Below are 96513 nucleotides of genomic sequence, written 5' to 3'. Positions count from 1 at the left end.
CAGGCCGCACGAGACAGAGCCACAGGCCGCTGGCACAGAATGCACGGGAACTCTTACGGAATTAGAGTGTAATTTGCTTTTTGACAGCGATGTATGGTAAAATATAACGAATTTTATGAAGGAGCAGCGGCATGAACGAGAGGATCTATGTGTGCCATACGTTTTATCATGTGTATATTGCCTGTCTGAAGGAGTTGAACCTGCCCGGTGCAAAGAGGGGAGAAGCTTGCCTGGTGCTGAGTACGATGTCCAATGATTTTGGGGATTTGAAGGCCAGGGCTGAGCGTTCCGGTCTTTTCCGGCAGATTTTTATTTTTGAGGAAAAGGAAGAAGATTTTTTTCCTGTTCTGCGTAAATATCACAGAAACAGGGGAAACCTGATATTAAATATGTTTTCCAGAATGAAGTTCTGCAAGCTGCTGGGAAAGCTTCAGGAGCCTTATATCCCGGTGGACTTCCGGCAGTATAAGGATATTTATGTGTTTTGTGATTCCGATCCGATCGGATATTATCTGAGCTGGAAAAAAATATATTATCATGCCCTGGAGGATGGCCTGGATTGTATCCGGTATTATGATACGGCCAGATATGATAACAGGGGACATTTCGGTCTGAAGGCATTTCTGGCTTCCCGGAATCTGATTTTCATTCAAAACGGGTGGGGAAAATATTGTCTGGATATGGAAGTAAATGATATTTCCGTTCTGGAGTATCCCTGTCCCAAATATGTGGAGTGTTCCAGGGAAAAGCTGGTGGAAAATCTGACGGAAGCGGATAAGGACTGCCTGCTGGGTATCTTTCTTGAAAATAAGGAGCGGCTTGTAACCCAGCTTTCCAGCGGGGAAAATCATGAGAATAAGATTCTCATACTTACAGAACCGCTTTGTGATTTGGAGACGCGGAAACGGATTTTTCGGGATATTATCGATATTTATGGAAAAGATGCGCAGGTGATCATGAAGCCTCATCCCAGGGATGTCCTGGACTATGAGTCGGAATTTCCGGACTGTGTGGTGCTGTCAGGCAGATTTCCCATGGAAATGATGAATTTTTTGCCGGATATCCGCGTGAAGAAGGTAATTTCCGTATTTACGGTTCCTTCCTCTATCCGGTTTGCCGAGGAAACGGTGTTTTTGGGGGAAGATTTCATGGATAAATATGAAGACCCGGAAATTCACAGGCAGAATGAGCAGATAAAGTAATCGCTCAGACCTGTCTGAACGGTTATCAGATAAAAGGATAAGGTATCATATGAAGAAAATTTTAAAAAAAATGAACGTCCTTCTGGATGGAAAGCAAAAAGCCAAGATGGGCGGAATTGTAGTGCTGATGATTATAGGGGCGGCGCTGGAAGCCTGCAGTATCGGACTTGTTATTCCCATAATTACGACGCTTCTGGATCCGGAGGCGGTGAACGGGGACGGATATCTGGGCGACATTTACCGTTTCCTCGGGATGAAGAGCACTTCCCAGTTTACCATTGTGATGCTGCTGGTCATCATCGCGGCCTTTGTGGTAAAGAATGTGTTCTTATATTTCCAAAATGTGGTGCAGCTGCGTTTCGTATATACCAATCAGTTTGCCACGTCCCGGCGTATGATGATTAATTTTATGGAACGGCCCTACGAGTATTATCTGAATGCGGATACCTCCGTCATCCAGAGAAGCATTACTTCCGATGTAAATAATATGTACGGGCTCATCCTTTCTTCTCTTCAGCTGCTGAGTGAAATTATTATGTTTCTCGTTCTGGTCATCGTGCTGATGACACAGGATCCCATGATGATTCTGACGATAGCCCTGCTTCTGGTTATTGTGCTTCTGGTTATCAAATGTATTTTAAAGCCTATCATGATAAAGGCGGGAGAGGATAATCAGGAATATTACAGCGGCCTGTATAAGTGGATTGATCAGTCCGTGATGGGAATCAAGGAAATCAAAATTGCCAATAAGGAAAGTTATTTCATCAATGAATATTCCAAATGCGGCGCAGGTTATGTGGGAGCGGTACAAAAATATAATATTTATAATGCGACCCCCCGTCTTCTGATCGAAACAGTCTGTATTGCAGGTCTTGTGCTGTATCTGATTTTACAGATTGCTTCGGGAAAAGAAGTGGCGGCGATGATCACTCAGATCGGTGTTTTTGCGGTTGCAGCCATGAGGCTTCTGCCCAGCGCCAACCGGATCAATAATTACCTTACCTCCATATCCTATTTTGAGCCCTTTTTCATGGGGGTCAGTGATAACCTGCAGGAGGAGATTAATGACAGAAATGTAAATTATGACGCGGAGGCCTATGAGGCAAGAAAAGAGATTAAAAAACTGCCGGTTCTGAAAAAAATAGAATTAAAGGATATTGTCTATAAATATCCGAATACGGATGTCCTCATTTTCAATCATGCGGATATGGAAATTCCGGTGGGATGTTCTGTAGGAGTGGTGGGAACCTCCGGAGCGGGAAAAACTACAATTATTGACGTCCTTCTGGGGCTTTTGAATATCCAGGAAGGAAGTATTCTGGCTGACGGCGTGGAAGTCAGGGAACACTATGAGGAGTGGCTGAAAAATATCGGCTATATTCCGCAGACTATTTTCATGATTGATGCATCTATCAGAAAGAATGTGGCATTCGGCGTTCCGGATGAGGAAATTGATGATAACAAGGTATGGCAGGCATTGAAGGAGGCGCAGCTTGACGAGTTCGTGAAGGGGCTTCCGGAAGGGCTGGATACGGGAATCGGGGAGCGGGGAATCCGTCTTTCCGGAGGACAGCGTCAGCGTATCGGGATTGCCAGGGCTTTGTTTGAGGATCCGGAGGTTCTGGTTCTGGATGAAGCGACTTCTGCGCTCGACAATGAAACAGAAGCAGCCATTATGGATTCCATTAACCGGCTTCACGGACGCAAGACTCTTATTATTATTGCCCACCGTCTGCAGACCATTGAAAAGTGTGATATGGTTTACCGGGTAGAAAACGGGCAGATCGCAAGAGAAAGATAAGCGTTAGGTTAAAAAAATCTGCAGGCAGGGACAGCGGCAGAAAGGAGGCGGCGATGGCGGCAGGAAAAAGAAGACAGGCGAATTTTGAATTATTGCGTATGCTTGCCATGCTCATGGTGGTTACCATGCATTTCCTTTCCCATACGGGAAGTCTGCCGGAGGCAGGAAATGGGCTGACGGAAAGAACAGTGGCTGCCATCCTGATTGAAGCCTTTTGTATTGTAGCGGTGAATGTATATGTGTTTATCAGCGGTTATTTCCTGTCGGAAAGCGGGTTTTCCCTGAAACGGCTGATCCGTCTGATATGCCAGGTCCTTTTTTACACGCTGCTGATTCCTGTGGTACTGGCGGCGGCAGGCGTGCTGGATCCCGCACAAGTTAATATTTATTATATCTGGCAGTCACTGTTCCCTGTGGAATCAGGGCATTACTGGTTTGTGACTGCTTATGTGATTATGTATCTGTTTTCTCCGGTATTGAATGCTGCTGTGAAGGGGATGGGGAAAAAACAGCTGCAGATTACGCTGGTATGTCTCTTTCTCTTTTTTAGTTTGGGAAAGAGCCTTAGCATTCTGATGTTTGCCTCGGACAAATTCGGTTATGATTTCGGCTGGTTCATCTTTTTGTATCTGACGGCGGCTTATGTGCGTAAATATGGAATTCCCTGTTTAAACAAAAAGCATATCGGTATTGCGGTTTATATAAGTTCCTGTACCGCCGTGGCGGTAATTACCATAATAACACTGCTGATCTGCGGAAAAACGGGAAGCCTGGAATATTATGTATCCGTGCCCTTTCATTATAATTTTGTGTTTTGCCTTACCGGAGCGCTGGGGCTGTTTATGGCCTTTTCCGGGCTGAAGATCCGTTCGGAAAAGCTCGCCTCCCTGATCTGCAGGCTGTCACCTGCTATGCTGGGGGTGTACTTAATTCATGAACATATGGATATCAGCGCATCCTGGACCGGATGGCTTATCGGGACGCCGTCGGAGCATCTGGGAGGATTTCTGATACAGCTGGCGGAAAGTGTGCTGTTTATTTTCTTTTTTGGAACGGCCGTGGATTTGCTGCGGGGGAAATGCTTCATGGTTTTGGAACGGATGCTTGCACGTACGTCTGTGGGAAAAAAGTGTGCCTCCGCTGTCCGTCATGTGGATGAGATTATGAAACGCTGAGGTTCACAGGAATGAGTGAATGTTGCGGACGGATAGAAAATGAGATCATACACGGAAAGGAACTCTATGGGAAAACAGGGGATCCGATTAAAAAAAATAAACATGATAATGGTAAAATATGTATTTCCGATACTTTTGTTTCTTTATCCGCTTCTCTGGATGAACCAGGGAATTGATGTATCGGATCCTATGTACAGTCTGACTAATTTCCGCTTTTTTCCCCAGATGGAGGGAAGCTGGGCATTGGCCACTTATCTGGCCAATGTGACAGGCTGGCTGCTGATGAAGCTTCCTTTTGGGGGCACGCTGCTGGGAATGAATTTTTACACAAGGCTTATTATCAGTGCTATGGCGCTGCTTTCCTACTATTTCCTGAAGGGGAAGATGCCGGCCTGGATAGCTTTTGCGGGAGAAATTATCGCTGTAAGCTTCTGCTGGTGTCCCACAACGATTCTGTATAATTATCTGACCTATTTTCTGTTTCTGGCGGTCTGTATCCTGTTATACAGAGGGCTTATATGGAACCGGAAAAGCCTGCTTGTGTGGGCAGGTGTATGTCTTGGGCTAAATGTCATGGTGAGGACGCCCAATATAGCAGAAGCCCTTCTTATTTTTGCAGTTTTCTTTTATGGAAAGCTAAGCGGGGAAAAAGCAGCTGAAATGTGGAAGAATGCCGGTGCCTGTGTGTCAGGATTTTTACTGGGGTTTGCGGGTGTATTCCTGGCAATCTGTATCCAGTACGGGCCGGGGGCATACTTCGGGATGTTCGGCAGTCTGGCGGGATATACCTCCACGGATGAAAGCTACTCGCCTTTTTCCATGATTACTTCTATACTTTCCGCATATGGCGGTACCTTAACCTGGCTTATGGTAATTGCCGTATGTATATTGGCGGGATGGATATTTTTCCATTTGCTGCCGTCTCGTCTGGAGAAGGCGGGGAAGGTGCTCTACTGCCTGTGTATCCCCATTTTGATCCGGCTTTTCTGGGGCAGGGGGATGTTTACTTTTACCTATTATAATTACCGCAGTATATACGAGTGGGGCATGCTGTTTTTGTATCTGATTTTAATAAGCTGCTGCATTTGTCTGGGAAACAGCCTTTTTTTCCGGAGGGACAGACTGCTGGCGTTTATCATTCTGCTGTCCGTAATAGCCACGCCGATCGGCAGCAATAATGAAACCATGCCAAATTTGAATAATCTGTTTCTGGCAGCGCCCTTCGCCCTCTGGATGCTCGGTAAGTTTTTCCGGCGCAAGCTTCGAAAGACGGAAGCGTTTCCTGTTATGGCCATGTCCGTCATGATAGTGGTGATGGTGTTTCTCCAGGGAATTGGCTTCAGAAGCAGGTTTGCCTTCGGAGACGGAATATACGGGGAAAAAAGAGAGGCAAAGGTGGAAAATTTCCGGGTGCTTGCCGGAATGAAAACACAGGAAATAAATGCCGTGAATCTTTCCGGCCTGCTTGGATATGCGGAGGAAAACGGATTAAAGGGCAGGAGCCTGATAACCTTCGGCAATGCCCCGGGGCTGAATTTTCTTCTGGATATGCCTTTAAGCATCACGCATGGCTGGCCGGATCTGGATACCTATCCGGCGCAGCAGATGGAAGAGGAGCTTCTTGCGCTGCAGGAGGAACCGGCAGTTATTATTTATAAAGAACATGGCGAGCTTCCGGAGGAAAGTGCGAAATGGGACGCCTTGCAGTTGTTTCTTTCGGAAAAAGAATATATACTTACTTATGAAAATGATGGATATCAGGTGTACACCCTGCCTGAAACATAATTGTCCGGTAATATATCCCGGAAATAAGCCAGCCGATTGTGTATTTATCAGATAAGCGCACAATGCGGACGGAAGAAATAAGAAAGGCGACAGCTATGATCAGATTTAACGTACCGCCCTTTACGGGAAAAGAAATGGATTATATCCGTCAGGCAGTGGAAAACCAGAAAATCTGCGGGGACGGTGAATTTACCAGGAAGTGCAGTGAATGGATAGAGAAAAAAACCGGTACCAGTAAATGCCTGCTCACCACCTCCTGTACCCACGCCACAGAGCTTGCCGCCCTGTTAGCCCAGGTGGGGCCTGGAGATGAGATCATTATGCCTTCCTTTACATTCGTATCCACGGCGGACGCCTTTGTGCTCCGTGGGGCCGTGCCTGTATTTGTGGATATCCGTCCGGATACCATGAATATAGATGAAACCTTGATCGAGGCGGCCATTACCGAAAAGACAAAAGCTATTGTGCCGGTCCATTATGCCGGGGTAGGCTGTGAAATGGATGCCATTATGGATATAGCAAGAAGGCATAAGCTTCTGGTTATTGAAGATGCCGCTCAGGGTATTATGGCTTATTATAAAGGAAAAGCATTGGGAGCCATCGGTGATTTCGGCTGCTTCAGTTTCCATGAAACCAAAAATTACAGCATGGGAGAAGGGGGCGCTCTTCTTATCCAGCATGAAAAGGATATCGAGGATGCGGAGATCTTCCGGGAAAAGGGGACGGACCGCAGCAAATATTTCAGGGGCCAGGTGGATAAATACCGCTGGCAGAATTACGGCTCCAGCTATCTTCCCAGTGAACTGAATGCGGCGTACCTTTATGCCCAGCTGGAAATGGCCGACGTTATTAATGACGAACGTATCCGTATATGGAACCAGTACCGGAACGAACTGGTGGGCCTTGCGGGAACAGGGAAAATCCAACTGCCCTATGTTCCTGATTACTGTGTGCAAAATGGCCATATGTTTTATATCAAGACGGCAGATCAGGAGGAAAGGGCGGCACTAATCGATTTCCTGTCGGAAAATGATATCCTCGCCGTATTCCATTATGTTCCGCTGCATTCCGCTCCGGCAGGGCTGAAGTATGGACGGTTCCATGGAGAGGATCGTTATACCACCAAAGAAAGCGAGAGACTTCTTCGGCTGCCCATGTATTATGGGCTAAAAGAAGAACAGGTAAGCTATATTTCAGGAAAAGTAAAGGAATTCTATGGTTTTAACTAAGCTGGGAACATTATACCGGAAATGGGAAAACTGGATATTGCCGGCCCTTTTTGTGCTGATCCTGCTGCTTTTATTGGGCCTGAGGTTTGATTATTATTATGATCTCAATGATGACGTGCTCATGAAGGATATTTTATCAGGCGTTTACACAGGCGCTTTTGAAAGCAGAAACGTGCAGATGCTTTTTCCGCTGAGCCTTATCCTGAGCTTTGTCTGCAGAATATTCGGAACCTCTTATGTATATGGCCTGTTTTTATGCGTCTGCCAGTTCGGCAGTCTTTATGTGATTCTATACAGGAGCATGGGGTATGCGGAAAAATCGATGGGAAAAGCAGCGCTGGGCCTTCTGGAAAGCCTGCTTTTTGCCGCCCTTCTTCTGCCGCTGCTTGTTTTTGTGCAGTATACGGTTACCAGCGGCCTGCTGACGGCAGCGGCGGTCTTCTGGTTTCTTACGGGAAAAAAGGCGGAGGCAGAGAAAAGTGCGGGCGGATTCCTGAAAAAGAATCTTCCGCCGGTGCTTTTATGCATACTGGCTTTTTTGCTGCGTCCGGAAATGCTGATTCTTCTTCTGCCCCTTGCCGGTGTGGCGGGGCTGTGGAAATGGGCGGAGGAAAGGCCTGTTTTTACGAAAAAAAATGCGGCCTGTTATCTGGGAGTTTTCGGTCTGATTCTGACCGGACTTCTAATCGGACAGGCGGCAAACGGGATAGCTTATGGAAGTGCGGAATGGAAAGAGTTTTTCCGGCTTTTTGACGCCCGGACGGAAGTTTATGATTTTAAGACGGCCGATATCCTGAAGTATGAAGAAAATAAAGAATTTTATGATTCGCTGGGATTGACAGAGGAAGAAGCCGCTCTGCTTGGCAACTATAATTATGGAGTTGATGATCGGATTGATGCAGGGCTGATGGAGCGTATCAGTGCATATGCTCTGGAAAAGGAAGGCTACTTCGGGAAAAGCCTTCGGGAAGGGCTCTGGCTTTATAAAGCACGGCTGAGCAATACGCCCGGTCTGGATTTTGATGCGGAGCAGGAGTTTCCGTTCCTGCTGACGGAGGCGGTTCTTATCGTGCTTTTGCTGCTGGCGGCATACCTGGGAAAAAGAGCGGCGCTGCTATGGCAGCTGCTTCTTTTTGGAGGGGTGAGAAGTGTTTTGTGGATGTATCTGATTCTCAGGAACCGAGTGCCGGTGAGGATCAGCCATCCGTTATATTTTGCCGAAATCGTTATGCTGGCCGCATGGCTGCTTCATTATTTGAAGGATGGACAATTTACGGCAAAAGAAAAGCTTTCGGCCCGCCGGTGGCTGAATCCGGTGTATGTTTCAGCGGTCCTGCTGTTTGTGACGGCGATTTCCCTGTTTCCCCGTTCCATGGAGAAAACGGGAGAGGAATATGCGTCCCGTGAGGGGATCAACCGGACCGATACGGCAGCCAGGGCGTATTACCGCGGTCATCCGGAGATTCTCTATCTTGCAGACGTGTATTCCACGGTGCAGTTTTCGGAAAAGATGTTCCGGGATGGAGAAACACTTCTGGGTAATTATGATCTTTTGGGCGGCTGGCTGTGCAAGAGCCCTTTGGCTGAGAAAAAGCTGGAAGCGTTCGGCTATGTCTCTTTGGAGGATGCCCTTGTTAACGGAGAGAATGTCCGGCTGGTTTCCCTGAAGGGCGAATCATGGGAATGGCTGGAGGCATATTACCGGGAGAGAGGTCTGGTGATCCGGGTAATCATGGAGGAGCGGATACCGGGCGGAACAGAAGGGAATGAGCTGGAGGTATACCGGCTTCAGAAAGAGGAGATTTCCTGATATGGAAGAAAAAATAGATTTGGGGCCGGTGTATCTGCGGCCTATTACAATGGATGATACGGAACGGATCGTGGGATGGCGGAATTCGGACAGGGTAAGGGAAAATTTTATTTTCCAGAAGCCTTTTACCGTACAGGGCCACATAGAGTGGATGGAAACGAAGGTGGCTTCCGGGGAAGTGGTTCAGTTCATTCTGTGTGAAACAGAAGGGGACAGGCCTGTGGGAAGTGTTTATTTCCGGGATATTGACCGGGAGAATAACCGTGCGGAGTATGGGATTTTTATAGGGGAAGAGGATGCGGCAGGAAAGGGTTACGGGACTCTGGCTGCCAAAGGAGCTGTCTGTTACGCCAGAGATAAGATGGGGCTTCATAAGCTGATGCTACGCGTATTTGCTGATAATACCGCGGCGGTGAGAAGCTATGAGAAAGCCGGCTTTGTGAAGGAAGCTTTTCTTAAGGATGAAATAAAGGGGAATGATGGATATCGGGATTTGATCCTGATGGCATGTCTGTTTCCTGAAAATCCGTAAGTATAAATGGGAAGCAACTGTGCAGGTACCAAACAGTTATGATGGATTATGGCAGCGGCGAAGATATTTGAATGGTTGACGGAAATGATAGAACAGGAGAAAAGCCCGCGGCAGCAGGAATGCGGGCGGAATGGAAGATTGCATGAGGAAATTGGTTAGTATTGTGATTCCCTGCTACCGTTCGGCGGAAATGATAGGCGGTGTGGTGGCGGATATCAACAGGGAAATGGAAAAGCTTCAGGAAAAATACCGGTGGGAAATCATACTGGTGAATGACTGTTCACCGGATAATACCTTCGATGTCATCCGGGAACTCTGCAGGGAATATACCAACATCTGCGGTGTAAACCTGGCGAGGAACTTCGGTCAGCATGCGGCGCTGATGGCGGGTTTTCATCAGGTGAAGGGGGATATCCTGGTATGTATGGATGACGACGGCCAGACTCCGGCTTTTGCAATAAAGGATTTGCTGCAGGGCCTGGAGGAAGGCAGCGATGTGGTCTATGCAAAATATGAGCATAAGCATCATAATGCATTCCGCAATTTCGGGAGCCGGGTGAATGATCTGATGCTGAAATTCATGCTGGGCAAGCCTGCTGATTTGTACGTGTCCAGTTTCTTTGCGGCAAGACGTTTTATTGTGGATGAGATGCTGCGGTACCAGAATGCCTACCCTTATGTAATCGGCCTTGTTCTGCGTGCGACGCGCAATATAAAAAATGTGACGGTGGAGCATCAGGACAGAAAGGCGGGAGAATCCGGGTATACACTGAGTAAGCTCCTGGGTCTGTGGTTCAACGGTTTTACGGCTTTCAGTGAAAAACCGCTGCGGGTTGCCACCATGATCGGCACCGGATGCGCTTTCCTCGGATTCCTTTATGGTTTATATACAATTATTAAGAAGCTGGTAAATCCTATGGTGCCCATCGGTTTCAGTTCCCTGATGTCTGCCCTCATGTTTATCGGAGGAATGCTGATGCTGATGGTGGGACTGGTAGGGGAATATATCGGCAGGATGTACATTTGTATGAATAATGCCCCCCAATATGTTGTCCGGGAAATTGTGGGGGAAGAAGAGGGAGAAAAGGATACAGATCAGAAGGAAGAGACAGTTCAGAAGAAACAGGAGAAACCGCAGGAACAGTGATGGAAGCGAAGGCAGGGAAGACGATGAACTTATCCCGTAACTATCAAAAATTAATATCGGCAGCGGTGACCCTGCTGGGTGTTGTCTGTATCCCCCAAATGCTTTTATCCTCAGGGAAAGGGCTGGATTTCAGCAATAGTTTTCTTTCAGTCCTTCTTTGGGGGCTAAGTTTCCCGGCAGCAGACAGAGCGCTTTGGAAGGATAAGGTTCTGAAAGGAAGGACTGCCTGGGGCTTCTTCGGCGCTTTTCTTTTTGTGATGGCCTGCTTGTTCGGAAGCCGGCTGGAAGCGGCGGGGTATGTGGATTTTACGGACTGGCGCATGTGGGTATCCATTCCCCTTCTCACTTTTTTCTTTGGACTGCTTATCGGGGAGCTTTGGATATGGCTGGAAGGGAAACGTGTTATTCCTGTCTGCAGGGAAGAGCATATGCATGGATTTCGGGAGAATCTGATGGTTTTTCTTCTTTTCATGCTGGTGTGGGGAATTATTCTTCTGGCGGTCTATCCCGGCTTTTTTGTATATGACGCCCAGGATGAATTCAATCAGGTAGCGATGAGGCAGTTCACCACGCATCATCCTCTTCTGCATGTGCTGCTCCTGGGAGGGATCATATCTCTGGGGAATAAATTGTTTTCCTCGTATAATACGGGGATCGCGCTTTATATGCTTTTTCAAATGGCTGTAATGGCGGGCTGTTTTACCTATATTCTTGCTTTTTTTCGAAAAAGAGGGACTGCCAGGTGGTTCCGTATCGTAAGCCTGCTGTATTTTGCTTTTTTTCCTGTGATTCAGATGTATGTGTTGTGTTCCGCCAAGGATACTTTGTATTCTGCGGGCATGCTTCTTGTTATTGTTCTGCTCCTGCAATTGTTTGAGGAAAAGGAAAGCTTTGGTTCATGGAAAAAGTTTGTATTGCTGTCGGCGGCTTTGTTTTGTATGGCGGCTATGCGGCACAATGGTTTCTATATAATGCTCCTGATGATACCGGTGATGTTTCTGGCTTCCGGCCGGGAAAAACGGAAGAAAGCGCTGGCGGCCGGAATTGGGGCATTGGCGTTGTATTTTCTTGTGACAGGCGGGCTGGGCAGGGTGCTGCATGCACAGGCAGAGGAAAATCAGGAAATGCTTACAGTTCCCATTCAGCAGCTGGCCAGGGTTTATGCCTGCAGTCCGTCGGTGATGACACAGGAGGAACAGGAAACGCTTCATGAATTTCTTCCGGAGGAGGCGCTGAAGCGTTATACTCCCAAGCTGTCCGATAGTGTGAAAATTGATTTTAATAACGAAAGGTACAAAGAAAATCCGTCATTGTTCTGGAAGTTGTGGTGGTCGGTGGGAGGGAAGGCACCTGCGGCATATCTGAATGCCTGGCTGCTTACTTCCTATGGATTCTGGTATCCGGATACGGTGATCGATGTATACCGGGGGAATACAGTCTTTACCTATACGTATGAGGACAGTTCTTATTTCGGGTTCGAAACGGAACTGCCGGGGGTGAGGGAAAGTAAAATCCCATTGCTGAATGAGTGGTTCCGCAGGCTGAGTCTGGAAGTATTCCAGCAGAAGGTACCGGTGATATCCATGCTGTTTTCTCCGGGATTTTTATTCCTTATTTATCTGGCCGGGCTGTTGTTTTTGATGAAGCAGAAGGAGTATGTGAGGGTGCTGGCCTTTCTGCCGGTGGTGCTGAATTGGCTCACTGTGATTTTGGGGCCTACTTATCTGGTAAGGTATGTGCTGATTTTCTGGTTCGCTTTGCCTGTTTTGGGGTATGTTGTAAGTACAGGGAAATTATGCTATACTAATGGGAAAACTGGCGTTTTCCCTAGAACTTAGGTGAGCGGACAAGCCGCTCACGACGGGCTAATGGGAAAACTGGCATTTCAGGTAAAATGAATGAATAGAAAAATCAAGAAATATCGGGCAATTGAATATATAATCCTCTTCTACGCTGCAGTCCTGATGCTTTTAATCGGGCCGTTAGGAATTTTTGATGGTTCACGGGAAGTATCGGGCAATGAGAACGTTCAGGGCAAGACGGCGGCTGTGACTCAGGATGCCAGAATCCAGCAGGTTTTTATCGGCGACGGAGGATATCTGGAAAAAATCAGTATTTATGCGATACAAAACCTGTCCCGCAGGGTGGTTTCCCTGACTATCTCGGATGAACTGGGAGAGACTGTGTTTTCCAGAAGGGTAGCGCTGGACACCTATGAGGCGCCTGGCTTTTTTACCATACCGGTAGAGTTTCAGACCGTACAGGGCAGAGCCTATGTATGGGAAATCAGCCATCCGGAAGAGGCGGTGGAGCTGGGGTATCAGCAGACTGCGGATGCCGGTATCGGTGTGTATGGCAACTATTATTTCATGGGCAGCGATCAGAAGATTGATGAGCAGGTGGGAAACAATATAATCATGCGTTTCCAGTATGCCGATAAGCTGAGTTTTCTGCAGAAGGCCGTGATCCTGTTCGTAATTGCCCTGGCAGCAGGCTTTTCCTTGCTGCTTGTGGAAAATCATGCGAGAAAAAGAAAAATTACCAGGGATGTGAAGGTACAGTGGGTATTTAAGGGTATCTGCAATCCGCTGATCACAGCAGGAGCCATAGCCGGGATCGCCGCGGTATATCCTTTTGCTTATTATGGCGGCGTAAAAGCGGATAAAATGGTATATACGGCCGGTATCCTTGTCATGGCGGCTCTGCTTTTATATGTGGTAAATGCCAAAAGGGACAGTATTGCGCCGCTGCTTCCGCCTCTGAAGGAAACGGTTCTGGACAGGGGGATGGACTGGCTGCAGTGCATTTTTTGGGCAGGCGCGCTCTGGGGCTGTATTGATTATGTAAATGCGATGTATAATATCTATCAGGACTATGCTTACAGGAAGGTCCTGATCTATCTCTGTCTGGTCCTTCTTACCATGTGCGGGAAAAAAGCGCTTTTCCATTGGGGAAATCTGATATGGCTTGCTGTTTCCGCTGTGGCCGGATATTTGTATTACCGCCCTTTCCGCGGGATAGAAGAGCAGGACAAGCTCGCCATGCTGAATGCCATCCTTTTTGCAGCGGCGGGCCTGGTGCTGATTCAGCTGGTCATTATTATATGGAAGAAAAAAACGGCGTGGAAGCAGCTTTCCCCGGCCTTTACGGTTCTTGTTGCCGCCTTTTTTGTCCTTCTTCTTGTTTTTCGGAATACGAGAGGCTGGCCTGTTTATATGGTTACGGCTTTTACCCTGCTTTATATCTTTTATCTTTCCTGGGAAAAGAAAGAACGTTTTCTGGGAATACTCTGTAATGGAATTATATTGAATTTTTTCTGTGCCTTAGTTTTTGCCGTGCTGCGCAGGCCCTTCCGGGCATGGGGCTATTACCGGTACAATTTTGTATTTCATACGGTGACTGTTACGGCGGCTTACCTCACTCTGGTAATCTGTGCGCTGTTTGTAAAGCTGCTGATGCAGTATCATAAATCCCGCAGGCTTCATATGTACTGGACTACTGCGCTTATGTTCGGCATGGCGGTATCTTTTCTTCTGATGACGATGTCGAGGACGGGATATCTTGCTGCTGTGGCAATGGGAATCGTTGTTTTGCTTTTTGTCTCACTGCTGTGCTACAGGGAGAGGTTTTTAAGCTTTCTGGGAAAAACAGGGCTGTTGGTGCTGCTTATACTGCTGAGCTTTCCTGTCACCTATTCCGCGGTGCGGCTGATCCCTCCTCTGTATGATGATCCTTATATATTTGAACTGGAAGCAAATGAGGAAGAGTGGGCGGTGCACAAGGGAGACAAAGCGGATTCCGAAAACTATATCACCTTTCCCAGGTTTGCCTATTGTATTGATGTGAAGCTTTTTGGAGAAGAGCATAGTATTGTCAGAAAATTTGTGGATACCTTCATGGCTGACTCCAGTGCGGAGCCGTATGCTCCGGGGGAAGACAGGCTGGAAGTGAACGGAATGTCTGTAATGCTTGCTTCTTCGCAGGAAACGGAAATTCCGGAACTTGCGCCGGAGGGAGAACAGGACACGGACGCAGATACCGGGGATTCCCAAACGTCGGCAGACGGGCCTTCTGACGAGGAAGATTATTCCAACGGGCGGTTTGAAATTTTCAAACGTTATATATCCCACTGGAACCTGACCGGCCATGATGAGATGGGGGTTGAACTTCCGGATGGTTCTCTCAGTGTCCATGCCCATAATACCTATCTTCAGGTGATTCATGACCATGGCCTTATAACCGGCGCTGTTTATCTGCTGCTGGGAATCGTAAGCCTGATACAGATGTTCCGGTATGCACTGACACTCAGGCAGACAGGCAGGCTTCAGGACAGGGAGAACCCCAGGGACGATTATGCGGCCCTGCCGCTTGCCGTATTTCTGGCCTTTGCTGTTGCGGGGCTGGTGGAGTGGCTGTTCCATCCCTGTAATCCGCTGGGCTTTACCACGATGGCGGTGCTGGCGCCGCTCCTTACATTCCGAGGGAAAAAGAAGAAAAGAGTAAATGAAAATGAAGGATAAAGAAAAGAAGAATTCCCGCCATTTTAATTATCAGTTGTTTTACCGCAGGACGGCTCTGATCATTTATGATATCCTCAGTGTGACGGCATCCAGCTTTCTGGCTATTCTGCTCAGGTATGACATGCATCTGGATGAAATTCCGGATCAGTTCCTGATGCCTATCAGGAACTTCCTTCCGGTGAATATCCTGATTACAATGGGCATTTTCTATCTTTTCCGTTTGTATCACAGCCTGTGGGCTTTTGCCGGCGAGAACGAAATGCAGAATCTGATCATGTCCTGCTTTTTGTCCGCAGTGGTTTCCGGTGTGGGATTGAATCTGTTTAAGGTTTCCGGGAAACCGGTGCCTGACAGTTATTATTTCATGTATCTTTTCCTGCTCATAACCTTTACCTTTATCAGCCGTTTTTCCTATCGTTTTCTCAGAAGCCGCAAGCATAAGATACAGAACAGGAAAAATAATGTATCCGTTATGATTATCGGGGCCGGTGAAGCGGGAAATGCCCTGATTAAAGAGATTGTTACCAGCAATTACAGCACCATGGTTATCCGCTGTATTATTGATGATGATAAACAAAAATGGGGACAGTTCATCCAGGGGATTAAAGTGGTGGGCGGACGTGATAAAATTATCGAATCCGCGGATCTGTATGATATCGATGAAATTTTTGTGGCAATTCCTTCCGCTCCGCCTACGGTAATCCGTGACATCCTGAGCATCTGTAAGGAGACAAACTGTAAGCTGCGTTCCCTTCCAGGCATGTACCAGCTGGTGAACGGCGAGGTGAGCGTAAGCAAACTGCGTGATGTAGAGGTGGAGGATCTTCTGGGAAGAGAACCCATCCGGGTGGATCTGGATTCTATCCTGAGTTATGTACAGAATAAGGTGGTCATGGTTACCGGCGGCGGCGGTTCGATCGGAAGTGAGCTGTGCAGACAGATCGCGTCCCATAAACCGGCCCAGCTGATCATCGTGGATATTTATGAAAATAATGCCTATGATATTCAGCAGGAGCTGATTATCAAATATCCGGAGCTGAAGCTGACCGTTTTGATTGCATCTGTCCGTAATACGAAGCGTATCAATCATATTTTTGAAACCTATAAACCGGATATCGTGTACCATGCGGCGGCCCACAAGCATGTGCCTCTCATGGAGGTCAGCCCTAATGAGGCGATAAAAAATAATGTATTCGGCACCTGGAAGACCGCACAGGCGGCCGCTTTGAACGGGGCGAAGAAATTTGTCATGATTTCCACGGATAAGGCGGTGAATCCCACCAATATCATGGGAGCGAGCAAGCGAATCTGTGAAATGATCGTGCAGACCTTCAATAAACATTATGACACGGAATTTGTGGCGGTTCGTTTCGGAAATGTATTGGGAAGCAACGGCAGTGTCATTCCGCTGTTTAAGAGACAGATCGAGGCGGGCGGGCCTGTTACCGTAACCCACCCCGATATCATCCGTTATTTTATGACGATACCGGAAGCGGTATCCCTTGTCCTGCAGGCCGGGGCCTATGCCAGGGGCGGTGAAATTTTTATCCTGGATATGGGAGAGCCTGTAAAAATCCTGGATCTGGCGAAGAATCTGATCCGTCTTTCCGGCTATAAGCTGGGGGAAGACATACAGATAGAATTTACGGGCCTGCGTCCCGGTGAAAAGCTGTATGAAGAGCTTTTGATGGATGAGGAAGGAATGCAGGATACGGAAAATAAGCTGATCCATATCGGACGTCCCATTGAACTGGATGAGCGGGAATTTTTCATCCAGCTGAAGCGTCTGGAGGATGCTTCCAGGGATGAGGTGGAAGACATCAGGCCTCTGGTGGCCGGTATCGTGCCCACCTATGTATATAATAAGGAAGAGATGTAACTGTAAAGATACGGAACAGTTACAGAGAGGGATGAAGATGAAGGTACATCATGTCGGATATCTTGTGAAAAAACTGGATAAGGCGGCGGAGGAATTCGAGAAGCTGGGGTTCGTCCGTCAGGGAGATATGACAAACGATACATACCGCAAGGTGGATATCCTGTTTCTGGAAAAGGATGGCTATGTGGTAGAACTGGTAAGCCCCAATGCGCCGGACAGTGTGGTTTCGGGACTGATAAAGACCTATAAAAACGCTCCCTATCATATATGCTATGAAAGCGCGGACTTTCAGGCAGACTTAGAGCAGCTCACCCAAAACGGATATGTGCAGATCGATCAGCCGGCGCCGGCTCCCGCCATAGGGAACCGGAACGTGGTGTTTCTCATGAACAGCAGGCTGGGAATGATAGAGCTTCTTGCGTAACTGTGAAGGCACTGAACAGTTACCTTCTTTCAGAATAGTGAATACGGATGAAACCGTAAGAATCGAGGTTATGATGGAACAAAAGGAACAAAGGGAAAAAATTTATCTTTCTTCTCCGACAATGCACGGAGAGGAGCAGAAGTTTGTGGCGGAGGCATTCGATACCAACTGGGTTGCCCCGTTAGGCCCTAATGTGAACAATTTTGAAAAAGAGATGGCGGAATATACCGGCTGCGGATATGCGGCGGCATTGAGCGCGGGTACGGCGGCCATCCATCTGGCGCTGCGTCTGATTGGCATACAGCCGGGTGATATCGTATTTTCATCCGACCTTACGTTTTCCGCTACCTGCAATCCCATCTGTTATGAAAAAGGAACGCCGGTATTCATTGATTCGGAAGAGGATACCTGGAATATGGATCCGCAGGCGTTAAAAAAGGCTTTTGAAAAATATCCGCAGGTAAAGGCTGTTATCTGTGCCCACCTGTACGGAACGCCGGCAAAAATTGATGAAATACGGGCGCTTTGTGATGCTTACAGGGTACCTTTGATTGAGGATGCGGCGGAGTCATTAAGCTCCACCTTCCGGGGACAGATGACGGGAACCTTCGGAGATTACGGCATTTTTTCCTTTAACGGAAATAAAATCATCACTACCTCAGGTGGAGGCATGCTGGTATCCAGTGATGAAAAAGCGATAGAAAAGGCCCGTTTCCTTTCCACCCAGGCAAGGGATAAGGCAAGGCATTATCAGCATTCCCAGCTGGGCTTCAATTACCGCATGTCCAATGTGGTAGCAGGAATCGGCAGAGGACAGCTGATCCATCTGGAAGAGCATAAGCGTAAAAAGAAGGAAATTTACAGACAATATAAAGAAGCATTTGCAGATATTCCGGCATTGGCCATGAATCCCATGAATCCGGACGGGAATGCCAACAACTGGCTGTCCTGTATGACTATCGAGCCGGACAGCGGCGTGACACCGGATATGGTGATGGATGCCCTGGAGGCGGAAAATATCGAATCCCGCCCGATTTGGAAGCCGATGCACCTTCAGCCGTTCTATGAAAACTGTGATTTTATTGCCATGGAGGAAAACGGAAGTGTGGGGGAACGTATCTTCAAGAAGGGCTTCTGTCTTCCCAGCGACATTAAAAATACGCCGGCGGATATGGAACTCATTATCGGAATCATACGCAGTTTTTTTGTATAAGGATAAAATGCAGGAACAGGTAACAGTTGTAGCAGTTCAGACAAGTCTGAATTGTTACAGGAAAAGAGGTCGGCATGTTTTATAAAAAGTTTGGAAAAAGATTTCTGGATTTACTGCTATCTACCCTTGCCATTGTTATATTAAGCCCGGTGCTTCTGGTGGTAGCCATCCTTGTGAGAATCAAGCTTGGCAGTCCTGTGCTTTTCCATCAGGAACGTCCCGGCAGGAATGAAAAAATATTTACCCTGTGCAAATTCCGCACGATGACGGATAAAAGAGATGAAAAGGGAAATCTTCTGCCGGATGCGGACAGGCTGACCAAATTCGGAAAGCTGCTCCGGGCCACGAGTCTGGATGAACTGCCGGAGCTGTTTAACATCTGGAAAGGGGATATGAGCATCATCGGCCCCCGGCCGCTACTGGTGTCTTATCTGCCCTGGTATACGGAAGAAGAAAGGCTGCGTCATACGGTAAGGCCCGGACTGACGGGGCTTGCCCAGGTTTCAGGCAGGAATTTCCTGGACTGGGACAGCAGGCTTTCCAAAGATGTGGAATATGTGAAAAATCTTTCCTTTGCCATGGATATTAAGGTCCTGGTAAAAACGGTAACCGTGGTTTTTGCCAGGGATGAGGTGGCAGAGGACACCTCGGTTTCCGAAGGGAATCTGGCGGAAATCCGGAAAAAAAGGCAGGAGGCACAGGTATGATTAATATATTGATTTTAAGCGCCGGAACCAGGAACAAGGTGGTACAGTATTTCAGGAAAGAACTGGCGGGCAGAGGAAAGGTTTATGCCACGGACTGCAGTGAACTGGCACCGGCTGTTTACGAGGCGGATGAAGCGATTTTAGTCCCGCGCATGACGGAGCCGGGATATCTGGAAACCATTCTGGATATCTGCCGGGAAAAGGAAATTACAGGCGTTTTTTCTCTCATTGACCCGGAACTGACACTTCTTGCGGAACACCGGGAGGAATTTCTTGCGGTGGGAACCACTCCCATCATTTCTTCTCCGGAAGCGGTGGCTCTTTCTTTTGATAAATATCAGATGTACCTTAAGCTGACGGAGCTGGGATTCCCGGCCGCCCGCTGTTTTATGGATCCTGCAGCCTTTGAAAAGGCGGTGGAGGATGGAGAAATGCATTATCCGGTTTTTATAAAGCCGGCCAGAGGAAGCGCGAGCATCAATATCAACAAGGTTTCCTGCAGGGAAGAGGCCGAGCTTTTATGCAGGCTGAATGATGATATGATGATACAGGAATTTATGGATGGTACGGAATACGGCGCGGATGTCTATATTGATATGATTTCCGGCAAGGTAACCTCCATATTTGTAAAGGAAAAAATCAAGATGCGCGCCGGAGAGACGGACAAATCGGTATCCGTCAAAGACGGGCAGCTGTTTGGCCTGATAAAAGATTTCGTTGAAACAATAGGATTTTGTGGTATTATTGACATAGATATTTTCAAGGTGAACGGTAAGTACTATATTTCCGAGGTGAATCCCCGTTTCGGCGGCGGATATCCCCATGCCTATGCCTGCGGAGTGAATGTGCCCGCGCAGATCATACGTAATCTGGAAGGGACGGCCAACGAGGAAGCAATCGGCGCTTATGAAGAAAATATCTGCATGATGAAATACAATGAAATTATGATACGCAGAATGAATGATAATTCGAAAGACTGAAGGCGATCGTTCGGGTTTGACTGAACGGCGGCGACTGAGGAAAGACAAGGAGAAAGCAATGGCTTCTTCCCTATTGATATTATCCAACAGCGATTCCGGGCTTTACGATTTCCGTAAGGAGGTTCTGAAGGCGCTGCTGGAAAAAGGCTTCCGTGTGGCGGTTTCCGTGCCGGATACTGGCTATGTGGACAAGATAAAAGCGTTGGGCTGTGAATATATACCCACCTCCTTTGAACGGCGGGGGATGAATCCTGTCAAGGACATGAAGCTGATGCTTTTCTACCGGAGGCTGATGAAAGAATACCGTCCGCTGGCGGTGCTGACTTATACCATTAAACCGAATATTTACGGCGGCCTGGCGGCGAGGCTGACAGGAACCCCCTATCTGGTAAATGTTACGGGGCTGGGGACTACGCTGGAAAACGGCGGGCTTCTGCAGAAAATGATTATCCTTATGTACAGAACCGCTTTGAAAAAAGCCGGCTGTGTCTTTTTCCAGAATAAAGGGAACCGGGATTTTATGGTTCAAAAGAAATGTGCTTCAGGGAAGGTGCGGGTGATTCCGGGTTCCGGAGTGAACCTCACGGAACACAGGCCGGAGGAGTATCCGGGGGATAGCGGGCAAATCCGTTTTGTGTCTGTTATGCGCCTGATGAAGGATAAGGGAATCGAGGAGTTGATGGCGGCGGCACAGACGGTCCATGAGAAGCATCCGGAAACCCTGTTTCAGATTCTGGGAGCCTATGAAGAGGAAACCAGGGATGTGTATGAGCCGAGGGTGAAGGAGCTTCAGGAAAAAGGAATCCTTATGCATTATGGATACCGGGACGATGTTCCCGTATTTCTGAAGGAATGCCAGGCGGTTATCCATCCTTCTTATCATGAGGGAATGTCCAATGTGCTCCTTGAGGCGGCGGCGACGGCGCGGCCGGTGCTTGCAAGCGCTGTGGAAGGATGTCTTGATACGTTTTCGGAAGGGGTGAGCGGGCTGAGCTTTCAGGCCCAGGACAGCGGCAGCCTTGCGGAAGCGGCGGAACGATTCCTTGCCATGTCTTATGAGGAAAGAAAAGAAATGGGGCTTCAGGGAAGGAAATATGTGGAGGAAAAGTTCGACAGGAACTTTGTGGTAGCCGCATATCTGGAAGAGATCTCCCGCATACAGCAGAACAGGTAAGTTTTGCCGGAAGCGGCTATTGTTGTTTCCGGCATTTATCCATAAAAAAGACAGATACGAATGAAACAGATTCGGGTTTAGGAGGACACAGATGGGATTATATGAAAAACTTGTGAACGGAGAAGAAAAGCTTTCTCTTGTAGGCCTCGGCTATGTGGGAATGCCCATTGCGGTAGCCTTCGGCAGGAAAATCAATGTTATCGGCTATGATTTGAATGCGCAGAAGGTAGAGCAGTATAAAGCGGGCTATGATCCTACCAGAGAGGTGGGAGACGATGTGATCAAGCAGGCAAATGTGGAGTTCACAGCGGATGAAACCAAACTGAAGGAAGCGAAATTCCATATCGTTGCGGTACCCACACCGGTGAATGATGATCATACGCCGGATTTACGTCCGGTTGAGGGCGCGAGCCGTACCGTAGGGCGCAATCTGGTGAAGGGAAGTATTGTAGTATTTGAATCCACGGTATATCCCGGAGTGACCGAGGACATCTGCGTTCCGATTATGGAAAAGGAATCGGGTTTAACATGCGGCGTGGATTTCAAAGTAGGCTATTCTCCGGAACGTATTAACCCCGGCGACAAGGTTCACCGACTGGAAACGATTGTGAAGATTGTTTCCGGGATGGACGAAGAGACGCTGGATACTATAGCAAAGGTATATGAGCTTGTGGTGGAAGCCGGAGTATACAGGGCTGATTCCATTAAAGTGGCGGAGGCGGCCAAGGTAATTGAAAACAGCCAGAGAGATATTAATATTGCGTTTATGAATGAACTCTCCATTATTTTCAACAAGCTTGGGATTGATACGAAGTCTGTTCTTGAGGCGGCAGGCACCAAATGGAATTTTCTGAACTTTTTCCCGGGCCTTGTAGGAGGCCACTGCATCGGAGTTGACCCTTATTATCTTACGTATAAGGCAGAGGAGCTGGGGTATCATTCCCAGATCATTCTGTCCGGACGCCGGATTAATGACGATATGGGCAGATATGTGGCGGAAAATGTGGTAAAGAACCTGATTAAGGCTGATATTGCGGTTAAGACTGCCAGGGTGGCGATTCTGGGCTTCACCTTCAAGGAGAACTGTCCGGATACCAGAAACACCAAGGTGATCGATATTGTAAAGGAACTGCGGGAATACGGCATCGAGCCGGTGATTGTGGATGAGACGGCGGATGCACAGGAAGCGGAAAGGCTGTATGGCGTGAAGCTTGCGGGCAGAGAGGCAGTTAAGGATCTGGATGCATTGGTCATTGCCGTAGCGCATGAGGAATTCAGCCATCTGTCCAAGGAAGAGATAGCAGGCTTCTTTAATCAGGCCCATGAAAAAAAGGTACTGGTTGATATCAAGGGAATTCTGAACCGTCGTGATTATATGACGGAGGAATATATGTACTGGAGATTGTAAGCAACAGTTCGTATAGAATTAAATGTTTTATCATAAGGAGAGTTAACATGGGCTATAAAAATTTACAGTTTGACAAAGACAGTGTATTTCTTGTAACAGGCGGAGCAGGATTCATCGGTTCCAATCTGTGTGAAGCGATTCTGGATATGGGCTATCAGGTGAGATGCCTGGATGATTTATCTACCGGAAAGCAGGAAAACGTGGAAATGTTCCTGGACAGGCCGGGATATACCTTTATTAAAGGAGATATCAAGGATCTGGAAACCTGCAGGCGTGCCTGCGACGGTGTGGATTATGTGCTGAACCAGGCGGCCTGGGGCAGCGTTCCCCGGAGTATTGAAATGCCCATTTTCTATGAGCAGAATAACATCGGCGGAACTCTGAATATGATGGAAGCGGCCAGAGAAAGCGGCGTGAAGAAATTTGTCTATGCTTCCAGCTCATCCGTATACGGCGATCATCCCGCCCTTCCCAAAAAGGAAGGAATCGAGGGGGAGGTCCTTTCTCCTTATGCTCTTACCAAGCGGACGAATGAGGAATATGGAAAGCTGTATAAGAAGCTGTATGATCTGGATACCTACGGACTGCGTTATTTTAACGTATTCGGACGCAGACAGAATCCGGACGGCATGTATGCGGCCGTTATTCCCAAGTTTTTAAAGCAGCTGCTTCATGATGAGGTTCCCACCATCAACGGGGACGGAAAGCAGTCCCGTGACTTTACTTATATCGACAACGTTATCGAAGCGAACCTGAAAGCCTGCCTGGCTTCCGGGGATGCTGCCGGAGAAGCCTATAATATCGGATCCGGCGGAAGAGAATTTCTTATAGATATTTATTACGATCTGTGCAAAGCGCTGGGCAAGGAAATGGAGCCTAATTTCGGGCCTCCGAGAAGAGGGGATGTCCGGGATTCCAATGCGGATATCACGAAAGCAAGAGAAAATCTGGGTTATGACCCGGACTATGACTTTGCGTCAGGAATCAAGCTGGCAATCGATTGGTATAAGGAAAACCTGAAGTAAGGACGGACGGGGCCTGTGTCTGTCCGCCAGGTTTTTTCTCCCGCCAGGGTATTCTGCCGCTGACTGCCGGTGTGTGCAGCCGGGCCCGCCGCATGGTATGATCCTTTGCAGGCGCAGTTATACCGGGCATTGCGATGAGCCCGAAGCAAAAAAGTGTTAGGAGTGCCTTCCACTTTTTCGGTCTCATCTCCATGGTATAAGATGCGTCTGCAAAGGATCATACCATGCGGCGGGCCCGGCTGCACACACCGGCAGTCAGCGGCAGAATGCCCGGCGGGAGAAAAAACCTGGCGGACAGACACAGGCCCCTGAGGGTTGTGGCAGGCTTCCATTTTTGGGAAGAGGTGGAAGGAGAGAAGAGACTGGGGCGGGGGAAGGGAAAAGAGAAGAGAGAGATGTGAATGGGAAGGAGAGACGGGAATGGATTATAAGGTGGTTATATTTGGGGTGAAGGATACTACGGGGGAGATAGTGTCTTTTGTTCAGGAGAATATATGTGCTGTGGATTTGGTGGTGACGATTCATCCGGATGTTCTTTCGGGGAATGAGGTTTCGGGGTATCAGGGGCTGGGGTATCTGACGGAGCGGTTCGGGATTCCTGTGTTTGAAACGCGGTCTTATGGGCTGAAGGATGAGGATACGGTGCGGTTTTTTGAGGAGAATACGTTTGAGATCGGGATTTCGATGGGGTGGCAGAGGCTGATTCCTCAGGGGGTGCTGGATCGGTTCCGGTATGGGATTTTTGGGTTTCATGGGAGCTGTGGGTATCTTCCTTTCGGGAGGGGGAGGTCGCCGCTTAATTGGTCGGTGATTAACGGGGATACGAGGTTTGTGCTGAATTTGTTTCAGTATGATGCGGATCCGGACAGTCCTAATGTGTTTGCTAATGAGATGTTTTCGATTAATGCGCATGATACGATACGGACTTTGCAGTATAAGAATATTCTTGTGTCCAAGAGATTGATTCGCAGGCTTTTGGAGGCTTATGGGGATGGGAATATTGTGATCAGGCGTGAGTCGAAGGATTTTGGCGGGTGGTATAATAAACGTACGGCGGCGGACGGGAAGATTGATTTTCATGGGAGGACGCGGGATATTTATAATCTGGTGAGAGGGGTGAGCAGGCCTTTTCCGGGGGCTTTCTGTTTCTGTGGGGAAGAGCGGGTTACGGTGTGGAGTGCACATCCTTTTGATGAGATGCTGGATTTTTCCGGGTATGCGCCGGGGGAAATTGTTGATATAATTGACGGGAAGCTGATTGTGCGTACGGTGGACGGGTCGCTTTTGATTGAGGAGTATGAGTGCGGGCGGAAGCTGTGTGCGGGGGACATGCTGGAATGAAAATAGCAATCCGTATGGATGATATTACGCCGGATATGAATTGGGATAATTTCCTGGCTTTGAAGGCTTTGTTTGATAGGTATCATATTTGTCCGCTGATTGGGGTGGTTCCGGATAACCGGGATGATGGTCTGCGGATTATGGAGCCGCGTGAGGATTTCTGGGAATATCTGAAGGAGCTTCAGGGGGAGGGGTGGATGATCGCGCAGCATGGCTGTTATCATCAGTATACGACCCGTAAGGGCGGGCTTTTTCCTTTGAATTGTTTTTCGGAGTATGCGGGAGTGCCATTGGAACAGCAGAGGAGTATGATTTCCTGCGGGAAGAAAAAGCTGGAAGAGCGGGGGATTTATACGGATATTTTTATGGCTCCGGGGCATACGTTTGATAAAAATACGTTAAAGGCGCTGAAGGAGTGCGGTTTTTCTTTTCTGACAGACGGATTCGGTAAGAAGCCGTATTGTCGGGAGGGGCTTACTTTTCTGCCTGTTTCCAGCAGGAAAAAGGATTGTTTCCGGGGGAAGCAGGGCTATACGACGCTGGTGATTCATGCCAATGGAATGAATGCTTCGGAAATCGGGTGGTATGAAAGAATGCTTGCAGAGTATCCGGAAAAATTCATTTCTTATAAGGAATTTATGGAAATTCCGGGAGAAAAGCGTGGATTTGCAGGAAATCTTGCAGAATATCTGCAGGCGAGCGCAAAACGGATCTTGGCAAAGCTGATTGGGCTGCGCCATGGAAACGGAGGGAATGGCCGGTGAAGGAACCAATAAGAGTGCTTCAGGTTCTGGGAGGAACCAACCTGGGAGGGGCGGAAAGCCGGGTTATGGACAGCTACCGTCATATGGACCGGGATAAAATACAGTTTGATTTCTGTGTCCATACGGAAGAGAGGGGTTTTTTTGACGAGGAGATAGAGCGGCTGGGCGGCCATGTGTATCGTGTGCCCAGATTCCGGGTGGTGAACTGGGTATCTTACAGGAAGGCCTGGAAGGATTTTTTCAGGGAGCATCCGGGATACCGGGCTGTACATGGCCATATGACAAGCACGGCATCCATCTATCTGCCGGTTGCCAAAAAGGCGGGTGTGCCTCTTACGATAGCCCATGCAAGAAGCGCCGGCGTGGATCCGGGAATGAAGGGAAGGATAACCAGATTCCTGCGCCGGAATCTGGGGAAAAAGGCGGATCTTTGCCTGACCTGTTCCAAACTGGCCGGAGAGGCGGTGTTTGGGGAGAAGATGGCACGGGCGGGACTGGTTCGTACGGTGCCTAATGCCATTGATGCGGCGGCTTTTGCCTATAGGGAAGAGATTCGTGATAAAATGCGGCTTCAGCTTCAGATCCCGCAGGATGCTTTTGTTATCGGGCATGTGGGGCGCTTCGGGCATATGAAGAACCATACGTTTCTTTTGGATGTATTTGAGCAGGTGAATAAGAAGCTTCCCTCGTCTATGCTGCTGCTGGTGGGAGAAGGGGGCCTGCAGGATATGATAAAAGAAAAAGCGGCGGCTTTGGGGCTGGCGGATAAAGTGATTTTTACCGGGAATCAGGCCGATGTCAGTGATTATTACCAGGCCATGGATTTTTTTGTTTTCCCTTCTGTCTTTGAAGGCCTTCCGGGGACGGTGATCGAGGCTCAGGCAAGCGGCCTCAGATGTCTGGTGTCGGACAGTGTGACGCCGGAGGTGCTGATTACGGAGCTGGCCCAGGCGGAACCGCTTTCACTGGGGGCCGGTGCGTGGGCTGCAAATGTACTGGAAAGAAAAGAGTATGTCAGAAATCAGATGACGCAGGCCATTAAGGCTGCGGGCTTTGATGTATCGGATCAGGTAAAGATGCTGGAAAAGATTTATCTGCAGGAGAATTGCCAATGAAGAAAAAAATAATGCTCATCGTACCTATGCTGCACCAGGGCGGCTTCGAACGGGTCTGTGTAGCCACGGCCCGTCTGCTGGAGCCTTTTTATGAGGTGTATATTGTGATTTTCAGCTCCCGGGATATTGCTTATGATATCCGGGGACTCCGGGTTATTGATCTGCATATGGGGGCGGAGGACGGAAAACTGCGTAAAATCCGTAATGTGTTCCGCAGAAGCCGGAAGGTGAGCAGCCTGAAAAAGGAATTGGGTGTCGATATTGCGTACAGCTTCGGGCCTACGGCCAATCTGGTCAATGTGTTCTCCCGGTCATCAGGAAAAACATGGTGCGGGGTACGCAGCTATATGGACATGGGGAATCCCAGGCTGCTGAAGCTTTTCTGCTCCCGATCGGATAAGATTGTCTGCTGTTCCCGTGTAATCGAAGAGGAAATCCGGGAAAAATTCCAATGTACGAAGACCGTTACTCTCTATAATCCTTTTGATATCAGGGAGGAACAGGAAAAGACTGCTCAGGAAGAGGAACGCATGCCCTTCCAGGACTGCGGCAGTGTGATCGTATCCATGGGGCGTCAGGATGATGTAAAAGGCTTCTGGCACCTGCTGAAAAGCTTTGCGCTGCTTTATAAAAAGAAGCCGGAGGCAAGATTGCTGATTGTAGGCGAGGGTGATTTTCAGGAATATTGGAAGCTGGCTGAGGACTTGAAGATTTCGGGCGCGGTAAGTTTTCCGGGGGTGAAAAAAAATCCGTTCCCCTGGCTGAATCTGGGAAGCATCTATGTGATGACCTCTTTAAATGAAGGATTTCCCAACGTACTTGTGGAAGCGATGGCTTTGGGGAAACCGGTGATTTCCACCAACTGTATGACCGGCCCTGCCGAGATTCTTATGGATGATTTCAAGGCTTATGTGGGAAAAGAGGAGTATATAGACGGAGATTATGGCATTCTGATTCCTAACCTGGATACGGAAAAAAATCTGGACGCGTCGCTGATTACACCGGAGGAAGAGCGTCTGGCACAGCAGATGATGCGTCTGCTCGACAGTACGATTCTGTATGAGAAATACAAAAAAGCGTCCCTGGAAAGGGCTGCCGGTTTCTCAAATGAGGCTTATGCCGGGAAGCTGCGTGAAATGGCGGAGGAAATGTAATGGTGATTAGGGAAGTAAAAGAATGGGAATTACAGGAACTGCTGTCCCTGTATCTGTTTCTTCATGAAAAGGCGCTGCCTGAGGATATGGAACCTCTGTCGTCGGCATGGGAGCAGATTATGGCGGATCCCAATCATCATATTATCGTGGCGGAAGAAGAGGGGAAGCTTGTTTCATCCTGTGTCTGCGTAATAATTCCTAACCTGACAAGGAAGGGAAGGCCATATGCTTTTATAGAAAATGTGGTTACCCACAGTGATTACCGGAAAAGAGGGCTGGCCGCCGCCTGCCTGGACTATGCCAAATCCATGGCGGAAGCTGCCGGCTGTTATAAAATGATGCTCCTTACCGGTGCAAAGGATGAAGGAACGCTGGAGTTTTATAAGAAGGCCGGGTATAACTGTAAGGATAAGACGGCTTTTATACAGTGGCTGTGATATTACATAGAAGTTTTCAATAAAGAAACATTCCGGAAAAACTTTGAGAAAAAGTTATCCGGAATGTTTCTTTTTGAATAGGGAATTTTTGATTCCCGGTATATCTGACAGTTATGATAAAAAGATGTGTTCCCACGGGCAGAGAATGGAAGGTTCTCTTGTCTGTTTAACTTATAACTTTAAACCCCGGTACCGATTGAAGCAGGCAAAAATTTCCTGCCTTCTGGGAACGGCAAGGTCTGTGGGGAGATAACCCGAACCGGACAGAGCCTCAAGTCCCTTTTTCTCTATGAGTGACAGCAGAGAATCCACCAGGGCCTTCATGGTGGTTTGTCCGTTAAAGAGATTTTTTTCAGCCAGAGCCAACATAAAGGAGAGGGCGGCAGTCTGTTCCGAATCAGCAAGCTGTTCCAGATACCGCAGGTCAATGTCTTCCCGGCCCAGCTGGATATTCTCCCTGCCGTGTACTTTTGTTTTCAGGCGATCATCTTTTCGGAGAGCCGGATTATAGCCGGGGGCACGGCGGAAGGAAGGCAGTTCCGGATCAGGAAGAAGCTGGGGCATTCCTGCTTCCGGGCTTTCCGGATTCCGGGCCGCATAGAGTTCAGCTTCTTTTTTGGCAAAGGCGGTAATATCTTTTGGGACATAGCGATCCATCTGGATAATGGCATCGGCTATATGAAAATAGGAGCCGGAGCTTCCTGCGACAATGACGGAAGAGATACCGCATACTTCATAGAGAAAACGGGCTCTTTCAATAAAAGGAGTGATGGGTTCTTCCTCACGGCATACCACCCGCTGCATCAGTTCGTCCCGGATCATAAAATTAGTGGCACAGGTGTCTTCATCGATGAGGAAAAGGGAAGTGCCGCTCTCCATTCCTTCGATGACGTTGGCTGCCTGGGAGGTGCTGCCGCTGGCATCTTCCGTATAAAAGGCTTTGGTGTCTTTGCCGTTCGGCAGATTGTTGATAAACATGGAAATATCTGTTTTTTTAATGCTTCTGCCGTCTTCCGCACGGATTTTCAGCGCGCTGTCATCCGTGATCACATATTCTCTGCCGTCTCCGGCGATATGATTATAAACCCCCAGCTCTAAGGCTTCCAGCAGTGTGGATTTGCCGTGGTAGCCTCCGCCTACAATAAGGGTGATGCCTTTTCGGATGCCCATTCCCGTGATCGGGCCGTGGTGAGGAAGATCGAGAGTGACTTCCATGGAGGCAGGAGAGGTAAAAGGGATCCCATCTCTCATGGGCCTGTCCGATACGCCCGACTGTCTGGGCAGGATGGAACCGTTAGCCACAAAAGCGCACAGATCCAGCTCAGGAAGCCGGGTACGGATCGCATGCTGATCTTCTGCCAGGTCTATCACCTTACGGACACCTGCGGGAGAAAGCTTTTTATAAAAGCAGACAGTCTGCACACAGGCCGGGAGAAAGTCAAAAAGAATCCGTTCCAGCTGGGAGGCGTTGATAGTCCTTCCGTTTGCAGGAAAGCCTGCGGCAAGGCGGATATGAAGGCCTCCGTTTTCCGGATGGATGGTCACGGCCGAGCGTTCCAGAATTTCCTGACCGCACCGGCTGACGCTGATAAGGCCGCTCTTGCCGGAGCCTTTGGCTTTAAAGGTGTACTTTTCGATTTCCTGGTAAAAAAGGCGGTTGAGGTAATCCTGGAGGGCCACCCGTTTGTACCTGGTATCGAAGAGGGAGCCGGGGAAGCCTGCTGTTTTTCCGTCAACAAGGATGCTCAGGCGGGATGGAGAGGCAAAGGGATCTCCCTGTACATGGTCGATGGATAAAACAAAGTTCCCGAAGGAATAGCTTCCCTTGAGGTCTTTATAGGCGGGATAGCTTTTATGATCGATGGCGCGGAGTGCACGGCGCAGGTCTTCTGCATTTTTCATGGTGATCAGATCCTTTCTGTAAAAAATGTGTTGTTTTTACTTTATCACAGGTGGCGGGGGAGTGCAAAGGGGGGGAGGCGAGATTTTCTGGAATCCGTGCAGTGTTCCTGGCCGGCATGTGCCCCCGGCGCTTTGGTTCCGGGCAAGGGAAAGGTCTCGGAGGCAGATCCGGACTGCGCCGGACATTCCGATGAGCCCGAGGGCGGCAGATGGGACAGGTGGGGCTGTCCCATCTGCCCGGTCTCATCTGCATGACGCAGAAAGGATCTGCCTCCGAGATCTTTCCCTTGCCCGGAACCAAAGCGCCGGGGGCACCTGACGGCCAGGAACACTGCACGGATTCCAGAAAATCAGGAAGGTTATGGAGTAAATGAAGACATTTGAGTATATTTAGGGATAAATAGTCTGAATCAAAGTTGGCCCAAATAAAGAATAAACGAATGGGGAGTACATGGTAAAGAAAACAGAATAAAAAAAGAAACAGAAGAAACAAAAAAAGGTAAGGATAAAAACAGATGCCGCCATAAAAACAGATGTTAAAACCGATGCCACTTCAAAAACAGATGCCCTCACAAACAGATGCACAAACAGATACTCCATAAACAGATGCTGAATAATAAACACTAATGAAATTAGATAAATATTTAATGATTATCGTTAAAAATTATATTGCGCTGGATATAGTGGTGTGTTATATTGATAATAGATGGTATGCCCGGAATGTGTATTAATAATAAGAGAAGGATTGCAGGAGGGACAGGGATGGGTGATACGAAGTATCTGAATGGAAAGGGGCGGAGAAATTATCTGGTATGTATGGTAATTATGTATGCCATGATTTTATTTTATGTGCTGAAAATAGTAATTGGGGTGGTGAATTCAGTTTATGTGGCGAGGACGCCGCAGGAAGATATAAATGTTGAATTCAATGGGTATGAATACAGGTATGATTTTCCTTTTGTAGGACATATGAAGCTGGGACATGATTATTATCCGGGATATGTGCAGCCGGTGAGCGGTAAGAGTCTGGTTCTTGCTGTGTCGGTTATGGGAAGTTTGGCGATGGATCTGCCGGTACTGGTGCTTTTGCTGTATGGGAGAAGGGCGTTGAGGAGGATAGCGCGGGAGCGATCGCCGTTTTTGCCGGAGACGGCTAAGGATATCAGGCGTATCGGGCAGATTCTTCTGTTGATAGGATTTCTGCAGAAGGGAATTTTCCAGGCGGGAGTTACGGAGATCGGTTTTCATACATACTATGTTGATAATCCTTTTTTTAATGGTTCATGGATTTGTGTTGGCTTTCTTGTCCTGCTGATTGGAAATGTGTTTGAAACAGGGTGTGAGCTTCAGGCGGAAGCGGATCAGACATTATGAGGGTAAGGAATAAGAAGGAATGTGTTTGCGAGGAACATGTGGACAGGAACATGGTGTGAGGGGAGGAATTCAGGATGGTAACGGAAAAATTTTTGGAATGGTTTGACAGGGGATGGGATAAATGGGAATTGTGGTATAAAAGGAAAAAAGAAGTGAAGGAAAGAAAAAGGGAAGTAAAAGAGGAATTTTATGACGGATCACCTGTTATTGGAGGGGAGAAGGATCGGCCTGTCAGGCTGTCTGTGGGATTTAAAATATTGCTGGGAACCGCTATTTTTTTATCGGGGATTTTAGTGCATATTTATCTGGGGATGATGTTATCGGTGTCCTGGCCGGAGATAGTTGGAGATTCAAAAATGCTTATAAATTATTCACAGAGGCTTTTGTATTGTGTTATTTTGTGTCTGTGTTTTTCGATGCTGGTTTCCATAGCAATCAGCAAAAGACCATTCAACAGTGTTCTGTATGGATTTGGGATAGCAGCGAGTATTGCTATTCTTGCAGCATCATTTCTGTTTCCGCGAATCGATGGATATTATACGAATTTTGAGATCCTAGCAAAGGGAAATCGCTGTGTTTTTGATGGAAACTATTTTATCCCCGGGCTTTTGGCTCTTGTCATGGCGCTTTTATTGCGTTATGGTTATAAATACCAGAATAATTCGGATATGACCGTTTAGAAACAGGAGTGAGATATGGCGATAATATTAAGGCTGGATCGGGTCATGGCTGACAGAAAAATTTCATTAAATGAACTTGCTGCCAGGGTGGGGATATCCAATGTGAATTTATCCAATCTGAAAACGGGAAAGGTAAAGGCTGTCCGGTTTTCCACGCTGGATGCTATTTGCGATGTGCTGGACTGCCAGCCCGGGGATATTCTGGAGTATACCCGGGAAGGGTCGCTGAAAAGAGAAGAGTAGTTATTATGTGGGAAAGATATGAAAAACATCCTGCCGGGGTACCTTGCAATGGTTCCCGGCAGGATGTTTTTATGCAGTCTGCAGATAAATATCTGCTATTTTTTTAGGAAACGTATTTTTTCTTTATCCGTTGGTTCCAGAGCTATCAGGAAAGCGGTCACATTTCCTTTCCGATCGATTTCCGCTTCTGCTTCCAGCTCCAGGCCGGGAAGCACATGTTCTTCGGTAAAAAGAAAATGTTGGCTGCGGCAGTGGAAACCATGTAGGGTAAGGGTTCCAAGCTCCAGGGAAAGCCCGCTTTCTTCCTCACGGATAGTAATGTCTCCGTAGCCGTTGTCAGAATAGGTACCGCAGATGGAGGAAAGGGGAGCGGGGCAGGGATATTCCTCTGACTGTGATTTTACGGCAGTGCGGCTGGTGAGAGCTTCCTGCTGTTTTTTCTTCATATCATTTTGGAAACGGAGGAAGCTTCCGATCCAGTCCACAGGCTCCTGTTCGAGTATGGCATCCAGAAGGAGATAACGCATGACCCTCGCTCCGTAAGGATTTTCGGAGTTGGTAAGTACGGAGCAGGCAAAATCCTTATCCGGAACAAAACACTGGTCGGCTATGAAGCCGTCGATGTGGCCACCATGCTGGACTACCTTTGTCCCGCGGTAGTTCTCCACGAAAAATCCAAGCCCATAGGAACACATATCAAGATAACCCTGAAGGGGTTCCGCAATAGGGTCGGAAATAAGCATCTGCGGTGTGAACATCTGTGTACACATTTCTTCTGAAATAATCTGTTTTCCGTTTGCCTTTCCTTTATTCAGGAAAAGGGCATCCCATTTGGCAAGCTGTGTGCTGGTCATACTGATGGAACCGGCCGGACACATGGTATAGAGCGGACAGTAGGGCACCTGCTTGTTTCCGGGAACGGGCGCGCCTTCGAAGAAGCGATAGCCTTTGGCGCGGCTTTCAAAGGTTTCCAGCTGGGGGGCATCAAAGGAAATCGGGCCCATATCCAGCGGTTCAATCAGGTTTTCCCGGACAAAGCTTTCCCAGGTGGTGCCGCTAGCCCGGCTGATTACAAATCCTGCCAGGGTGTACATCATGTTCTGGTACTGCATTTTATAACGGAAGGGTTCGTTGGGTTTCAGATAACGCAGCATATCAATCATCTGTTTTTCTGAATATTGGGAAAGGCGGGGATACCAGGCCAATTCATGGCGGGGAAGGCCGCAGCGGTGGCACAGCATGTCGCGGATGGTCAGGTGGGAGCCGGCGTAAGAATCATACATGTCAAATTCAGGGATGATTTTGACTACCGGATCGTCAAGATGGATCAGACCCTTATCGCAGAGCACCGCAATTGCGGCGGCGGTAAAGGATTTGGTGCAGGAGCCGATGGAATACAGAGTATCGGCATCGGCAGGAACCTGGCCTTCCACATCCTTATAGCCTGCATGAATGGTTTCATAGCTTCCGTTTTGATAATAAGTGATGCTGACGGAGGGAATTTGATAGCGGGCTATTAATTCCTCCGCTTTTTCCTGAATTTCATTACGGTTTATCATGGCAACCTCAATTCCTGCGGCAGAAGGCCGCATGCATTTTCACATATGCAGTAAAGTTATTTCCAGCTGAAGTCCTTGTAAAGAACACCGGTGATGGAAGGTGTATAGTTCAGATCTTTGTTCCAGGCGGTGGTTGTCTGCAGATTGTAGAGGGGGACATAGGTGCAGACTTCCTGGGTTAAATCTTCAATTTCCTTATAAATGGCAAGGCGTTCTTCTTTATCCGTTGTGGAGGCGCCTTTTTCAAACAGATCCTGGATGGTGCTGTCGGAATAGCGGGCCATGTTCAGGCCGTCAATATACTCTTCATTGAAATATGTTTTCAGGAAATCATAATCCAGACTCAGGTTCTGTCCCATATCGGCCATGGTAAAATTGCCGGTGATACAGTCATTTACCAGACTGTTTCCGTCCATGCTTTCAATGGTGCAGGTGATACCCACCTCGGCGAGCTCTGCCTGAACTACCTGAACTACTTTTTCGAAATAGGAACCGCCCAGGGTTTTGATGCTTCCGATATCCAGTCCGTCGGGATAACCCGCCTGGGCAAGGAGTTCTTTGGCTTTTTCCGGATCATATTCATAGGTCATATGATCATCTGTATATCCGAACATATAGGAGGTGGCAAGGGAGGTTGCAGGACTTGCCAGGCCGTCTGCTGCCACATCAATGATATCCTGACGGTTTACAGCATAAGCTACAGCCTGTCTGAGCTCCTTATTGTTAAAAGGATCTGTTTCCGTATTAAAAATCAGGTAGACCACATGGTTGGAAGGACGGGCGGAGGTTGCAAAGGCATCGTTGGAAACGATTTCTTCCCAGTTGGCGGAGGGAACACCCATGACATCCAGTTCTCCGGCTTCAAAGGCGGTGATGGAGGTGGTATCGTCCGTAATCAGTTCGAAGTGCAGTGTTTTGATGGACGGTTCTCCTCCCCAGTAACCGGGGTAAGCTTCCAGTGTTACGCTCACATCAGGGACAGCCTCTGCCATGGAATAGGCTCCGGTACCGCAGGCGTTAAAGCCAAGAATACCCTGGGTATCCTTATTTTCTTCCGCGAATTTCTCGCTGATGATGCCGATGGAAGCGATTTTTTCCATGAGGGGAGAAAACTGATATTTCAGATGGATTTCTACCGTAGAATCGTCCGGAGCGGTTACAGAATCGATGGCTTCCACTTTTTCCTGCATATAGGCGTTGTCAAAGCATCTTTCATAGGAATAAACCACATCGCTTGCCTTCATGGCTTCTCCGTTCTGGAAAGTAACGCCGTCACGCAGCTTAAAGGTCCAGGTAAGGCCGTCTTCGCTCACGGAATATTCCGTTGCCAACATGGGAACTTCTTCTGCGCTGTCATTGAGCCAGTAGAGAGGCTCGTAAATCTGGCGGCTCAGCATCATATCTGCATTCAGGGATAAATTATGGGGATCCACCGTGCTGAATGCGTCGCCGATATGGATGTTTAAATCTGTCCTTCCGGAAGAAGCAGAGACTTCCTCTCCTGTGGTTCCGGCGGCAGTAGTGCCGGCGGAGCTGTCGGAACCGGTATTGGAACCGGAGGAGCCGGAGCAGGCGGTAAGGCTTAAGGTAAGAACCGCCGCGCAGCAGACAGCGGTAAGGGCTTTCCATTTCTTTTTCATAAAATCCTCCTCTTTGGTATGGGTTCATACCCGTAAACGAGTTACTAAAAATAAAATGACCAAACTTAGTAAATATCTAACATTATACACGAAAACTAACCGATTGGATTTGTAAAAATATCATAAATGCTATGAATAAAAGTTATAGCATAGATGGGGCTAATTGTTGACAGATGCCGAATATTGCAATATTATATGACTATGTTACGATAAAGTGTTGAAGTTTGCGTTATGAAAATAATGCATATCCGACATATCTGATCTTCTGCTGAAAAGGGAGAATGAAAGAATGCTGAAGTACATATTAAAAAGGCTGCTCCTTATCATACCGACCCTGCTTGGGGTTTTGTTCATCGTTTTTGCCATCATGAATTTCACGCCGGGAGATCCGGGCAGGCAGATACTTGGTATCTCCGCAAAACAGGAGACGGTGGATGAACTGAATCATCAGCTGGGATATGACCGGCCTTTTCTGGTACGGTTTGTTTCCTATATAGGGAATCTGCTTCAGGGGGATCTGGGAACCTCCTACCGAACAAGACAGCCTTTTACCGGAGAGTTTTTCACCAAAGTGCCTGTTACGCTGAAGCTTGGCTGCCTTTCCTTTATTGTCTCTTCCATTGTGGGGATATCTCTGGGGATTTTATCGGCGGTGAGACAGTATTCCTTTGCGGATACCTTCAGTACGATAACAGCCATCCTGTTTGCGTCCATCCCCGGTTTTTTCCTGGGAATGGTGCTGATATATGTGTTTGGCCTGAAGCTGGGGCTTCTGCCTACCCATGGGATTGCCGAATGGAGAAGCTACATCCTGCCTGTGCTGACGCTGGCGGCAGGGGGCAGCGCCCAGCTGATGCGGCTGACCCGTACCACCATGCTGGAAGCCATCCGCCAGGATTTTATGCGTACGGCTAAAGCCAAGGGCTGCACACCGGCCTGTATGGTGTGGAAGCATGCGCTGAAAAATGCGCTTCTTCCGGTGCTTACCGTGATGGGAACCAGCTTCGGCTCTATATTGGGCGGGGCCGTTATCTGTGAAACGGTATTTGCCATCCCAGGACTGGGAAACTATATCCTGACGGCTATCCGCAGTAAGGATATTCCCGTAGTCATGTCTTCTACCGTGTTTCTGTCCGCCTTCTTCTGCCTCGTAATGGTGGTGGTGGATATCCTGTATGCCGTAATCGATCCCCGTATCCGGGAAAAGGTCGTGAAATAAAAACAGCTTTGGCTGCGGCGGCCGGAATTGCCGGCCCGGAGGAATAAATTTATGGAAAAAACAAAGAAAAAGAAAAGAAAAAGCAACAACGCGGCGGATGCCTGGAAGCTGTTCCGGAAAAATAAGGCGGCAATGGCAGGCCTTGTGGTTCTTGCCGTATTTGTATTCTTTGCGTTATTTGCGGACCTGCTGATCCCCTATGAAGCGGCTGTCATCCAGAGTCCCAAGGACAGGCTGATGGCGCCCTGTATGCAGCACTGGCTGGGGACGGATGAGTTCGGAAGAGATATGCTCGCGCGGATCATACATGGCAGCAGGCGTTCCCTGTCCCTGGGTGTGGGAACCACTGCGGTTTCTCTGCTGCTGGGAGGAATTATAGGGGCCTGCTGCGGTATTTACGGCTCCAGGTTCGACAGTATCGTGATGCGCCTGTGCGACGTGCTTAACTGCGTGCCTGGACTGCTTTTTGCCCTGGCGGTGGTAGCGGCGCTGGGATCCAGCATGCGTAATCTGCTGATAGCGGTGACGATAGTAAGCCTTCCCGGCTTTATCCGGATCGTACGGTCGGTGATTCTGTCTATCGTGGAGCAGGAATATATTATGGCTGCCAGAGCGTGTGACAGCAGTAATTTTACTATAATTATGAGACATATCCTGCCCAATGCCATGGGGCCTATCATCATTCAGGCGAGTATGTCCGTTGCGTCCATGATGCTTACGGCAGCGGGCCTGTCCTTTATAGGAATGGGAGTACAGCCGCCCACGCCGGAGTGGGGCGTTATGCTGAGTACGGCGAGAGATTATATGAAAACAGCGCCTTACCTGCTTCTTTTTCCCGGAATCGCCATCGCTCTGAGCGCTCTGGCGCTGAACCTGGTGGGGGACGGCATGCGGGATGCGCTGGATCCCAAAATGAAAGTGTGATGCCCTTTTTGGCGGACCGGCTGAAAAAATAAGGACTCAGTTCTGCCGGCCGGCATTCGGCGGAAACTGCATGCGTGAATATAGAGTACAGATGGGAGCAAATGATGAGTGAACAGGGAACTTTGCTTTCGATACGGAATCTGAAGACCTATTTTGTGACAGATGAGGCCGTACTGAAAGCGGTGGATGATGTATCCTTTGAAGTGAAAAAGGGAGAAACGCTGGGAGTGGTCGGGGAAAGCGGCTGCGGAAAAAGTGTCAGTTGCATGTCGGTTGTCAGGCTGGTGCAGGGCGGCAATGTGAAATATGAAGGCGGACAGATTTTGTTTGAAGGCAGGGACACCCTGCAGATGACGGAAAAAGAGCTGCGGAAAATCCGGGGGAAGGATATTTCAATCATATTCCAGGAACCCATGACGGCGCTGAACCCTTTATATACAATCGGGGATCAGATGAAGGAAGCCCTGAAGAACCACCAGAAAATCAGTGACAGGCATGCCCGGGAAAGGTGTGTGGAATACCTGAAAAAGGTGAAAATACCCATGCCGGAGGAGATGATGTTCCGCTATCCCTTCAGCCTTTCCGGAGGGATGCGCCAGAGGGTGATGATAGCCATGGCACTGATCACTTCACCCAAGCTGATAATTGCGGATGAGCCTACGACCGCGCTGGATGTGACAATACAGGCGCAGATTCTGGATCTGATGAACGCGCTGAAGGAGGAAACGGGAAGCTCCTGTATTTTCATCACCCATGATCTGGGTGTGATCAGCGAAATGGCGGATCGCGTTGTAGTGATGTATGGCGGAAAGGTCTGCGAAATATCTCCCACGGACGAATTGTTTGAACACGCGGCGCATCCCTATACGCTGGGACTGATCCATTCCAGGCCCCGGGCGGACTTTGAAGGGGATCGTCTGGAAGTGATACCGGGAAATGTGCCTTCGTTGAATGATAAACCTGAGGGCTGCCCGTTTCATCCCAGATGCAGGTATGCAGGGAAGAAATGTGAAAAGGAATTCCCGGAGGCCGCGCAGCTTTCCGAAGAACACAAGGTGTTCTGCTGGAAATACTGCGGAGGCTGTGAGTAAAATGGTTTTGCGGAAGGAAGAACAGCATGGATAACATGGTAGATGTACGGAATCTGAAAAAATATTTCCCGGTAAAGGGCGGGTTTATCCAGCATACCTTGGGATATGTCCAGGCTGTGGACGATATCAGCTTTACCATACAAAGGGGAAAAGTCCTCGGGCTTGTGGGAGAATCCGGCTGCGGGAAATCCACGGCGGGCCGTACGATTCTCGGCCTTACGCCGGCAACGGAGGGACAGGTTCTCATAGACGGCGTGGATGTGTGCACGGCGACAGGCGATGCGATGCATACGCTGCGGAAAAAAATGCAGATAATTTTTCAGGATCCTTATTCCTCTCTGGATCCGCGGATGACCGTATACGATCTGATCGGAGAAGGGCTGGCGGCGCATAAGCTGGTGTCATCCAGAATAGAGCTGGAAGAGAAGGTGGAGGCTATTATGGAGAAGTGCGGTCTTTTTCCGGAACAGGCCCTTCGTTTTCCCCATCAGTTTTCCGGCGGACAGAGACAGCGTATCAGTATCGCCAGAGCGCTGGCCGCCAGTCCGGAGTTTGTTGTCTGTGACGAAGCGGTATCCGCGCTGGATGTCTCCATCCAGGCGCAGATCATTAATCTTCTGAAGGATATGCAGGAGGATATGGGACTGACCTATCTTTTTATATCCCATGATCTGAGTATTGTACGGTTTATCAGCGACGATGTGGCGGTTATGTATCTGGGACAGATTGTTGAGATGGGGAGCAAGAAACAGATTTTTGATGCCCCTGCCCATCCTTATACACAGGCACTGCTCTCTGCGGCTCCCGCTTTTACCAGAAAAGAAAAAAGGGAGAAAAAGAGGATTCTGCTGGAAGGCGATCTCCCCACACCCTATAATCCGCCTGCAGGTTGCCGGTTTGCGGGGAGATGTCCCTATGCAGATGCGGAATGCAGGGAAAGCGTCCGGGTGGAGGAAGTGGAAAAAGGGCATAAAGTTATGTGCTTGAAAGCGGGGAAATTATCTTAATGTGTATCGGCGGACTGCGTGAACGGTATATGGATAAATGACAGACGGGTATAGAGTATGGCGAAGGAGGAAAAAGGGATGCTGGTTGCGGACAGAGTAATCGTTGGGGACGGGAAAAGGGTTATTGAACAGGGAGCGGTTGTTTTGGACGGGAAGAGGATTCGGGCGGTAGGTACGGCAGATGAGCTGCGCAGGCGTTTCCCGGAAAAAGAAATCCGGCTTGAGGGCTGTACCCTGATGCCGGGTATGATTGATATGCATACCCATATCGGCTATTACTATGGAGAGAAAAATGCGGACAGGCTCGCAGAGGACAGGATGCTGCGGGCTTATTTTATAGGGAAAAGAATGGAGGATACGCTGAAAGCGGGGGTGACCACTATCCGTGATATGTCCAGCGCAGACGGCGTGGGGAGGGCTTTGAAGGAAGCGGCGGCAGCAGGCTATATCAGGGCGCCCCGTATTTTTACCAGCCTGAAGGGGCTGTGCATGACCGGCGGACACGGGTACGGTATGACGGGAGCCGTGGAGGAAGTGGACGGTGTGGAAGAAATCCGGAAAGCGGTAAGGCGCAATATCAGAGATGGAGCGGACTGTATTAAGCTTCTGGACAGTGAAGCCTATCGGGGAGAAGAATTCAATCAGGAGGAGCTTGATGCGGCTGTGGAAGAAGCACACCGGTTCGGATGCAAGGTGGCGGCGCATGCCGGATACGGGCCATCCATGGACATGTGCATTCAGGCGGGCTGTGACAGCATTGAACACGGCACCCATCTGTCTGTGGATCAGGCGGAACGGATGCGGGATAACAGACAGACATGGGTTCCCACCATTTACGTATTCCATTATGCCTATGAACTTGTACAGAAGGCTATGACGGATGAAAGCCTGAGCAGCAACCGGGATTATCTGAAGGATACGGTGGAGACCTACCGGGATCAATTTAAAAAGCTGTATGACACCGGTGTCCTTGTGGCAACAGGAACGGATACGGATGCCTGCAGCCATCCCAAGGCCTCACCGGTAGCCAGGGAATGTGCTTATATGGTACAATATGGAATATCCCCTGTGGAAGCGATTGCCTGCGCCACCGGCAACGGTGCTAAAGCGCTTGGGCTTTCGGACAGCCTGGGGCTGCTCCGCGAAGGCCTTCTGGCAGATATCATTGCGGTAAAGGGGAATCCGGGCGAGGACATCCGGGCACTTGAGGATGTACAGGCCGTCTGGCAGGAAGGGACGTGCGTATATGAATCTGAATCAACTCATTTATGCCAGTGAAATCAATCGTCTGGGTTCGTTCAGCAGAGCAGCCCAGACCCTTTATATTTCCCAGTCGGCATTGAGCAAATCAATACATGCTCTGGAATTGGAGCTGGAACAGGAAATTTTCATAAGGACTACGGAAGGGATCGCAACCACGGATTTCGGGAGGGCTTTTCTTGCGGAGGCGGAGAAAACCCTGCAGCATGTGGACAGGATAAAAAGCATGGCCGTCCAAGCAGAAGAAAAAAAGGGACAGCCGTTAAAATTCAGCGCTTCCTGCGGACAGATGCTGTTCGCCAGTGAAATTTTTGCAAGGCTTCTGGCCCAATATCTGAATGCAGATACGGATTTTCAGTTTTACCAGAAAACCTATTCGGAGGTTTTTACCGATGTGAAAGACGGGAGATGCGATCTGGGGATTCTGATGACGCTGAATCTTTATACAGAGGAGGCCTGTTCCCTGTTTGCACAGAATGACATGGAGTATCATGCCCTGGGGAGGCTGAATGTGGGAGTGGCGGTTGATCGGAACAATCCGGTGAATGAGCTTGGGATCACACGGCTGAGGAAGGGGCTGCTGTCGGAACAGCTGCTGATAACAACTAAGGAGACGATATATCCGTTTACCCGGGAGGAAAAAGAAATCCGTACCGCTTTCGGAAACCCCAGGGTGGTTTACGTGGCGGATAATGATACGGCGTTCAGTCTGTGCGGGCAGATTCCGGCCTATTTCTGTGTGGCCCAGAGTGCAAAAATATATAATAAGCTGAATCTGCCAATTTCTATGGTGATTTATCCTTATCAGAATGTGAACCTGAAATATGAATTCGGATGGATTAAGAAGAATCAGACGGAGCTGACGCGGGTGGAGCGGACGTTCATCAGTGAGATCATGCGCCTGTTTCGTTGAGAGCGGACGGTTCCGTTGCCAGTCGTTCCCTCCTGCGGCGGGAGTTCCGCTTTGTCTCCCTGCGGGGTCTGTGAAGGGGGGCCTTGATGTCCTGTCCCGGGGGACGGCCGGTGTTGGAGTGTGGCTCCCAGGTGCTGATATACCGGGCACTTCGATGAGCCCAGGGCATCCCATACGGCAGGTGAGGCTGCCGTATGGGATTGGTCTCCTCTGCGTGGTATATAAAGCACCTGGGCGCCACACTCCAACACCGGCCGTCCCCCGGGACAGGACATCAAGGCCCCCCTTCACAGACCCCGCAGGGAGACAAAGCGGAATTCCCGCGCAGGAGGGAACGACTGGCAACGGAACCTGGGGGTATGGGATGGCGGATGGGTTAGAAGGGATTAGAAGGGGAGTTTATGGAAAGTTAATATTTTTTGGGGTTTTGTTTTGGGGATGGGTGTGGTATAAATAAATTATCTGGATAGGATTTTCTTTTTTCGGCGGTTCAGCCAAATATTCCATTTTTAGGTTTTTTACTTTTATATGTCCGAAAGAATTGCTTTTTTGTTGGGATGTGTCTATAATAATCTGTATAAAGCACATATCTTTTGGATTTATCATTAATTGATGAGGAGGAGATGTGCTTGTATGGCAGGGGAAAAGGATTTGGCAGTGATGAGGTTTCTGGAGAAACCGGAGAATTTTAGTGATTTGTTTAATGGTTCTTTGTTTCGGGGGAAGCAGGTGCTGAAGGCGGAGATGCTTGAGAGTATGTCCGGGAGGTCTGTGCTTTCTTTTCGGGATAAGGGCGGGGGGAAGGTTTCGGTAAGACGGTATCGGGATGCTGTGTGTAAGGCGTCGGGGCGTACTACTTATGCTGTTTTTGCGGTGGAAGGGCAGAGGGAAACTCATTATGCTATGCCGGTGAGGGAAATGGTTTATGATGCCATGAATTATGCGGAGCAGGTAAAAGCGCTTTCGGATAAGCACCGTAAGAGGAAGGATTACAGGGATGGTGCGGAGTTTTTGTCGGGGCTGTTGAGGGAAGATAGGCTGGCGCCGGTGGTTACGATTTGTTTTTATTATGGAACGGGAAAATGGGAGGGGCCTCTGGATCTTTTTGATATGCTGGATATTCCGGAAGAGTATGAGGATATGAAACCGTTTATGTCGAATTATAAAGTGAACCTGGTGCAGGCTTCGAATGTGGCGCCGGATAATTTCAGGACGGATTTAAGGCATGTTTTTTCTCTGCTGGGTATGGCCGCCGATGGTGCGGGGATGAAACGGTATATTCAGGAAAGGCCGGAGGAATTCAGGCATATTTCTTATGAAACTTTTGATTGTCTGAGGGAATTGCTGCATGTGGATAAGTGGTGGAAGACAGATGGATTTGAGCGGAAAGGGGAAGTGGATATGTGTAAGGCTTTGGAAGAGATTGCGGAGATGGCAAAAGATGAAGGCAAGGCAGAAGGAGTACGGGTTGGAATAAAGGCCTTGGCGGAAATCTGTGAAAAGCTGGGAGTTCCTTTTGAGCAGACGGTGGAAATGGTGACGGAGAAGTTTGGGATGTCATCAGAGGATGCCAGGGAGTCTGTGGAGCTTTACTGGAAATGATGGAAGTGGGGATTGAATAGGGAATGGATAAGGCCGCCATCGGTTTTGAAGGATGGCGGCCTTTTGTGTGCTTGAAAAAGAAGCGGCAAGTCAGAAGGAGAGATCTAGGCCGAAGCCGGGAGCATCGAGGAGGGTGAAGATGTCGTTGTCCCGGGTGAAGCCGCCGGTCATGCCGGTCTGTTCGTCGGCATAGAAGAGGAAGCTGTCACAGTCTGCTTCGGTGATGTTTTTCTTGGCGGCAACGAGGCTTACTCCTGCGGTGGTGGCGAGTTTGGTCTCCATCATGCAGCCAACCATGCAGGTTACTCCGAAGGCTTCGGCGATGGAATTGATCTGGGAAGCACGGAAAAGGCCGCCGCATTTCATGAGTTTGATGTTCAGGATATCGGCACAGCCGTTTTTGCAGGCCCGGGCGGCATCCAGGTGGTTGTGGATGGATTCGTCCAGCATGATGCGGATGCCGCTTACTTTGCTGCGGACATAGGCGGAACCTTCAAAATCCCAGTGGGGTAGGCATTGTTCTACCGCTTCGATGCCTGTTTTTTTAAATTCCTGGATGGCGTAGACAGCGTCGCTGGCGCTGTAGCCCTGGTTGGCGTCTACGCGGAGGCGGATGTGTGGGCCCACGGTTTCACGGATGAGGCGCATGGCACGGATATCTTCTTCTACGTTGATTCCGGCTTTGATTTTGAGGATGTGAAAGCCGTCTTTGAGGACATGCTGACGGGCCTCTTTGGCCATGAGTTCGGGGGTGCTGATGCCTATGGTGATGTCATTTTGGACACGGTTGGAATAGCCGCCAAGGAGTTTGTAAACGGGCTGTCCCATGAATTTTCCCATGAGATCGTACATGGCGAGATCGACAGCACATTTGGCGGAACTGTTTCCGTAGATACAGGTGTCCATTAATTCATGGATTTTTTCAATATCCATGGGATCCATACCGATGAGGCCCGGACGGATCATATTGATGACGCTGATAACGCTGTCGATGGTTTCACCGGTGACAAAGGGCATGGGGGCGGCTTCGCCATAGCCGTCAATTCCTTCATCGGTGGAAACCTTCAGAAGAAGATTCTCTGAATAGTTTATTTCGGCAAAAGCAACGCGGAAGGGAACGGTAAGTTCTATGCGGACCTTTTCCGCTTTGATATCGGTGATTTTCATGGCTGGTTTTCTCCTGTTTTATGTAGTGTAAATGATTGTTATGAGGCATGGAAAAGAAGGGATAGTTCACTTGTTTACTTTAGTATACTATAGTGGCCGGAGAGGGATGGAATGAAATATTTTCATGCGGGTTATTCTTGAAAAGGACGTTTATGGATGTGATATTACTATATCTGGAAAGAGAGTATATGATACGTTGAAACATAAACAGAGGCCACGGTACAAAATGTACCATAGCCTCTGTTTATAGCAGTATATAATTTGTATCAATTATTCAGTGTGTCTCCAAATAAGCTTTCAATTCCGGTATTTCATTTGTCAGCATATCCGTAAAATAAATAGCTCCTTCTTCATTAAGATGATCCGCATCCCCGAAATACTCCAGATGCATCTGGAAGCGCTCATCATGGGAATAATCATAATACGAAACGCCATATTCCGAAGCAATTCCCTGTATCTTGCTGTAGAATTCATTCATAAACTCTTCTGATACATATTTATTATAATATATCGAAAATGGTGTCGTGATTAAAATGGGAGTGATATTTCGTTCCTGGCACAATTCTATCATTTTCTTTAGATTCTGTTCTTTATCCTCTTCAAAATATTCGCTCTTTCCTTCAAAATGCCTTTGATATCTGGCAATTCCCTTCGCCTCAAACTCCTGCACTTTTTCGGCTCCGTAAATCTGCTCCAGATTTTCGGCGGAAACAGGGACTTCGGAAGACAAATCAGTAGAAACAGCATCCGTATTTTCGTCCTGCACAGGTACATCAGGTGATACTTCTGCGGCATAAACAATATTCTGGCGGTTGTCAGATAAGGACGGAAAGGTAACAGGCGGTTTAAACAGATCAAATATCTTATCGCCTGCTGATAAAATAGGAAACCGTATGGCAACTATATCTTTATAGAGACTATAATTGGGATTATATTGGGGGGATAGAATACGATAATACCGTACACTGATGGCCTCAATATCATCCGGTGAGGTGGCCTCACTGTTAAAGGAAAAATAAGATATCGGAATGAAAGCAATACTCCCTTCCGCAAATTCATCTTTATGCATATTTAACAGTGCATAATCATATTCAAACGACTGGCTTGGCAGGGCAAAGTTGAAGCATTTAATTCCACGATCTTTAAGAGCACCCCAATCGAACGCATATTGTCCGTGGGAACTGCCGAAATTTGCGAGCTGAATCGTTTCGGGAACAAAGTTAAAGGCATTTACTTCGGCAATTGGATTATCTGATTTTTGTTCATACATAATGTCCAGATAAAATACGCAGAAAACGGTTATGCATATGGCAAGGACACTTTTTACAAGAAATGATTTCATAAGCTTATGTCAGAATCAGATATGGATAGATTCTGCGGCGACTCCTTTCTTGAGAAGAAATGATAGTTCTATTTTACAATTAGCAGTTTTTTGCTTAAAAGATACCAATTATTTATTAGGATAAGAAATAAAAATCAGGTTAAATTAGAACTACAGGTAGTACTATATTGTACTACGAGTATGGAAAAATATACAAGTATAAACATTTGTTTTAGAAAAAATTAATTAAAATTTAAGAAATAAAAAAGCGAAAATCAGAATAGAAACATTGCAAAATAAAAAATACGGACGTATAATATTACAGATTGTCAAAAATAGCGATAAACTTAAGAAAACAGGTTTAAGGATTAATTGTGGAAAGAAAAAAAGTATTATTTGCAGTCAATTTATTTTTGCTTGCATATTTAGGAATATTCGGACTATTTCTTCAGGCAAAAGAAGAGCAGAAAATTATGTCCGTTGAAGTAAAAACAGAAAATGAATTGGACAGAATGAAGGAAGGGCTTATTTCATCAGATGAACCCATAGGAAATTTTGTCCTATATGGGGAACATGAATTGCCCTATGACGGTAATTATGGATTTTATTATATATCCCAATCCCTTAATTCAGAAGAACTGAAAGGGAAGCTGGAAACTACAGATAAAAAACTGAAAGTGTATTTTTATGAGGACAGTTATTGGGAGGATAAGGCTCTTGCCATTAAAGAAGGCCATCCTTTTCGTTTTATTGTCTTTGGTGATGGGTGGTACAGTGAAGATGAGGTGGTATTTTCAGGACTGCCTATTGTCAGTATCACAGGAGATTTAGTGGAGTCAGCAGAAAAAGGAGTCGGCAACAATAGTAAATTAATTGTATGGGATCCGGAAGATGATGAAGCGAGCGGCTTATACACGATAAAAGAAAGTTATTGTACCTATTATGAAAGAGGGGCCAGCAGCCGGCAGTTTGAGAAAAAAAGTTTCGGTATTCGTCTGTTTGATGAAAAGGGTAATTCTCAGAATAAATCTTTTCTGGGAATGCGCAGTGATAACAAGTGGATATTGAATGCGTTATATTCTGATACAAGTAAAATACGGGAAATGATGGCGGTTGGTCTTTGGAATGAAATCAGTCCCGAACTGCAGGGAACCAGAATAAAATATGTAGAAGTGTTTGTTAATGGCTTTTACAGAGGAATCTATGGGTTGATGGAGCCCATAGATAAAAAACAGCTGGGCTTAAGAGATGGGGATTATCTTTATAAATGCGGTTCTATAAATGGAGTCGGAAAAGATTATTATGATATGCTTGCCGACAGTATGGAAACAGTAGAATTTGAGGTGGAATATCCTAAGGAGTGGCAGGAAGATGTATGGTATCCTTTGCAGAATTATACGGATTTTCTGCTGGATGGAAAGCTGCAGGATGAACAAGTTATTTTAGATAAAGAAAATATAGTCAGATTTTGGCTATATCTGCAATTTTTATCTGCATCAGATAACATAGATAAAAATTTCTATATATTAGCGACAGAATATGATAAACAGCTGTTAATACAAAAAATACCCTGGGATATGAATTATTCCTTTGGCGATGCATGGTCGGTTGAAAGTCCAAATATCACTCGATTTGGTGTCTTCGGGATAGATGAAATATTTTCTGTTCAGGACTATCAGAATTTATACAGAAATAACGAGCGGGAAATTTCTGACCTCACAAGCCAAATGTGGTCTTCTATGAGACAATCAATTATTCAAACGGACAGATTATGCGGACAGGCAGCCGAGTATATGTCCTTACTCACAGAAAGCGGTGCATTCCAAAGAGAAACCCTTCGCTGGCCCGAAGCGGGGAACAGCACGGATATCACCGCAATAGAAGGATATATCAGGGACAGAATTGCTTTCCTGGACAATGCCATTGCACAGGGAAATTATGGTGAGGAGTGAAGGACGATGGAGTATAGGGTAGAAGAGAAATATGTCTGCACCGAGGGAGAACTCCTGATTCTGACAGGGCGGTTATCTCCTCTGATGCAGGAAGACGCTCATCACGGAGAAGAGAGAAGATACCAAATCCGCAGTCTGTATTTTGATGACTATGAGAATTCATGTTTTGCTGAGACTATGGACGGAGTGAATGACAGAAAAAAGTTCCGTATCCGTATCTATGGCGGATGTGCTGACAAAATTTCCCTGGAAGTAAAATATAAGCTGAATGGGATGACCAAGAAAGACAGCTGTATGCTGACTGAGGAGCAGTGCAGGGCGATTATGGCAGGAAAGATTCCTGCATATAAAAAAGATGCACCCAAAGTCCTGCGTATGCTGTATCTTTCCATGCAGACAATGCTGCTTCGTCCGGTGGTCATAGTCCAATATGAAAGAACAGCTTTTGTAAATAAAGCAGGAAATGTCAGAGTTACCTTTGACAGAAATATTTCTGCATCTGCCGATATAAGGAGATTTCTGGATCCGAAGGTCAGAGTATTGCCTGTCATGGAAAAAGGAAAGCATATACTGGAAGTAAAATATGATGAAGTACTTCCTGCATATATTGCGCAGGCTCTGGAAACCGGACGCCTGCAGCAGACGCCATATTCAAAATACAGAGAGTGCAGAATTGCAGCAGAAGCATACAATACGGGAGGAATGTTATGAGTACAAAGGATGTAATAAAGAAATCGATCTTGGAAGGCTTTTCGATGGAGATGTCAACATTTCATGTAGTCTCCATTCTGCTTATTACAGTATTGCTGTCTGTTTATATTTTTTATATCTACCGTCTGAACAGCCACAGCAGCTTTTATTCCAGGGATTTTAATAAAACACTGGCAATCATGCCTGTGCTTACGGCAGCGATTGTATTGGCTCTTCAGGCTTCCCTGGTTATTTCGTTAGGTATGGTCGGAGCCCTTTCCATCGTCCGTTTCCGTAATGCCATAAAAAATCCCATGGACCTGCTTTTCCTGTTCTGGTCGATCAGTACGGGCATCATCTGCGGCGCCGGGCTATATATGCTGGCAATCGTCACCTGCCTGGTGGTCACAATACTGTCGTTTTTGCTGGATTTCATAAAAACACCCCAGGCTTCTCTTTTATTGGTCCTGAACAGTTCCGATAAAGGAATTGAAAAAAAGCTGCTTCCTGTATTGGAGAGCTTTGCAAAAGGCTATAAAATCAGATCCCGGAATGTGACGGCAGGCGGAATTGATTATGTGGTGGAATTAAAGACAAAAGATGAAATGGGGCTGATAGATGCCTGCTCCGTAATGGAGGGTATGGATTCTGTTTCCCTTCTTACCCATGACGGAGATATCCGCTATTAATAAATCATTTTCCAGGGGAAAAGGTTTTACCAGAGAGTAAAAAGCCGCCACCCGGGCATACTAACCGAAAAAGTGAAAGGCGGCAGCAGTTATGGATAAAAAAGCAAAAGCAGGCCAGGAGGCTTCCCGGAAAACAAGCAATGTATACGATGACGGAAACATCCCCCAGTCGGATCTTCCCCTTCCTGATGATAAGGAAGGAACCAGTGACGTCATCCCGGACGAGGTTCCAAGGAAGGATGGCCCCGGAGGAGAAAACAGCAGTAAGAACCGGGCTGAGTAATGCTGACCGGAGGAGGACAGGCATGTTCTGCGGGCGGGTACCACGGCGAAATGGCGGGGGTACCCGCTTTTTTTCTTGTATCATGAATCTTAATGTGGTAAACTAAGTTGAATTTGAGGGAACAGTTCAGCCATGCCAGAAGGAAGGTGCGGGCTGACCGCGTGAATAACGAAAAGGACGTAAGGATGCGTAAAATTGTATTTCACATAAACAGCCTGGAGCAGGGCGGTGCAGAGCGGGTAATCACGAATCTTGCCCACCAGTTTGCGGCAGAAGGCTATGAGGTTTATATTGCTACGGAGTGGTATGCTGAAAATGAGTTTCAGATAGACAAGAGCATTACCAGGGTCCATGTGGGCCTGAATAAAGAAGAAGAGAGCAGGGGCAGATTTGCCAAGCTCAGAATCCGCGGACAGCGTCTGCGGGCGTTTATAAAGAAGGTTAAGCCGGATGTGGTGGTTGCGTTCTGCCATAAGGCGAATTACCGTGCCATAACGGCAGCATTGGGAACCGGGATTCCGGTGATTGTATCCGTGCGTACGGATCCGGTGGGGCATTATGACCACTGGGATGATAAATTCCAGATTCCGCTGCTTTTTCCCAGAGCGGCAGGCTGTGTGTTCCAGACGGAAGGGCAGCGAGACTTTTTCCCTGAAAAAGTGCGGAAAAAATCCCGGATTATTCTGAATCCCCTGAATGACAAATATCTGGATGTGCCTGAACCGGAAAAACGGGTCAAAGAGGTGGTGCAGTCCGGAAGAATTGTGGACTTTAAAAATCAGCTGATGCTGATTCGGGCTTTTGACAGGGTGCATAAAAAGCATCCTGATTATGTACTTAAAATTTATGGTGGAGATTCCGGAGACGGCACCAGGGAGCAGCTGGAGGAGCTGATTGCCGAGAGAAATGCCGGAGAGTATGTATTTCTCATGGGAGCAAGCGATTCTCTGGAAAAAGTGCTGGTGAATGCCTCTGTTTTTGCTTTTTCTTCCGATTGGGAAGGTCTGCCCAACGCGCTTTTGGAAGCCATGGCTCTGGGCCTGCCTATAGTGGCGACGGATTGTCCCTGCGGCGGTCCGCGGACGGTTATGAAGGATGGAGTGAACGGGCTGCTTGTCCCTATCAAGGATGAGGAAGCCCTGGCGGACGGAATCTGCAGACTGATTGAAAATCCGGATTTGGCGGAGCAGCTCGGCAGAAAGGCGAGAGATATCTGTAAGATTGCTAACGGCAAAGCGGTTTTTGAGCAATGGCAGGATTATATAGAATCGGTATGCAAATAACTTTGGAGGAATAAAGCGGAATGTTTTCCTATTCGGATTATAAAGAAATCATTAATATTATTAAAGAAAGCGGACGGGGATGCAACTTCAGGCAGGCTCAGGCAAGGGATAAGTTCATCATTATGAGACATGATGTGGAATTCAGCGTGGATCGGGCTTTTGCACTTTCCAAGCTGGAGTTGTCCATGGATTTCACCTCCACTTATTTTTTCCAGTGGACGAATAATTCCTATAATATTTTATCCAAGAAAAACATGGATATGATAAAATATATGCATGAAAGAGGACATGTTATCGGCCTTCATTTTGCTTTGAACGGTCTGACGGATATGGAGCTGGTGAGAAAGAAAATCCTGCAGGAAATTCATGTGCTCAGTGAAATGATCGGGGTTGAAATCACCGAATTTTCCATCCATCGTCCGTCTGCGGATGTGCTTCGGGAAAACATCAAGTTCCCCGGGATTATCAATGCTTATCAGGATGAGTTTTTTACCTTTTCCGAAAATGTCACGGAATCCACGCCTCTGCATGTAAAATATATTTCCGATGCGAAGCACAGGTGGAATTACGGCACGCCGGATGCTGCAACGCTTCTGGAAAACGACAGAGTTCAGATTCTGACCCATCCCTATTCGTGGACGAAGAAGGGATATGATAACCTGGAGAATTTCAGGACCCTGATACAGGAAAGAAATGAAGAACTGATGGACACAATAGATAATGAGTGTAAACATTTCGCAAGCGTCAGGGATCTGCTGTAAGAGAGGACACCGCCAGGCGGTGCTGACAGTAGAAAGAAGGAAAGGAGAGTGGCAGTATGTGCGGTATTTGTGGTTTTGTGAGCAGGAGGGAGATTTCGAATAAGACCCTGAAGATCATGAATGACACGATGTACCACCGTGGTCCCAACGACTCCGGGGAAGAAATTTATTCCGGGGAAGACGGCTATCGGATTGGGTTTGCACAGCGGAGACTTTCCATCATGGATCTTTCCATGCTGGGCCATCAGCCCATGCATTCGGATGCTGCCTTTGGATTCGCACAGGATCGGGTTTGTATCGTATATAACGGTGAAATATATAATTTTAAAGAATTGAAAAAAGAACTTTCCGACTACCCCTTTAAGTCTAACTGTGATACGGAAGTCATTATCGCAGCTTATCTGAAATGGGGTATTTCCTGTATTGACAGGTTTAACGGTATGTTTGCCCTGGCCCTTTATGATAAAAGTACCCAGGAAATCTTTCTTGTACGGGATCGGATTGGAAAAAAGCCCCTTTCCTATTGGCTGGACGGAGAAAACCTGGTATTCGCTTCGGAATTGAAGCCGATCATGGAATGCCCCGGATTTACGAAGGAAATACGCAGGGATGTGCTGGCCCGCTTCCTTTACCAGCAGTATATCAACGCGCCGGACAGTATTTTTAAGGATGTATATAAGCTGCAGCCGGGAGAAATCCTGCGGTTTCATAAGGGGGAAATAAAGACCTGGAAATATTGGGACATTGCTGACGTATACCATAAAATGCAGAAAAATCCGGTGACGGATTTCGGGGAAGCTAAGGCGGAGCTGAAAAGGCTTTTTCAAAAGGCGGTGGCTTCCCGGATGATTGCCGATGTGCCGCTGGGAAGCTTTTTGAGCGGCGGCTACGATTCGTCTTTGATGACTGCTGTCGCCCAGGAAAATTCGCCGGAACCGGTGAAAACTTTTTCCATCGGCTTTGAAGACGAACGTTACGATGAGGCCTCCTATGCCAGACAGGTGGCGGAGTATCTGGGCACGGATCATACGGAAGCCTATATCGATGAAAAAGGAATGTTCGATTTGGTGGAAAGCATTCCCAGGTATTATGACGAACCCTTTGCGGACAGTTCCCAAATCCCGACCATGCTGGTATCTGCTTTGGCCAGAGAAAAGGTTACGGTGGCTCTGTCGGGAGACGGAGGGGACGAATTTTTCTGCGGCTATCAGATGTATGACAGGCTGGCGCAGGTACAGAGGCTGGATGCTTTAGGCGGAATGGTTCATGGAATATTAGGCCTGCCGGGTTTAAGAAGGGCAAGGCTGGAGGAACGGCTTCCGGTAAAGGTACGTTCCATTGCAGAGAACCGCAATCCGGAGCTGAAAACCCAAATCTGCCCGCCGGCATATCTGGATGTGGCAAGAGCCTTTGCTGCCGGTGAGGGAATGGACTGCCGCTATCCAAAGGAAAGCGCCTATCAGGAGAAAGACTGGCAGATCCGCAGGATGCTTCTGGATATGGATACGTATCTTCCCGGAGACATTTTGTGTAAGGTGGACAGGGCTTCCATGAAATATTCCCTGGAGGCCAGATGCCCTATCCTGGATAAGGATGTAATGGAATATTCCTTCCGCCTTCCTCATTCTTTCAAATTTGAGAATGGAGAGAAAAAAAGGATTCTAAAAAGCATAGCTTACGACTATATCCCAAAAGATATGCTGGACAGGAAAAAGAAGGGCTTTTCCGTGCCTCTTGACAAATGGCTCCGGGGGCCTCTACGGGAAAGCCTGACAGACTATTCGGGAAAAGAGTTTCTCGTGAAACAGGGGATTTTCAACGCGGATTATGTAAGCCGGTTTGTGGAAAATTATCTGCAGCAGGGAGATCGGGGGCCGGGAAGCGGAGAAAATTATTCCCGAATCGTGTGGGCTTTTTATACTTTCCAGCAGTGGTATGCATGCTATATGGCATACTAAAAGAAGACAAGCTATTAAGGAGTGGTATATTGAACAGAAAGCAGGATGAAACAGTACCTTCCGAAAAAATCCATATCGCTCTTTTTATCAGCGCCCTTCGTAAGGGCGGCTCCGAAAGAGTGCTGGTCAATCTGGCCGAGTATCTGAAAAACCAGGGAGTACAGGTTACTGTGGTTACCCAGTATAAGGGGAAAGGGGAATATGAGCTTTCCCCGGATATCAAACGGGTTTTCAGTGAGATAACGGAGGAAGAGACGAGCAAGAGCCGGGCTGTGAATTTTGTCCGCCGTTTCCGTAAGCTGCGCCGTATATGGAAGGAAGAAAAACCGGATGTAATCCTTTCCTTTATCGGAAAAAATAATCTCATGGCCCTGCTTACCAGCAGCTTCCTGAATATCCCGGTAGTAATTTCGGTGAGAGGTGAACCTCAGGCGGAATATGCTTCCGGGCTGATGCGTTTCCTGGCCAGGACTTATTTTGCCAAAGCGGCCGGGGTGGTGCTCCAGACGAAGGAGGCATTTTCCTTTTTCCCGGACAGAATTCGGAAGAAGGCGGTGATCCTGAAAAATCCTCTGAACCCTTCTTTTATCAGAGAGAGGTTTGAGGGTGAGAGGGAACTCTGTATTCATGCGGTGGGCCGTATGGATGCAAATAAAAACCATGAAATGATTCTCCATGCATTTTCCGGACTGGCAGAGGATTTTCCCGGAGCAAGGCTGGTTATTTACGGAAACGGGGAATGCAGGGAACCGCTTCTGAAGCTTGCCGGGCAGATGGGGCTTTCGGAACGTGTCAGCCTGCCCGGAGCGGTGGCGGATGTGGCGGATAAAATATATAAAAGCAGTGCCTTTGTCCTGTCTTCTTTCAGTGAAGGGATGCCGAATACCCTGATTGAAGCCATGTGCCTGGGACTTCCGGTGATTTCCACCGACTGCCCCTGCGGCGGGCCGGCAGAGCTGATTCAGGACGGAGTCAACGGGTTCCTGATCCCTCCCGGAGATACCGATGCCCTGGAGCGGAAGCTGCGGATTCTTCTTTCCGACAGGGAAAAGGCAGACGAGATGGGGCGCAATGCCGCCAGGCTTCTTGAAGAGTATCTTCCGGAGCAAGTAGACAGGGAATGGATGGAATATCTGATTTCCAGGCGGAAGAAAAAATAATTTGCATCATGGACGGAGTAAAGAGTATGTCTGTAAATCTGCAGATTTATCATGTCAAAGCGTGTTTGAAAATTCATTCATGCAATTTTCAGACACACTCCAGGGAAAGCAACAGGTAGTATGAAGAAAAAAGAATGGATTAAGACAATTGTATTTATAGCAGGTTTTTTCCTGATACTGATTCCACTCACCTATATGATTCGGACAAACGGCGATATCAAGGACATTTTTGTGGGATTTTACGCGGAAAAGAAGGATACCATTGATGTGGTGATGATCGGATCCAGCCCGGTATATCCTTATTATGCGGGACCGAAGATCTGGGAGGATACCGGCATCACCTGTTATCCGCTGTCCTCTAACATGCAGCGCCCGAAGGCCGCGGTACATCTGGTGGAGGAGGCGGAGAAAACCCAGGATCCTGAGCTTTATGTTTTCGAAATGCGCATGTATCTGGGGCCGGATGAACGGCTCACACAGAACATGGCATATACCAGAGGCGTCACCGATAACATGAAGTATTCCTGGAACCGGATAAAAACCATCAATGATTTGGTGGAGCCGAATGAAGAAGAGCCAAGATATACCTATTATTTCGATATTTTTAAATATCATTCCAACTGGAAAACGCTGGTGCTTCCCAGTCAGATGGTTACCTTCCGGTATGAATATCCGGATCCGCTGAAGGGCGCTGTGATCCGGGACGATATCGGACCCAGCGAAATAGCGGATTATTCCTGGGTGACGGATCGGCAGGCGATTCCGGAGGATCAGGAAGAGGTGCTGCGTAATCTTTTGGCTTATCTGCAGGAAAAAGGTCTGAACGCTTTATTTATCGTATCGCCGAATACCATGACGGAAGAAAAGCAGAGGCAGTATAATTATATAGCGGACATCATAGCCCCTACCGGATATCAGTTCCTGAACATGAATGATTATTATGAGGAACTGGATATTGATTTTGAGATGGACTTTGACGATTACGGCGGTCATGCCAATGCTTTTGGCATGGAAAAGTGCAGCGCCTTCCTGGGAGAATATCTGAAAAATAATTATTCATTTACGGATAAACGCGGACAGAAGGAATATGAAAGCTGGGATAAGGCGGCCGAATTGTGGGAAGAGCAGACGGAAGCCGCCAAGCAGACGATTCTTGACAAAAAGGAACGGAATGAATTTAAGGTGATCGAAGAAGAGTAAGGGCGCTTTGCCTCTGCTGTTCTCCGGCTGCTGCTTCGGTCTGCTGTGGTTTGGCCCTCCGTCAGGAAGCTTCCCGGCCCGGCTCCCGAGAAACCGGCTGCGGCCAGAGATGAGTCCTTATAGGGCGCGCTCTCGCTCGGATAAAAACGCAGCGGTACTAACGCTGCAGAATACGCAGTGTAAGGACCGGCGTTTTTATACGGCCCTTACAGGATCTCATCTCTGGCCGCAGCCGGTTTCCCGGGAGCCGGGCCGGGAAGCTTCCTGCCGGAGGGCCAAGCCACAGCAGGCCGAAGGGCAGCCGGAGAACAGCAGAGGCAAAGCTGGGTGAAGTGAGTAAGTTAAGGGCAAAAAAAGGGAAAAAGGGCAAAAGATAAGGGATTTAGTAAGTTGTAGCAGGATAAAGAGGCTTGATTTTAGAAAGCGGGTGAGATTATGTGCGGGATTGCAGGGTTTTGTAATTGGAAGAGGGATTGGGAGAAGAATATCAGGAAGATGAATGAGAGGATGCGGCACAGGGGGCCGGATGCTTCGGGGATTTGGGCGAGTGAGGACGGGGATGTTGTTTTGGGGCATCAGCGGCTTTCTATTGTGGATCTTTCGGAAAATGGGGCACAGCCTATGCAGTCTCACAGCGGGCGGTTTGAAATGGTCTTTAATGGTGAAATCTATAATTACAGGGAGATCGCAAAGAGGCTGATTGAGGAGAAGAAGGTGGATCGTTTCAGGGGGACTTCGGATACGGAGGTTCTGCTGGAGGCTATGGAGCATATGGGGATCGAAGAGGTGATCACTTTGTGTAAGGGGATGTTTGCCATTGCGCTTTATGATAAGAAGGAGAGGCGGCTTTATCTGCTTCGGGATCGGATCGGGGAGAAGCCGTTGTATTATGGTTTTGTAAACGGGTGTTTTGTGTTTGGGTCGGATATTGGATCGATTTCTGTTCTGGATGGTTTTAGTAATGAAATCAACAGGGATGTGCTGGATATTTATTTTGTGCATGGGTATATTCCTGCTCCTTATTCTATTTATGAGGATATATGGAAGCTGGAGCCGGGGTGTATCCTGACGCTGGAAGCTCCTTTTTCCAGGCCTTCGGTAAAAACGTTCTGGTCTGTGATGGATGCGGCGAAGAAGGGGCAGGAGAATCTGTTTGCGGGAAGCCGGGAGGAAGCGGCGGAGGAGCTGGAGCGGCTTCTGAAGGCTTCTATCCGGGATCAGATGGTGGCGGATGTGCCGGTGGGGGCTTTTCTTTCCGCGGGGATAGACAGCAGCACTATTGTGGCGCTGATGCAGTCGCTGAATCATGGTAAAGTGAAGAGCTTTACGATTGGTATGGGAGAAAAAGAGTATAATGAAGCGGAGACTGCCAGGGAAATTGCGAAGGTGCTGGGAACAGAGCATACGGAGCTTTATATTACGGAGGCGGATGCCAAGGCGGTAATTCCTAAGCTTCCTTTTATGTTTGGGGAGCCGTTCGCGGATTCTTCTCAGATTCCTACCTATCTGGTCAGTAAGATGACCCGGGAGCATGTGACGGTATCCTTGAGCGGAGATGGGGGAGACGAACTTTTCTGCGGTTATACCTCTTATGCTTCGGTGAGCCGTATTTGGGGGAAAATGAAAAATGTTCCTTATTTTCTGCGTAAGCCCTGCAGCGAGCTGGTTCTGCACAGTCCTCTGGTAAAAAAGGAGTTATTCCGTATCAAGGGGAAACTTCTGGGGGCCAGGGATCCTTCGGATATTTATGTGCAGTCACGGCTTACGGATCCGCTTACTATGGATATTGCAAGGGAGCACGGAAACCTGCCGTATAAGTATACACAGATGCCGGCAGGTTATCTGGAGGAAACGAACCATACGATTATGCTGATGGATATGCTGATGTATCATCCGGATGATATATTGGTAAAGGTGGATCGTACGGCTATGGCGGTTTCTCTGGAAACAAGGGTGCCTATGCTGGATAAGGATGTGGTGGAGTTCGCCTGGAGCCTTCCTTTGGAATATAAGAGGCAGGATGGGACAGGGAAACTGGTTCTTCGGGATGTTTTGTATAAATATGTGCCGAAGGAATTGATGGACAGGCCAAAGAAGGGATTCTCCATACCTATTGCCAAATGGCTGATGGAGCCGTCTCTGCGGGCATGGGCGGAAACGCTGATTGATCGCAGGACGCTGGAAACGCAGGGTATTTTAAATCCGGATACGGTATGGAAAATCTGGAAGGATTTTGTGGAAAACGGTGTCTGGCGCATTCAGATCTGGTATATTCTGATGTTCCAGGCCTGGATGGCGGATCGTTCAGCTGTGTGTTGAAGCGGTTGCAGTGACAGCTTGCAGGAAGGAATTATCCCGTGCAGAAAATAGAACATTTTTCATTCCGTCCGATACCGGAGCAGGAACAGACGGATTTGATTTCGGTCATCGTGGCGGTATATAATATTGAGGCGTATCTGGAAAAATGCGTCCGTTCCATACGGGAGCAGACATACCGGAACCTGCAGATTATTCTGGTTGACGATGGTTCCACGGATGGCTGTCCGGGCCTTTGCGACAGGCTGGCCGGGGAGGATGACAGAATCCAGGTGATCCATAAGGAAAACGGCGGTCTTTCCGATGCCAGAAATGCAGGAACCGGTCAGGCGCTGGGAAGCTACATTGCTTTTGTGGACGGGGATGACTGGATAGAGAAGGATATGTATGAAGGGCTGCTTTCTGCGGCGAGGCAGTTTGATGCGCCGCTGGCGGTATGCCGGTACCGGAAAATCTACAGGGATCGTGCTGTGGATGAGTCCACAGGTGCCGCAGTTTATATGGAAGGCCGGGAGGCGCTGGAATGCTTTTTAAGAGAAGAGGATGACATCTGTATCCAGAATGCCGCCTGGAATAAGCTTTACCGAAGGGAACTGATGGGTGAACTGCGGTTTCCGAAGGGAAAATATTATGAGGATATCGTATATACCACGAAGCTGCTGGCAAGGGCTTCCGGGACCATATACATGGATTTTTCCTTTTATAATTATGTCCTGGAACGGGAAGGCAGTATCATGGGAGAAGGGCTGGGAGAACGTATCTTTACGGATCAGCTGCCGGCTTATGAAGAAAAGGAAGCTTTTTTGCGTTCCATAGACAGAATGGATTTGGCGGATATCCATCGATATTTTTTTTATAAAAGGCTTTTGCTTTATTACATTTCGCTGGGAAAGGCGAAAAAGGACTTCAGACGAAAATACCGGAAAGAAATCAGGGAGCGGCTGCGGGCGGACAGCGCGGAAATGGACAGGGTCTATCAGAATCCGGCAGCTAATCCCAATGAAAAAAAGAAAATGATGATTTTCCTGAAGTCACCGGCAGTTTATCTTTGGGTGATTTGGCTGAATGACAGGTTTATCATACCTCTGAAACAAAGGGCAAGAGGGCGTTAATATGGTTATTGTGCAATTATCGGGAGGGCTGGGCAACCAGATGTTTGAATATGCCCTCTATCTGAGCCTGAAGGCTAAGGGAAAAGAAGTAAAAATAGATGATGTCACCTGTTATGAAGGGCCGGGAACAAGGCCGAGGCAGCTGGAGGTGTTCGGAATTACCTATGACCGGGCAAGCAGAGAGGAACTGACGGAAATGACAGATGCTTCCATGGATGCGCTGTCCCGTGTCAGGCGAAAGCTGACCGGCCGCAGGACGAAGGCCTACCGGGAACGGGATATCAATTTTGACCCGCTGGTGATGGAAAAGGATCCGGTATTGCTGGAAGGGTGTTTTCAGAGTGACAAATACTTCCGGGACTGTGAGGAAAAAGTCCGTGAAGCATACCGGTTCCGCGGGATAGAGTCGGGTGCTTTTCCGCTGCCTGAGGATTATCTCCGGCTGGAGAAACAGATAGAGGACTGTCAGTCGGTCAGTGTCCATATCCGGAGGGGCGATTACCTGGATGAAAGCCATGGCGGCCTTTATACGGAGATCTGCACGGAAGCTTATTATAAAGAAGCTTTTGCGCGGATGGAGAGGCTGGTACCCGGCGCCCGTTTTTTCCTGTTCAGCAATGATCCGGAATGGACGGGGGAACATTTTGAAAGCAAAAATTGTGTCCTGGTGGAAGGAAGCACGGAGGATACGGGTTATATGGATCTGTATCTGATGAGCAGATGCAGGCATAATATTATAGCTAACAGCAGCTTCAGCTGGTGGGGAGCATGGCTGAATGAAAATCCGGAGAAAAAAGTAATAGCGCCGGCAAAATGGCTGAACGGCAGAGAATGCCGGGATATTTATACGGAGAGAATGATACGCTTATGATGGAAAATATTAAAAAACTGAGCCGCATTTTAAGTAAGGAACAAAAACGGAAGGTAGGCCTGCTGGCGATTCTTATTCTTATCGGCGGGGTACTGGAAACCATAGGGGTTACGTCGATCCTGCCTTTGATTACGGCGATCATCGATCAGGATAGTATGCTGCAGAGCGAAATGGTACAGAAAATCTGTTTGTTTTTCGGATTTGAACTGAGCAGGGAGAACTACACCCAGCTTATTCTGCTTCTGCTTCTTCTGGTTATCGTCGTCATTGTGGTGAAAAATCTTTTCCTGCTGCTTTTGACCTATGCCCAGGCCAGATTCGTGAATGGAAATCAGTTCCGTACGGTAAGCTATATGCTGGAAGAGTACCTGAACCGTCCTTATGAATTTTATCTCAATGCGGATATCCCTACCGTATTCCGTCTGGTTGACAGTGATGTGCCCAAGGTATTTACTATCCTGATGGAATATATACAGCTGGCGAGTGAAGCCGTTGTTGCGGTTTTTCTGTGCGTAACCCTTCTGCTGGTGGATTTTAAAATGACAGTGGTGATGGGTGGAATACTGGTATTTATGACACTGCTTATCATGCGTGTCATGAAAAACAGGCTGAATTCCATGGGGCTGAAGTCCCAGCAGGTTCAGAGCCGCATGGGGAAATGGCGCCTTCAGTCCATTTATGGAATCAAGGATGTGAAAATTCTCCATAAGGAAGCTTTCTTCGCAAAAAATTTCCGCAAATATTCTCAGATTGCCGGTGAAGTTACCAGTAAATATACGGTATTGAATAATGTCCCCAGACTTCTGATAGAAACTCTCTGTATGGGGGGCGTTCTTGCCTATCTGGCCGTTTATATCATGGCAGGCGGCAATTTAACGGAAATGATTCCTCAGATGACGGCTTTTGCCTTTGCTGCTACAAGGCTGCTTCCCAGTGTAAACCGTATCAACGGACATGTTACTAACATTGCATTTTTCCAGCCTTCGCTGGATTATGTGTATGAAAATGTGGATTTCAGCGATTATACGAAGTATGGGGAGTACCAGAATAAGGATGATGTGAATGCCGCGGCGATTCCTGTCAGGGATGCGATCTGCCTTAACAACATCACCTACTTATATCCCAATACTACGAAAAAAATCCTGGATGATGCCTGTATGCGCGTGCCGATAGGGAAATCCGTGGGTGTTATGGGACCTTCCGGCGCTGGAAAAACGACGGCTATCGACATCCTCATGGGTCTGCTTCAGGTGCAGGCGGGAACGATAACCTGCGGCGGCGTCAATATTTTTGATAATTATCCTTCCTGGCTGAGCCATATCGGATATATTCCTCAGACGATTTTCCTGACGGATGACTCCCTTAGGGAAAATATCGCTTTTGGTGTGGACAGGGATGAGATAGATGATAAAAGAGTTTGGCAGGTGTTGGAAGAAGCTCAGATGAAGGAATTCGTGGAGCAGATGCCTGAACAGCTGGAAACCAGCATCGGCGACAGAGGGGTTCGTCTGTCGGGCGGACAGCGGCAGAGGATCGGTATCGCAAGGGCGCTGTATCATAATCCGGAAATTCTGGTGTTTGATGAAGCGACCTCCGCTCTGGATAACGATACGGAATCGGCTATTATGGAGGCTATCGACAGCTTCCACGGGCGCAAGACCCTTATCATAATTGCCCATAGATTGCGGACGATAGAGAATTGTGATATTATCTACAATGTGGATAAAGGGAAAATTGTGGAAGCGAAGCTGCCGAAATAATGGAATGGGAAAAGGAAGAAATGAAATGGTCGGAACTGAATTGCTTAAGGGGCAGGGATTGGGAAACCAATTATTTTGTTATGTGACAACCAGATGTATTGCCATGAAACAGGGCAGAGATTTTTCCATATTAGGCAGCGATACACTTGCGAATAATATCCATAGCTCCTGCGGTCTTTACTTCATGGATCTGGATTTTGGCGTAAAGGCTGAAAAAAAAGATTTTGCAGGCACCTATTATGAGAGAGATGACAGGATATTTACCGGCAGTTCCCGCCATGATATGACACATGGATGTTATGTTACAGCTGCGGATGAAGGTATGTTTCAGGTGGCGGATAATATGCTTCTGTTCGGGAATATGCAGGCGGAAGAATATTATATCGCTTATAAAAAGCAGATTAAACAATGGCTCAAAGTAAAACAGGAATATGACTGTCATGATTTTACAGATAAAAATTTATGTGTTCTGCATTTGCGGTGTTCTGACTATATGGATTCACCGGAATTGTATCTCAGAAAAAAATATTGGCTTGACGGCATGAAAAATATGCGCAAAATAAATCCGGATATGAAATTTATGATTATAACGAATGATGTTAAGGAAGCGAATAAATTTCTACCCGGAATTCCGGCTTATAACTTTGATTTGGCAAAGGATTATTCCATTCTGAAGAATGCCAGATATCTTTTGCTTGCCAATTCTTCCTTTGCTTATTTTCCGGCCTTTACCAGTGATACGGTGGAGTATATTATAGCCCCTAAATACTGGGCCAGACATAATGTTTCGGATGGATATTGGGCCAGTGAGCAGAATATTTATTCGGGCTGGAATTATATGGATCGGAAAGGACGTGTATTTTCAGATGAAGAATGCCGGCATGAGCTGGAGGTTTATAAGAAGAAATCTGGCAGGTATCGGAGACTGAATGTGAAACCCGGAAAGCTGAAAAGCTGTCTTTATAAAATACAAAGTAAGAGCATTTATACCAATGCCAGGCTGCATAAAATTGCCAGAGGGGTTATTCGCAGAATGAAGGCATTGAAAGGCAGGTAATGCGGTATGGATGATAAAAAAAGAAGCTATTATAATGCACAGGGGAAGCTGGTTCTGCCTCAGGTGACTCTTTGTGCTATGGACAGCGTACAGGTCAGGGCAACTTTAAAGGCAATGGAATACAGCATGAAAGATATCGTATTCGCAGATGCCGTTATAATTACAGACAAAAAACCTTTATTTATGCCGAAGGGTATTCGATATGCGCATATAGACAAATTATGTAATATTGACGATTTTAATTATAAAACAGTTTATGATTTAGGGGGCTATATTAAAACAGAATTTGCACTCCTTGTCCATTATGACGGTTTTGTGGTTCATCCTGAAATGTGGAGGGATGAATTCCTGGATTATGATTATATCGGTTCTCCCTGGCCCCTGCCGAAACCAGGGGACACGACTACCTACAGAGATATTCATGGGAATATATGCCGTGTAGGGAATAGTGTGGGTATCCGCAGTAAGCGTCTTATGGACTTCCCTAAAAAAGCCGGGGTGCCATGGGTTGGGGAAAAAGGTTATTTTAATGAGGATGGCTTTATCTGCTGTAAAATCCGCCACCTTTTGGAGGCGGAGGGGATGCAGATTGCGCCGTTGGAAGTTGCAAAGTATTTTGGACATGAGAATATGATACCGGAGACAGAAGGCATAACACCCTTTGTTTTTCATAAATGGTACGGTACAAATAGCGGTTATCCTGATTTCCGCCGAAAGAATAAGCTTTTGCACAGATTAAAAAAGATACATGGAAGGTTGATAAACAGATAAAAAACTATTTGGAACTCAACAGACAGGAAAAAATATGGTATATGATTGCTTTCAGTTTTTTAACGAATTAGATATCTTAAAGCTTCGGCTGCATGTTATGGATCCTGTGGTTGATCGGTTTGTAATCAGCGAGGCAACGGAAACCTTTTCAGGTAAGGCAAAACCGCTATATTATGAAGAAAATAAAGAGATGTTTGCGGAATTTGCAGATAAAATTATACATGTGGTAGTGGATGATACACCTCAGGGATATACCCATGACAGGGATACTTTTCAGAAAAATGCGGTAGGCAGAGGGCTTAAAAACTGTACGGATGATGATATCATTATTTTCAGTGATCTGGATGAAATACCCAATCCGGAAAAGGTGAAGGAAATAATAGCTGACTTTGATGAAAATAAGATTTATCATTTTGCGCAGCGGTTATTTTACTGCTATCTTAATATGGAGGAAGTTTCAGGCAGTTTGTTATCTTATGCCGGAGAATTTCCGGGGGTGAAAAGGAAAAAGTGGATTGGATCCAAAATGTGCAGCTATGGGCTGCTTAAGAAACAGGGATTAGAACTGGGTGAGCTTCGTTTCCCGGAAAGAAAGGAATGCGGTATCCGCGTAGACGACGGAGGCTGGCACTTTGGCTACATGGGAGGCCATGGGGAAAAGGATGTAAAAAAACGTGTTGCCGAAAAGGTGAGAAGTGCGGCACATCAGGAATATAATAAAGCAGAAGTGCTGTCAGATGTTGCGGATCGGATTAAGGACGGAAAGGATATATTCGGCAGAGATGCCTCTTTTACTCTGGTGAAAATTGATGATTCGTTTCCCCAATATCTGCGTGAGCATACGGATGAATATGAGTTTTTGATTCTTAGGGAAGAGGCACCTTTAAAAAAAGGACTTCGCCATGCGGCAGGAACAATACGCCGGGGATTTTTCCGGGCAGGCCATTTTGTGAAAAAAGTGCTGCGGAGGATAATACATGCTGGTACCTAAAGTTTCCATATGCATACCTGCTTATAATAATGTGAATGAAGTCAAACGTCTGTTGGAATCTATTTTTCTGCAGAGTTTTAAAAATTATGAAATTATTCTTACTGATGATTCCACTAACAATGAGATTTCAGAATTGATAGAACAAATGGGGCGGCAGAAGATTCGTTATATTCATAATCCCAAACCGTTAGGGCATATTTTCAATTGGAACAGAGCTCTTTCCGAAGCGAAGGGTGAATATGTCAAGATTATGTTTAGCGATGACTGGTTTACCGATGCGGACAGCCTTGAAAAAATGGCGGCGCTGCTGGATAACAAGCCGGAGGCATCTTTGGCTTTTTGCGGTACGATGCAGGTACCTTTGGATAGTCCGCATAATAAAGGCGCTTATGCACGTTGCGCTCAGAAATGGTATATCGATCGGCTGAATAATGACTATAGGAATCTATTTCTGGGGAATGAGATTGGAGCACCCAGTGCCACTATCTACAGAAGCTGTGATGTGATGTTCGATGAAAAAAGCAACTGGGCATCCGATATGTTTTTATATTTTGAAATCTTTAAAAAGAATCCTGTTTTTGCTTATACAGAAGAAGCTCTGATTTCTATTGGTATTCACGAAGAACAATATACAGGAATGTTTAAAGAAAAAGATATCCGGAAATTTAATGATATGCAGTTTTTGTATGAAAAGTATGAACTGTGGCAAAGCAAAAACTGCAGAAATTATATGCTGCTGCAAATCCTGAAATTTAAACAGGGCTGGAAAACAGCAAAAAACTGCAGGATTTCCTTCGGTTCTTATTTCAAGCAGGGAATGCAATGGTTCTGGAAAAATACCATACAGGGATATTGGAATGGGGCGTTGCATAAAGCAGGACTGCGAAAATGATGTATCAGCTGTCTAGCTGTCTAAGAGGATAAGTGGATGGAAAAAGAAAAACAATTCGGCGGAAAGCTGGCAGGTATAGGACAGTTCTGCTTTTATGCAGGCCTGGTGCTGGAGCTTTTGATTGTTATCATTGATAAAAGTGCATATATTAACCCGGTTGAAGGTCAGTTATTCCGCATTACATTTATTCTTTTTCTGATAAAGGTATGCTGCACCAAATTCTCGTTAAAAGAATGGCTTTGGCTGCTCGTTTTTTTACTTTTGGCCGGAAGCTGCTATATGTTTTCAGGACGTGATGAAGCAGTACGGCTTGTAGTATTCTGTGCGGCTTTTAAGAATATAGATTTAAAAAAATCGTTGAAATTTACCTTTTGGATCACATTATCCGGCTGTATTTTACTTGTGGTATTGGCGGTAACCGGAATATTTGGAAACATGTATATTGTTGATGAAGGTGACCGGGGAATACGATATTGTTTTGGTTTAGGGCATCCCAATGCTTTTTATTGTATGTATTGGGTTTTGGTCACGTTGGGGATATATTTATATTGGGAAAAAATGAAGTCTTGGATTTACGCGCTTATATTTCTGGCAGGTATCTGGCTTTATTTCCTGACTAATTCCAGAACGGGAATTATAATTCTGTTGTTTTCTCTATTGCTGTCTTTGTTTTTGGCCTATGGGAAAAATATCAGGAACAGCCGTTGGGTGTATATTGCGGGGATCGCAGCTTTCCTTTTTTGTGTGGGCATGTCCGTTTGGATGGCTTATTATGAGCCCTATGAAGGCCCCTTTTACCCCTATGACCGCTTCTTTACCGGCCGGATAACCAGTATGAATACATTGGAGGGAGGAGGGGGAATCCTTCGCAACTGGAGCCTGTTCTCCCGGCCTGAAAACACCAAATATTTCGATATGGGCTATGTGCGCCTGTTTTACTGGTATGGAATCATACCGGGGGTGGTTTATGTTGTTCTATATGCAATGCTGATCTGGCAGTGCTATAAAAAGAAAAATTATATGGGCTTCATGATGGTACTCAGTTTTGCGCTGTACACCATGCTGGAAGCGCATTTTATCTCCGTATATTTGGGGAGAAATTATGCCCTCTTTTTGACAGGGGCATATTGGAGCGACATGCTTCACTGCAGGAGACAGAAGCTACGGGCAGGTGGAGAACCGCCGGCTGAAGGTGAAATACAGGAAGAGTACTGGTGGAAAGGCTGGCGGTTCTTTATGAAACAGGGCGGAAGATAAAAAAGAAAGGTGCAATTATGAGGCTGGTGATTGACTGCTTTAAATTGGTTAAAGGCAAAGGGAAAAGTATAGGCATATACAATCTTGCACAAAGTCTGGTACAGCATCTTACTGCTACGAACAAGAGCGGGGAGCACTGTAAGGAGATTATTGTCCTGGGAAATGAGTATAACAGGAAAGATTTCGATATTCCGGGTATCCGTTTCGTCCTTATGAAAGGGAACCCGCTGAATAAACTTACCTGCATTGTATGGGAGTTGTTTCTCGTACCGTGGAAGGCCAGAAAGTATGGGGCGGACCGGATCCTTTTCCCACGGGGCTACCGTCCTCTGTTTTACAGGGGAAAAGATACGGTAATCATACATGATTTGATTCCTTTTTATTATGATAAGCATTTTCCCGGTGTACTGAACCGATTTGAAAATGCCTATATTATGAGCCGCCTGAAGGCATCTATGAAGCATGCGGATCGGATTATCACCATATCTGAATTTTCAAGGAAGGAAATTGACGCTATGTGCCCGGGAAGCGGCAGCAGAGTCAATGTCATTTATAATGGACTGAATAAGGTGGAAGCGTCGGAAGAAAAATGTGCGCTCAGCCCTCAGGGACCGTATATTTATGCCACAGCATCCAAACTTCCTCATAAAAATGCGGCAGGGGTGCTGAGGACCTATGATGCTTATTTCCACCAGACCGATGATCCGGTCAGACTTGTGGTGGTGGGCATACCGGGGACGGAAGAGTTTGAAATCAGTGAAGAAGCCGCCGCTTATGTGACCTGCTATAAATATATAGAGCGTACAGAGGATATGCACAGCCTGCTGGCAGGAGCGAAAGCTTTCCTTTTCCTGTCCCTGATCGAAGGCTTTGGCTTTCCTCCATTGGAAGCCATGCAGCTGGGAGTTCCGGTGATATCCTCAGACAGAACGGCCCTGGCAGAGGTGGTAGGAGATGCCGGGCTTCTGACCGATCCGGATAATTATGCACAGACGGTGGAGTGCCTGAATCGTGTGCTGGAGGATGAAGAGCTTCGCGCCGGGCTGATTCAGAAAGGCTATGCCAATGTGAAAAGATTTGACTGGGACAGCCGCATTGCAGCATACTGGGAGGAATTGTCCAGGTGACAGATAAGATTTCGGTGATTATACCTGTTTATAATGCAGAAAAATATATTTCCGACTGTCTGGAAAGCGTTGTCCGGCAGACCTATAAGAACCTGGAGATTCTTCTTGTTGATGACGGTTCCAAGGACGGCAGCGCAGGAATCTGCCTGGAATGGTGTAAAAAGGATGCCAGAATCCGCCTCCTTCAGAAAGAAAACGGAGGGGTTTCCTCTGCCCGAAATTTGGGGCTGCAGGAAGCATCCGGCGAGTATGTCACTTTTGTGGATGCAGATGACTGGATAGGCGAAAGAATGCTGGAAAGGCTGTGGGCATGCATAGAGAGCGATAAAAGTGAGCTGGCAATGTGTGAGTTCAGGGAAGTGAATTCCGGTGATCGGAAACGCCTTGCCTGGAAACAGAGCGGCGGACAGCCTTCTGATAATGAGGAAGCGGAACAAGGCAGGAAACCCGCCATATGCGGCGGAGAGAATACTTCTGCGCTGTCTGTAAAGGATTATGTTGAAAACTGCCTTTTAGCCGGTAATACCAGATGCTGGAGCATTCTTTTTGACAGAAAGATGATTGGAGATATCCGGTTCCCGGAGGGGATAACGATTGGAGAGGATCTGCTTTTTCTGGTGGACCTGCTCCCTTATGTGAAAATGGTTTCCATATTAAAGTCCGGGGAATACTGTTACTATATCAATGAAGAAGGCGCTATGTTTTCGGGGTTTCGTCCGTCATATATGGATCAGATAACCTGCTGGCAGAGGGCATGTGGAAAAATAGGGCAGTTATATCCCGAATATGTGTATAAAGGAAGGATAGCCCTGTTTCAGGCGTCTCTTCTGACCGCAGGGAAGCTGGCTTTGCTTACACGGCAGGAAAGAAAAGAAAAGGCCGCCTGTTTGGAGAGCTGCATACAAGCTGCAAAAGAGGCGGCCCGGGACAGGAAGGCGTGGAAGGGGCTGCCCGCAGGATATAAGGTCAAAGGAATCCTGTTTCTTAATTTTCCATCTCTTTATTTAGATTTGTATCATATGTGGAAATGCGGCAGTATCTGAACTGCTGCAGGAAGGTGTGAATCCGTTGAAAAAAGATAAAATTGTATTATACATGCATGCCGGAAGCGGCAATCATGGGTGCGAGGCTATTGCAAATACTGTATGCCGTATGCTTCCCAAGCCCGCAATTGTTGTTACCAACAGCGCTGAGGAGGATGAGGCGTATTCTCTGAATGGGTTATGCACGCTGGTGGAGGAAAAGAAAATAAGAAAAAACTTTTTTATCCATGTGTATTATTACCTTAAAGAGAGGCTGTTTCATGACCCGGAAGCAGCCATGAGATACCGTTTCAGGGAGGTCACCGGAAAAAATCTGAGAAACCTCAACATTTCCATAGGCGGAGATAATTACTGTTATGATCTTCTTTTAAAGGATTTGAAGCTGGCTAACAAAATGTTTCGCGAGCAGGGAGGAAAAACCGTTCTGCTGGGATGCTCCATCGAACCTGAGCTGTTAACCGATCCGGATATTATAGATGATATGAAACGCTATACCTGCATTATTGCCAGGGAATCCATTACCTGGGAGGCCCTTCAGGATGCGGGTGTGAAAGACAGCACGTATCTGATACCGGATCCCGCATTCCTCCTTAATACGGTGGAAAAGCCGGTGCCCGAGGCTTTTAAGGAAGGAAACATGGTGGGACTGAACCTCAGCCCCATGGCAGTGGAAAATGAGTCAGTGGCCGGAATTACCATGGAAAACTACAGAGCTCTTATCAGTCACATCCTGGATACTACGGATATGAATATTGCGCTGATACCTCATGTGGTATGGAAAAATAATGATGACAGGACTGTTCTGCAAAGTCTGTACAGAGATTTCAGTAAGACAGGCAGAATCGTACTTATCGAAGACTGCAGCTGTGAAGAGTTAAAAGGATATATCGCACGATGCCGCTTTTTTATTGGTGCAAGAACCCACTCCACCATAGCGGCTTATTCGTCTTTGGTTCCCACGCTGGCGGTAGGGTATTCCGTGAAAGCAAGAGGAATCGCGAAGGATCTGTTCGGTACATGGGAGGACTATGTCCTTCCGGTGCAGAGCCTCAGCCAGAAGGGGGAACTGATTGAAGGCTTTGAGTGGCTGAAAGAACAGGAACAGGCTGTCAGGGCACGTTTGGAAAAGGTGATGCCGGCCTATCTGGAACGCACCAGACAAATAGGAAAAACGCTGGGGAAATTAGCGGATTAAGGGGATGACTGTATGGAGCGGTTACAGGAACTGATACAGAGAACGGATACTATTCAGAAAATAAATGCATTACAGGAACATATCTGCGAAGAACTGCTTACTTATCCAAGAATAAGCCAAAAGGTAAGAATCAAAAGATTTATTAAAAAATATCTGCTGTTCCGCAATGTTCAGCCGGTTGATCGTTTTTTCTGGCCTAATGCTCTTTTGGCAAGAGGGCTTTCAGAGGTCTGCCGGGGAACCGCGGACAGCCACAGCATGAAAGCGCTGGAGCAATATCTTGGCAGATGGATCAGGAAGGACATGCCCGTTTACTATGTGGATAATGTGACCAACGGTATTCCCTTTCTGGATTTATATGAGAGGACAGGCGATGAAAAATACATGCTGGCTTCCGGGCGTCTTGCGTCATATCTGATGAAATATCCCAGGGACAGCAAAGGGAATCTGCCCTACCGGCTTAAGGATGGAAACCATATTTATGCGGATACCATCGGCATGATATGCCCTTTTCTCTGCCGGTACGGGATAATGACAGAGGATGATACAGCGGTTAAGCTGGGAGTTGCACAGATGGTGCATTTCCTGGAGGGCGGAATGGATGAACTGTCAGGATTTCCTTATCATGGCTTTAACAGTGATACGGGGATGAAATACGGGATAATCGGCTGGGGAAGAGCCGTAGGCTGGCTTACCTCCGGAATGTCGGAGAGCCTCGCTTATCTGCCGGAAAAAACACCGCAGTTCAGTTTTATCAGGGAACATTTCAAAGGACTTGCGGAAGAGACGGTTAAATACCAGAGGAAAGACGGCAGCTTTGCCTGGCAGCTGCAGGCGCTGGAGGGACCGGCGGATACTTCTGCTACGGCCATGATTGCCTGTGCGCTGCTGAGAGGCATGCAGTTCGGTAATCTGGATGCGGATTATGAGGACAATATATTCAGGGCAGGAGAGTATCTGCTTTCCCGGATGAAAAACGGAAAAGTGGAGCAGTGTTCGGCGGAATGTGAGGGCTTCAGCCAATATCCCCAGTATTATGGAAATTATCCATGGGGAGACGGGCCGACATTACGGCTGTTTGGGATGATGGAGGAAATCTGAATGAGAGAAAACCGTCTTATATTTTATGATACCTGCAACTACAGAGATTATCCGGTGGGCGGCCAGGTAACGAGCATAAAGAATTTTCTCAGCTTCCTGTCACAAGAATATCCGGAACATGGGAAAGATGTATTATTGGTTGGAGTTTCCTGTGATGCGGAAGAAGTCGGGAAGATAATTAACATATCCACTGCCGGATCGGAGTATTCCTTTTTGGCAGTAACCCAGGCCTCCACAGACTTGAGTAAGGTGAAAAAGTCCCTGAGAATGGAATATGTGAAAGGTTTATGGAAATACCGCAAACTGATAGGAATAGGAAAAAACGACTGTAATTATATTCATACGCCGGAAGCATTCGGTGCGGTAAGGATGCTTCGTCCAGGCTCTGTCTGCTATGTTTTTTCCCATGGCACTTACTTAAATATGTGGCAGAGAGTGCGTTTTTTTAAAAAAGCGCCCTTGATTCGAAAAGCTTTTCAGAGCTTTTTGATTCATGTTATCAAAAAAAGTACGGCAGTTTTTGTGCTGGAACAGGAGACGTGGGAGGATTATCGTGTGTACAATAAAAACACAGTACATGTGGGAAATTCCATTGTCGTTCAGCCATATGTGCAACGCCATCTTCATGAGGAAGAGGTGAGGTTTTTATATGCCGGAAGGTTATCTGCCGTGAAAAATGTGGGGCCTATGATCGAGGCTGTTAAGTCCTATGACAGAACATGCAGTTTTACCATACTGGGAGACGGGGAAGAACGGGGAAAGATGGAGAAGCTGGCAGACGGTAATAAACGGATTCGTTTTATCGGAGCGGTAAAGCCTGATGAAGTTCAGAGGGCAATGAAGGAAGCGGATGTGCTGATAATGAATTCCACCTTTGAGGGAATACCCATGACCATACTGGAGGCCATAAGCCAGGGACTGCCTGTTATTACAACGGATGTGGGTGGGATTAAAGAGGTTCTTACCTACGGAAAGGACTCGGAAGTCACTGACGGCAGTGTGGAGAGAATCCATACGGCCATGGATAAAATCTTATTGGATTATGAAGCGTATGCGAAGGCAGCTTATGACAAATCACTGCAGTTTGATTACAGGAAAGTTAACCGTAAGGTATTTGATGTGCTTAATGAAAGCCTGCATTGGTGATCTGAGTTGGTTCAGCAGGGGAGAAACTTGAAACAAAGTATGTTTCAAGTATTGAATTAATGTCCGCTGAAGCGGACAAAGGGTATAAATATGATTCGTAATAAAAAGGAATTGAAAGAATATCTGGCTTATGAAAAAGCTTTGTATTTTGGAGGCGGGAACGGCTCTTATCTGCGTGCATGGCTGCTGCGGTCCAAATTCTACAGGATTTGGCAGTATTTGCGGACACTCAGGCATGCGGAATATCATAAAAACAGAATTCCCGGCGAAGCGGATTCCGGGAAGATAAATTCTTTGTGGGATAAGATGGCTTTTTTCTGGTACCATCGAAGAAAATATGTATTGGGAAACCGGCTCGGTTTTGAAATACCGGAAAACTGTTTTGAGAAAGGGCTTTTGATTTATCATATTGCGCCTATTGTAGTGAATGAGGACGCGAGGATAGGAGAAGACTGTTGTATTACCGGAAACTTTTGTGTGGGAAATACAGGGGCAGGGACGAAAAGCCCTGTGCTTGGGAAGGGTATTACGGCAGGATGGGGATCTTCTGTTATTGGAGATGTCAGGATTGCCGATGGGGTTACGATTGGTGCGGGGTGTGTTGTTGTTTGTGATGTGATGCAGGAAGGTGTGTCGGTTGCGGGAGTACCGGGGAAGGTATTACATTTGAGGGAATAATCAGATAATTTCAGGTTGACATATGAATTGATGAAATATTGAAAACAAGAGCATATATTGTTGTTAAATATATTTGATGATTTGGTTAAAGTGCAAATAATATACAGATATAATATGAATACCTTGAATGGTGATCGGGTATAGAATTGTTGAAAGACTTAATTGAATTATTGTTATATATAGAATAAATATTATTTGTTTATAAACTAAAAAAATGTCAATTAGTATTATATACTGCAATATACAGATATTTAAACAGGTGATTGAATTTGTTTTTTTAATAAAGTACATGATTTATATAGATGGGAGAGTGGATAAATGGAAGAAAAATTAATTAGTATCATTGTCCCGGTATATAATGCACAGAATTATTTGAAACGCTGTGTGGACAGTATTGTGAACCAGACGTACGGCAATTTGGAAATTATCCTTGTTGATGATGGGGCAGAAGATAAAAGTCCGGAAATGTGCGATGCATATGCAGCTGCCGATCATCGGATAGAGGTTATTCATAAAGAGAATGGGGGATTAATGTCAGCCTGGATGGCAGGTGTAAAGAAGTCCAGGGGAGATTATTTAAGTTTCATTGACAGTGATGACTGGGTGGAAACGGATATGATGGAAGTAATGATTCAGAAGACTTCGGGATGCCCGGGTGAAATTATCTGCGGTAATTTTGTTATTGAGAGGACAGGAGGGATTACAGAGCATTATCATGAGCTTCCTCCCGGAATTTATGAAGGATTGGATTTGGAGAAGAAGGTAAAAAGCCGACTGTTAGGAAATGAGCGGAGGACAATATCTATGTCCCGGTGTATGAAACTCTTTTCCAGAGAACTGATTGTGGACAACCTTGGATTTTGCAATCCTAAAATAAAAATGGGAGAGGATGTGAACATTGTTCTTCCGGCGCTTCTGGATTGCAAAAGAGTGGTAATATTGGAAGGGGCGCTTCATTATCATTATTTTTATAATGATACTTCCATTGTTCATAAATACGATGGGCATATGTATGAAGGAATCAGGATTCTGACAGATACGATAAAGGAAATATTTATGGCAAAAAATATTTCTGATTGGGAGAGTCAGTGGGAGGAGGAGAAGCTGTTTCTTTTTTTGCTTGCGGTAAAAAATGAGCTGCGTGGTGGGAGAATGGGATATATGGAACGGATTCGGCAGATCTGTAAAGATGAAAAGCTGAATGATGTTGCAGACAGGTATAAGGCAGAACCAGAGGACAAGGTAAATAAACTTTTGCTATGGGTGGTAAAAAAGCCGTCAGCGGTTCGGTGTATGTTGGGAAAAATGATATTTGAAGTGTTTGATAAAGTGAGAAGATAAATAAACAAATGAATGATTGTATGTACCTTTTGGAAAGAATATGGTTGGATCTGTTTTTTTAGAGAAATGGGAAAGAATAATTGTAAATACTAAGGAAGATGGAAATTATAATTGTAAAGTGAATAGTATTATTAAGATGTTAATAGTGTGATGATTTAAATATTTGCTGGCTAAACGTATACAATAATATGATTTGTGGGAATAGTCAAATAATTACTAAATAACTTCTGCTGAGACTGAAAATATTTATGTTATATTGAAATATTCTGTGAAATAGATTCTTTTCTGCTTATATAGTGAAAATAACTCTTGAGAGAAAGTGAGTAAATATATGATTATTATTAAGGTTATGGGGGGACTTGGAAATCAAATGCAACAATATGCGCTGTATGAAAAGTTCAAGTCTATAGGAAAAAATGCAAAGCTGGATATTTCCTGGTTTGAAGACTCTTCCATGCAGGAAAAGGTTTTTGCAAGGCGTTCGCTGGAGTTGAGACAGTTTAAAGACCTGCAGTTTGATACTTGCAGCGCTGAAGAAAAGGAAGCTCTATTGGGTAAGAGTGGAATTTTAGGTAAATTGGAACGGAAATTGATTCCTGCCAGGAATAAACATTTTTATGAAGGTGATATGTATCATTCCGAAATATTTAACATGTCCGATGCTTATTTAGAAGGGCATTGGGCCTGCGAAAAGTATTACCATGATATAATGCCCTTGCTCCAGGAGAAAATACAATTTCCTGAATCTGCAAATAGTCAGAATATAACTGTAAAAAAACAGATGAAAGCAGAAAATTCTGTCAGTATACATATCAGGCGGGGGGATTATCTTGATCCTGAAAATGAAGCCATGTTCGGAGGAATTTGTACGAATAGTTACTATAAAGCGGCTGAAGAATATATAAAAAGCCGTGTGCCGGATGCACATTTTTATTTGTTTTCTGATGATACTGCGTATTTGCGCGAGAATTATCATGGAGATGAGTATACTATAGTTGACTGGAATAAAGGCGAAGACAGTTTCTATGATATGGAGCTTATGAGCTGCTGCAGGCATAATATATGTGCGAACAGTACATTCAGCTTTTGGGGGGCCAGGCTGAATAGAACGCCGGATAAAATTGTTATACGGCCGGCTAAGCATAAAAACAGTCAGGAGATTGAGCCGCAGTTGATTCATGAATTGTGGGATAATTGGGTGATAATTGATGGAGATGGCAGAATTCTTTGACATTAGCTGGGATGAACAGCAGACAGTGTTTAGAGAAACAATTTAACATGAATTTGACTTTGCTTATTTGACTTTTCTTATTAATATGTAAAGTTGTAAAATACTGTTTTTAGTAGTATAATTTATAAGCTATTTGTACAAGAAGAGTATATAAAATATTATAATGTACAGTCGGAGGATTAATGGGGATCAGACATAGCATTTTAGGGGTTGCAAGTATTGTTCTGCTGGTAATCTGTTCTGTTATATTTGTAAAAATAGAGAATGATGAGAATAGCAAAGAAGTTGGCATAGCGAGTCAAGTAGGATTTGATGTTGCCGGAGAAGGTAAGAATTACAGAATTACAGTAAATAAAAACGACAATGATAATTTGTACTATGCTTTTTTGCCATCATATGCTGAATTAAGCAAAATTAAATTGAGTATTAATGGTGATGCTAAAGTGAAAATAGCAGAAACAGAGTTGAAAAGTGGTGAATATTTAGAAAACTTTGAAACTAATCAGGAATATTCTATTGTTTTGTATACTTCTAAAAATAAAATAGTTGAGCAGGGGAAAATACAGTTTTTAGTGTCTGCAAACTTGCCGGCTGTCTTTATTACTACCAAAAGTGGAAATATGGACTATATAAATTCTGAAAAAGGTAATAAAGAAAAGGGATTTATTATTATTACTTCAGAAGAGGGAAAAGAATTATATTCAGATAAATTGGACAAGTTAAGTGGAAGAGGAAATACATCCTGGGATGCAATAAAGAAATCTTATAGTTTAGAAACACATTCAAAAGCTGAACTTTTGGGAATGAAGGATGCAAAGAAGTGGATATTGATAGCTAATTATTATGATGGAACATTTATAAGAAATAAAATAGGTTTTCAAATGGCAGAAGAAGGAGGCTTATCCTATACTCCGGACAGCCGGTTCATTGATCTATATATAAATGGACAATATTGGGGGCTGTATCAATTAACAGAAAGAATCGAAGTGAATAAAAACAGGATTAATATTGACGATGGATATTTATTAGAGATAGATTATCCCGAAAGAGCTATATACGAAAAAAATGTTATGTATCTTGAGAATGGACAGCCTGTTGTAGTGCATAATCCTAAGAAAATGACGGACAGCCAATATTTGTTTTTAGATAAGTGGTTTAACGACATGTTGGGCGCTTTATATGCAGATGATTATGTAAATCCAGTGACTGGAAAAGGAATTTTTGAGTATTTGGATAAAGAATCTTTTGCCAGGATGTATTTGATAGAAGAGATTTATGAAGATTTAGATATGGGAGTAACAAGCCATTATATGTATAAAGAAAAAGAAGATGAGAGCTTGCTGTATGATGGGCCCGTATGGGATTTGGATAATACAATGGGGAGAGGCTTTGATCTTAGAAATGAACTGTTTGCCATCAATAACTCTTTAGCATCTAATCAAATAAGCAGATGGTACGCCAGGTTATGTGGAAATGAAGAATTTTATCAGACCGTGTTAATGGAATGGGAGGAGCATTTTTATCCTGTTTTAAATGAAATAGTTAATACAGGAATTGATGATTTAGTTGTATCTTTGAGTCCCTCAATATATATGGATCAAATCTGTTGGCCTGGTGAAAGAAGTATTTTTATGACGGATGCGGATTTGGAAACCAATGTACTGTTCTTAAAATCGTATCTTGAACAGAGAATGAAATTTTTAGACACTGCATTTACTTATAAGAAGGAAGAAACATTTTCTATTATGAAAGCACAGGCAAATGATCTCCCTGCTATAGAAACAATTGAGGAATATCAGCTGCCAGAAGAAAATGCAGAGCTCATAGATGAACCTTCAGATAAAGGAATTTTAGATGTTATTTTCAGTCGACATGGAATTATACTTTTTACATTGATGGCGATTATATTAGTTACATTAATAGGTGTGGATATAAAAAGGAATAGAAAAATCAGATGAGAAACCAGGCCAAATACAGATACGAAATAAAATATATTTGTTCTGATCTGCAGATGCTGCAAATGGAAGAAAAAATAAGTATTCTGCTGGACAGAGATTCTCATGTGGACGAAAAGGGATACTATACCATAAGAAGTCTTTATTTTGACGATTATTATAACAGTGCATTTTATGAAAAAGAGGATGGAAATAATCCTAGAGAAAAATACCGAATTCGTTATTATAATAATGATAAAGGGAGGATTCATCTGGAAATTAAAAGAAAGGTTGGGGCAAAAATACAGAAAGAGTCCTGTGCTATTACAGAAGGAGAGGCTGCGGCCATGATAGAAGGACAATGGGCGGAAATAGCAGGAAATACCTCCAAGGTGGTACGGAATTTTTTCCTCAATGGAATGACCCGTATATTTCGTCCTAAAATTATTGTAGAATATGATAGGGTTCCATATGTAGGCAAGGAAGGAAATGTGAGAATAACTTTTGATAAAAATATCCGCTCTTCTTCTCAGGTTGAGGAGTTTTGGGAGAAAGATTTATCAACACGTCCTATTATGCCGTCCGGCCAGCATTTGCTGGAGGTTAAATTTGATGAGTTTTTACCGGACTATATCTATAATACACTGCAGATGGAAAATATGACACAGACTGCATTTTCCAAATATTATCTTTGCAGAAAATATGCTATATAAAGAAACGAGGTTAAAAATGAGTTTTTCTGATATCTTTAAAAAATCTTTTCTGGAAGGATTTTCCAGTATGGAACTGGGCTTTAAGGAAATAATGGTGGTTTTTCTCATCACTGCTTGTTTGGCGTTCTACATATTTTTGGTATACCGTACTGTAACAAGACGAACTTTTTATTCTAAAAACTTTAATATTTCACTTGCAATGCTATGTTTGATAACATCAGCAGTAATATTGACGATTCAATTTAGCATTGTTATTTCACTTGGTATGGTTGGTGCGCTTTCGATTGTCAGGTTTCGAACGGCTATTAAGGACCCGATGGATTTGGTGTTTTTATTCTGGTCTATAAGTGTTGGTATTATTTGCGGAGCAGGTCTGGCAGAAGTGGCTGTTATTTTGTCACTTTTAATAACTATAGGAATTCTGCTCCTTGATAAAATGCCTGCAGTGTCAACTCCTATGTTGATGGTAATCAATGCAGACAGCAGTGAGGTGGAAGAACAAATCCTCATAGCAGTTAAGAAATACAGTAAATTCAGTAAAGTTAAATCCAGAAATATGTCCGGTGAAAGATTGAGTATGATTATTGAACTCAGAACAAAACAGGAAAGTGAGCTCATTAAGGAAGTGAATGGGCTGGAGCATATGCTTTCTGTTTCTTTATTGGAGCATGACGGTGAAGCGACTTATTGACATAAAGGAATTTGCAATAAAATCCTATGTATATTAAATGGAATATGCATAGGATTATTAATAAGAAAAAGAGAAGATAAATGAAGCCTATCAAATGTATAAATACCGCAGTTAAAAAAGGAATAAATTCAGATTATCTGAAGATTTTTATAATAAATTTTGTTATTGCTATGCTGAGCTTTGCCTTGCTTATTATAAGAGGCAATGGTATTTTTACGTTGTGCAATGATTTCAATGAACAGCAGATACCGTTTCATATGCTTGCAAATAATTCCCTGAAGAACGGAGGGTTCTTGTGGAACTGGAATATTGATCTTGGTTCCAGCTTTGTTGGGGCTTTAGGATTTTATGTGCTGGGAAGCCCTTTCGCATGGCTCTCGTTTTTATTTCCGGCCAGATTTTATCCCTTTCTTGTGGGCTGGCTGTATATGATGAAATATGCGACTGCAGGCACACTGGCATATGGTTATATAAAGCGCTTTACAAGTAAGAAATATGCTGCATTGGGAGCCGTATTATACGCTTTTTCCGGTTTTCAATGTGTAAATCTTATTTTTCACCATTTTCACGATGCGGTAGCTTTTTTCCCTCTTTTATTAATCGGGTATGAAAAACTGGCGAGAGAAGGGAAAAAAGGGGTACTGGCATTTGCTGTATTCGTGAATGCTTTTGTGAACTATTATTTTTTTATCCAGGAAGTTATATTTCTTATCCTTTATTTCTTATGCAGAGAAGGTATCAATTTATGGAAAAAACGGAAGCTGATCGGAAGCTGCTTTGCTGAAGGAATTTTGGGAGTGGGAATGGCTGGTATCATTTTTATCCCTTCTGTTCTTTTTACCATGCAGAATCCCCGAATCACCAGACTGCTTCCTTTAGACCATTGGATTTATACAGGAAACAGAGATTTCCTTCAGATAATACGTACTTTGTTATTTCCGGGAGAATTAATGAACTCGCAGTCATGCATCAAAGAGTTTGACTGGACATCCTGGTCTGCTTATCTGCCGATGATAGGTCTGTCACTGGTTCTGTGCTATATTATAAAAAACTGGAAGAGCTGGCTTGGCAGGATTTTGATGATTTGCATTGTGGCTACGGGGATACCGATTATAAACAGTGTATTTGGAATGTTTTCAGATACAAATTATCACCGATGGCTTTATATGCTTATTTTATTAATGAGTTTGGCTTCGGCCATAGTCATGGAAAACAGAAAAGAATATCCTGTAAAAAGGATATCCTTTGTCCTGTTTCTGTTTATGTGTTTTATTACAGTCGGCTCTTATTGGTGGTCTGAACATAAATTTCAGCTTATTTACCAGCCGAGGGTGTTTCTTGTCTTGTCATTAACGGGAATAGCGGGGGTTCTGCTTACCTGGCTGATAACTCTATGGATAAAGAAAGAGAGGAGCTATTTTATTTGTATGGGATGTGCTGTAGTAATCTTCAGTATATTTACCACAGGATATACAGCGAAGCTTTATCAAAGAATATCACCGCAGATGTCTCAGCAGTATTATAGTCGGCTTATGGCATTTCAGGAGTTTAAATTGCCGGATGAACGGTATCGGTTTGACAGCAGTGATAATACATTACTTATGGCAGCATCATTGCCGGGGACAGGGTCTTTTACCTCGATGGTAAATGCATCTATTTATGATTTTTATGAAGCACTGGATACATCAAGACCGGTATTTACACCAGAAACGGCGGAAGGAACACGGGAACTGCTGGGGGGAAAATACTATATTTCTACGGAATTGAAGAAAGACACCGAATATTTACAAAAAGTAAGCAGTTCGGAAAAAGATTACTATTTATATGAACATGACCTGGCGGTACCGATAGGAAGTGCATATAATATGTATATGACAAGCTCGGACTTTTTTGAGATATCCGATGAACTTCGTCCGGCCGCGATGCTGAAATGTATTATTGTTTCAGATGAAGATGAATATAAAGTTTCCGATGTACTAAAAAAATATGATAAACAGAAAGATGAGGACATCTTTGCATACAAAATAGAAAAACTTGTGGAAGAAAGGAACAGGGAAGCTTCAGAAATATTGGAAAAAAGCTATGGCGGTTTTACATGTACCATAGCTGTGGATAAGACAAAGTATGCTTTTTTCAGCGTACCATATGACAGAGGATTTAAAGCCTATGTAAATGGTAATAAGGTTGAAATCCTTAAGACAAACGGAATGATGGCAATTCCCCTGGAAAAAGGGATAAATAAGATAAAATTTGTGTATATGAATTATGATTTAGTAATAGGTCTGATTTCTACGATAGTTTTCTTTATATTGTGGATAATATATAAAAAGGGGATATGCAAAAACAGAGATAAAGTAAAATCAACTGTTGAGGTGGAATAATCAGTTATTATATGGTAAAATATTAGGACTATTGAAAAAGAAAGAAGCAGTGAATGGGACGAGTAAAATATGCAACCAGAAATATTCTGTTTGGTTATGTCAGTAATATTATAACGCTGCTGCTGAATGCAGGTTTGCGTTATGTATTTATTATGCGTCTGGATGAGACTCTTCTGGGAATTAACAGCACATATACCAATATTTTGTCTGTACTCTCACTGGCGGAATTAGGAGTTGGTACTGCCATCAATTTCAGCCTTTATGCTCCTGTGGCCAGGCATGATAAAGAGAAAATAAAAGCATATATGCAGTTTTATAAAAAGGCTTACCGAATGATTGCTATAGTTGTAGCAGCGGTAGGTCTGATTTTAGTTCCTTTTTTGAAATATATTATTAAGGATCCGGTTGGTATTGACAGTAATCAGGACTTAATAAATTTTTATCTGATTTTTTTATTTAATACGGTAAGTTCATATTTTGTAGCATATAAGTATAGCTTGCCAAATGCGGAACAGAAAAATTATATACAGTCAAACGTAATTACGATAACTAAAATAGTTACGACAGTTGTTCAGATTATTGTAATTCTTGCTACTTCAAGTTTTTATGGATATTTGATTTCAGCATCGGTTATTGAACTGGCTCAAAAGATTTTTGCCAATATTTATCTTAATTATAAATATCCTTTTTTAAAAGAACAAAATGTGGAAAAGCTTTCAAAAGAGGAAACTGCAGATATAAAAAGGAAAACGGGAGCGCTTGTCTGCCATAAGGTAGGAGATGTTGCACGGCTTCAAACAGATTCTATCATAATCTCCGGTTTTATCAATGTGGCTATGTCGGGTGTGGTAGATAATTATAACCTGGTTATATCCTCCGTATCCAATTTTGTTAATATTATTTTCAATTCAGTGATATCAAGTTTTGGAAATCTGATAGCAACAGAGTCGAAAGAGAAGCAATACAGTATGTTCTGTATTTACCGCTTTTTCGCCTCATGGATATATGGCTTCTCAGCAGTTGGCTTTTATATTTTACTCACTCCGTTAATCCAATTGTGGCTTGGAGATAAGTGGATGCTTCCCGGAACAGTCACAGCAGCAATATTGTTAGATTATTATTTTAAAGGGGAACGGGTGGTTTTATCTAATTTTAAAACTGCAGCAGGTGTATTTGAACAGGATAAATATCTGCCGTTGGTACAGGGAGCGGTAAATCTCATTATTTCCATAGTTCTTGTCAGAAAGATCGGCTTGGTAGGAGTATATATAGGAACGATTGTATCAGGGCTGCTGGCCAATTTTATCAGGCCTGTAATTATATATAGAGTGTGTTTTGAAAGAAAGACAGCAGGTTACTTTATTGATGCAGTTAGATATGTGTTTGTTATCATATTAGCAACAGTATGCTGCGTGATGTGCGGCAATATTTTTATGAAGGAAGTCACAATTGTTTCTTTCACTATTATGTTAGTTGTTATAACTTTGGTTTTTAATGGATTATTTCTGTTGTTCTTTGGAAGAACAGATGAATTTAGGTATTTATTTGCACTTTTTAGAGATAAGGCATATGCTTTAATAAACAGGGTGCATTACCGATAACACCATTTTTAAGAAAAAGGAAAAATGAATGACGACAGAATTGAAATACAGTAGTATATTGGGTACAAAAATTAATATAACGGACATGAATAAAACGGTAAGTTATATTGAGCATCATTTGGAGGAACTTAAGGGGCATTATATCTGTGTCTCTAATGTTCACACTACGGTAACTGCCTATCGAGATGAAGAGTACAGAGAAGTACAAAATAATGCAGCAATGAATATTCCGGATGGTAAGCCGTTGTCTATTGTACAGAAACATTCTGGTTATAAAGATGCTGGAAGAGTTCCAGGGCCGGATTTAATGCCTGAAATATTTAGAATTTCAGAGACAAAAGGTTATAGACATTATTTTTATGGCAGTCGTCAGGATACGTTGGATGCATTGCATGAAAAGCTCATGGAACAATACCCACGCTTGAAAATTGTTGGTATGTATTCTCCTCCGTTTCGTCCGATGAGTGAAAAAGAGGATTTGGATGCAATAGAAAATATTAATGCCGTGAGTCCAGATTTTTTATGGATAGGATTGGGAGCTCCAAAACAGGAAAAATGGATGGCGGCGCATGACGGAAAGGTCTGTGGGGTCATGATTGGTGTAGGTGCTGGCTTTGATTTTCATGCCGGGACTATTAGAAGAGCTCCGTTATGGATGCAAGAGTTTTGCATGGAATGGTTATTCCGTATAGGACAAGATCCTAAAAGACTTTTGCCCAGATATTTAGATACAAATTTTTCCTTCGTCTTTTATCTCTTTCGTGAATTGCTTAAGGGAGAAAAAAATATAGACAAAAAGCATATTAATGAAACAATTAATAGTAATATAAATAAATCTATTTTTAAAGGTAAAAATGGCCGTCCCTTACGCATAGCTATGATTGGGCATAAACGGATACCATCCAGAGAAGGAGGTGTGGAGATTGTGGTGGATGAGTTATCTTCCAGGATGGTGAAGTTGGGGTACGAGGTACATGCTTATAATCGTTATGGGAGACATACGGCTGGTAAAAAATTTGATCAGCGAAGAGGGAAATATTATAATGGTATTCGTTTGATTACAATTCCTACACCTAAAGCCAGTTCTCTTAATGCCATTGTCTACTCTTTTTTTGCTGCAATTAGAGCTTTGTTTGGAAGATACGATGTGCTCCATTTTCATGCTGAAGGACCCTGTACAATGTTATGGATACCAAAGCTTTTTGGTATTCGTGTGGTTGCTACTATACATGGATTAGATTGGCAGCGTTCAAAGTGGGGGAATTTTGCAACAAAGGTATTGCAGTTTGGTGAAAAATCGGCAGTTAAATATTCTGATGAATTAATAGTGCTTTCAAAGAATATGCAAGATTATTTTTTTGAAAAGTATAAGAGGGAGACGGTGTTTATTCCAAATGGTATAAATAAACCGGAAATAAAGCCAGCAGACATGATTTATCGACAATATGGATTGGAAAAGGATGGATATATACTTTTTTTGGCGAGGATTGTGCCGGAGAAGGGACTTCACTATTTAATAGAAGCATTTTCACAGGTTAAAACTGAAAAAAAACTTGTTATTGCCGGTGGTAACAGTAATAGTCATGATTATATGGAACAAATAAAAGAAATGGCTTCAAAGGATCAACGCATTATTATGACAGATTTTGTACATGGACAATGTCTTGAGGAGTTATATTCTAATGCATATATATTTGTTCTGCCCAGTGATGTGGAAGGAATGGCTCTTAGTTTATTAGAAGCGATGAGTTATGGAAACTGTTGTTTAGTTAGTGATATTGAAGAAAATAAAGAAGTTATTGGGGAATATGCTAAAACATTCAAAAAAGGAAATGTTTCGGATTTGGAAAAAAATATAACTGAACTTATAAATGCTCCGGATATTGTAAGTTCCTACCAAAAAATCAGTAGAAATTATATTTGTGACAAGTATAATTGGGATAAGGTAGTGAATGATACATTAAATTTATATTCCACAGAATAGTTTGAAGAAGGATGTAAGAATGAAAATTTTAATAGTAAATAAATTTCTTTATCCTAATGGAGGATCGGAGACTTATATTTTTGAAATTGGTAAACAGTTTGTGAATGCAGGTCATGAAGTGCAATATTTTGGTATGGACCATAAAAATCGGTCAGTAGGGAATCATGTAGAGAGTTATACTACAGAGATGGATTTTCATACAGGGAAAATTCAAAAACTTTTATATCCTGTACGGATAATATATTCGTTAGAGGCAAGAAATAAAATAAAAAAAGTTCTTGAAGATTTTGAACCGGATATTGTGCATTTAAATAATTTTAACTTTCAATTGACTCCATCAATTATATATGAAATTATTTCATATAAGAAAAGGAGGCAAAAGCAAGTAGTTATTTATTATACCGCACATGACTATCAGTTAATTTGCCCAAATCATATGATGATAGTACCATCTACAGGGGAGAAGTGTGGCAGATGCCTTAGTGGGGAGTTTAATAATTGCAGCCGATTCCGTTGTATACATGATTCAAAGATAAAAAGTGTTTTAGGGAGTATGGAAGGATATTTATATCGTTACTTGAAAACCTATCGATATATAGAAACTATTATCTGCCCTTCAGATTTTATGAAAAGAAAGCTTGATTCAAATTCTTTATTCAAAGAAAAAACGATTACTATTCACAACTTTGTTAATGCTAAAAAATATGAAAATAAGCAAAAGAAAGATTATGTACTGTATTTTGGGAGATATTCTGAAGAGAAAGGAATTGCAACTTTATTAAAAGTTTGTCGTGAACTTGACGATATTTCTTTTATATTTGCAGGAAGCGGACCTTTAGAATCAGAAGTTAATAAAGTGAAAAATATACAAAATATGGGGTTTTTAAGAGGAGACGATCTTGTAAAATTAATCTCAGAAGCAAGATTTAGTATTTATCCATCGGAGTGGTATGAAAATTGTCCGTTTTCGATTATGGAGTCTATAGGGTATGGAACGCCGGTAGTAGGTGCGGATATAGGTGGAATACCAGAACTGGTGATTGATGGTAGTACGGGAGTTCTCTTTAATAGTGGAAGTTCTGAAGACTTACGTGAAAAAATCAGGATGCTCTGGTCTCAGGAAAAGTTACTAGATAAGATTACGGAAAATTGTAAAGAAAAGCAATTTGATACAGTTGAAGAATATTGTAACAGGCTTTTATACCTTTATAAGAGAAGTTTGGGAGGTTTTTGATGAGAATAGTTCATATGGATTCCGGACTTGGAAATCAAATGCTTGATTATGCGGAATACTTGGCGATTAAAGAAGCAAATCCTGAAGGGGCATATTATATTGAAAAGCTTATATATGAGTTACCCTATATGCCAGGAATGTTTTCACAATGGAATGGATATGAATTAGAGAGAATATTTGGTTTAAAGTTACCGGATGTGAAGGAGCTGTTTTCGGAGGAACAGTGGCAACGTATTTTGGATAAAGTAGGCGAAAGCAGTTTTTGGAATGAAGACTGGAATTTTGCTCCATACGTTACAAAAGCATTTGCAGATGAGGGTATTGAATTACTAAATTTAATACCTGATAAACGTTCAATTATTAATAAGCCATTGACAATAACAACAAAGAGTAGAAAAGTATTGGCTATTTTTTTCAGAACAAGATTAGGTTACCACATAAAGCGTTATTTACGTGCAATGCTGCAGAAAGAATTGATTCAAAAGAAAAATGCCAGTATAGATATTTTTAGGGAATATCCAGATAATGTCTATATAGGGCATTCTTTAGCATTCCGCTATAAAGGATTTGGTATTGAAAAAATTGAAAATAAGTTAAGGGAATCTTTCCAGTTTCCGGAAATAATAGATAACAAGAACAAAGATATTATGGAATGTATACGCAGCACCAATTCAGTAGCGATTCATGCCAGGCGCAGTGATATGCTTTTTGTAAATGGGGACTGTTATAAATTTGGTTTTTTTAAACGTGCAGTAAAATTCATAAAAAAAAATATAGATAAACCCGTATTCTTTTTCTTTTGTGATGAAAAAAGTACAGGATGGTGTGAGAATAATGAAAAAATTTTTGGTTTAGATTTTAGCAAAGATATGGTGTATTTTGTGGATTGGAATAAAGGGAATGAAAGTTTCAGAGATATGCAGCTAATGGCTGAGTGTAAACATAATATTTTTACACAAAGTTCCTTTGGCTTTTGGGGGGCATATTTAAACCGGAATCCTCAAAAAATTACCTGTGCTCCCGATCCTTTATTTTTAGCGACAAATACATTCTGATTGATTACAAAGAAAGTTTATATAATAATTGTAAACCAAGTCTTATGTTTGAACAATAAATGAATGTATGTTATACTTTAGCGGTGTATGACAATTGATTGTATGATTATAGAACGAAAAAATATAAGTTTTGTGTAATATTTAAAAAATAGAAAGGATTTTTATGAGTAGAAGAACATTATATGGAACAGTCATAGTAACTTACCGCTGCAATGCACACTGCAATATGTGTGATTGCTTTCGTGATCCTACAAGGCCTGAGGAAGAGATAACCTTAGATGATATAAAGAAGCTTCCTGAGATGGCGTTTACCAATATAACAGGCGGAGAACCATTTATCCGAAAAGACATCCCCGAAATTGTGAGAGAACTTTATAAAAAATCTGATAGGATAGTAGTATCTACAAATGGATATTTTACGGACAGAATAATTGCTCTTTGTGAGGAATTTCCTAAAATAGGAATACGAATTAGCATTGAAGGGATGCAGCAGACTAATGATGCAATAAGAGGCATACCGGACGGATTTAATCGTGGTTATGGAACATTAAAGAAGCTGGTAGAAATGGGACATCCGGATGTTGGCTTTGGCATGACTGTACAGGATATGAATTGTGAAGATTTGTTGCCTTTATACGATATATCAAATCAATTAGGGATGGAATTTGCAACGGCAACACTCCATAACTCTTTTTATTTCAGAAAGACAGATAACAAAATAGATAATAAATATAAAGTGGCTCAGAATTTTGAAAAACTGATAAATGAACTCCTGAAAAGCAAGTCACCGAAAAAATGGTTCAGAGCCTATTTTAATCATGGTTTGATCAATTATATTTATGGAAATAAAAGACTTCTTCCCTGTAATATGTCACAAAATGCTTTTTTCATTGATCCGTTTTGTGATGTGATTCCCTGCAATGGAATGGAAAAGAAAGCGGTCATGGGAAACCTTCATGAGCAGTCTTGGGAGGAACTCTGGAATTCGGAGCAGGCGGAGAAAGTAAGAGAATGTACCAGGAAATGTGACAGAAACTGCTGGATGATTGGCAGTGCATCCCCGGCTATGCATAAATATATATGGGTGCCGGGATGGTGGGTAATAAAACATAAATTTTTTAAAGGCGGCAGGTATAGCCTTAGCGAAAACAGATTTATTTCTCGGGAGAAAAAAGAATGAAGGTAAAAGAGAAAATACAAAAAATTACTTTCATAAATGATGCGTATACAAAATGGAAATGGCGGGAAAGAACTGTCTCATATGGAAATGAAAATCCGGACAAAACCTTTTTTGTAATTAGAAGAGCCACTTGTAAAGTGGGGCTTTTTTCTCATGTTATGACTAATATGGGGCTTGTGCGTTATGCTCTGGAAAATAATTATATTCCGGTTATAGATATGCAGTCTAATTTGAATTCGTATCTGGAAGAAAGTCAGGTTGGTAAAGAAAACGCATGGGAATTTTACTTTGAACAGCCATGTGGTTATACTTTGGAGGATATTTCAACGAGTAGGAATGTTATTTTGAGTGATGGATTAATAACTGATGAAAATGAGTATCCAGATGCAATAATTACTTTTGACAGCGAAAAATATCAACTATGGCGGGATTTTTTTGATAAATATTTTCATATAAAAAAGGATATAAAAGATGAAGCCGAAAGTTTATGGTGTGATTTATTTCATGGGGATAGAGTAGTGGGAGTTCTATGTCGCGGAACTGACTATGTAGTGCAGCATCCCAAGGATCATCCTATTCAGCCTTCAGTTGAAAGTTTGATTAAAAAAGCTAGTGAAATTTTATTTGAATATAATTGCAAATGGATATATCTGGCGACAGAAGATGAAACGGCTTATCAAAAGTTTTCGAATGTATTTAAAGAATATTTAAAGGTTACCAATGCAAAGCGATGTGAAAATATCGGGTCTGAAAATATCAATGAAATATCTTTTGGAAGGAAAAATGAAAAATTTTTGCGGGGAAAAGAATATTTAATTAATATTCTGCTTTTGTCGCAATGTAATTGTTTGATTGCAGGAAGAGCCGGCGGAACATATGGAGCTTTGATGATGGGAAGTGAATACGAATATCAGCATATTTATAACCTTGGAGTATATTGATTGCCTGCTGTATGCAAAGAAAAGGGGACAGTCGCATGAAGAAAATGTTGGATGAGTTACGATATATATTTAATAGACAGCAAAAAATAGGGCTGTTGTTTTTGCTGGTGGCAATAGGCATTGGTACATTACTGGAACTTCTCGGTGTTACTGCAATAATGCCGTTTATTGATGTTGTTATGAACCCAGAAGCCATACAAAAAAAATGGTATCTTAAGTGGCTATATGAATTATTTCATTTTAATTCTGATGTCACTTTTATGGTGTTTTTGGCAGCTGCTTTGATAGCGATATATGTAGTGAAAAATGTATATTTGTGTATTATGTATAATTTACAGTATCAGTTCACTTTTAGTAATCAAAGAAAATTAGCATATCGTATGCTTGATTGTTACATGCGTCAGCCATATTCTTTCCACCTTTCTCATAATAGTGCTGATTTAATCAGAAATGTTAGCAATGACACGAACATGATGTTTCTCGGAGTGCTTGCGATACTTCAATTAATTACGGAAGCGTTCGTGTGTATTGCGCTTGGTATATTTCTTTTTATACAGGATAAGACTATAACTATAGGGGTTGCGACTATTCTTGGACTATTTTTGATTTTTTTTGCAAAAGGGTTTAAAAAATATCTTGCACGAATTGGCAACGAAGATCGGAAGTATAATGCGGGAATAACAAAATGGCTGCTTCAGTCTTTTGGCGGTATAAAAGAAACTAAGATAATGGACCGGGAGGACTTTTTTCTTAATAATTTCGATTATAATTTTAAAAACTATGCTTCTTGTGAAAGGAAATATAGATTCCTTCAGGTTGCTCCGCGCCCCATTATGGAGGCTGTATGTGTCAGTGCATTATTGGCTGTTATAGCATTCAAGCTTTTACGGGGAACACATAGCGTATATTTTGTTTCCACGTTATCTGTATTTGCAATAGCAGCATTTCGCTTGCTTCCCTCTATTAATAGGGTAGCAAATTATATGAGTGTTATTATGTTTAATAAGCCTGCTATAGATGCAGTATATAGGGATTTGAAGCAAATTGATGAATTGGAAAACAGTAAGGTATCAAAGGATGTTAATGAAAAAACATTAGGTTTAAAAAAGTCGATTAAAATTGAAAAATTGTCATTTAAGTATCCAGATGCGGAAAATTTTGTACTTCAAAATGTAAATTTTGAAATATTTAAAAATAAATCTACCGCTTTTATAGGACCGTCAGGTGCCGGTAAAACTACGCTGGCAGATATTATATTAGGGGCTTTAGAGCCAACGGAAGGCTGTATTTGGGCCGATACGGTTAATATTCAGGAACATATGAATGCGTGGCATAAAAATTTGGGTTATATCCCGCAGTCAATTTATTTAATGGATGATACTATCAGAAACAATATAGCCTTTGGTATTAGAAATGAAGATATAGAGGAAGATAAGGTATGGAAAGCTCTTGAACAGGCACAACTAAAAGAGTTTATCCAGAGCCTTGACAGGGGGTTGGATACAGAAATTGGAGAAGGAGGAGTTCGTTTGTCCGGAGGACAGAGACAACGGATTGGGATTGCCCGTGCGCTATATAATGATCCGGAAGTCCTTGTATTGGATGAAGCAACTTCGGCGTTGGATAATGAAACTGAAGGTGCAGTTATGGAGGCGATAGATCGTCTGTCAGGTACAAAAACATTAATTATTATCGCTCATCGCCTTACAACGATAAAGAATTGCGATATAATATATGAGGTCAAAAATGGAGGAATAAAGGAAGTGGTTTTGCGCGATGAGTGAATATATTCCTAAAATAATACATTATGGCTGGTTTGGCGGAAAGAAAAAGTCGCGATTTATATTAAAGTGTATAAGTTCATGGAAGAAATATTTACCGGATTACGAAATCAAAGAATGGAATGAGACAAATTTTGATATTTCTGAGCATTGCTTTGCAAAAGAGGCATATGATGCCGGTAAATATGCTTTTGTAAGTGATTACGTAAGAGTATATACAATGTATCATTTCGGAGGAATTTATTTTGATACAGATATAGAAGTAAAAAAAGACTTTACGGACAAACTTTCGGGTGCAAAATTTGTTATTGCTTTTGAATTGCCACATTCATTAATGACTGGATTCTTTGCAGCACAAAAAGGAAATTCTGTCGTTAAGGAAATCCTTAATTATTATGATAGTATAAGCTTCTATAACGGTGATGGGACAATGAAGCTTACGCCTAATACTGTTATTTTTGCAAATCAAGCATCAAAGTTTGGTCTTATTTTTAATGGAAGATATCAAGAAATAGGTGATAAAATGAAAATATATCCCAATGAGGTATTTGGTGGATATAATGTATATGATATGATTTATACTATTACGGAAAATACTGTTTTAGTGCATCATTATACAGCTTCATGGCGTACTGTTAAAGAAGAAATTCCGGTCAAGGCCAAAAAGATATTTCTCAGACTATTTGGCGTCAGAATTTATAGACTGGCTAGAAATATTAAACATATGTTTAAGGGAATTGCAAAGGATGTAGAAAAATGAAAATTTTAATTGTCAGAACTTTTCCTACAATTATGGATTTAAATACTTATAATATTCAAGAGATAGGTTTGGCTAAGGCTTTAGCGGTGAGGGGACATGACTGCGGAATAATATTTTATAATGGAAAAGCTTCTGACAGAATTGAAAAAGTTATTTTTGAAAAAGGTAATGTTCAGTATATAATAAAAATTTATTGGTTAAAAGGGTGTTCTTTTTTTAAGAATGGTTTTATGCCATCAATTAAAAAAATAGTGCAGGAGTACGATGTTATTCAAGTTAACGAATACGATCAGATTTCCAGTTGGATGCTGTATACCAGGCAAAAAAAGCCCACAGTAATTTATCATGGCCCTTATTATCATGAATATGCAAAAGGTTATAATTTAAAGTGCAAGATTTTCGATGCTGTTTTTTTAAAATTAAGGAAGTATAAGGATATTATTGTATTAACAAAAAGTGAACCTGCAAGTGGATTTATCCGAAGTAAAGGCTTTAAGAATGTTTATACTGTTGGTGTAGGAATTGATGAAGATAATTTTAGATTAGAAGAAACGGTTGACTGCCCTTTAGATATAGACACTTCAAAATTCCGCCTGCTGTATATTGGAAAAATAGAGGAACGAAGAAATGTTTTTTTTCTTATAGATGTTTTTGAAAAATTGGCGTCCGTCTATGATGATATGCAGTTAATCATTGTAGGTGATGGAGATGATGAATATGTCAACCGTTTTAAGAAAAGAATAAACCATTTAATAGAACTGGAAAAAATAGTCTATATTCCTCGAGCATCTCAAAAAGAAGTAGCTTTAATTTATCAAAGGTCAAAAGTGTTTGTTTTTACGAGCAATTATGAAATTTTTGGTATGGTATTATTAGAGGCTCTGTATTTTTCGATCCCTGTAATAAGCAGTTGGAATGGGGGAGCTAGTGTACTTATTGAAGATGGAATTAATGGATTTATTATGGATACTTTTGATAAAGAAAAATGGTTTCAGAAAATAGAGAGTTTAAAGAAGGATTCTGAGTTATATAATAACATGAAGAAAAATGCACATTTGAAGATTTGTGAGAGTTTTTTGTGGGATAAATTAGCCGATGACTTTATGAATGCTTATGTTAAAGCGATAAAACAATGGGAAAAGAATAATATTTAGAAGATGGATGGAAATGGCGAGGTATTATCGTAGTGTTTAATTTAAGTAAGAAAAAGTATTATTTTTTCATATATAGTTTGCTGTTTGTTGCTATTTCCATAGTGATTTTTATGCCGTTTTTATTGAAAGGTAATGGGTTTATAAGGGATGGTGATGGGTTTAATCAGACTTATCCTGTGTTAATATATATAGGTAATTACCTGAGAGATTGGATATTACATGGATTTTGTATAAAGGAGTTTGATTTTACACTTGGGTTAGGTGAAGGTATAATACCGGCTTTAAGTTGGTTAGGATTTGGGGACATTTTTACTTTGATTTCTGTTTTTGTAAAGCCAGAAAGAACAGATATTTTATTTACATTTATTGTTCTGTTAAAGCTATATGTATCAGGAATAACGTATTCTTTGTTTTGTATATATCATGGGATTAACTATAAGTATATATTAATTACTGTATTTTTTTATGTTTTCAGCCGATTTTCTCTGGTCACAGGATTGGAATTTTACCAAAATTTAAATCCTGTTGTTTGGCTACCTCTATTATTTTTGGGAATTGATAAGGTATTTGATGATAAACAAAAAGGTACGAACCTCTTTGTCGTTATAATATTTATTCAGGCGTTAAATGGTTTTTATTATCTATACATAGAAACTCTTTTTTGTGCTATTTATTTTATGGTACGCTATACTACCTCAAATACATATTCAGCTAAAAGATTTTTATCCGTGGGACTGCAAATTATCTGGCGTTATATATTGGGTATTGCAATGGCTGGTTTTATGTTTTTGCCGGCATTAGCAGGTTATTTTGACAGCAGCAGGACGGATAGGACTGCGTTAACATTGAAAGAACTTCTGAGTTATCCGTTAGAGAGTTATAAGGGTTTTATAAGTTATTTGTTTGTGCCAAGGGGGTGGAGTGACGGATTAGGTCTGCCTGTTCTGATTTTTATATGCTTTTGTATTACGTTAGGAAGAAAAATTCTTAACAAAAGATTCAAGTTATTACTGATGATTTCGTTTATTGCGTATTTTATTCCTGCAACCGGAATAGTGATGAACGGATTTTCGTATAATATTGATAGGTGGAGTTATATTGTCTATTTTTGGGGTGCGGTTTTCACTGCGCAAGTTTTGCAGGAAAAAATATCATTTAATAAAATCAGAATAACTGTTTGCTGCATATTAATTGCGGCTACTATACTTATACAATATTTTTACAGTACTGGAAATAAAGCTGCTTTATTCCGTTCAGGAATATACATGCTTTTACTGGCACTAATTTTTATTTATTACATAATAAAGAAAAAATATAAAGAAAAGGATGAATATACAAAATTTTTGTTATTATATGTGATATTAAACGTTTGTATAAATGGTATGTATATAAATGGTCCTGTTGCCTTGGGAGGTGATGGTTATAGCGGAGGTTTTTTGAGAAATAAAGCTGTATATCCGCAAATAGAAAATAGTGTGGTAAACGGGATTCAGGATGAGGAAGGTTTTTACAGAGTGGATGCATTTGATTCTTCCCTTGGTGCATCAATGGTTTTAAATTATAAAGGGACAGTACAATATTTTTCAATTACTAATAATAATATTTATCAGTTTTTTAAAGAAATGTCAATTTCACCAGGAATCAGGTCCGTATCCCATATTTTGAAAGGTATTGATGGGAGAAGTGTATTAGAGAGTATTTTATCAGTTCGGTATTATGAAGATGATTTTATAGATGGAAATAATATAATTCCATTACTGAAAAAAAACACTTATGTATTGCCATTTGGTTTCACTTATAAAAATTCAATAGATAAGGAAAATTTTGATAGTCTTAATGAATTTGAAAAAATGGATACATTATTGGAAAAAGTAGTTATAAGTGAGAATAGTCAATACGACGAAACAATTGATTTAGGAAAAAGTTACGATAATAAAATTAATTATAATATTGACTATATTAATATAAAACAGAAAAACGATAAAATGTATGTAACCGAAAAAAGTATAATAAAGATAAATTATCCCAAAATAGAAGGAGAGGGAGAAGTATACCTCAAAATAAATGGTTTGGAGTTGTGTTCAGGATTGACAGGCGATATTTATATTGGAAACAAAAGTATTCAGGTCAGAAATAAAATGGATGCCTATTATATTGGGACAGATGATTTTTTTGTCAACCTCAATAATCCTGAAAATCAGGAAATTTTGATTAAGTTTAAAAAAAATATGGAGATAACTATTGATAATATAGAACTATTTTGGTATTCAATAGAACAACTGCAAAGTAAGGTGGACGATTTAAAAAAAGAGTGTTTGGAGGATGTATATTTCAGTAATAACACTATAGAAGGAAAAATAAATGTAACCGATAATAAATTTTTGTTCCTAAGCATTCCTTACAGCGAGGGTTGGGAGGCCAAGGTAGATGGGAAAGATACAGAAATATTAAAAGCTAATATTGGTTTTATGGCAATTCCATTGATAAAAGGAGAGCATAAGGTGGAATTGAGATA

At 44.2% G+C, this 96513-nt stretch carries 78 protein-coding genes (1 of these 78 cut by a window edge); 73 read left to right on the top strand and 5 right to left on the bottom strand.

Annotated elements, in window-relative coordinates; all coding sequences use genetic code 11:
* Window positions 1-131 precede the first annotated feature (131 nt).
* The 23 genes from BLA28_RS03795 to BLA28_RS03685 all read left to right on the top strand — a co-directional run bounded on the left by BLA28_RS03795 (window position 132) and on the right by BLA28_RS03685 (window position 28822).
* Window positions 132-1202 carry a glycosyltransferase family 52 gene (locus tag BLA28_RS03795; RefSeq protein WP_069156074.1) on the top strand — a complete coding sequence of 357 codons (1071 nt, stop codon included), beginning with the start codon at window positions 132-134 and terminating at the stop codon, window positions 1200-1202.
* A 49-nt stretch (window positions 1203-1251) separates the two neighbouring features.
* On the top strand, window positions 1252-3003 hold the full coding sequence (locus BLA28_RS03790) for an ABC transporter ATP-binding protein (protein WP_069156073.1): 1752 nt from the start codon (window positions 1252-1254) through the stop codon (window positions 3001-3003).
* A gap of 53 nt (window positions 3004-3056) precedes the next feature.
* On the top strand, window positions 3057-4178 hold the full coding sequence (locus tag BLA28_RS03785; RefSeq protein ID WP_069156072.1) for an acyltransferase: 1122 nt from the start codon (window positions 3057-3059) through the stop codon (window positions 4176-4178).
* A gap of 66 nt (window positions 4179-4244) precedes the next feature.
* Window positions 4245-5963, top strand: a complete 1719-nt coding sequence (locus BLA28_RS03780) for a hypothetical protein (protein ID WP_069156071.1) — start codon at window positions 4245-4247, stop codon at window positions 5961-5963.
* A gap of 95 nt (window positions 5964-6058) precedes the next feature.
* Entirely contained in the window at window positions 6059-7192 is a 1134-nt protein-coding gene (rffA, locus tag BLA28_RS03775) for a dTDP-4-amino-4,6-dideoxygalactose transaminase (RefSeq protein WP_069156070.1), read from the top strand.
* On the top strand, window positions 7179-9002 hold the full coding sequence (locus tag BLA28_RS03770) for a hypothetical protein (RefSeq protein ID WP_069156069.1): 1824 nt from the start codon (window positions 7179-7181) through the stop codon (window positions 9000-9002). The genes rffA and BLA28_RS03770 overlap by 14 nt, the downstream gene beginning before the upstream one ends.
* A 1-nt stretch (window position 9003) precedes the next feature.
* Window positions 9004-9534, top strand: a complete 531-nt coding sequence (locus tag BLA28_RS03765; protein ID WP_169897200.1) for a GNAT family N-acetyltransferase — start codon at window positions 9004-9006, stop codon at window positions 9532-9534.
* Between the two features lie 142 nt (window positions 9535-9676).
* On the top strand, window positions 9677-10681 hold the full coding sequence (locus tag BLA28_RS03760) for a glycosyltransferase family 2 protein (protein WP_242878418.1): 1005 nt from the start codon (window positions 9677-9679) through the stop codon (window positions 10679-10681).
* Window positions 10681-12519, top strand: coding sequence for a DUF6020 family protein (locus tag BLA28_RS03755; protein ID WP_069156067.1), 1839 nt, complete (start codon window positions 10681-10683; stop codon window positions 12517-12519). Before BLA28_RS03760 ends, BLA28_RS03755 begins: the two co-directional genes overlap by 1 nt.
* 60 nt (window positions 12520-12579) lie before the next feature.
* Window positions 12580-15201, top strand: a complete 2622-nt coding sequence (locus tag BLA28_RS03750; protein ID WP_069156066.1) for an O-antigen ligase family protein — start codon at window positions 12580-12582, stop codon at window positions 15199-15201.
* Window positions 15191-17080, top strand: a complete 1890-nt coding sequence (locus BLA28_RS03745) for a polysaccharide biosynthesis protein (protein WP_176726800.1) — start codon at window positions 15191-15193, stop codon at window positions 17078-17080. The genes BLA28_RS03750 and BLA28_RS03745 overlap by 11 nt, the downstream gene beginning before the upstream one ends.
* 37 nt (window positions 17081-17117) lie before the next feature.
* A complete protein-coding gene (locus BLA28_RS03740) occupies window positions 17118-17504 on the top strand; it encodes a VOC family protein (protein WP_009251383.1) in 387 nt (128 codons plus the stop codon).
* Between the two features lie 73 nt (window positions 17505-17577).
* Entirely contained in the window at window positions 17578-18717 is a 1140-nt protein-coding gene (locus BLA28_RS03735) for an aminotransferase class I/II-fold pyridoxal phosphate-dependent enzyme (RefSeq protein ID WP_069156592.1), read from the top strand.
* Between the two features lie 74 nt (window positions 18718-18791).
* Window positions 18792-19424 carry a sugar transferase gene (locus tag BLA28_RS03730; RefSeq protein ID WP_009251381.1) on the top strand — a complete coding sequence of 211 codons (633 nt, stop codon included), beginning with the start codon at window positions 18792-18794 and terminating at the stop codon, window positions 19422-19424.
* Window positions 19421-20404, top strand: coding sequence for an ATP-grasp domain-containing protein (locus tag BLA28_RS03725; RefSeq protein ID WP_069156065.1), 984 nt, complete (start codon window positions 19421-19423; stop codon window positions 20402-20404). Before BLA28_RS03730 ends, BLA28_RS03725 begins: the two co-directional genes overlap by 4 nt.
* 58 nt (window positions 20405-20462) lie before the next feature.
* The gene (locus tag BLA28_RS03720; RefSeq protein ID WP_069156064.1) at window positions 20463-21578 is read left to right on the top strand and encodes a glycosyltransferase family 4 protein; all 1116 of its coding nucleotides are present in this window, start codon (window positions 20463-20465) and stop codon (window positions 21576-21578) included.
* 91 nt (window positions 21579-21669) lie between these two features.
* On the top strand, window positions 21670-22986 hold the full coding sequence (locus tag BLA28_RS03715) for a nucleotide sugar dehydrogenase (protein ID WP_016359999.1): 1317 nt from the start codon (window positions 21670-21672) through the stop codon (window positions 22984-22986).
* 47 nt (window positions 22987-23033) lie between these two features.
* On the top strand, window positions 23034-24011 hold the full coding sequence (locus BLA28_RS03710; RefSeq protein ID WP_009251377.1) for an SDR family oxidoreductase: 978 nt from the start codon (window positions 23034-23036) through the stop codon (window positions 24009-24011).
* A 420-nt stretch (window positions 24012-24431) separates the two neighbouring features.
* Complete coding sequence (locus tag BLA28_RS03705) at window positions 24432-25352, top strand: methionyl-tRNA formyltransferase (RefSeq protein WP_069156063.1); 921 nt, start codon at window positions 24432-24434, stop codon at window positions 25350-25352.
* A complete protein-coding gene (locus BLA28_RS03700) occupies window positions 25349-26116 on the top strand; it encodes a DUF2334 domain-containing protein (RefSeq protein WP_071698888.1) in 768 nt (255 codons plus the stop codon). The genes BLA28_RS03705 and BLA28_RS03700 overlap by 4 nt, the downstream gene beginning before the upstream one ends.
* Window positions 26113-27231, top strand: a complete 1119-nt coding sequence (locus tag BLA28_RS03695; protein WP_069156061.1) for a glycosyltransferase family 1 protein — start codon at window positions 26113-26115, stop codon at window positions 27229-27231. The genes BLA28_RS03700 and BLA28_RS03695 overlap by 4 nt, the downstream gene beginning before the upstream one ends.
* On the top strand, window positions 27228-28385 hold the full coding sequence (locus BLA28_RS03690) for a glycosyltransferase (RefSeq protein WP_069156060.1): 1158 nt from the start codon (window positions 27228-27230) through the stop codon (window positions 28383-28385). The genes BLA28_RS03695 and BLA28_RS03690 overlap by 4 nt, the downstream gene beginning before the upstream one ends.
* Window positions 28385-28822, top strand: a complete 438-nt coding sequence (locus BLA28_RS03685) for a GNAT family N-acetyltransferase (protein WP_009251372.1) — start codon at window positions 28385-28387, stop codon at window positions 28820-28822. The genes BLA28_RS03690 and BLA28_RS03685 overlap by 1 nt, the downstream gene beginning before the upstream one ends.
* 171 nt (window positions 28823-28993) lie before the next feature.
* Here the strand turns inward: BLA28_RS03685 and BLA28_RS03680 are convergent, their stop codons facing one another.
* Window positions 28994-30724, bottom strand: a complete 1731-nt coding sequence (locus BLA28_RS03680; protein ID WP_069156059.1) for an ABC-ATPase domain-containing protein — start codon at window positions 30722-30724, stop codon at window positions 28994-28996.
* Window positions 30725-31486: 762 nt separating this feature from the next.
* Between BLA28_RS03680 and BLA28_RS03675 the strand changes: the two genes are divergently transcribed.
* From BLA28_RS03675 to BLA28_RS03665, 3 genes are all read left to right on the top strand, one after another.
* Complete coding sequence (locus tag BLA28_RS03675) at window positions 31487-32098, top strand: DUF2975 domain-containing protein (protein ID WP_069156058.1); 612 nt, start codon at window positions 31487-31489, stop codon at window positions 32096-32098.
* Between the two features lie 74 nt (window positions 32099-32172).
* The gene (locus BLA28_RS03670) at window positions 32173-32778 is read left to right on the top strand and encodes a hypothetical protein (protein ID WP_069151777.1); all 606 of its coding nucleotides are present in this window, start codon (window positions 32173-32175) and stop codon (window positions 32776-32778) included.
* A gap of 15 nt (window positions 32779-32793) precedes the next feature.
* The gene (locus BLA28_RS03665; protein ID WP_009251368.1) at window positions 32794-33021 is read left to right on the top strand and encodes a helix-turn-helix domain-containing protein; all 228 of its coding nucleotides are present in this window, start codon (window positions 32794-32796) and stop codon (window positions 33019-33021) included.
* A gap of 95 nt (window positions 33022-33116) precedes the next feature.
* Here the strand turns inward: BLA28_RS03665 and BLA28_RS03660 are convergent, their stop codons facing one another.
* Together BLA28_RS03660 and BLA28_RS03655 are read right to left on the bottom strand one after the other, a co-directional pair.
* A complete protein-coding gene (locus BLA28_RS03660) occupies window positions 33117-34580 on the bottom strand; it encodes a serine hydrolase (protein ID WP_069156057.1) in 1464 nt (487 codons plus the stop codon).
* A gap of 56 nt (window positions 34581-34636) precedes the next feature.
* On the bottom strand, window positions 34637-36220 hold the full coding sequence (locus tag BLA28_RS03655) for an ABC transporter substrate-binding protein (RefSeq protein WP_069156056.1): 1584 nt from the start codon (window positions 36218-36220) through the stop codon (window positions 34637-34639).
* Between the two features lie 289 nt (window positions 36221-36509).
* Between BLA28_RS03655 and BLA28_RS03650 the strand changes: the two genes are divergently transcribed.
* The 7 genes from BLA28_RS03650 (at window position 36510) to BLA28_RS03615 (ending at window position 44236) form a co-directional block, all read left to right on the top strand.
* Window positions 36510-37439: an ABC transporter permease gene (locus BLA28_RS03650; protein ID WP_069156055.1), complete on the top strand. Its 930-nt coding sequence runs from the start codon at window positions 36510-36512 to the stop codon at window positions 37437-37439.
* A gap of 51 nt (window positions 37440-37490) precedes the next feature.
* Window positions 37491-38363, top strand: a complete 873-nt coding sequence (locus BLA28_RS03645) for an ABC transporter permease (RefSeq protein ID WP_069156054.1) — start codon at window positions 37491-37493, stop codon at window positions 38361-38363.
* Window positions 38364-38464: 101 nt separating this feature from the next.
* The gene (locus BLA28_RS03640; RefSeq protein WP_408607636.1) at window positions 38465-39454 is read left to right on the top strand and encodes an ABC transporter ATP-binding protein; all 990 of its coding nucleotides are present in this window, start codon (window positions 38465-38467) and stop codon (window positions 39452-39454) included.
* 26 nt (window positions 39455-39480) lie between these two features.
* Complete coding sequence (locus BLA28_RS03635) at window positions 39481-40461, top strand: ABC transporter ATP-binding protein (RefSeq protein WP_044972729.1); 981 nt, start codon at window positions 39481-39483, stop codon at window positions 40459-40461.
* Window positions 40462-40539: 78 nt separating this feature from the next.
* Entirely contained in the window at window positions 40540-41739 is a 1200-nt protein-coding gene (locus tag BLA28_RS03630; RefSeq protein WP_069156591.1) for an amidohydrolase family protein, read from the top strand.
* On the top strand, window positions 41708-42634 hold the full coding sequence (locus BLA28_RS03625; protein WP_044972732.1) for a LysR family transcriptional regulator: 927 nt from the start codon (window positions 41708-41710) through the stop codon (window positions 42632-42634). The genes BLA28_RS03630 and BLA28_RS03625 overlap by 32 nt, the downstream gene beginning before the upstream one ends.
* A 633-nt stretch (window positions 42635-43267) precedes the next feature.
* Window positions 43268-44236: an Rpn family recombination-promoting nuclease/putative transposase gene (locus BLA28_RS03615; RefSeq protein ID WP_069156051.1), complete on the top strand. Its 969-nt coding sequence runs from the start codon at window positions 43268-43270 to the stop codon at window positions 44234-44236.
* Between the two features lie 90 nt (window positions 44237-44326).
* Here BLA28_RS03615 and BLA28_RS03610 read toward each other — a convergent pair whose 3' ends face one another.
* Both BLA28_RS03610 and BLA28_RS03605 read right to left on the bottom strand, forming a co-directional pair.
* Window positions 44327-45403 (bottom strand): mandelate racemase/muconate lactonizing enzyme family protein, encoded by a 1077-nt coding sequence (locus BLA28_RS03610; RefSeq protein ID WP_069156050.1) that lies wholly within the window; start codon window positions 45401-45403, stop codon window positions 44327-44329.
* A gap of 274 nt (window positions 45404-45677) precedes the next feature.
* Window positions 45678-46745, bottom strand: coding sequence for a D-alanyl-lipoteichoic acid biosynthesis protein DltD (locus BLA28_RS03605; RefSeq protein ID WP_069156049.1), 1068 nt, complete (start codon window positions 46743-46745; stop codon window positions 45678-45680).
* Between the two features lie 452 nt (window positions 46746-47197).
* Here BLA28_RS03605 and BLA28_RS03600 point away from each other — a divergent pair, with 452 nt between their 5' ends.
* The 40 genes from BLA28_RS03600 to BLA28_RS03395 all read left to right on the top strand — a co-directional run.
* On the top strand, window positions 47198-48676 hold the full coding sequence (locus tag BLA28_RS03600) for a CotH kinase family protein (RefSeq protein ID WP_141702867.1): 1479 nt from the start codon (window positions 47198-47200) through the stop codon (window positions 48674-48676).
* 6 nt (window positions 48677-48682) lie between these two features.
* Window positions 48683-49387: a polyphosphate polymerase domain-containing protein gene (locus tag BLA28_RS03595; protein WP_069156047.1), complete on the top strand. Its 705-nt coding sequence runs from the start codon at window positions 48683-48685 to the stop codon at window positions 49385-49387.
* A complete protein-coding gene (locus BLA28_RS03590; protein WP_009251352.1) occupies window positions 49384-50055 on the top strand; it encodes a DUF4956 domain-containing protein in 672 nt (223 codons plus the stop codon). The genes BLA28_RS03595 and BLA28_RS03590 overlap by 4 nt, the downstream gene beginning before the upstream one ends.
* Window positions 50056-50146: 91 nt before the next feature.
* A complete protein-coding gene (locus tag BLA28_RS03585) occupies window positions 50147-50338 on the top strand; it encodes a hypothetical protein (protein WP_069156046.1) in 192 nt (63 codons plus the stop codon).
* 185 nt (window positions 50339-50523) lie between these two features.
* Window positions 50524-51621, top strand: coding sequence for a glycosyltransferase (locus BLA28_RS03580; protein WP_069156045.1), 1098 nt, complete (start codon window positions 50524-50526; stop codon window positions 51619-51621).
* 20 nt (window positions 51622-51641) lie between these two features.
* Entirely contained in the window at window positions 51642-52382 is a 741-nt protein-coding gene (locus BLA28_RS03575) for a polysaccharide deacetylase family protein (RefSeq protein WP_069156044.1), read from the top strand.
* A gap of 56 nt (window positions 52383-52438) precedes the next feature.
* A complete protein-coding gene (gene asnB, locus BLA28_RS03570) occupies window positions 52439-54340 on the top strand; it encodes an asparagine synthase (glutamine-hydrolyzing) (protein WP_069156043.1) in 1902 nt (633 codons plus the stop codon).
* Window positions 54341-54369: 29 nt separating this feature from the next.
* The gene (locus BLA28_RS03565) at window positions 54370-55500 is read left to right on the top strand and encodes a glycosyltransferase (RefSeq protein ID WP_069156042.1); all 1131 of its coding nucleotides are present in this window, start codon (window positions 54370-54372) and stop codon (window positions 55498-55500) included.
* A gap of 120 nt (window positions 55501-55620) precedes the next feature.
* Complete coding sequence (locus tag BLA28_RS03560; RefSeq protein WP_069156041.1) at window positions 55621-56700, top strand: SGNH/GDSL hydrolase family protein; 1080 nt, start codon at window positions 55621-55623, stop codon at window positions 56698-56700.
* Window positions 56701-57135: 435 nt separating this feature from the next.
* Entirely contained in the window at window positions 57136-59019 is a 1884-nt protein-coding gene (gene asnB / locus BLA28_RS03550) for an asparagine synthase (glutamine-hydrolyzing) (protein ID WP_069156039.1), read from the top strand.
* 38 nt (window positions 59020-59057) lie between these two features.
* On the top strand, window positions 59058-60128 hold the full coding sequence (locus tag BLA28_RS03545; RefSeq protein WP_081329826.1) for a glycosyltransferase: 1071 nt from the start codon (window positions 59058-59060) through the stop codon (window positions 60126-60128).
* A gap of 1 nt (window position 60129) precedes the next feature.
* Window positions 60130-60999 (top strand): alpha-1,2-fucosyltransferase, encoded by an 870-nt coding sequence (locus tag BLA28_RS03540; protein WP_081329825.1) that lies wholly within the window; start codon window positions 60130-60132, stop codon window positions 60997-60999.
* Window positions 60996-62759 carry an ABC transporter ATP-binding protein gene (locus BLA28_RS03535; RefSeq protein ID WP_069156589.1) on the top strand — a complete coding sequence of 588 codons (1764 nt, stop codon included), beginning with the start codon at window positions 60996-60998 and terminating at the stop codon, window positions 62757-62759. The genes BLA28_RS03540 and BLA28_RS03535 overlap by 4 nt, the downstream gene beginning before the upstream one ends.
* 25 nt (window positions 62760-62784) lie before the next feature.
* Window positions 62785-63816, top strand: a complete 1032-nt coding sequence (locus BLA28_RS03530) for an O-fucosyltransferase family protein (RefSeq protein WP_069156587.1) — start codon at window positions 62785-62787, stop codon at window positions 63814-63816.
* Between the two features lie 6 nt (window positions 63817-63822).
* Window positions 63823-64587: a DUF5672 family protein gene (locus BLA28_RS03525; RefSeq protein WP_069156038.1), complete on the top strand. Its 765-nt coding sequence runs from the start codon at window positions 63823-63825 to the stop codon at window positions 64585-64587.
* Between the two features lie 34 nt (window positions 64588-64621).
* A complete protein-coding gene (locus tag BLA28_RS03520; RefSeq protein ID WP_009251339.1) occupies window positions 64622-65578 on the top strand; it encodes a glycosyltransferase family 17 protein in 957 nt (318 codons plus the stop codon).
* Window positions 65565-66470, top strand: a complete 906-nt coding sequence (locus BLA28_RS03515) for a glycosyltransferase family 2 protein (protein WP_069156037.1) — start codon at window positions 65565-65567, stop codon at window positions 66468-66470. The genes BLA28_RS03520 and BLA28_RS03515 overlap by 14 nt, the downstream gene beginning before the upstream one ends.
* 36 nt (window positions 66471-66506) lie before the next feature.
* Complete coding sequence (locus BLA28_RS03510) at window positions 66507-67727, top strand: O-antigen ligase family protein (protein ID WP_069156036.1); 1221 nt, start codon at window positions 66507-66509, stop codon at window positions 67725-67727.
* A complete protein-coding gene (locus tag BLA28_RS03505; protein ID WP_141702866.1) occupies window positions 67685-68854 on the top strand; it encodes a glycosyltransferase family 4 protein in 1170 nt (389 codons plus the stop codon). Before BLA28_RS03510 ends, BLA28_RS03505 begins: the two co-directional genes overlap by 43 nt.
* Window positions 68851-69897, top strand: coding sequence for a glycosyltransferase family 2 protein (locus BLA28_RS03500; protein ID WP_069156035.1), 1047 nt, complete (start codon window positions 68851-68853; stop codon window positions 69895-69897). The genes BLA28_RS03505 and BLA28_RS03500 overlap by 4 nt, the downstream gene beginning before the upstream one ends.
* A 16-nt stretch (window positions 69898-69913) precedes the next feature.
* The gene (locus BLA28_RS03495) at window positions 69914-71092 is read left to right on the top strand and encodes a polysaccharide pyruvyl transferase family protein (protein WP_081329823.1); all 1179 of its coding nucleotides are present in this window, start codon (window positions 69914-69916) and stop codon (window positions 71090-71092) included.
* 12 nt (window positions 71093-71104) lie between these two features.
* Window positions 71105-72193, top strand: a complete 1089-nt coding sequence (locus BLA28_RS03490) for a glycoside hydrolase family 88 protein (RefSeq protein WP_069156034.1) — start codon at window positions 71105-71107, stop codon at window positions 72191-72193.
* Window positions 72194-73339 carry a glycosyltransferase family 4 protein gene (locus BLA28_RS03485; protein ID WP_069156033.1) on the top strand — a complete coding sequence of 382 codons (1146 nt, stop codon included), beginning with the start codon at window positions 72194-72196 and terminating at the stop codon, window positions 73337-73339.
* 90 nt (window positions 73340-73429) lie between these two features.
* Complete coding sequence (locus tag BLA28_RS03480; RefSeq protein ID WP_069156032.1) at window positions 73430-74017, top strand: LbetaH domain-containing protein; 588 nt, start codon at window positions 73430-73432, stop codon at window positions 74015-74017.
* Between the two features lie 318 nt (window positions 74018-74335).
* Complete coding sequence (locus BLA28_RS03475) at window positions 74336-75358, top strand: glycosyltransferase family 2 protein (RefSeq protein WP_069156031.1); 1023 nt, start codon at window positions 74336-74338, stop codon at window positions 75356-75358.
* A gap of 331 nt (window positions 75359-75689) precedes the next feature.
* A complete protein-coding gene (locus BLA28_RS03470; protein WP_069156030.1) occupies window positions 75690-76589 on the top strand; it encodes an alpha-1,2-fucosyltransferase in 900 nt (299 codons plus the stop codon).
* A gap of 182 nt (window positions 76590-76771) precedes the next feature.
* Complete coding sequence (locus BLA28_RS03465) at window positions 76772-78547, top strand: CotH kinase family protein (RefSeq protein ID WP_069156029.1); 1776 nt, start codon at window positions 76772-76774, stop codon at window positions 78545-78547.
* The gene (locus tag BLA28_RS03460; protein WP_069156028.1) at window positions 78544-79236 is read left to right on the top strand and encodes a polyphosphate polymerase domain-containing protein; all 693 of its coding nucleotides are present in this window, start codon (window positions 78544-78546) and stop codon (window positions 79234-79236) included. The genes BLA28_RS03465 and BLA28_RS03460 overlap by 4 nt, the downstream gene beginning before the upstream one ends.
* Before the next feature lie 16 nt (window positions 79237-79252).
* The gene (locus tag BLA28_RS03455) at window positions 79253-79927 is read left to right on the top strand and encodes a DUF4956 domain-containing protein (protein ID WP_069156584.1); all 675 of its coding nucleotides are present in this window, start codon (window positions 79253-79255) and stop codon (window positions 79925-79927) included.
* An 80-nt stretch (window positions 79928-80007) separates the two neighbouring features.
* Complete coding sequence (locus BLA28_RS03450; protein WP_069156027.1) at window positions 80008-82308, top strand: YfhO family protein; 2301 nt, start codon at window positions 80008-80010, stop codon at window positions 82306-82308.
* Between the two features lie 53 nt (window positions 82309-82361).
* Window positions 82362-83909: a lipopolysaccharide biosynthesis protein gene (locus BLA28_RS03445; protein WP_071698887.1), complete on the top strand. Its 1548-nt coding sequence runs from the start codon at window positions 82362-82364 to the stop codon at window positions 83907-83909.
* Between the two features lie 28 nt (window positions 83910-83937).
* Window positions 83938-85893 carry a WecB/TagA/CpsF family glycosyltransferase gene (locus tag BLA28_RS34490; RefSeq protein WP_330388738.1) on the top strand — a complete coding sequence of 652 codons (1956 nt, stop codon included), beginning with the start codon at window positions 83938-83940 and terminating at the stop codon, window positions 85891-85893.
* 19 nt (window positions 85894-85912) lie between these two features.
* On the top strand, window positions 85913-87127 hold the full coding sequence (locus BLA28_RS03430; protein ID WP_069156025.1) for a glycosyltransferase: 1215 nt from the start codon (window positions 85913-85915) through the stop codon (window positions 87125-87127).
* A complete protein-coding gene (locus tag BLA28_RS03425; RefSeq protein WP_081329822.1) occupies window positions 87127-88182 on the top strand; it encodes an alpha-1,2-fucosyltransferase in 1056 nt (351 codons plus the stop codon). Before BLA28_RS03430 ends, BLA28_RS03425 begins: the two co-directional genes overlap by 1 nt.
* A gap of 163 nt (window positions 88183-88345) precedes the next feature.
* Window positions 88346-89362, top strand: a complete 1017-nt coding sequence (locus BLA28_RS03420) for a radical SAM protein (protein ID WP_069156024.1) — start codon at window positions 88346-88348, stop codon at window positions 89360-89362.
* Window positions 89359-90303 carry a hypothetical protein gene (locus BLA28_RS03415; RefSeq protein ID WP_069156023.1) on the top strand — a complete coding sequence of 315 codons (945 nt, stop codon included), beginning with the start codon at window positions 89359-89361 and terminating at the stop codon, window positions 90301-90303. Before BLA28_RS03420 ends, BLA28_RS03415 begins: the two co-directional genes overlap by 4 nt.
* A 35-nt stretch (window positions 90304-90338) precedes the next feature.
* Window positions 90339-92087, top strand: coding sequence for an ABC transporter ATP-binding protein (locus BLA28_RS03410; protein ID WP_069156022.1), 1749 nt, complete (start codon window positions 90339-90341; stop codon window positions 92085-92087).
* Window positions 92080-92844: a glycosyltransferase family 32 protein gene (locus tag BLA28_RS03405; protein WP_069156021.1), complete on the top strand. Its 765-nt coding sequence runs from the start codon at window positions 92080-92082 to the stop codon at window positions 92842-92844. Before BLA28_RS03410 ends, BLA28_RS03405 begins: the two co-directional genes overlap by 8 nt.
* Window positions 92841-93998, top strand: coding sequence for a glycosyltransferase family 4 protein (locus BLA28_RS03400; protein ID WP_069156020.1), 1158 nt, complete (start codon window positions 92841-92843; stop codon window positions 93996-93998). Before BLA28_RS03405 ends, BLA28_RS03400 begins: the two co-directional genes overlap by 4 nt.
* Window positions 93999-94030: 32 nt before the next feature.
* A protein-coding gene (locus tag BLA28_RS03395; protein WP_069156019.1) for a YfhO family protein crosses the window boundary here: on the top strand, window positions 94031-96513 show its 5' portion. 106 nt of this gene lie beyond the right edge of the window; 2483 of the gene's 2589 nt are visible here — the first part of the coding sequence; its start codon is at window positions 94031-94033; the stop codon falls past the right edge of the window.

Source organism: Eisenbergiella tayi, assembly GCF_001881565.1.
Classification (GTDB): domain Bacteria; phylum Bacillota; class Clostridia; order Lachnospirales; family Lachnospiraceae; genus Eisenbergiella; species Eisenbergiella tayi.
The sequence above is the reverse complement of the archived record's forward strand: the minus strand, read 5'-3'. Positions and strand labels throughout refer to the sequence as shown.

Bases quoted from the DNA above. Each gene is read 5' to 3' on its own strand.
- BLA28_RS03470 (WP_069156030.1), top strand. From the start codon at position 75,690: ATGATTATTATTAAGGTTATGGGGGGACTTGGAAATCAAATGCAACAA.
- BLA28_RS03745 (WP_176726800.1), top strand. From the start codon at position 15,191: ATGAAGGATAAAGAAAAGAAGAATTCCCGCCATTTTAATTATCAGTTG.
- BLA28_RS03715 (WP_016359999.1), top strand. From the start codon at position 21,670: ATGGGATTATATGAAAAACTTGTGAACGGAGAAGAAAAGCTTTCTCTT.
- BLA28_RS03755 (WP_069156067.1), top strand. From the start codon at position 10,681: ATGGAAGCGAAGGCAGGGAAGACGATGAACTTATCCCGTAACTATCAA.
- BLA28_RS03510 (WP_069156036.1), top strand. From the start codon at position 66,507: ATGGAAAAAGAAAAACAATTCGGCGGAAAGCTGGCAGGTATAGGACAG.
- BLA28_RS03675 (WP_069156058.1), top strand. From the start codon at position 31,487: ATGGGTGATACGAAGTATCTGAATGGAAAGGGGCGGAGAAATTATCTG.
- asnB (WP_069156043.1), top strand. From the start codon at position 52,439: ATGTGCGGTATTTGTGGTTTTGTGAGCAGGAGGGAGATTTCGAATAAG.
- BLA28_RS03480 (WP_069156032.1), top strand. From the start codon at position 73,430: ATGATTCGTAATAAAAAGGAATTGAAAGAATATCTGGCTTATGAAAAA.
- BLA28_RS03730 (WP_009251381.1), top strand. From the start codon at position 18,792: ATGTTTTATAAAAAGTTTGGAAAAAGATTTCTGGATTTACTGCTATCT.
- BLA28_RS03635 (WP_044972729.1), top strand. From the start codon at position 39,481: ATGGATAACATGGTAGATGTACGGAATCTGAAAAAATATTTCCCGGTA.
- BLA28_RS03580 (WP_069156045.1), top strand. From the start codon at position 50,524: ATGCGTAAAATTGTATTTCACATAAACAGCCTGGAGCAGGGCGGTGCA.
- BLA28_RS03665 (WP_009251368.1), top strand. From the start codon at position 32,794: ATGGCGATAATATTAAGGCTGGATCGGGTCATGGCTGACAGAAAAATT.
- BLA28_RS03575 (WP_069156044.1), top strand. From the start codon at position 51,642: ATGTTTTCCTATTCGGATTATAAAGAAATCATTAATATTATTAAAGAA.
- BLA28_RS03450 (WP_069156027.1), top strand. From the start codon at position 80,008: ATGAAGCCTATCAAATGTATAAATACCGCAGTTAAAAAAGGAATAAAT.
- BLA28_RS03640 (WP_408607636.1), top strand. From the start codon at position 38,465: ATGATGAGTGAACAGGGAACTTTGCTTTCGATACGGAATCTGAAGACC.
- BLA28_RS03520 (WP_009251339.1), top strand. From the start codon at position 64,622: ATGGTATATGATTGCTTTCAGTTTTTTAACGAATTAGATATCTTAAAG.
- BLA28_RS03795 (WP_069156074.1), top strand. From the start codon at position 132: ATGAACGAGAGGATCTATGTGTGCCATACGTTTTATCATGTGTATATT.
- BLA28_RS03420 (WP_069156024.1), top strand. From the start codon at position 88,346: ATGAGTAGAAGAACATTATATGGAACAGTCATAGTAACTTACCGCTGC.
- BLA28_RS03525 (WP_069156038.1), top strand. From the start codon at position 63,823: ATGGATGATAAAAAAAGAAGCTATTATAATGCACAGGGGAAGCTGGTT.
- BLA28_RS03670 (WP_069151777.1), top strand. From the start codon at position 32,173: ATGGTAACGGAAAAATTTTTGGAATGGTTTGACAGGGGATGGGATAAA.
- BLA28_RS03760 (WP_242878418.1), top strand. From the start codon at position 9,677: ATGAGGAAATTGGTTAGTATTGTGATTCCCTGCTACCGTTCGGCGGAA.
- BLA28_RS03680 (WP_069156059.1), bottom strand. From the start codon at position 30,724: ATGAAAAATGCAGAAGACCTGCGCCGTGCACTCCGCGCCATCGATCAT.
- BLA28_RS03485 (WP_069156033.1), top strand. From the start codon at position 72,194: ATGAGAGAAAACCGTCTTATATTTTATGATACCTGCAACTACAGAGAT.
- BLA28_RS03750 (WP_069156066.1), top strand. From the start codon at position 12,580: ATGAATAGAAAAATCAAGAAATATCGGGCAATTGAATATATAATCCTC.
- BLA28_RS03415 (WP_069156023.1), top strand. From the start codon at position 89,359: ATGAAGGTAAAAGAGAAAATACAAAAAATTACTTTCATAAATGATGCG.
- BLA28_RS03410 (WP_069156022.1), top strand. From the start codon at position 90,339: ATGAAGAAAATGTTGGATGAGTTACGATATATATTTAATAGACAGCAA.
- BLA28_RS03465 (WP_069156029.1), top strand. From the start codon at position 76,772: ATGGGGATCAGACATAGCATTTTAGGGGTTGCAAGTATTGTTCTGCTG.
- BLA28_RS03690 (WP_069156060.1), top strand. From the start codon at position 27,228: ATGAAGAAAAAAATAATGCTCATCGTACCTATGCTGCACCAGGGCGGC.
- BLA28_RS03405 (WP_069156021.1), top strand. From the start codon at position 92,080: ATGAGTGAATATATTCCTAAAATAATACATTATGGCTGGTTTGGCGGA.
- BLA28_RS03660 (WP_069156057.1), bottom strand. From the start codon at position 34,580: ATGATAAACCGTAATGAAATTCAGGAAAAAGCGGAGGAATTAATAGCC.
- BLA28_RS03400 (WP_069156020.1), top strand. From the start codon at position 92,841: ATGAAAATTTTAATTGTCAGAACTTTTCCTACAATTATGGATTTAAAT.
- BLA28_RS03655 (WP_069156056.1), bottom strand. From the start codon at position 36,220: ATGAAAAAGAAATGGAAAGCCCTTACCGCTGTCTGCTGCGCGGCGGTT.
- rffA (WP_069156070.1), top strand. From the start codon at position 6,059: ATGATCAGATTTAACGTACCGCCCTTTACGGGAAAAGAAATGGATTAT.
- BLA28_RS03560 (WP_069156041.1), top strand. From the start codon at position 55,621: ATGAAGAAAAAAGAATGGATTAAGACAATTGTATTTATAGCAGGTTTT.
- BLA28_RS03605 (WP_069156049.1), bottom strand. From the start codon at position 46,745: ATGAAATCATTTCTTGTAAAAAGTGTCCTTGCCATATGCATAACCGTT.
- BLA28_RS03535 (WP_069156589.1), top strand. From the start codon at position 60,996: ATGATGGAAAATATTAAAAAACTGAGCCGCATTTTAAGTAAGGAACAA.
- BLA28_RS03785 (WP_069156072.1), top strand. From the start codon at position 3,057: ATGGCGGCAGGAAAAAGAAGACAGGCGAATTTTGAATTATTGCGTATG.
- BLA28_RS03700 (WP_071698888.1), top strand. From the start codon at position 25,349: ATGAAAATAGCAATCCGTATGGATGATATTACGCCGGATATGAATTGG.
- BLA28_RS03685 (WP_009251372.1), top strand. From the start codon at position 28,385: ATGGTGATTAGGGAAGTAAAAGAATGGGAATTACAGGAACTGCTGTCC.
- BLA28_RS03740 (WP_009251383.1), top strand. From the start codon at position 17,118: ATGAAGGTACATCATGTCGGATATCTTGTGAAAAAACTGGATAAGGCG.
- BLA28_RS03780 (WP_069156071.1), top strand. From the start codon at position 4,245: ATGGGAAAACAGGGGATCCGATTAAAAAAAATAAACATGATAATGGTA.
- BLA28_RS03705 (WP_069156063.1), top strand. From the start codon at position 24,432: ATGGATTATAAGGTGGTTATATTTGGGGTGAAGGATACTACGGGGGAG.
- BLA28_RS03710 (WP_009251377.1), top strand. From the start codon at position 23,034: ATGGGCTATAAAAATTTACAGTTTGACAAAGACAGTGTATTTCTTGTA.
- BLA28_RS03445 (WP_071698887.1), top strand. From the start codon at position 82,362: ATGGGACGAGTAAAATATGCAACCAGAAATATTCTGTTTGGTTATGTC.
- BLA28_RS03625 (WP_044972732.1), top strand. From the start codon at position 41,708: ATGAATCTGAATCAACTCATTTATGCCAGTGAAATCAATCGTCTGGGT.
- asnB (WP_069156039.1), top strand. From the start codon at position 57,136: ATGTGCGGGATTGCAGGGTTTTGTAATTGGAAGAGGGATTGGGAGAAG.
- BLA28_RS03615 (WP_069156051.1), top strand. From the start codon at position 43,268: ATGGCAGGGGAAAAGGATTTGGCAGTGATGAGGTTTCTGGAGAAACCG.
- BLA28_RS03720 (WP_069156064.1), top strand. From the start codon at position 20,463: ATGGCTTCTTCCCTATTGATATTATCCAACAGCGATTCCGGGCTTTAC.
- BLA28_RS03590 (WP_009251352.1), top strand. From the start codon at position 49,384: ATGAGTACAAAGGATGTAATAAAGAAATCGATCTTGGAAGGCTTTTCG.
- BLA28_RS03540 (WP_081329825.1), top strand. From the start codon at position 60,130: ATGGTTATTGTGCAATTATCGGGAGGGCTGGGCAACCAGATGTTTGAA.
- BLA28_RS03425 (WP_081329822.1), top strand. From the start codon at position 87,127: ATGAGAATAGTTCATATGGATTCCGGACTTGGAAATCAAATGCTTGAT.
- BLA28_RS03630 (WP_069156591.1), top strand. From the start codon at position 40,540: ATGCTGGTTGCGGACAGAGTAATCGTTGGGGACGGGAAAAGGGTTATT.
- BLA28_RS03600 (WP_141702867.1), top strand. From the start codon at position 47,198: ATGTCCGTTGAAGTAAAAACAGAAAATGAATTGGACAGAATGAAGGAA.
- BLA28_RS03595 (WP_069156047.1), top strand. From the start codon at position 48,683: ATGGAGTATAGGGTAGAAGAGAAATATGTCTGCACCGAGGGAGAACTC.
- BLA28_RS03770 (WP_069156069.1), top strand. From the start codon at position 7,179: ATGGTTTTAACTAAGCTGGGAACATTATACCGGAAATGGGAAAACTGG.
- BLA28_RS03650 (WP_069156055.1), top strand. From the start codon at position 36,510: ATGCTGAAGTACATATTAAAAAGGCTGCTCCTTATCATACCGACCCTG.
- BLA28_RS03460 (WP_069156028.1), top strand. From the start codon at position 78,544: ATGAGAAACCAGGCCAAATACAGATACGAAATAAAATATATTTGTTCT.
- BLA28_RS03455 (WP_069156584.1), top strand. From the start codon at position 79,253: ATGAGTTTTTCTGATATCTTTAAAAAATCTTTTCTGGAAGGATTTTCC.
- BLA28_RS03585 (WP_069156046.1), top strand. From the start codon at position 50,147: ATGGATAAAAAAGCAAAAGCAGGCCAGGAGGCTTCCCGGAAAACAAGC.
- BLA28_RS03765 (WP_169897200.1), top strand. From the start codon at position 9,004: ATGGAAGAAAAAATAGATTTGGGGCCGGTGTATCTGCGGCCTATTACA.
- BLA28_RS03645 (WP_069156054.1), top strand. From the start codon at position 37,491: ATGGAAAAAACAAAGAAAAAGAAAAGAAAAAGCAACAACGCGGCGGAT.
- BLA28_RS03610 (WP_069156050.1), bottom strand. From the start codon at position 45,403: ATGAAAATCACCGATATCAAAGCGGAAAAGGTCCGCATAGAACTTACC.
- BLA28_RS03530 (WP_069156587.1), top strand. From the start codon at position 62,785: ATGGTCGGAACTGAATTGCTTAAGGGGCAGGGATTGGGAAACCAATTA.
- BLA28_RS03725 (WP_069156065.1), top strand. From the start codon at position 19,421: ATGATTAATATATTGATTTTAAGCGCCGGAACCAGGAACAAGGTGGTA.
- BLA28_RS03790 (WP_069156073.1), top strand. From the start codon at position 1,252: ATGAAGAAAATTTTAAAAAAAATGAACGTCCTTCTGGATGGAAAGCAA.
- BLA28_RS03475 (WP_069156031.1), top strand. From the start codon at position 74,336: ATGGAAGAAAAATTAATTAGTATCATTGTCCCGGTATATAATGCACAG.
- BLA28_RS03515 (WP_069156037.1), top strand. From the start codon at position 65,565: ATGCTGGTACCTAAAGTTTCCATATGCATACCTGCTTATAATAATGTG.
- BLA28_RS34490 (WP_330388738.1), top strand. From the start codon at position 83,938: ATGACGACAGAATTGAAATACAGTAGTATATTGGGTACAAAAATTAAT.
- BLA28_RS03735 (WP_069156592.1), top strand. From the start codon at position 17,578: ATGGAACAAAAGGAACAAAGGGAAAAAATTTATCTTTCTTCTCCGACA.
- BLA28_RS03490 (WP_069156034.1), top strand. From the start codon at position 71,105: ATGGAGCGGTTACAGGAACTGATACAGAGAACGGATACTATTCAGAAA.
- BLA28_RS03430 (WP_069156025.1), top strand. From the start codon at position 85,913: ATGAAAATTTTAATAGTAAATAAATTTCTTTATCCTAATGGAGGATCG.